This window comes from Flavobacterium anhuiense, from assembly GCF_001705175.1.
Classification (GTDB): Bacteria; Bacteroidota; Bacteroidia; order Flavobacteriales; family Flavobacteriaceae; genus Flavobacterium; species Flavobacterium anhuiense.
The window spans coordinates 57672-173014 of sequence record NZ_CP016907.1; the positions used below are offsets into that span (position 1 = coordinate 57672).

The 115343-nt window shown below is 33.5% G+C and carries 89 protein-coding genes (1 of these 89 only partly in view); 49 read left to right on the top strand and 40 right to left on the bottom strand.

Annotated features, from left to right (window positions below):
* The 5 genes from BB050_RS00250 to BB050_RS00275 form a co-directional block, all read left to right on the top strand.
* On the top strand, positions 1 to 536 hold the 3' portion of the coding sequence (locus BB050_RS00250; RefSeq protein ID WP_035690620.1) for a tetratricopeptide repeat protein. 859 nt of this gene lie to the left of the window's left edge; only the last 536 of its 1395 coding nucleotides appear in the window; the start codon falls outside the window, past its left edge; the stop codon is at positions 534 to 536.
* Positions 537 to 538: 2 nt separating this feature from the next.
* The gene (locus tag BB050_RS00255) at positions 539 to 1291 is read left to right on the top strand and encodes a shikimate dehydrogenase family protein (protein WP_008462745.1); all 753 of its coding nucleotides are present in this window, start codon (positions 539 to 541) and stop codon (positions 1289 to 1291) included.
* Positions 1292 to 1345: 54 nt separating this feature from the next.
* On the top strand, positions 1346 to 2098 hold the full coding sequence (locus BB050_RS00260) for a lipid A phosphoethanolamine transferase (protein WP_066032163.1): 753 nt from the start codon (positions 1346 to 1348) through the stop codon (positions 2096 to 2098).
* 249 nt (positions 2099 to 2347) lie between these two features.
* Positions 2348 to 4327: a DUF349 domain-containing protein gene (locus BB050_RS00265; protein ID WP_066032164.1), complete on the top strand. Its 1980-nt coding sequence runs from the start codon at positions 2348 to 2350 to the stop codon at positions 4325 to 4327.
* Positions 4328 to 4734: 407 nt separating this feature from the next.
* Positions 4735 to 5154: an OsmC family protein gene (locus BB050_RS00275; RefSeq protein ID WP_008462742.1), complete on the top strand. Its 420-nt coding sequence runs from the start codon at positions 4735 to 4737 to the stop codon at positions 5152 to 5154.
* Between the two features lie 58 nt (positions 5155 to 5212).
* On the opposite strand, the gene BB050_RS00280 is transcribed toward BB050_RS00275, so the two are convergent.
* Both BB050_RS00280 and gyrA read right to left on the bottom strand, forming a co-directional pair.
* Entirely contained in the window at positions 5213 to 6481 is a 1269-nt protein-coding gene (locus tag BB050_RS00280) for a tetratricopeptide repeat protein (protein ID WP_066032166.1), read from the bottom strand.
* Positions 6482 to 6518: 37 nt separating this feature from the next.
* Positions 6519 to 9173: a DNA gyrase subunit A gene (gyrA, locus tag BB050_RS00285; RefSeq protein WP_066032167.1), complete on the bottom strand. Its 2655-nt coding sequence runs from the start codon at positions 9171 to 9173 to the stop codon at positions 6519 to 6521.
* A gap of 258 nt (positions 9174 to 9431) precedes the next feature.
* Here gyrA and BB050_RS00290 point away from each other — a divergent pair, with 258 nt between their 5' ends.
* The 4 genes from BB050_RS00290 to BB050_RS00305 all read left to right on the top strand — a co-directional run bounded on the left by BB050_RS00290 (position 9432) and on the right by BB050_RS00305 (position 14930).
* The gene (locus tag BB050_RS00290; RefSeq protein WP_066032168.1) at positions 9432 to 11978 is read left to right on the top strand and encodes an ATP-dependent Clp protease ATP-binding subunit; all 2547 of its coding nucleotides are present in this window, start codon (positions 9432 to 9434) and stop codon (positions 11976 to 11978) included.
* Between the two features lie 347 nt (positions 11979 to 12325).
* Complete coding sequence (gene rimK, locus BB050_RS00295) at positions 12326 to 13693, top strand: 30S ribosomal protein S6--L-glutamate ligase (protein ID WP_008462738.1); 1368 nt, start codon at positions 12326 to 12328, stop codon at positions 13691 to 13693.
* Positions 13694 to 13722: 29 nt separating this feature from the next.
* Positions 13723 to 14337, top strand: a complete 615-nt coding sequence (locus tag BB050_RS00300; RefSeq protein ID WP_066032169.1) for a hypothetical protein — start codon at positions 13723 to 13725, stop codon at positions 14335 to 14337.
* 74 nt (positions 14338 to 14411) lie between these two features.
* Complete coding sequence (locus BB050_RS00305; protein ID WP_066032170.1) at positions 14412 to 14930, top strand: DUF421 domain-containing protein; 519 nt, start codon at positions 14412 to 14414, stop codon at positions 14928 to 14930.
* Between the two features lie 40 nt (positions 14931 to 14970).
* On the opposite strand, the gene BB050_RS00310 is transcribed toward BB050_RS00305, so the two are convergent.
* The 4 genes from BB050_RS00310 to hutH form a co-directional block, all read right to left on the bottom strand.
* The gene (locus tag BB050_RS00310) at positions 14971 to 15966 is read right to left on the bottom strand and encodes a WG repeat-containing protein (RefSeq protein ID WP_066032171.1); all 996 of its coding nucleotides are present in this window, start codon (positions 15964 to 15966) and stop codon (positions 14971 to 14973) included.
* 187 nt (positions 15967 to 16153) lie between these two features.
* Positions 16154 to 17485, bottom strand: coding sequence for an inorganic phosphate transporter (locus tag BB050_RS00315; protein WP_008462732.1), 1332 nt, complete (start codon positions 17483 to 17485; stop codon positions 16154 to 16156).
* A gap of 30 nt (positions 17486 to 17515) precedes the next feature.
* Complete coding sequence (locus BB050_RS00320) at positions 17516 to 18160, bottom strand: DUF47 domain-containing protein (RefSeq protein ID WP_008462731.1); 645 nt, start codon at positions 18158 to 18160, stop codon at positions 17516 to 17518.
* Between the two features lie 49 nt (positions 18161 to 18209).
* Entirely contained in the window at positions 18210 to 19724 is a 1515-nt protein-coding gene (hutH, locus tag BB050_RS00325; protein WP_066032172.1) for a histidine ammonia-lyase, read from the bottom strand.
* 567 nt (positions 19725 to 20291) lie between these two features.
* Here hutH and thrA point away from each other — a divergent pair.
* From thrA to BB050_RS00350, 5 genes are all read left to right on the top strand, one after another.
* Positions 20292 to 22739, top strand: a complete 2448-nt coding sequence (gene thrA, locus BB050_RS00330) for a bifunctional aspartate kinase/homoserine dehydrogenase I (protein WP_066032173.1) — start codon at positions 20292 to 20294, stop codon at positions 22737 to 22739.
* A gap of 146 nt (positions 22740 to 22885) precedes the next feature.
* Complete coding sequence (locus BB050_RS00335; RefSeq protein ID WP_008462728.1) at positions 22886 to 23806, top strand: homoserine kinase; 921 nt, start codon at positions 22886 to 22888, stop codon at positions 23804 to 23806.
* 316 nt (positions 23807 to 24122) lie between these two features.
* A complete protein-coding gene (gene thrC / locus BB050_RS00340) occupies positions 24123 to 25412 on the top strand; it encodes a threonine synthase (RefSeq protein WP_066032174.1) in 1290 nt (429 codons plus the stop codon).
* A 231-nt stretch (positions 25413 to 25643) separates the two neighbouring features.
* On the top strand, positions 25644 to 26894 hold the full coding sequence (locus BB050_RS00345; RefSeq protein WP_123906977.1) for a phosphoribosyltransferase-like protein: 1251 nt from the start codon (positions 25644 to 25646) through the stop codon (positions 26892 to 26894).
* Between the two features lie 162 nt (positions 26895 to 27056).
* Complete coding sequence (locus tag BB050_RS00350; RefSeq protein WP_066032176.1) at positions 27057 to 28145, top strand: reverse transcriptase family protein; 1089 nt, start codon at positions 27057 to 27059, stop codon at positions 28143 to 28145.
* A gap of 168 nt (positions 28146 to 28313) precedes the next feature.
* Here BB050_RS00350 and BB050_RS00355 read toward each other — a convergent pair whose 3' ends face one another.
* Together BB050_RS00355 and BB050_RS00360 are read right to left on the bottom strand one after the other, a co-directional pair.
* Positions 28314 to 28712 carry a helix-turn-helix domain-containing protein gene (locus BB050_RS00355; RefSeq protein ID WP_066032177.1) on the bottom strand — a complete coding sequence of 133 codons (399 nt, stop codon included), beginning with the start codon at positions 28710 to 28712 and terminating at the stop codon, positions 28314 to 28316.
* 282 nt (positions 28713 to 28994) lie between these two features.
* Positions 28995 to 29765, bottom strand: a complete 771-nt coding sequence (locus tag BB050_RS00360; RefSeq protein ID WP_066032178.1) for a hypothetical protein — start codon at positions 29763 to 29765, stop codon at positions 28995 to 28997.
* A gap of 128 nt (positions 29766 to 29893) precedes the next feature.
* Between BB050_RS00360 and BB050_RS00365 the strand changes: the two genes are divergently transcribed.
* Positions 29894 to 30400 carry a GNAT family N-acetyltransferase gene (locus tag BB050_RS00365; protein WP_066032179.1) on the top strand — a complete coding sequence of 169 codons (507 nt, stop codon included), beginning with the start codon at positions 29894 to 29896 and terminating at the stop codon, positions 30398 to 30400.
* A 156-nt stretch (positions 30401 to 30556) separates the two neighbouring features.
* Here BB050_RS00365 and BB050_RS00370 read toward each other — a convergent pair whose 3' ends face one another.
* Positions 30557 to 31129, bottom strand: a complete 573-nt coding sequence (locus BB050_RS00370; protein WP_066032180.1) for a Crp/Fnr family transcriptional regulator — start codon at positions 31127 to 31129, stop codon at positions 30557 to 30559.
* Positions 31130 to 31374: 245 nt separating this feature from the next.
* Here BB050_RS00370 and BB050_RS00375 point away from each other — a divergent pair, with 245 nt between their 5' ends.
* The gene (locus tag BB050_RS00375; RefSeq protein WP_066032181.1) at positions 31375 to 32490 is read left to right on the top strand and encodes a pectate lyase family protein; all 1116 of its coding nucleotides are present in this window, start codon (positions 31375 to 31377) and stop codon (positions 32488 to 32490) included.
* A 239-nt stretch (positions 32491 to 32729) separates the two neighbouring features.
* On the opposite strand, the gene BB050_RS00380 is transcribed toward BB050_RS00375, so the two are convergent.
* From BB050_RS00380 to BB050_RS00390, 3 genes are all read right to left on the bottom strand, one after another.
* A complete protein-coding gene (locus BB050_RS00380; RefSeq protein ID WP_066032182.1) occupies positions 32730 to 33113 on the bottom strand; it encodes a DUF3037 domain-containing protein in 384 nt (127 codons plus the stop codon).
* Positions 33103 to 33882, bottom strand: coding sequence for a HipA family kinase (locus BB050_RS00385; RefSeq protein ID WP_066032183.1), 780 nt, complete (start codon positions 33880 to 33882; stop codon positions 33103 to 33105). Before BB050_RS00385 ends, BB050_RS00380 begins: the two co-directional genes overlap by 11 nt.
* A 376-nt stretch (positions 33883 to 34258) precedes the next feature.
* A complete protein-coding gene (locus tag BB050_RS00390; RefSeq protein ID WP_066032184.1) occupies positions 34259 to 35107 on the bottom strand; it encodes an NAD(P)H-hydrate dehydratase in 849 nt (282 codons plus the stop codon).
* Between the two features lie 256 nt (positions 35108 to 35363).
* Between BB050_RS00390 and gcvT the strand changes: the two genes are divergently transcribed.
* The 14 genes from gcvT (at position 35364) to BB050_RS00460 (ending at position 66058) form a co-directional block, all read left to right on the top strand.
* Positions 35364 to 36446, top strand: a complete 1083-nt coding sequence (gcvT, locus tag BB050_RS00395; RefSeq protein ID WP_066032185.1) for a glycine cleavage system aminomethyltransferase GcvT — start codon at positions 35364 to 35366, stop codon at positions 36444 to 36446.
* Between the two features lie 200 nt (positions 36447 to 36646).
* Positions 36647 to 38683 carry a S41 family peptidase gene (locus BB050_RS00400; RefSeq protein ID WP_066035069.1) on the top strand — a complete coding sequence of 679 codons (2037 nt, stop codon included), beginning with the start codon at positions 36647 to 36649 and terminating at the stop codon, positions 38681 to 38683.
* A gap of 272 nt (positions 38684 to 38955) precedes the next feature.
* On the top strand, positions 38956 to 39669 hold the full coding sequence (locus tag BB050_RS00405; protein WP_008462702.1) for a YebC/PmpR family DNA-binding transcriptional regulator: 714 nt from the start codon (positions 38956 to 38958) through the stop codon (positions 39667 to 39669).
* Positions 39670 to 39762: 93 nt separating this feature from the next.
* The gene (locus BB050_RS00410; protein ID WP_123906978.1) at positions 39763 to 40179 is read left to right on the top strand and encodes a hypothetical protein; all 417 of its coding nucleotides are present in this window, start codon (positions 39763 to 39765) and stop codon (positions 40177 to 40179) included.
* 238 nt (positions 40180 to 40417) lie between these two features.
* Positions 40418 to 40627, top strand: a complete 210-nt coding sequence (locus BB050_RS00415) for a hypothetical protein (RefSeq protein WP_008462700.1) — start codon at positions 40418 to 40420, stop codon at positions 40625 to 40627.
* A 264-nt stretch (positions 40628 to 40891) separates the two neighbouring features.
* Entirely contained in the window at positions 40892 to 45586 is a 4695-nt protein-coding gene (locus tag BB050_RS00420) for a hypothetical protein (RefSeq protein WP_066032187.1), read from the top strand.
* Positions 45587 to 45588: 2 nt separating this feature from the next.
* The gene (locus BB050_RS00425) at positions 45589 to 47664 is read left to right on the top strand and encodes a fibronectin type III domain-containing protein (protein ID WP_066032188.1); all 2076 of its coding nucleotides are present in this window, start codon (positions 45589 to 45591) and stop codon (positions 47662 to 47664) included.
* A gap of 38 nt (positions 47665 to 47702) precedes the next feature.
* The gene (locus tag BB050_RS00430) at positions 47703 to 49034 is read left to right on the top strand and encodes a hypothetical protein (RefSeq protein WP_066032189.1); all 1332 of its coding nucleotides are present in this window, start codon (positions 47703 to 47705) and stop codon (positions 49032 to 49034) included.
* Positions 49035 to 49118: 84 nt separating this feature from the next.
* The gene (locus tag BB050_RS00435; RefSeq protein ID WP_066032190.1) at positions 49119 to 50210 is read left to right on the top strand and encodes a hypothetical protein; all 1092 of its coding nucleotides are present in this window, start codon (positions 49119 to 49121) and stop codon (positions 50208 to 50210) included.
* Positions 50211 to 50284: 74 nt separating this feature from the next.
* Positions 50285 to 51463, top strand: coding sequence for a hypothetical protein (locus tag BB050_RS00440; RefSeq protein ID WP_066032191.1), 1179 nt, complete (start codon positions 50285 to 50287; stop codon positions 51461 to 51463).
* Complete coding sequence (locus BB050_RS00445; protein ID WP_066032192.1) at positions 51460 to 57816, top strand: T9SS type A sorting domain-containing protein; 6357 nt, start codon at positions 51460 to 51462, stop codon at positions 57814 to 57816. The genes BB050_RS00440 and BB050_RS00445 overlap by 4 nt, the downstream gene beginning before the upstream one ends.
* 93 nt (positions 57817 to 57909) lie before the next feature.
* Entirely contained in the window at positions 57910 to 60357 is a 2448-nt protein-coding gene (locus tag BB050_RS00450) for a TonB-dependent receptor (RefSeq protein ID WP_123906979.1), read from the top strand.
* Between the two features lie 42 nt (positions 60358 to 60399).
* Positions 60400 to 65646, top strand: coding sequence for a deaminase domain-containing protein (locus tag BB050_RS00455; protein WP_066032194.1), 5247 nt, complete (start codon positions 60400 to 60402; stop codon positions 65644 to 65646).
* A 1-nt stretch (position 65647) separates the two neighbouring features.
* Positions 65648 to 66058 carry a hypothetical protein gene (locus tag BB050_RS00460; RefSeq protein ID WP_066032195.1) on the top strand — a complete coding sequence of 137 codons (411 nt, stop codon included), beginning with the start codon at positions 65648 to 65650 and terminating at the stop codon, positions 66056 to 66058.
* Positions 66059 to 66158: 100 nt separating this feature from the next.
* Here the strand turns inward: BB050_RS00460 and BB050_RS00465 are convergent, their stop codons facing one another.
* From BB050_RS00465 to BB050_RS00480, 4 genes are all read right to left on the bottom strand, one after another.
* Complete coding sequence (locus BB050_RS00465; protein WP_066032196.1) at positions 66159 to 67070, bottom strand: LamG domain-containing protein; 912 nt, start codon at positions 67068 to 67070, stop codon at positions 66159 to 66161.
* A gap of 353 nt (positions 67071 to 67423) precedes the next feature.
* The gene (locus tag BB050_RS00470; protein WP_066032197.1) at positions 67424 to 68323 is read right to left on the bottom strand and encodes a LamG domain-containing protein; all 900 of its coding nucleotides are present in this window, start codon (positions 68321 to 68323) and stop codon (positions 67424 to 67426) included.
* Positions 68324 to 68669: 346 nt separating this feature from the next.
* A complete protein-coding gene (locus BB050_RS00475) occupies positions 68670 to 69710 on the bottom strand; it encodes a PLP-dependent cysteine synthase family protein (RefSeq protein WP_008462690.1) in 1041 nt (346 codons plus the stop codon).
* Between the two features lie 71 nt (positions 69711 to 69781).
* Entirely contained in the window at positions 69782 to 71917 is a 2136-nt protein-coding gene (locus tag BB050_RS00480; protein WP_066032198.1) for a S9 family peptidase, read from the bottom strand.
* 69 nt (positions 71918 to 71986) lie between these two features.
* On the opposite strand from BB050_RS00480, the gene BB050_RS00485 reads away from it, so the two are divergent.
* Positions 71987 to 72307, top strand: a complete 321-nt coding sequence (locus BB050_RS00485) for a YbaB/EbfC family nucleoid-associated protein (RefSeq protein WP_008462685.1) — start codon at positions 71987 to 71989, stop codon at positions 72305 to 72307.
* Between the two features lie 83 nt (positions 72308 to 72390).
* On the opposite strand, the gene BB050_RS00490 is transcribed toward BB050_RS00485, so the two are convergent.
* A complete protein-coding gene (locus BB050_RS00490; protein WP_066032199.1) occupies positions 72391 to 73410 on the bottom strand; it encodes a threonine aldolase family protein in 1020 nt (339 codons plus the stop codon).
* Between the two features lie 151 nt (positions 73411 to 73561).
* Here BB050_RS00490 and prfB point away from each other — a divergent pair.
* From prfB to hemN, 8 genes are all read left to right on the top strand, one after another.
* Positions 73562 to 74660 (top strand): peptide chain release factor 2 gene (prfB, locus tag BB050_RS00495; RefSeq protein ID WP_119789908.1). Its coding sequence is split into 2 segments (ribosomal slippage): positions 73562 to 73624 and positions 73626 to 74660, totalling 1098 coding nucleotides; the frame shifts between segments, so codons are not numbered across the junction.
* 65 nt (positions 74661 to 74725) lie between these two features.
* The gene (gene msrB, locus BB050_RS00500) at positions 74726 to 75172 is read left to right on the top strand and encodes a peptide-methionine (R)-S-oxide reductase MsrB (RefSeq protein WP_066032200.1); all 447 of its coding nucleotides are present in this window, start codon (positions 74726 to 74728) and stop codon (positions 75170 to 75172) included.
* A 334-nt stretch (positions 75173 to 75506) separates the two neighbouring features.
* The gene (gene lpxD, locus BB050_RS00505) at positions 75507 to 76505 is read left to right on the top strand and encodes a UDP-3-O-(3-hydroxymyristoyl)glucosamine N-acyltransferase (RefSeq protein WP_008462680.1); all 999 of its coding nucleotides are present in this window, start codon (positions 75507 to 75509) and stop codon (positions 76503 to 76505) included.
* A gap of 143 nt (positions 76506 to 76648) precedes the next feature.
* A complete protein-coding gene (locus BB050_RS00510) occupies positions 76649 to 78277 on the top strand; it encodes an acyl-CoA carboxylase subunit beta (protein WP_008462679.1) in 1629 nt (542 codons plus the stop codon).
* Between the two features lie 122 nt (positions 78278 to 78399).
* Entirely contained in the window at positions 78400 to 78822 is a 423-nt protein-coding gene (locus BB050_RS00515; RefSeq protein ID WP_008462678.1) for a DoxX family protein, read from the top strand.
* A 96-nt stretch (positions 78823 to 78918) separates the two neighbouring features.
* On the top strand, positions 78919 to 79266 hold the full coding sequence (locus BB050_RS00520; protein WP_008462677.1) for a hypothetical protein: 348 nt from the start codon (positions 78919 to 78921) through the stop codon (positions 79264 to 79266).
* 106 nt (positions 79267 to 79372) lie between these two features.
* Positions 79373 to 79849: a hypothetical protein gene (locus BB050_RS00525; protein WP_066032201.1), complete on the top strand. Its 477-nt coding sequence runs from the start codon at positions 79373 to 79375 to the stop codon at positions 79847 to 79849.
* Positions 79850 to 79969: 120 nt separating this feature from the next.
* Positions 79970 to 81334: an oxygen-independent coproporphyrinogen III oxidase gene (hemN, locus tag BB050_RS00530; protein WP_066032202.1), complete on the top strand. Its 1365-nt coding sequence runs from the start codon at positions 79970 to 79972 to the stop codon at positions 81332 to 81334.
* Between the two features lie 17 nt (positions 81335 to 81351).
* Here the strand turns inward: hemN and BB050_RS00535 are convergent, their stop codons facing one another.
* The 8 genes from BB050_RS00535 to BB050_RS00570 form a co-directional block, all read right to left on the bottom strand.
* Positions 81352 to 82053: a sulfite exporter TauE/SafE family protein gene (locus tag BB050_RS00535; RefSeq protein WP_066032203.1), complete on the bottom strand. Its 702-nt coding sequence runs from the start codon at positions 82051 to 82053 to the stop codon at positions 81352 to 81354.
* 7 nt (positions 82054 to 82060) lie between these two features.
* On the bottom strand, positions 82061 to 82510 hold the full coding sequence (locus BB050_RS00540; protein WP_066032204.1) for a FixH family protein: 450 nt from the start codon (positions 82508 to 82510) through the stop codon (positions 82061 to 82063).
* Between the two features lie 103 nt (positions 82511 to 82613).
* The gene (gene ccoG / locus BB050_RS00545; protein ID WP_066032205.1) at positions 82614 to 84032 is read right to left on the bottom strand and encodes a cytochrome c oxidase accessory protein CcoG; all 1419 of its coding nucleotides are present in this window, start codon (positions 84030 to 84032) and stop codon (positions 82614 to 82616) included.
* A gap of 10 nt (positions 84033 to 84042) precedes the next feature.
* Entirely contained in the window at positions 84043 to 84981 is a 939-nt protein-coding gene (locus BB050_RS00550; protein ID WP_066032206.1) for a cbb3-type cytochrome c oxidase N-terminal domain-containing protein, read from the bottom strand.
* A gap of 2 nt (positions 84982 to 84983) precedes the next feature.
* The gene (locus BB050_RS00555) at positions 84984 to 85178 is read right to left on the bottom strand and encodes a CcoQ/FixQ family Cbb3-type cytochrome c oxidase assembly chaperone (protein WP_008462663.1); all 195 of its coding nucleotides are present in this window, start codon (positions 85176 to 85178) and stop codon (positions 84984 to 84986) included.
* Positions 85179 to 85185: 7 nt separating this feature from the next.
* Positions 85186 to 87372 (bottom strand): cytochrome-c oxidase, cbb3-type subunit I, encoded by a 2187-nt coding sequence (gene ccoN, locus BB050_RS00560; protein ID WP_066032207.1) that lies wholly within the window; start codon positions 87370 to 87372, stop codon positions 85186 to 85188.
* 2 nt (positions 87373 to 87374) lie between these two features.
* Positions 87375 to 87566 carry a cbb3-type cytochrome oxidase assembly protein CcoS gene (gene ccoS, locus BB050_RS00565; protein WP_008462657.1) on the bottom strand — a complete coding sequence of 64 codons (192 nt, stop codon included), beginning with the start codon at positions 87564 to 87566 and terminating at the stop codon, positions 87375 to 87377.
* A gap of 115 nt (positions 87567 to 87681) precedes the next feature.
* Positions 87682 to 90069, bottom strand: a complete 2388-nt coding sequence (locus tag BB050_RS00570; protein ID WP_066032208.1) for a heavy metal translocating P-type ATPase — start codon at positions 90067 to 90069, stop codon at positions 87682 to 87684.
* A gap of 202 nt (positions 90070 to 90271) precedes the next feature.
* Between BB050_RS00570 and BB050_RS00575 the strand changes: the two genes are divergently transcribed.
* Positions 90272 to 90955, top strand: a complete 684-nt coding sequence (locus BB050_RS00575) for a Crp/Fnr family transcriptional regulator (RefSeq protein ID WP_066032209.1) — start codon at positions 90272 to 90274, stop codon at positions 90953 to 90955.
* Here the strand turns inward: BB050_RS00575 and mazG are convergent.
* The 3 genes from mazG to def all read right to left on the bottom strand — a co-directional run bounded on the left by mazG (position 90952) and on the right by def (position 92957).
* Positions 90952 to 91722, bottom strand: a complete 771-nt coding sequence (mazG, locus tag BB050_RS00580; RefSeq protein WP_066032210.1) for a nucleoside triphosphate pyrophosphohydrolase — start codon at positions 91720 to 91722, stop codon at positions 90952 to 90954. The genes BB050_RS00575 and mazG overlap by 4 nt on opposite strands.
* Before the next feature lie 98 nt (positions 91723 to 91820).
* Complete coding sequence (locus tag BB050_RS00585) at positions 91821 to 92306, bottom strand: DUF5606 family protein (RefSeq protein ID WP_066032211.1); 486 nt, start codon at positions 92304 to 92306, stop codon at positions 91821 to 91823.
* 60 nt (positions 92307 to 92366) lie between these two features.
* Entirely contained in the window at positions 92367 to 92957 is a 591-nt protein-coding gene (gene def / locus BB050_RS00590; RefSeq protein ID WP_066032212.1) for a peptide deformylase, read from the bottom strand.
* Between the two features lie 201 nt (positions 92958 to 93158).
* Here def and BB050_RS00595 point away from each other — a divergent pair, with 201 nt between their 5' ends.
* A complete protein-coding gene (locus BB050_RS00595) occupies positions 93159 to 95381 on the top strand; it encodes an FUSC family protein (protein WP_066032213.1) in 2223 nt (740 codons plus the stop codon).
* 38 nt (positions 95382 to 95419) lie between these two features.
* Here the strand turns inward: BB050_RS00595 and BB050_RS00600 are convergent, their stop codons facing one another.
* From BB050_RS00600 to BB050_RS00610, 3 genes are all read right to left on the bottom strand, one after another.
* On the bottom strand, positions 95420 to 96913 hold the full coding sequence (locus BB050_RS00600) for a malate:quinone oxidoreductase (protein ID WP_008462648.1): 1494 nt from the start codon (positions 96911 to 96913) through the stop codon (positions 95420 to 95422).
* Positions 96914 to 97039: 126 nt separating this feature from the next.
* Positions 97040 to 97453 carry a Holliday junction resolvase RuvX gene (gene ruvX / locus BB050_RS00605; protein ID WP_008462647.1) on the bottom strand — a complete coding sequence of 138 codons (414 nt, stop codon included), beginning with the start codon at positions 97451 to 97453 and terminating at the stop codon, positions 97040 to 97042.
* A 157-nt stretch (positions 97454 to 97610) separates the two neighbouring features.
* Positions 97611 to 98243 (bottom strand): PAS domain-containing protein, encoded by a 633-nt coding sequence (locus tag BB050_RS00610; protein WP_066032214.1) that lies wholly within the window; start codon positions 98241 to 98243, stop codon positions 97611 to 97613.
* A gap of 263 nt (positions 98244 to 98506) precedes the next feature.
* On the opposite strand from BB050_RS00610, the gene BB050_RS00615 reads away from it, so the two are divergent.
* From BB050_RS00615 to BB050_RS00625, 3 genes are all read left to right on the top strand, one after another.
* Positions 98507 to 99322, top strand: coding sequence for a 2,3,4,5-tetrahydropyridine-2,6-dicarboxylate N-succinyltransferase (locus BB050_RS00615; protein ID WP_008462641.1), 816 nt, complete (start codon positions 98507 to 98509; stop codon positions 99320 to 99322).
* A 537-nt stretch (positions 99323 to 99859) separates the two neighbouring features.
* Complete coding sequence (locus BB050_RS00620; RefSeq protein ID WP_236940397.1) at positions 99860 to 101365, top strand: LTA synthase family protein; 1506 nt, start codon at positions 99860 to 99862, stop codon at positions 101363 to 101365.
* Between the two features lie 172 nt (positions 101366 to 101537).
* The gene (locus BB050_RS00625; protein ID WP_066032216.1) at positions 101538 to 102497 is read left to right on the top strand and encodes a WaaS/CpsH family glycosyltransferase; all 960 of its coding nucleotides are present in this window, start codon (positions 101538 to 101540) and stop codon (positions 102495 to 102497) included.
* Between the two features lie 151 nt (positions 102498 to 102648).
* Here BB050_RS00625 and BB050_RS00630 read toward each other — a convergent pair whose 3' ends face one another.
* Positions 102649 to 103392, bottom strand: coding sequence for a glycosyltransferase family 2 protein (locus BB050_RS00630; RefSeq protein WP_066032217.1), 744 nt, complete (start codon positions 103390 to 103392; stop codon positions 102649 to 102651).
* Positions 103393 to 103502: 110 nt separating this feature from the next.
* On the opposite strand from BB050_RS00630, the gene BB050_RS00635 reads away from it, so the two are divergent.
* A complete protein-coding gene (locus BB050_RS00635) occupies positions 103503 to 104582 on the top strand; it encodes a glycosyltransferase family 9 protein (RefSeq protein ID WP_236940398.1) in 1080 nt (359 codons plus the stop codon).
* Between the two features lie 21 nt (positions 104583 to 104603).
* On the top strand, positions 104604 to 105374 hold the full coding sequence (locus tag BB050_RS00640; protein WP_066032218.1) for a glycosyltransferase family 2 protein: 771 nt from the start codon (positions 104604 to 104606) through the stop codon (positions 105372 to 105374).
* On the opposite strand, the gene BB050_RS00645 is transcribed toward BB050_RS00640, so the two are convergent.
* The gene (locus tag BB050_RS00645) at positions 105355 to 106122 is read right to left on the bottom strand and encodes a lipopolysaccharide kinase InaA family protein (RefSeq protein WP_066032219.1); all 768 of its coding nucleotides are present in this window, start codon (positions 106120 to 106122) and stop codon (positions 105355 to 105357) included. The two genes, BB050_RS00640 and BB050_RS00645, sit on opposite strands and share 20 nt — an antisense overlap.
* 84 nt (positions 106123 to 106206) lie before the next feature.
* Here BB050_RS00645 and BB050_RS00650 point away from each other — a divergent pair, with 84 nt between their 5' ends.
* Positions 106207 to 107277, top strand: a complete 1071-nt coding sequence (locus BB050_RS00650) for a glycosyltransferase family 4 protein (protein WP_066032220.1) — start codon at positions 106207 to 106209, stop codon at positions 107275 to 107277.
* Here the strand turns inward: BB050_RS00650 and BB050_RS00655 are convergent.
* From BB050_RS00655 to BB050_RS00670, 4 genes are read right to left on the bottom strand one after another with little or no spacing between them, the layout of a single operon-like run.
* On the bottom strand, positions 107274 to 108143 hold the full coding sequence (locus BB050_RS00655) for a hypothetical protein (protein ID WP_008462635.1): 870 nt from the start codon (positions 108141 to 108143) through the stop codon (positions 107274 to 107276). The two genes, BB050_RS00650 and BB050_RS00655, sit on opposite strands and share 4 nt — an antisense overlap.
* 35 nt (positions 108144 to 108178) lie before the next feature.
* Positions 108179 to 109000, bottom strand: a complete 822-nt coding sequence (locus BB050_RS00660) for a glycosyltransferase family 2 protein (protein ID WP_066032221.1) — start codon at positions 108998 to 109000, stop codon at positions 108179 to 108181.
* A gap of 10 nt (positions 109001 to 109010) precedes the next feature.
* On the bottom strand, positions 109011 to 109937 hold the full coding sequence (locus tag BB050_RS00665; protein ID WP_066032222.1) for a nucleotide-diphospho-sugar transferase: 927 nt from the start codon (positions 109935 to 109937) through the stop codon (positions 109011 to 109013).
* Positions 109938 to 109946: 9 nt separating this feature from the next.
* Positions 109947 to 111071 carry a glycosyltransferase family 4 protein gene (locus BB050_RS00670; protein WP_066032223.1) on the bottom strand — a complete coding sequence of 375 codons (1125 nt, stop codon included), beginning with the start codon at positions 111069 to 111071 and terminating at the stop codon, positions 109947 to 109949.
* 272 nt (positions 111072 to 111343) lie between these two features.
* On the opposite strand from BB050_RS00670, the gene BB050_RS00675 reads away from it, so the two are divergent.
* On the top strand, positions 111344 to 111913 hold the full coding sequence (locus BB050_RS00675) for an L-threonylcarbamoyladenylate synthase (RefSeq protein ID WP_008462627.1): 570 nt from the start codon (positions 111344 to 111346) through the stop codon (positions 111911 to 111913).
* Positions 111914 to 112131: 218 nt separating this feature from the next.
* On the opposite strand, the gene BB050_RS00680 is transcribed toward BB050_RS00675, so the two are convergent.
* The gene (locus BB050_RS00680; RefSeq protein ID WP_066032224.1) at positions 112132 to 113256 is read right to left on the bottom strand and encodes a cysteine desulfurase family protein; all 1125 of its coding nucleotides are present in this window, start codon (positions 113254 to 113256) and stop codon (positions 112132 to 112134) included.
* A gap of 87 nt (positions 113257 to 113343) precedes the next feature.
* Between BB050_RS00680 and BB050_RS00685 the strand changes: the two genes are divergently transcribed.
* Positions 113344 to 114339, top strand: a complete 996-nt coding sequence (locus BB050_RS00685) for a hypothetical protein (protein WP_066032225.1) — start codon at positions 113344 to 113346, stop codon at positions 114337 to 114339.
* Positions 114340 to 114486: 147 nt separating this feature from the next.
* Here BB050_RS00685 and BB050_RS00690 read toward each other — a convergent pair whose 3' ends face one another.
* A complete protein-coding gene (locus tag BB050_RS00690) occupies positions 114487 to 115038 on the bottom strand; it encodes a Smr/MutS family protein (protein ID WP_066032226.1) in 552 nt (183 codons plus the stop codon).
* Between the two features lies 1 nt (position 115039).
* Positions 115040 to 115213 carry a hypothetical protein gene (locus BB050_RS21800; protein WP_008462622.1) on the bottom strand — a complete coding sequence of 58 codons (174 nt, stop codon included), beginning with the start codon at positions 115211 to 115213 and terminating at the stop codon, positions 115040 to 115042.
* Between the last annotated feature and the right edge of the window lie 130 nt (positions 115214 to 115343).

A 115343-nucleotide genomic window follows, 5' to 3' on the forward strand; every position in this document is an offset into this window, starting at 1 on the left:
AAGCGATCCAATATTATAACCAAACTGTACACGAAGATCCGCTTTTAGACAAAGGTTGGATTGCCATAACAGATTTTCATCTTCGCCAGAAAAACTATCAAAAAGCACTATTTTTTGTGAATAAAGCTTTGGCAATCGACAATCAGAATCGTTTGTATTGGAAAAGATATGCTACGATAAACAAACAGATGAATTTCTTTGAAGAAGCCGAATTTGGTTTCAGAAAAGCAGTTGAATTTGGAGATTATGCATTAGACACTTGGTTATACTGGGTTGATATTCTTCAATTTTTAGGAGAATTTGAAACGGCTATTCAGACTTTATTGCAGGCGACAGAATATTTCCCTGAAGAGAACGAAATCGAATACCGTTTGGCTGGATTATATTTTATGATTCAAGACAACACAAAAGCCAAATTTCATTTAAGCAATGGTTTACGTCTAAACTTTGACAATTATATCTTAATAGAAGATTTGTTTCCAGTAGTTTGGACAAAAAAAACAGTAAAAAATTATATAGAAAAACATCGTAAATAAGAATGGTTGATATTTTATTAAGAAGACGTTTTGGATTATTAGGACGCAACATAAGCTACTCTTTTTCAAAAGGTTATTTTACAGAGAAATTTAATAATGAAGTTTTTGCTGGCAACAGCTATGAGAATTTTGACATTTCTGAGATTAATTACTTCACAGAATTAATTAAAAACAATCCTGATTTAAAGGGATTAAATGTTACTATTCCTTACAAAGAACAAGTTATTCCTTTCTTAGATAAACTATCAAAAAAAGCTGCTCTAATTGGCGCGGTGAATACTATTAAATTTACCAAAAGCGGTAAACTAAAAGGCTACAACACCGATTATTACGGATTCAAAAAGTCTTTAAAACCATTATTAGAGCCTCACCATAAAAAAGCTCTTATTCTAGGAACAGGTGGCGCTTCTAAAGGTGTTGCTTTTGCTTTGGACGAATTGGACATTCCGTACACTTTTGTTTCTAGAGAAGCAAAAGAAAACATTATTGATTATGATTTGATCAACGCTACTACTTTTGATAATTTTCAAATTATAATTAATTGTACCCCAGTTGGAACAAGTCCGAATGTCGAAGCTTGTCCGAATTTGCCATATGAGTTTTTTACAGAAAAACATATTGCTTACGATTTAATCTATAATCCTGCAGAAACCACTTTTCTGCGAAAAGCAAAAGAAAAAGGCGCTGTAATTAAAAATGGATACGATATGCTTATTTTTCAGGCTGAAAAAGCTTGGAAAATCTGGAACAAATAAAGGTAAAATGTTAAAGTAATTTTCGTAAATTAGTCTACTCATTTGCAGACAGTTATGAAGAAACAATTACTTTATTTTAGCATTTTTTTTCTTATTACAGTTCTTGCATCAGCCCAAGACGAAGATATAGACAGAAGCAATAGTCCGTTTGCTGAGCCTAGATATCATTACTTTCTGCAGACCATTCTATTATACAATGAATATTTAGACACTAAAAATGGTTCGTATAACACTACCAATCTGCGTGTGTTACAGCCAATTGGCAACAAAGCGTGGAATCTGAGGTTTGATTTGCCTTTAATATCGACTAACTCTAACTCTATTAATCAAACTGGGCTTGGTGACGTAAGCGCTGGGATTAGTTTTATCCCTTATTTTAAAAAGACCAGCGGAATTGGCCTTAGGACTCGTGTAATCTCAAATTCTGCTGCAGACCCAAGTTTTGGCACAGGAAAATGGGTAGTAATTCCAGCCGGTATTTTTGCAAAATACTTCAATCAAAAGAAATTCTTATGGCTTGCGACTGTTGAACATTCCCAAAGTTTTGCAGGATCAAGCAACAGAAGCGATGTCAGCGTAACCCTGTTAGAAAACAACTTATTATGGTTTTTTGGTAAAAATTGGATTGCTACAGATGTAGCTTTTAGATACAATTACGTTCTAGACGGCTTTCAAAATAATGCCTTTATGGAATTTGGCCGAAAAATCACCCCAACAAATTTAGTATATGTGCACCCTAGCGTAGCATTTGGAGGTGAAAAGTCATATAATTTTGGTATGGAAGTGGGACTGTTGGTTTTGTTTTAATGTAAAACAAACTATCGATTCAGATTCGCTTTTTACGATTAATCTATTTTTTAATTAAAAAAATCGCAAAAATATTATTTCTAACTTATCAATTAAAACAGTAAAAATTAATATATCATACTGCTAAATTGAATTAAATAATAAGAATTTCATCGCAAATTAGCGTATAAACAAAGGATTTATTTTGTATTTAGAAACACCTTTACTATCTTTCGCACTGTTTAAAATAAAAACCTTATACATTTTAAGATGTTAGAAGAAAAGAATGATAACCTGCATGAAGCAGACGGAAAAACTGGAATCGAAATAAATGATTCTGTAGCAAATGATGCAATTGAAATCTCAGATTCTGAAAGTCTGACCGAAGATTTGGTCACAGAAACTGAAAATGAATTAGCTAATCAAGGAGATGGTCATCAAGAAGCATTAGATGTCATTACCAATTCAAATGCTGCTGAAAGCGAAGACGAAACTTTGAAGGAACGTCATGACATTCCTATGCAAGATTATAACACGTTTTCGATGGATGCGCTCGTTGATGAACTTAAAAAACTGGTGAATATAGACAAAGTAATGTCTGTAAAAGATCATATAGAAGAAATCAAAAAGGCTTTCCTGTTACAATATCACCATCTTATAGAAGAGAAAAAAGAAGAATTTTTAGCTTCTAATCCAGATCCTAACGAAGAATTTGAATATCATCTTCCTTTAAAATCAAAATTTGACGAATATTATAATGTTTTTAGAGAGAAAAGAAATGCTCATTTTAAACATTTACAGACCAATTTAAAAACCAATTTAGATAATCGTCTGGCTATTGTTGAAGAATTAAAGGAATTAATTAATCCGCAGGAAAATATCAAAGACACTCTTAAACATTTTAATGAATTAAGAGAAAGATGGAAAAATGCAGGTCCTATTCCGAAAGACAAATACAACCACGTTTGGAACAATTACCATTTTCACGTTGAGAACTTCTACGATTATCTTCATTTAGACCGCGAGGCTAGAGATTTAGATTTTAAACACAACTTAGAATTAAAACAAAAAATTATAGCTCGCGTTGAAGAATTGGTAAACGATGCTGACGTTAATAAATCATTCCGCGAATTACAGGATTTACACCGAATCTGGAAAGAAGAAATCGGACCAGTTTCTAAAGAACACCGTGATGCGATTTGGAATCAGTTTAGCGAACTAACAAAAAAAATACACGATAAGAGAGAGCTTTTATTTGAAAGCCAAAGAGCAAATGAGCAAAAAAATCTTGAAGCTAAAAAAGAAATCATTGCTAAAATTGAAGCGCTCGGAAATGAAAAAGTAAATTCTCATTCGCAATGGCTTATTCAAATTCAAAAAGTAGAAGATCTGAGAAATGAGTTTTTTGCAGCTGGAAAAGTGCCTTCTGAAGTAAATGAAGAAACTTGGGCCGCTTTTAAAACTGCAGTTAGAAATTTCAACGCTTTCAAGAATTCGTTCTACAAGGACATTAAAAAAGACCAAAACGATAACTTAAATAAAAAACTGGCTCTAGTTGCAAAAGCAAAAGAATTACAGGAAAGCACCGATTTTCAAGCTACCACTCCCGTAATGAAACAAATCCAGGAAGAATGGAAACAAATTGGTCATGTCCCTAAAAAATATTCAGATAAAATCTGGAAAGAATTCAAGGACGCCTGCAACCATTATTTCGACAAGTTAAAAGAACACAAATCTGAGGAAAATAGTGAAGAAGTTGCAGCTTTTGACAATAAAAAAGCCTATTTGGATGTATTGAGAGCTTTCCAATTGACTGGAGAACACAAAACAGACTTAGATGCTATAAAAGCGCACATAGAAACTTGGAAGGGATTCGGAAAAGTTCCTTTTTCTAGAAGACACATCGAAGGAAAATTCAATAAAATCTTGGATGCTCTTTTTGAGAAACTGAGCTTAAGCAAAAAAGAATCTGAAATGATGCGTTTTGCAAACCGTCTTGATTCTCTAACTGACAGCAATGATACGCGCAAATTAGACAATGAAAAAATCTTTATCATGCGCAAAATTGAAGAAGTGCAAAATGAAATTTTTCAATTGGAAAATAACATTCAGTTCTTTACCAATACAAAAAATGCTAAAAAAGAGAATTCAATAGTTACAGAAGTACGTAAAAACATCGCTATTCACAAAGAAAGCCTTGAAGTATGGAAGGATAAATTGAAACAATTAAGAAACTTGGGACAAGAATAAACACTTGAAGTTCCAACTTTTATAAATTCCAAATTCCAATTAACAACGCTTAATTGGAATTTGGAATTTTATTTTTTTTATAATTTAAAAAGATGCAATGACAATCATTGTGTCTTTTTTTTTTACCCACAAAGTTCACATAGCGTTGTCTTACTATGATGATGCAAACTTTGACAAAGATTACAAATCCTAAGACAAACTTAAAAACTTTGCATCCTTTGCGTATCCCGATAGCTATCGGGATTGTGCACTTTGCGGTTAAAACTCACTCCAACCTAAACCTAAAACTTAACAATACAATTAAATTTCATAAAATTATTCTGCAAAATATTGATTATATTTGAGTTACCACTATTCATTAACTTCAAACGAACAACATTTAATACTAATTTTTAAATAATAAGAATATGAAATTTACAAGAAAAGCACACGCCAACTGGAAAGGAACTGGTATGGAAGGAAAAGGAACAATTAGTACGCAAAGTACAACTTTAGATAACGCACAACTGTCTTTTAAAACAAGATTTGCAGATGGTGTTGGAACAAATCCAGAAGAATTAGTTGCAGCAGCTCATTCTGGGTGTTTTACGATGCAATTAAGCTTTTTACTTAACGAAGCTGGCTTTACAGCTGATGATTTAACTACAGAAGCTACAGTAACTTTTGAAGACGGAACAATCACTTTAATTCATTTGGATTTAAAAGGCAAAGTTCCTTCCATTTCTGCTGAGCAGTTTGCTTCAACAGCAGCTAAAGCAAAAGAAATTTGTCCGATTTCAAAATTGCTAAATACAACTATCACTTTATCTGCTGAATTAATCAGCTAAAGGCATAAAAAAAACATCCGCCGAGGCGGATGTTTTTTTTATTTTCAAAAGCTAATAATTACATTTTTGCTTTTAAAGCTTTAGCTTCTGCAGTCATTTCAAGAGCATTGTAAACTCCTAATAATGTTTTAGAAACATCTTCGTTTTTAGGATCTAATTCGTTCGCTTTTTTAAGGTATGGAATAACTCCTTTGAAAACAGCTTCTCTTTGCGCTTTTAACACATCGTAACGTTTCATGTCTTTAGCAGAAGTTCCCAATTTGTTCATCTCGTCAATGATTGGTTTTTCAGCTTCTAATTTTAAAGCAGCAAGATTTAAATAAGCATTTGTGTAATCAGGATTGATTTCGATTGCTCTTAAATAATATTTCTCAGCATCTGCATTGTTCTTAGCTCCAGCACTAATTACTCCTAAATTAAATACTAAATCAGCATTGTTCGGATCTTTTTGCAAAGCCTCGCCAACTAATTTTTTGTACATATCGAAGTCCTTAGTCTCTAAGTATAAATTAGCTTCCGTTAAAATTAAAGAAGAATCCTCTGGGTTTGCTTTTCTAGCGTCAGCGATTGCTTTTTTAGCATCTTCTGTACGTCCTTTTTGAACTAAAATTAACGCCAAATTTTTGTAGATTTCACCTCTTTTAGAAGGAATAGCCTCAGTTTTAGGTTTTTCGTGAGTTCCTAATTTAATAGCTAAATCTCTATCTTTAGCGTTAGCAAAGTTATCTTCATTACCGTTAGCTTTGTTTACAGCCAAGTATAAAGTTCCTTTTCCAGAAAAGTTTAATTTTTTCAACTCTTCATACATTGGCAAAGCAAGATCAAAATCTTGTGAATTTACAGCCGTTGAAGCGGCATAATACAAGTTAATCGTATCTTTTTTGTCTAATTCATATGCCTGGTATAATTTCTTTGCACCGTCAACATGTTTGTTTGCTTGTGTATCGGCAATTGCAGAATTAATCAACAATCCTTTAATATTAGTGATTGATGCTGCTGCTTGAGTAGAATATTTCTGTTTTCCAGAAGCTTTTTCAACATCAATTAATTTTTTGTAGCTGTCTGCTGCTGCTAATAAGTTTTTACCTTCTTCAACTTTTTTGTTTGCAAGGTCAAGAAAAGCATTTCCTTGTACGAAATAATATTGTGCTTGTTCTGTATCTTTAGCGTTTGCAATTAAGCTTTCAGCATCTTTCAATTGTGCAAGAGCACCTTGTGCATCTCCGCCTTTTAAAGCTTTTTCAGCATTCTTAATTTGATCTTTTTGAGCAAACGTAGCTACAGAGATCAGTAATGCTGATGCAAGTATTACATATTTACTTTTCATAATGATATTTGTTTGTATTTAATTTTTTGTTTTTTACTTATTCTTCAGACTCTTCGTCTTCTGTTTCTGAATCGTCTTCATCTTCCACCTCTTCATCATCAGAGTCATCATCAGAGTCATCATCCTCTTCTGCAGTTCCGTCATCTTCAAGAACTTCCATATCTGGCTTCACTCTTTCGATTGCAGTGATTACATTTCCGTCTTCATCTACTTCAACTTCTTCAGCATCGTCTTTCATCACAGTAGTAACGGCAGCGATAGAGTCTTTGCCTTTAAGGTTAATTAATCTAACACCTTGAGTAGCACGTCCCATAACACGTAAATCCTCGATTGCCATTCTGATCGTTAACCCAGACTTATTGATAATCATTAAATCGTCTGCATCTGTAACCGCGTTGATAGAAATTAGTTTACCCGTTTTTTCCGTGATGTTAAGCGTTTTAACCCCTTTACCTCCACGGTTTGTAATTCTGTACACATCTTCTCCATCGTCGTCAACCAATTTAGTACGTTTTCCGTATCCATTTTCAGTTACGACTAAGATTTGAGATGTCGAAATATCATTTTTATCAACCGTTACCATTCCGATTACTTCATCAGTTTCGTCTTTTAAAGTAATTCCACGAACTCCAGAAGCTGTTCTTCCCATAGGACGCGTTTTAGTTTCTTCAAAACGAACTAATTTACCAGATTTAACTGCTAAGATAATTTGACTTTCTCCATTTGTCAGCTGAGCTCCAATTAGCTCATCGCCTTCTTTAATTGTAATTGCAGCAACTCCATTCGCTCTTGGTTTAGAATATTTCTCTAGAGAAGTTTTCTTCACCTGTCCTTGTTTTGTTACCATTACAAGATTATGCGTATTAATATAATCTTTATCTTTTAAGTCTTGCGTACAAATGAAAGCTTTTACTTTATCATCACTTTCAATATTTACCAGGTTCTGAATTGCTCTACCTTTTGCTGTTTTGCTTCCTTCTGGAATTTCATAAACACGCATCCAGAAACATTTTCCTTTTTGCGTAAAGAACATCATATACTGATGGTTTGTCGCCACAAACATGTGCTCTAAGAAATCTTGATCTCTTGTTCCAGCGCTCTTCTGCCCAACTCCACCTCTATTTTGTGTTTTGTACTCAGATAAGTTGGTACGCTTGATGTAACCTGCATGCGAAATAGTAATCACTACATTTTCGTCAGCAATTAAATCTTCAATACTTACATCACCTCCAGAATACTCGATTTGAGAACGACGATCATCACCGTATTTATCGCGAATTTCTGTAAGTTCTTCTTTAATCAAGTCAATTCTTAAATTAACATCTGCTAATAAAGCTTTTAAATGCTCGATTAACTTCATTAATTCGTCAAACTCAGCTCTTAACTTATCTTGTTCTAGACCTGTTAACTGACGCAAACGCATCTCAACAATTGCACGAGCCTGAATATCTGACAATTTAAATCTTTCGATTAATTTTTCTCTTGCTTCGTCTGTGTTTTTAGAACCTCTAATTAACGCAATTACTTCGTCGATATTGTCAGAAGCAATGATTAATCCTTCTAAAATATGCGCTCTTTCTTCTGCTTTGCGCAATTCGAACTGGGTTCTTCTCACTACTACATCATGACGGTGCTCAATAAAGTAGTGAATCATATCTTTCAGATTCAGCAATTGAGGGCGTCCTTTTACTAATGCAATATTATTTACACTAAAAGAAGACTGTAACTGAGTGTATTTGTATAAAGTATTTAAAACTACGTTTGGCGTAGCATCACGTTTTAAGATATAAACGATACGCATACCACTTCTATCCGACTCGTCACGGATATTGGCAATACCTTCGATTTTTTTCTCGTTAACTAAATCAGCCGTACGTTTGATCATTTCGGCTTTATTAACTTGGTATGGAATTTCAGTTACGATGATGCATTCTCTTCCATCAACCTCTTCAAAACCAACTTTAGCACGCATTACAATACGTCCTCTACCCGTTTTAAAAGCTTCACGAACACCTTCGTATCCGTAAATTATACCTCCAGTTGGGAAATCTGGAGCTTTAATATGAGTCATTAACTCATCAACTTCAATATCATTATTATCAAGATACGCCAAAGTACCATTGATAACTTCAGTTAAATTGTGTGGCGGCATATTAGTCGCCATACCAACTGCAATACCTGTTGCTCCGTTTACTAATAAAGTAGGAACCCTGGTTGGCATTACTTTTGGCTCATATATTGTATCGTCAAAGTTCAATTGAAAATCAACTGTTTCTTTTTCGATATCGGCCATAATCTCTTCAGAAATTTTACGCATTCTGGCCTCAGTATAACGCATTGCTGCAGGACTGTCTCCATCGACAGAACCAAAGTTACCCTGTCCGTCAACTAATAAATAACGCATACTCCATTCCTGCGCCATACGCACCATTGCATCGTAAACAGAGGTATCACCGTGTGGGTGATACTTACCCAGAACCTCCCCTACAATTCTCGCAGACTTTTTGTGGGCAGATCTTGATGTTACACCTAAATCATACATTCCGTAAAGAACTCTTCGATGCACTGGTTTCAAGCCATCTCTAACATCAGGAAGTGCTCTCGATACAATTACTGACATCGAATAATCAATGTAAGCTGACTTCATTTCATCCTCTATGTTAATAGGAATTAACTTTTCTCCTTCAGACATAAGTTGTTATATTAAATAATTATATTAGTTTTCAAAGCGTGCCAAGATACGTTTTTTTGAAATTTTTTCAGCTATTTCCTTACACTTATTTCAATGATTTATTAACAACTTTATTTTGGCTTTTAGTTAATAAATTAAACGTTTTTTAACGCTTTTATTGCCTTTTTTTTCGTCTATTAGCTGACAGGAGATGTCGATGGGTACGGTTTTTGTTTTTAAAACTGTAATTCACTAAATTTACAATACCAATTATATATTATGGATGATAATTTTTCACCAAGAGTAAAAGATGTAATTACGTACAGTAAGGAAGAGGCTCTACGTCTAGGGCACGACTTTATTGGTACAGAACATCTTATGCTAGGTATTTTGAGAGATGGTAACGGAAAAGCTATTCATATACTTAATAACCTAGCTGTCGATTTAGATCATTTACGCAGAAAAGTAGAGATACTGAGCCCTGCCAACCTGAGCGTTGAAGTAAATGCAGAAAAGAAAAACCTTCATCTTACCCGACAGGCCGAAAGAGCCCTGAAGACCACTTTTCTAGAAGCAAAAGTATTTCAAAGTTCATCAATTAGCACGGCACATTTGCTGTTATGTATCTTGAGAAACGAAAACGATCCAACAACCAAGCTGCTTAATAAACTAAAAATAGATTATGATGTGGCTAAAGAACAGTACTTAAATATGACTCCAAACGAAGAAGAATTCTTAGAAAACTTGCCAAGAAACGAATCGTACAATGACGATTCAGGACAAGATGACAGTCTAAAAGAAAGCAGCTTTAACAATCCCGCCAATAAGTCAAACAAAAAATCTAAAACTCCAGTTTTAGATAATTTTGGGAGAGATTTAACAGAAATGGCTGAAGAGGGAAAATTAGACCCTGTTGTAGGACGAGAAAAAGAAATTGAGCGTGTATCGCAAATTTTAAGCCGTAGAAAAAAGAACAATCCGCTTCTTATTGGAGAGCCGGGAGTTGGTAAATCTGCTATTGCAGAAGGACTTGCTTTGCGCATTATCCAAAAGAAAGTATCTCGTATTCTTTTCCACAAACGTGTTGTTACTTTAGATCTTGCAAGTTTAGTTGCCGGAACAAAATACAGAGGACAATTTGAAGAAAGAATGAAAGCCGTAATGAACGAGCTTGAGAAAAACGATGATATTATTCTTTTTATAGACGAGATCCATACTATTGTAGGTGCTGGCGGAGCAACAGGTTCACTTGACGCTTCAAACATGTTCAAACCTGCATTAGCTAGAGGTGAAATCCAATGTATTGGTGCTACCACTCTTGACGAGTACAGACAATACATTGAGAAAGATGGCGCTTTAGAAAGACGTTTCCAAAAAGTAATCGTTGAACCAACTTCTGTTGAAGAAACAATCGCTATTTTGAATAACGTAAAAGATAAATACGAAGATCACCACAATGTGACTTATACTCCAGAAGCTATTGAGGCTTGCGTTAAGTTAACAAACAGATATATGTCTGAGCGTTTCTTACCAGACAAAGCTATTGATGCGATGGACGAAGCTGGTTCACGCGTGCACATTACCAACATTGATGTTCCGAAACAAATTTTGGATCTAGAACGTCAATTGGAAGAAGTTCGCGAAATGAAAAATATGGTTGTTAAAAAACAAAAATATGAAGAAGCAGCCAAACTTCGTGATGATGAAAAACGTATCGAAAAAGATCTTGCGTTAGCACAAGAACAATGGGAAGAAGATTCTAAAAACAACAGAATCGAAGTTACAGAAGACAATGTAGCTGATGTTGTTTCTATGATGACTGGAATTCCCGTAAACAGAATTGCGCAAACAGAAAGCAACAAATTGGCTCAATTGCCAGAATTGATTCAGAATAAAGTAATTGGTCAAAACGAAGCCGTTCTTAAAATCGCTCGTTCTATCCAACGTAACAGAGCTGGACTTAAAGATCCTAATAAACCAATCGGTTCATTCATTTTCTTAGGTCAGACTGGTGTTGGTAAAACACAATTGGCCAAAGTATTAGCTAAAGAATTATTCGATTCAGAAGATGCTTTAGTTCGTATCGATATGAGTGAATACATGGAGAAATTTGCGATTTCTCGTTTAGTTGGAGCGCCTCCAGGATACGTCGGGTACGAAGAAGGTGGTCAATTGACTGAGAAAGTTCGTAGAAAGCCATACTGTGTCGTTCTTTTAGACGAGATCGAAAAAGCGCATCCAGATGTATTCAACATGATGCTTCAAGTTTTAGATGACGGATATTTGACAGATAGTTTAGGTCGTAAAATTGACTTCAAAAATACTATCATTATCATGACATCTAACGTTGGTGCACGCCAATTGAAAGATTTTGGACAAGGTGTTGGATTCGGAACTGCCGCAAGAACAGCTCAAGCCGATGAAAACTCAAAAAGCATTATCGAAAATGCATTGAAGAAAACTTTTGCTCCTGAGTTCTTAAACAGAATTGATGATGTAATTGTATTCAACGCATTGGAAAAAGCTGATATCGATTTGATTATCGAAATCGAATTGAAAAAACTATATTCTCGTATTGCAGAGTTAGGCTACAAATTAAGCTTAACAGACAAAGCAAAAGCGTTTATTGCCGAAAAAGGTTTTGACAAACAGTTTGGAGCTAGACCGTTGAAAAGAGCAATTCAGAAATATGTTGAAGATTTGTTAGCAGAAGAAATCATCACTTCAAAAATACATTCTGGTGATGAAATCTGGATGGATCTAAAAGATGATTCACAAGAATTATCAGTTGAAATCCATAAAGCTGAAGAGCCAACGAATCAATAAATTAGTCAAAATTTATAACAGAAATAACTTACCCGTTACGTTTTCATAACATAACGGGTATTTTTTTTATTAAAAATCACTATCTTTAGTAAAAGCAAATAGCTATTTTTGAATTTAAATTCTATAACAAAACCTGTTTGGGAGTCAAATCAAAAAAACATTTAAACACATAGAAACATAGATTTTTATTTTACTAAAGAAAGGAAAATCAAAAGAAACTAGTTTCTAACACATAGCAAACTATGTTAATTTATGCAAGTGAAACGCCTTTTATGCAGTTTCAAATACTATGTTTCTATGTGTTTGAAATAATTACAACCAACAGATCATAAAACTAAATAAAACTTATGCTTCAAAACAAAGTCATTTTAGGCAGCGAAGAATGGTGCTCATTTCCAGAACTTGGAATCCCGACAATTAAGGCTCGTGTTGATTCTGGTGCCAAAACTTCGGCAATGCACGCTTTAAACATAGCGCCTTTTATAAAAAATGATGCCAATTGGGTTAAATTCGACATTAATCCGATTCAGAATAATATCAAAACCATTATTCATTGTGAAGCACCTTTGGTCGACAAGCGAATTGTAAAAAGCTCGAGCGGTTTTAGAGAACATCGTTATGTGATCCAAACCAGCTTGAAAATTGGCGATGCCAAATGGCCAATCGAAATGACTCTGACTAATCGCGATTCTATGGGTTTCAGAATGCTTTTAGGACGCGAAGCTATGAGCGGAAGGGTTTTAGTAGATCCTGAACAAAAATACCTTTTAGGACAGCCTACAGCAGAATCTTTAAAAGAATTATATCAAAACTCAGAAAAAGCAAAAACTGGTTTGCGAATTGGTCTTTTGGCCAGCAATCCAGAATTGTATAGCAATAAAAGAATTATGGAAGCCGGCGAAATGCGCGGTCACGAAATGCATTTCTTAAATATCAAGGAATGCTATATGAAATTGGATGCCAAGAAACCTGAGATTCATTACAGAGGCGGAAAAATTCTAAACGAATTTGATGCTATTATTCCAAGAATTCGTCCGAGCATTACTTTTTACGGTTGTGCTTTAACACGCCAGTTTGAAGCTTTGAAGGTTTTTGTTTTGAATTCTGCTACAGCCATTACTCAATCTAGAGATAAATTATATTCTTTACAATTATTACTGAATAGCGGAATCGATATTCCAACTACTGGATTTGCCAATTCTCCGCTTGATACAGACAATTTAATTAAAATGGTTGGCGGTTCACCTTTAATTGTAAAATTATTAGAAGGAACACAGGGAAAAGGTGTCGTTTTGGCTGAAACAAAAAAAGCTGCAGAAAGTGTTATCAATGCTTTCAAAAGTTTAAATGCCAACATTTTAGTTCAAGAGTTTATTAAAGAAGCCAACGGAAAAGACATTCGCTGTTTTGTGATTGACGGAAAAGTGGTTGCTGCAATCCAACGTGAGGCTATGCCTGGCGAATTTAGAGCAAACATTCACCTTGGCGGAACGGCATCTGTTATTAAAATTACTCCTGAAGAGAAAAAGATTGCCATTAAAGCGGCAAAAGCAATGGATCTAAAAGTTGCGGGTGTTGATATTATTCGCTCTTCTAAAGGTCCGTTATTGCTTGAAGTAAACTCTTCCCCAGGTCTTGAAGGAATTGAAGGCGCAACCAACAAAGATGTGGCCGGAGAAATGATTAGAGCTATTGAAAAGAATTTTAAATTATAATTAATTTAGTCTTTTTCAACACTCCATTTATGAAAAAAATCACAATCTTTCTAATTTTAATCCTATTTGGATGCAGTAAAAATGATTGCACTAATAATGAAAAGATTAGAAAGATTGAAACTGATAAAATTATAGAAACCCTTTTCCAACAAAAATATATAGAGAATTATAAAAATTCATATACGTTTTGCATTAGTCTCAGAAAACTCAAAATCAACACAGAAAGTTTATATACTGATTCAACAAAAAAAATAAAAACTGTAAAGCTTCCCAGGATTGGCCCAAAAATTTTTGAAAATGCTGAAATCTATATTGAAAACCTTCTTGAGGTAAATTTAAATGGGAAAAAGTTTTTTAACCTCAATGATTCAATAAATTTTGTCAAACAAAATAATTGCTTTTTAGAATATACATTACCCAAAACAGTCAGCAGAAAGGTAAAAACAATTTCAGTTTTTCAAGCAGAAAAAGACGAAAACTTCATTATTTTATCAGTTCCTATTTTTTCTGAAGACAACAAAAAAGTCTATATCAAAGTTGATTATTATCCCAAAAGATATCAGTATGGAACATCTCTATATCTAGCAAAAATAGATAGTGTTTGGAAAGTCATATCAAGTAAAGACTATTACGGTACCTACTGATTTTTTTATTATTTTAAAAGCTTTGTCAAAATCCTAAACTTTGAAAGAGCTTTTTTATTTAACTTTAAAATAAAATGACTTTTCCTTATTTAGACATAATCATCCGAAGTGTTGCCGTTTATTTTTTCATGACAATTGCTTTACGAATATTTGGCAAAAAAGAACTTTCTCAATTAAACACAGCCGATGTAATTCTTATTTTATTAATCAGCAATTCTGTTCAGAACGCAATGGTTGGTCCTGATACAAGTTTAACGGGAGGATTAATTGCTGCTTTAGTTTTGTTTGTAATAAATTTTGTCATTAAAAAACTGACTCGCAAGTACAAAACTCTTAGCAAAATACTATTGGACAAACCCGAAGTATTAATTCACGACGGAAAATTAGATTTTAAAGCTTTAAGCAGATTAGATATTTCTGACGAAGAGCTTAAGGAAGCCATGAGAGAACACGGAATTGAATTTTTTAAAAATGTAAAACTGGCCATGTTAGAAATTGACGGAACGATCAGTATCATTTCTGAAGATCAAAACCAATTAAAACAGACGCATTACAAACGCAGACATAACCGTAAAAATCTTCAAAAGTTTTAATTTTTAACGAATCAAAATCAACTACTCGTTACGGATTCGTTTATTTCCCAACTTGAATTCTAACCGCTCCTAAACCATCTTTAAAATCATCTGCTTTTTCGTATTTCGGAGTAACGATTTCCTTTCCTTCTTTGTCAATAAAACCATATTGGCTGTTCAACTTTATTACAGCTATTCCATCTTTAAAAGATTCAATCAAATCATATTTTACAGAAGTGATTTCTTTTCCACTTTTATCAATCAATCCGTATTTATCGCCTAATTTCACTTGAATCAAATCCTCGTTCAAAACCATGAAATCGTATTGTATTGGCACAATTTCTTTTCCTTCATTATCTAAGATGCCATATTTATTCTCCTGTTTTACAATTGATACATTGTCTTTAAAATAAAAATTCATATCGTACTTCACAGGAATTACAATTTTTCCGTCTTCACTAATTACTCCATATTTAGAATTAGATTCTACTATTGCAAAACCATCTTTAAAATTCTGTACGCGATCATAAGTTGGCGGAACAACCTCTTTTCCAATCTGATCTACAATACCAAATTTGCCATTTAATTTCACAACTGCAAACCGATCTGTAAAATCAATTATTTCGTCATATTTTGGACTTATTTCTTCTCCAACCACATCGATAAAACCCCATTTATTATTCAGTTTGACAGCTGTTATTTCAGCTGATAAGGCTTTTACATCATCGTATTTTTTAGTTAGCAAAACATCAGAAGATTTAACTAAATATTGAGCTTTAGCATTTTTATTGCTCACTATTATCCAATTCGGTTTGTTAATTATTTCATCATAAATACAGCGAATAACTTCTTTTCCGGTTTTATCTACCACACCGCTTTTTCCTTTTAATTGTACAACGGCAAAACCATTTTCAAATGCGCTGATACCATCATACTTGCAAGGAACGATTTCTTTTCCTGTCTGATCGACAAAACCATATTTAAAAGTTTTTTCCTTTAATTGAGCAAAACTAGTTTTTACAATCAGCAATAAAACCAATACAATTATTCTCTTCATTATTTTAAATATTAAACTATTTCCAAAAGTCTATAAAATTAGCTATTCATATAGCCTCTAAAAGCTTTTATACTTTTACTTTAAAACAAATTAAAACAAAAAAAACCGATTTCAGATTTGAAATCGGTTTTCTATATTAACAAAAATGTGATTTAGTTTCACATTTTACAAAATTCATTTTATTAGATTAGATGAAGACGCTTAAAATGAAGTAAACCAAACCTGCTAGAATAGCTGAAATTGGAATAGTCAAGATCCAAGCCCAGATTAAACTTACTGTAACTCCCCATCTAACGGCAGATACACGTTTTGTTAATCCAACCCCGATAATAGAACCTGTAATAGTGTGCGTCGTACTTACTGGGATTTTTAAGTGTTCTGTAAAGTAAAGCGTTAAAGCTCCTGCAGTTTCAGCTGCTACACCTTCAAATGAACTTACTTTTGTGATTTTAGAACCCATTGTTTTCACAATTTTCCATCCACCGCTCAAAGTTCCTGCAGCAATGGCAGAATAACATGCCAACGGGATCCAGCTTGGCATTACGCCTTTAATTCCTAAATCATCGTTTGGAAGCACAACATCTAACCAAGCATCCATATGAACTCCTGGATTTGTATTGATATAAACTGCTACAGCCGCAGCTATAATTCCCATTACTTTTTGAGAATCATTTCCTCCGTGACCTAAACTAAATGCCGCAGAAGACAATAATTGCATTTTCTTTAAAGCAGCATCTGCTTGATGAAGATTTAAACTGCTGAATAGTAAACAAAAACCACTTACAGTTAAGATAATAAAAGCTACTAAGAACCATTTAATATTATGAGCTTCAAAAGCAACACTCCAGAAATGTGAATCAAATCTTGGTTTTTCAATTTTTTCGTAAGGCACCATTTGGTAGTATACAAAAACAATAGTAGCAATCATTAAAGCTGCAGTAAAGATTTTAGGACCGATAGTTTTACGAGAAGCATTTAAAAGCCAGATTGAAATTAAATAAGAAGCTAATGCTCCTAATAATGGCGCTAAGACGATAAATGCAATGATAATAAGAACTCCCGAAGGCATTGCTCCATCTTTTCCTGCTTTGTACCAGCTTACAATTTCATACCAATAGTGAGTTGCTCCGTCTTCTCCAACATAACCAGAGAAACCGTGAACCGCAATAGCATGCGCCACAGCAGCTCCAGCAAAACCGCCGATAAGAGTATGAGAAGAACTCGAAGGAATTCCCAACCACCAAGTCAATAAATTCCAGCAGATCGCAGCAATAACTCCAGCCAAAATTACAACTAGGTTAATCTCCATAGTGTGCGCCGTTTTAGCAACAGTATCTGCAACACCAAATCCGAAAACCCAATACGCCAGAAAGTTAAAAAATGCTGCCCAGACTACCGCCTGAAAAGGTGTCAAAACCTTTGTCGCAACAACAGTCGCAATAGCATTTGCCGCATCATGAAAACCATTGATGTAATCAAAAATTAAGGCAAGTACTATAATTAATATAAGTATAGTCATAAGATTATAACTTCAGATTGAAAAATTGAATTAAGAATGTTTTACAGAAATAGATTCTAGTATGTTCGCAACACTCTTACATTTATCTGTTGCTGATTCTAAAACAGATAACACTTCTTTATATTTAATAATATTTTTAGCATCTGTTTCGTTTTCAAAAATTTCAAAAACTGCTTTGTTATAAACGTTATCAGATTTGTTTTCTAGTTTGTTGATTCTAGCACAAGCATCTTTAATAACTTTAAAGTTTTGTAGGTTTCTCAACTCTTTCACTGCACTGTCAATGTTTTGACAAGCTTCAAGGTTGATTTCTGTCATCTTTCTGATAGATTTTGTAATCTTATCAACTTGATACAATCTCATACGGCTAGATGCACCGTGAAGGTAATCTGCAACGTTATCAATTGAAGTAATTAACGTATGAATATCTTCTCTGTCAAACGGAGTAATAAAGTTTCTGCTTAACTCTAAGTTAGTCTGACGAGTAATGTCTTCTCCTTTTTGTTCTAATTCGTCAATTTTTTGAAAAAGGATCTCTCTTTCTTTTAATGGTAAATTTACAGCTTCGTGTAAGTTAGAAGCTAATTCAATTAAATTGCTTGAAGCCTCTTCAAAAAGTGGAAAGAATTTTTTGTCTTTCGGCACTAAAAATTGGAAAATACTGTTTATTGACATTGTTTTATTTTTGATAGTGCAAAATTACCTTCAATAACACGTTCCAGTGTTAAGCCATTGTTAACAAATCGTTTTCAATTTGAAAACTCGAAAGGAATAAAACAGTGTTTTCTATGTCATTATGTAAAATTCTGTCTTCTTTTACCAAAGGCACCACTTCTCTATAGCTGTTTAAGAACATTTCGATAAAGTCGCTTGATTTTAGAGGCTCTCTGTACGCAATTGCCTGAGAAGCATTCAACAATTCGATTGCCAAAATACGCTCTAAATTATCTAAAATTCGTAAGGCTTTTGTCGCACCGTTTGCTCCCATGCTCACGTGATCTTCTTGTCCGTTGCTCGAAACAATGCTGTCGATACTCGCCGGAGTTGCCAATTGTTTGTTCTGACTTGCAATACTGGCTGCAGTATATTGCGGAATCATAAATCCTGAATTTAATCCCGGATTATCAACCAAAAATGCAGGAAGATTACGCAATCCAGAAATTAACTGATACGTTCTTCTTTCAGAAATGCTTCCTAATTCGGCCAAAGCAATTGCCAAAAAGTCTAAAGCTAATGCCAATGGCTGTCCGTGGAAATTTCCACCAGAAATAATCTGATCGGCTTCTATAAAAATATTTGGATTATCCGTTACCGAATTGATTTCTGTTTTGAATACTTTTCTAACATAATCAATTGCATCTTTTGAAGCTCCGTGAACCTGCGGCATGCAACGGAAAGAATACGGATCCTGAACATGTTTCTTTTCTTGAGCAATGATTTCACTTCCGTCCAAGAATTCAGTAATTCTCTGTGCAGTTACAATTTGTCCTTTATGCGGACGTATATAATGTATCAATTCATTAAATGGCTCAATTCTTCCATCAAAACCTTCCAGAGAAATAGTTCCGATTAAATCTGCCAAATACGAATATTTATACGCTTTAATTAAAATATGTGCTCCATAAGCACTCATAAACTGCGTTCCGTTCAATAAAGCCAAACCTTCTTTTGATTGTAAAACGATTGGTTCCCAGTTAAAATGTTTTAAAACTTCAGCAGAAGCAACCTTTTTTCCTTCAAATAATACAATTCCCTCTCCTATTAAAGGTAAAGATAAATGCGCCAAAGGAGCTAAATCCCCAGAAGCCCCAAGTGAACCTTGAGTATATATTATCGGAAGAATATCATTATTATAGAAATCAACCAAACGCTGCAATGTGATTAACTGAATTCCAGAATGCCCATAGCTTAAAGATTGGATTTTTAGCAGAAGCATCATCTTTACGATCTCAGCTGGAACTTCCTCACCTGTTCCGCAAGCGTGCGATTTTACTAAGTTTTCCTGAAGTTTAGATAAGTTTTCATTAGAGATTTTTACACTATATAAAGATCCGAAACCTGTATTGATTCCGTAAATCGGAGCCGTATGCGATGCCATTTTCTTGTCTAAATAATCACGGCATTTCTGAACATTTACTTTAGCTTCTTCAGACAATTCAAGTATTTTATTCTGACTTAAAACTTCTTGTAATGTTTCTAAAGTGATCGTTTCCGAACTTATATAATGAATCTCTCTCATGATGATTGTAAATTTTAAACGCCAAAATTCAACAAATCAATATTAAAAAGCAACATTTTATCACAATAATTAAAATTTCGATAAAAACTCTTAACATACATTCAATGTCTTTTTTAATCAAAATATATCGTTTTGGTCCATTATTAATGTCTTTTTGGGCTAAACATCAATCTCTTGCACGAACTAAATCTTCAAAAAACGCTGTTCAAAATATAGCAAAACATCAATTTAACATATCCAATTTTAACAAATACTCAATATTGATTTATAGAGATTTGAATTATTAAAATATTCGTAAAAAAGCTTTTTGAGTTTTTAACTCTTATAAAAAGCTGTACTTTTGAAAAATCAAAAATGAAAAGTAACAGCATAAAATATCATTCTACAATTATTACAACTCAAACAGGAGTTGCAATTGCTGCTACCATTATTTCTACTACAACAACTACTACCCCTTAGGGGTATACATTTTTACATATAATCCAGTTCGTATATACTTTTTTTCTAAAAAGAAGAAAGGTAATGAATACATAAAAAATAGTTGCAAAAGAAAAAATATCACACAAAATGAAAGTATTAAAATTTGGCGGAACTTCGGTAGCCAATGCTCAAAATATAAAACTCGTTCTCGACATTGTTAACCAAAAAGCAAAGCAAGATCAATTAGTTGTAGTAGTTTCTGCTTTAAGTAAAGTAACTGATTTACTGCAATTGGCAGCGGCAAAAGCGGCAGCAAACGACGAAAGCTTTAGAGAAGTTGTTGCTGAAATCGAGAAAAAACACCTTGACACTCTTAAAGAACTGATTCCTGTAAGCGAACAAAGCAGTCTTTTAAGCCATGTAAAAAGAATCATCAACCATTTAGAAACTTTATTAGACGGATGTTTCTTGCTTGGCGAATTGTCTCCAAGAACTGCCGATACTATTTTAAGTTTTGGTGAACTGCTTTCGTCTTTCATCATCGCTCAAGCGTATCAGCAAATCAGCAAAGATGCGGTTTACAAAGACAGCCGAGAATTAATTAAAACAGATAACAACTTCGGAAAAGCAGCTGTTAACTTCGAAGTTTCTAATAAATTAATTCAAGAATATTTTGCTGAAAACAAATCTAGAATCAACATTTTGCCTGGATTTATTGCACAAACTTTAGACGGAATCACTTCGACTTTAGGACGTGGCGGTTCTGATTACACTGCAGCCATTATCGCGGGAGCAATCGATGCGGAACAATTGGAAATCTGGACTGACGTAAACGGAATGTTTACTGCAAACCCAAAAATTGTAAAACAAGCGCAGCCAATTGCGAATATCTCTTATCAAGAAGCAATGGAATTGTCGCATTTTGGTGCAAAAGTGTTGTATCCGCCAACAATTCAGCCAGTTTTAAGAAAAAACATTCCGATTTTAATCAAAAATACTTTTGAACCAGAAGCTGAGGGAACTTTGATTTCGAATCAGATTTCATCAAAAGATACTGTTGTAAAAGGAATTAGCCATATTGATCATATTTCGCTTTTAACACTTGAAGGCCCAGGAATGATTGGAGTTGCGGGCTCATCAAGACGTTTGTTTGAAGTATTATCTCAGGAAAAAATCAACGTAATTTTTATTACTCAGGCTTCTTCTGAGCATTCAATTTGTATCGGAATCTTAAATTCGGATGCTGATAATGCCGAAGCCGCAATTAACAGAGCTTTTGAAATCGAAATTTCTCAGAACAAAATCGATCCTTGTTACGTAGAAAAAGATCTTTGCATTATTGCTTTGGTGGGTGAAAACATGAAAAATCACCAAGGTTTAAGCGGTAGAATGTTCAGTACTTTAGGAAAAAACAACGTAAACATTCGTGCGATTGCGCAAGGTGCTTCTGAAAGAAACATTTCAACTGTAATTAACGAAAGAGACGTTAAAAAAGCGTTGAATACACTTCACGAGAATTTCTTCGAAGAAAACACAAAACAGCTAAACCTATTTGTAATGGGAGTTGGAAATGTGGGCGAAAAATTCATTGAGCAGATTCATAATCAAAGAAAGTTTTTAAAAGATAATTTAAAAATCAACGTTCGTGTAATTGCTTTGTCTAACTCAAGAAAAATGATTTTTGATGAAGACGGAATTTCTTTAAAAAATTGGGATGCCGCTTTAAGCGAAGGCGAACCAGCAAGCATTGAAGAATTTATCAAAAAAGCAAAAGAACTGAATTTACGTAACAGCATTTTTGTGGATATTACTGCAAACGCAACAGTTTCTGAAGCATATGAGAAATTCTTAAAAGAAAGTATTGCGGTTGTAACTTGCAACAAAATTGCTTGTTCTTCTGCTTACGACAACTATAAAAAATTAAAAAGCTTATCTCGCCAATACAACGCTCCGTTTTTATTTGAAACGAATGTTGGTGCGGGATTGCCAATTATTGATACGGTAAAAAACCTTATTGCATCTGGTGATAAAGTGCATAAAATTCAAGCGGTTTTATCTGGAAGTTTGAACTTTATTTTCAACAATTTTGACGAAAACAATTCTTTCCACGATGTGGTAAAAGAAGCTGGAGTTCAAGGTTTCACAGAACCAGATCCAAAAATTGACTTAAGCGGAATCGACGTAGCTCGTAAAATCCTAATTCTTATTCGCGAAAGCGGTTACGAAATGGACATCGACGCCATTGCGAACGAATCGTTCCTGCCAGCAGAATGTTTAGCAACAACAAACAACGAAGATTTCTTTGCTTCACTAATCAAACATGCTGCTCATTTTGAAGGTATTTATAAAGAAGCTTTAGCCAAAGATTCAAGATTGAAATACGTAGCACAATTTGAAAACGGAAAAGCAAGCGTAGGTCTGCAATTCATTCCAAAAGATCATCCTTTCTATAATTTGGAAGGAAAAGACAATATCGTGTTGTTCTACACAGATCGTTACGTAGATCAGCCTTTATTGATCAAAGGAGCCGGAGCCGGAGCAGCGGTAACTGCCTCAGGAATTTTTGCGGATGTAATTAGAATTGGAAACGTTTAGTGAGTGACAAAGTAACAAAGAAACAAAGGTTCAAAGTTTTTTCCTTTCTTTCTTTGTCACTTAGCTCCTGTGAAACCTAAACAAAATAACTAACGTAGTAAAGCCTTTGTCACTTTGTCACTTTGTTACTTTGAATCTTAAAAAAAATGGAAATTAAACTTTTTTGTCCCGCTACAATCGCCAACCTCTCATGCGGATTTGACGTATTGGGACTTTGCTTAGACAATGCGGGCGATGAAATGATTGTTCGAAAAGTCGATCAAAAAGGAGTTCGAATCACTAAAATTGTCGGTGCCGATTTGCCTTTGGAAACCGAGAAAAACGTTTCTGGAGTTGCGGCTTTGGCAATGCTTGAAACTTTAGATGAATTAGACTTCGGATTCGAAATCGAAATTTATAAAAACATAAAAGCCGGAAGCGGAATCGGAAGCAGTGCGGCAAGTTCTGCCGGAGCGGTTTTCGGAATTAATGAATTATTAGGAAGACCGTATTCTCGTAAAGATTTAGTTCAGTTTGCGATGCAGGGCGAGAAATTAGCTAGCGGAAACGCACATGCCGACAACGTTGCTCCTGCCCTTTTAGGCGCCTTTACTTTGGTAAGAAGTTATTCGCCTTTGGATATTATCAGAATTGACAGTCCGGAAGAATTATACGCAACAGTGGTTCATCCTCAAATTGAATTAAAAACGTCTGATGCACGTTCGGTTTTAAAACAAAACGTTTCCCTAAAAAGCGCTATCACGCAATGGGGCAACGTAGGCGGATTGGTCGCAGGTCTTTACACTAAAGATTATGATTTAATTGGAAGATCTCTTCACGACGAAATCGTTGAACCAGTTCGTAGCGTTTTAATTCCAGGATTTGACCAAATCAAGCAAACGGCTTACGAAAACGGCGCTTTAGGTTCTGGAATTTCAGGTTCTGGTCCGTCGATTTTCGCTTTAAGCAGAGGAAAAGAAACCGCCGAAAAAATCGCAAAAGCCATGAGCGACGTTTACGAAAAAATGAATTTGCCATATGAAATTCACGTTTCGAAAATCAATCCTGATGGAGTTAGGATTCTTTGATTCAATTAAAAATTAAAAATTTAGAATTACAAATTATGCGAGGCGTTTGTCAGGCTGAGCGGAGTCGAAGCCCACACAAAGTATAGACACAAAACATAACCATACAGTTTGTCATTTCGACGTAAGGAGAAATCTTCGCGAGAAGCTCGACAAAGATTGGCTAAACATTGCGGAGTTACTTACGAAGATTTCTCCTTACGTCGAAATGACAAAAATGCGCTGAAAACATTACAACACAAACCATTGGAATTTGGAATTTTAGCACTGGAATTTACGTTCCAAAAAATCTAAAATCTAAAATCAAAAATTTAAAATAATGAAATACTACAGTTTAAACCATAATGCCCCAAAAGTTTCTTTTCAGGAAGCAGTTATACAAGGATTAGCAACTGACAAAGGATTATATTTCCCAGAAAGCATTACACCGCTTGATCCTTCATTTTTTGATAAAATCGAAAGTTTAAGCCACGAAGAAATTGCTTTTGAAGCGATTAAACAATTCGTTGGCGACGAAATCCCAGCAGAAAAACTAAAAGAAATAATTGCCGAAACTTTAATTTTTGATTTTCCTGTTGTTAAAGTCGAAGACGGGATCTATTCGTTAGAATTATTTCACGGGCCAACAATGGCGTTTAAAGACGTTGGAGCGCGTTTTATGTCGCGTTGTTTGGGTCATTTCAACAAAGACAAAAAAGATTCTAAAAACACGGTTTTAGTAGCGACTTCCGGAGATACGGGCGGAGCCGTTGCAAGCGGATTTCTTGGCGTTGACGGCGTTGATGTTGTCATTTTATATCCGTCAGGAAAAGTGAGCGATATTCAGGAAAAGCAATTGACTACTTTAGGGCAAAACATTAAAGCGCTTGAAGTGGACGGCGTTTTTGACGATTGTCAGGATATGGTGAAAAAAGCGTTTTTAGATGAAACTCTGGCGCACAAAAACCTGACTTCTGCCAACTCTATTAATATTGCACGCTGGTTGCCGCAAATGTTTTATTTCTTCTTTGCTTACAAAGCCTTGAAAAGCCAAAACAAACCTTTAGTTTTCTCTTGCCCAAGCGGAAACTTCGGGAATATCTGCGCGGGAATTATGGCAAAAAAATTAGGTTTGCCAATTGAACATTTCGTTGCTTCTACAAACGTAAACGACACGGTGCCAAGATTCTTAAAAAACGGAAAATACGACCCGAAACCTTCTAAAGCAACAATTTCTAACGCCATGGACGTTGGAAACCCAAGCAACTTTATTAGAATTCAGGAATTATACAATAATGATTTAAAAGCTTTCGAAAAAGACTTTTCTTCTTACAGTTATACTGACGAAGAAACACTTGAAGCACTAAAGAAAATTTACAATACAGACGGTTACATTGCAGAACCGCACGGCGCTGTTGGTTATTTAGGTTTGAAAAAAGAGCTTGAAAAACACTCAAATGCCATTGGTATTTTCTTAGAAACAGCGCATCCTATTAAATTCTTAGATGTGGTGGAGCCTGCTTTAGGAATTACACTTCCTATTCCTGCTCAAATTGAGAGTGTTATTAATGAGAAAAAAGTTAGTGTGAAGATTGGGACTTATGAGGAGTTGAAAAGTTTTTTGGGATAACCTATTTACATAAGAAAGTGGTTTAAAACTAGGTCCTTTTTTATATATAATAATCAACTCTAAAAAACATCTACATTTTTGAACATGAAAAAGTTCCATATTTTGTCATAAAACCTTTAAAATTAATAAGAAAAAAAGATATATTTGAAAGTAAGAAAGTTAAATTACATCTTCGTCTACATAGAAGTTAGAGGGCATTGTGAAAACATACTTAAATACAACTGAAAAAAAATGATTCGAGATTATCAAGAAATAATAAATGTAATTAGTGACAGGTTTAGTAACTCATTGTCGCAGCTGGATATTATTACTTGGCTAGAAAATTTCGATAAAACTGATTGGAAAAAAGCATTAACAGTTTTAAACAATTTTGAATACTATTCGACAAAAGACATTATCAAAGAATACGAAAACGGATTACAGAACATAATTAATAATTCTAGTGGAAAAATTTTCTTAATTCCTGTCGGAAATATTCGTAAAAAAGGAAATGAAAGGATTGTGTATTATTTTGGGAAAAGTGGCAGTGCAATGGTATATTATTTAAAAAAAACACCTTCTTTTACTAGAAATTCTAATAGACTTACACTTCTCGAAGAAAGTAAGTTTTCTGAATTACCAGAAAATGCTACTATTGTACTGGTTGATGACTTCTCAGGGACTGGTGGCACTATTTTAGAATATTATAATAAAATTAAAACAGAATTACCTGAAAAGCATACAATCATTGTTCTTACAGTTGCATTTATGGAAAAAGCTGAAGAAACGCTTAAAAAGTCCAATATTCACTTAATTGGAAATAAAAAGATTCCAGCATTTTCTGAAAGAGGTTCAGTTTTTGGATACTATCCAAAAATGAAAGCAATTAGAGATTTTTGTTTTAGGTATGGTAATGATCTCTACTCTTTAGAAGATTACAATAATAAAAATAAACAGCACCCTTTGGGCTATCAAAATACACAAGCTTTAATTGGTTTTGAACATTCAATCCCAAATAATACTTTATCTATAATATGGGCAGATTGTAAAAATAAAAATAATGACACATATTGGAGTCCACTATTTCCAAGAAGAGGTAATTTAATAATTGAGCGTTCTAAAGAATTTAAACAAAATCAAAGTTATTGGGTAAGCATTCTTTACAAGTTAGGATTAAATAATAATTTATTTAATGATGAAGAAAAATATCAAACCCAAACAATTCAATTAGTATCAATTCTTTATTTAAAAAGAAAGCAGAAATCTGACTTATCAATAAGTTTAATGCTGGGAATAAATATCAATGAATACGATTCTATTATTAATATTGGTAAGGAAAAAAATCTATTTGACAATAATGGGAAATTAACTACAAATGCAATTAATATAATTGAACTAATAAGAAAAAAGATTAAATTCCAAAACAATAGTCAAATCATCAATCAATTAAAAATAGAAGAAGATATCGTTTACGTGCCAAAAGTATTTCAGGGGAGTTCATGAGTAAATTCAATTAGCTTTGTCAATAAAAATTGACTTCTTTGTCCCGTTTGGATTAAGGACTATTAAAGCTACATTATACTGATTTGTGCATAACACCTCGTTCCTCGGGCCACGCACAATTCACTTCGTGAATTGATTTCAAAATAGAGTAATTGAATTAAAATGGACTTTCCTCGAAATATATACATTGAAGCAGCCAAAAATGAAGGACATACTTCCACATTTTTAGAAAATACTTTAAGTTATATAGACAACTTAAGAAGTAAAAATTTACCAGTCATTTTTTCTCTAAAGCACTTTTCTATTCTAATTGGGATGGAATTAAGTGATGTAATAAAAATCATTCAAAATAGAAATAATTATTATTCATACTATTTAATTAAAAAGAAAAAGGGAGGATTACGAAGAATTGTAGCGCCATACAAAGATTTGAAATTTATGCAAAGTTGGATAAAGGAAAACATACTTGACAATTTAGAAGTCCACCAACTAGCAACAGGTTTTATAAAAAAAAAGTCTATTCTAAATAATGCAAAAAATCACGAAAATAGCGATGTTATTTTAAATCTTGATTTGAGAAATTTCTTTGAAACAATAAATGAAAAAAGAGTATATGGTATTTTTAGTTCATTAGGATATTCCGCAAATTTATGCGTAGAATTTGCTAAAATCTGCACGGCTCAAATTCCAGAGGATAAGTATGAAATTATGTCATCTGAGGAACAAGAATATTTTGAAGAGCTATATAATTTAAAAGAATCTGTTTTAGTGCAGGGTGCACCAACAAGCCCAATTTTATCAAACTTAGTCTGTAGAAGATTGGATTTGAGGCTTTCAAAACTTGCAAATAAATTAGTGGTAAATTATTCGAGATATGCTGACGATATTACATTTTCGGGGGATAGAAATAACTTACCTAACATTGGAATTTTAAAAAAAATAATTGAAGATGAAAATCTAAAAATAAATTGGGATAAGGTAGGAAAGTACAAAAGAGGGCAACGACAAATTGTTACAGGATTATTAATCGACGGTAAAGTAAGAGTTCCTAAAAAGTTCAAGAAGGAAATATACAGACACTTACATTTTTGTTCGAAATATGGTGCATATTCGCATTTTAAAAGAATTTGTCCTGAAAAAAGTTATGGAAAAGAGTGGTTACTTGGTAAAATCTATTTTGTTTATTCAATAGAACCTGAAGAAGCAAAAAAAATGCTTAAAATAGCTAATTCTATTAATTGGGAGATATAATATAAGAACTTAAAAAAACAAACTAATCTTTTACTTATAAAATAAATTAGCTTTTTTCAAGAATAATAATCTACAATCAGCAATAACACTCGTTAGTAAAATAATTAACGAATAAAAAAAGACCTCATCAAAGGTCTCTTTTCAATTTAATATATCTCCAAAAAACGGTTATTTCCCATTCAATAATTTCTCTAAATACTCAACTTTATCTTTTTCAGCTTGCACCAAACGTTCGTAAAGTTCTACAACTTTATCTAAAGGATTAAAAGTACAATTGTAATCACCTGTTGTAATAATAGGAATAGTACCGTGATCTTGAAAAGTATTTCCAATAATATTAAAAACCGCTTCTTCCGAAAAGTTTTTAATTGCTTCAACAGAAACTCCAAGGGCTTTTGCAATCTCAATTAATCTTTGCTCGTCAACCGTTTCGCTGTTTTCAATATTCGAAACCATCTGCTGGCTTATGCCTAAAGCCAATGCCAGTGCATCCTGCTTCATATCTTTAAGCTCTCTGATACGGCTTATATTTCTGCCGATATGTCTTGGTTTAGTTGCTGTACTCATAATTCAAAGATATTTAAAATTCTTAAACAAAACTCAATTTTCAGTAAAAAACAAAATTGTTTTTGTAAGATACGTATTTCATATTTCACGTAAATTATTGTTTATCAAGTTTACAAATAGACAAATCAATATTTATTTACAATATTAAAAATGAGTTGCCTCCAACTTTAGTTGGAGGTTTTATATTTCATGCCAAACTCGGCTTTAGCCAAAAAACAAGATGTTAGGCTAAAGCCATTTTTCATATTTAATTTTGTTCCCCCAGCTAAAGCTGGAGTCAATTCATTTTTTAGTTCCCAACAAATACAAAATCTTCGCAGGTCCAGATTTCACTTTTCCAACTTCCCAATTAAAATTATCTTTATTATTTAATTTAGAAATCAATTCGTTCATTTCGTCAACAGAATAGGTTCTTAAAGATGAAACCACGCCATCCCACAAAACTAAAATCGGCACAATTGGAATGAGATACGTAAAAATGATTCTGCCAATTTTAAACGGACGGATAAATGGCGTTGTCAGTAAAACAGAAATCGGCGAAAGTAGCATCGCTATAATACTCGGAACACTTCTCTCCTGCCCTTCAAAAATAGCAATCGAACTATCGGTATCAATCGCATTTTGCAGAATTTGTTGCGCATCTTTCGGTTTAAAATGATGAAAGGATAAAAATTGTGTTCGAAGTCCTTTTAAGTTTTCGGGAACATTTCTGGCATCAACGGAAGTTTTTACAAAATCGAAATTATCGGCTTGTTTTTGAGTATGTTCAAACGCAGGAATATTGGGATAATAATCCGTCAGCAGAATTTTTAAATCGGGATTGTTTTTTCGTAATTCGGCGTTGAGCCAAATCAGTCCGCCGCCTCCACCCGAAGCGAGATCTATAATTTGGTTGGTTTGGGTTTCTTTTATAACTTTTTCAATAACCGGAACAATTCCTCTATACATCGCAGTTTTATTAGAAAGAAACTGCAGAAAATCGGTCATGTAATTTCTAATAAATTCGGGAAGCCATTGTTGATCTTCAAATTCAAATAAGTGTATTCTGCTCATACTTTATTGATTTTGTGTTCCATACAAATTTCTAGAATTTTATTTAAATATTTACTTACATAAATTTAAAATCTTGTTTTTCATTACGCCCCAAATTGTAATTTTACATTTCACATTTTACAAAATATATGATTACAAAAGCAACAATCGAAGATATTCCAGCATTAACGATTTTAATCAACTCCGCTTACAGAGGTGAAACTTCTAAAAAAGGCTGGACAACCGAAGCGCATTTACTAGAAGGAAAAAGAACCGACGAACAGGAAATGACCGAAATCTTTCTTGATCCAAAAAATACGATTCTGAAATTTACAGCGAATGACAAAATCATTGGTTCGGTTTTATTGGTAGAAAAAGAACATCAATTGTACTTAGGAATGCTAACGGTTTCGCCAGAACTTCAAAACAGCGGAATCGGGAAAAAGCTTTTAGCCGAGGCCGAAAATCATGCAAAATCTCTTGGTTTATCAAGTATTATTATGACGGTTATTTCGGTTCGCGAAGAGCTTGTGGCTTGGTACAAACGTCATGGTTATGTAGATACTGGTAAACGTGAGGCTTTCCCTGAGAGTGAAATTCATACTACAGTTTCTGCTGAACCTTTGGAGTTTATTTATTTGGAGAAAAGTATTTAAGTTTTTTTTTTGCCACGAAGGCTCGAAGGCGCGAAGTTTTTTTTAATCTCGCAATCCCGGGATTGCGAGATTTTTTACGCAACGTTAGACGCACTGCAGTGCGTCTCTACAGAAGACCTTTGTCACTTTGTTACTCTGTACCTTTGATCTTTCAAATCAAGATACCGTTCTCTTAATCTTCGAAAGAAACTCGTGCGAAACACCTAAATACGAAGACAAATTCTTATTATTTATCGAACGTATCTTTTGCGGGTAACGCTCCTTAAAATCGAGATAACGCTGTTTTGAGGTTTTATGCAGCACATCCAAAAGCCGTTGCTGAATAGCTACATTGGCTCGTTCTATCATTAAAACATGAAACTTAATAAGTTTTGGAATTACGGCAAACAAATACGCTTTTTGCATTTTATTGATAACTACTATTTCGCTGTCTTCAATAGCTTTAATGTTGTATGTGGTTGGTTTTTGGTGGTAAAAACTTTCCAGATCGCAAATCCATTCGTTTTCGAAAGAGAAGAAAATGACGGTTTCTGTTCCGTTTTCGTTTAAAATGTAGGTTTTGAATGAACCTTTCATAATAAATCCTTCGTAACTGCTATTCGAATTCTGAACTTGTAGGAATTGATTCTTTTTCAATTTAATGAGTTCTGCTTTTGAGACAATAATATCCCATTCTTCATCTGTGAGCGGAATCTTTCGCTCAATGTTTGCTCGTAGTAGGTTGTACATCTTGTGGTTTTTGTGGTTTTTTGTGAGGATTAAGTTTGCTTTTTCAACTCATTATTAATTAGGGAATTATAACAATGTAATCGATTACGTAAAAATAGACATAAAATACATTTTTGTAAATTTAGAACTGTTAAAAAAACATATTTCATAGATTTTTTTACGAAAGTTTGAACTTGTTCAACTTTTTTCCTACAAATAATATTGAGTTTTGCGTTGTTAAACTTTTTAAATAACCAAACTTAATTATGAACTTAAAATCAAAACTTTCAATGTTCGCTACAGCATTGATTTTCGGATTTACGGCATGTAACTCCGAAGAAATCGCTTCAAACACAGAAGCAAGTATTCAACCAACAAATGAAACGATTGATGCATCTGCAGCCAATCCGACAGCTAAAATCGGAAATTGTGCTGAGGTTCCTGGATGGGCTTCGCTAAACGGTGGTACGACTGGCGGAGGTTCTTCTGCCGAAACCACAGTTACGACTTATGCTCAGTTGAAATCGGCTATTGAAAACACTGCTGTAAAAGTGATTAAAGTTTCTGGAACTATCACAGTTACAACAAGATTGTCATTTCAGGATCAGACCGGAAAAACGATTTATGGCGCAAGCGGAGCAAAATTGGTTTCGACAAACCAGACCAAAGATGCTTCTGGAATTATTAACATCAAAAGATGCAAAAACATCATCATCAGAAACCTGATTTTTGAAGGTCCTGGCGCTTATGACACTGATGGTTGGGATAATGCCATTTTGGATGAATGTACAAACGTATGGGTGGATCACTGCGAATTTAGAGATGGTGTTGATGGAAACTTCGACATTAAAAATAAATCAGATTATATTTCGGTTACATATTCTAAATTCCATTACTTAAAACCACCAAAAGCAGGAGGTTCTGGCGGAACTGACGATCATAGATTTTCTAATTTAATTGGTTCTAGCGATGGTGCAACTGGTGACCGCGGAAAACTAAGAATCACATTTGCAAGATGTTGGTGGGCTCCAGGCTGTAAAGAAAGAATGCCTAGAGTTCGTTTTGGACAAGTGCATATTGTAAACAGCTTCTTTAACAGCACTGTAAGCAACAAATGTATTGCAGCAGGATTTGAAGCAAATATTCGCGTAGAAAGCAATGTTTTTGAAGGCGTGAAAAATCCAATCGATTTAATGAGCGGTTATACGGCGGTTACGGCTACAGATAATGTATTTACAAATGTAACGGGAACTCAAGCAGGAAGCGGAACTGCTTTTACTCCGCCATATTCTATTGTAAAATTGGCTAAAACGGCTGTTAAAGCTGATATTTCTGCAAATGCGGGACCTACTTTGGGCGGTAATGTTTGTGGTTCTTTTTAATTGAACCACGACACAAGAATAAGTTATTTTTAGTTTTTAAACCACGGATTGCATTTCGATGTAGGCCGTGGTTTTTTCTTTAACCGCAAAGAACACAAAGAATTACGCAAAGTTCGCAAAGCATTTACATAAAGCTTTGCGAACTTTGCGATTTTATAAAATCTTCAATAAATAAATCTTTGCGCCCTTTGCGGTTAAAAAACCTTTGTCGCTTTGTTCCTATGTCTCTTTGTCCCTTTTTAAAGAACCAACTCCTCAAACAAACGCTGAACGGTTTTCTCCAAATCCTGAGTTAATCCCGGATGAGGTCTTGAGGTTTGAATTGCAGAACTTCTAATGGCCGTTAACCAACGAAAACGCTCTGGAATCTCAAATTCAGCAATTGGACCGCCATCTTTGGCTCCGTTGGCGATTTTTACCAATGAAGTCAGATTGCATTCTAATTGTTCGATGTCGAAATCATTAGAAAGAGCCTGTATTTTTTCTTTATTTAAATGAAAAAGAACCTTTATAAATTTGGCTTTTTTGCAAAACAAAATGATTCCGATATTCAGGAATTCTTCGCGTTCTACCCTTGGCACAACACGAATCACAGCATATTCGTATAAGTGGTTATCTTGCATTTTGCGCCTGATTTACAAATATTTCTGAATTCTCCAATCTTGTCTTTAAAAACTGCAAATAAACATTTCGCAATCCTTCAGGAGTTTCATCCGCATCTTCCCATTGCAACCAGTCTAGCGGAATCGTATTTACAATTTCTTCCAAAATTTCTGACGTTAGGATCGCTTTAAACTCAGCATCAACTTCTTTTAACATTGAAGCTTGCGGCAGTAAAACGTGATCTTTTATCAACGCAAACGGACTTTTAGCGTGTTGTTCCCAGTTGTTCCAAGAATGGTGGAAATACAAACATGCTCCATGATCAATCAGCCATAATTCTTTATGCCAAATCAGCATATTGGTATTTTTGAAAGTTCTATCTACGTTTGTGATATATGCGTCTAGCCAAACAATTTGCGAAGCCAATTTAGCATCGACAGTTGTTACTGCAGGATCAAAAGTAATGGCTCCTGATAAAAAGTGAAGCGCCAAGTTTAATCCTTGACTTCCTTGCAGTAAATCTTGGATTTCTTCATCGGCTTCGGTTCTTCCGAAAGCTTCGTCTAGGTTTGCGAAAACTAATTCTGGCAATTGCAGTTTTAAAGCTTTGGCGATTTGTCCGCCCACTAATTCGGCGATTAAGGCTTTTACGCCGTGTCCGGCACCTCTAAATTTTAATACGTATTTAAAGTCGTCATCGGCTTCTGCTAAAGCGGGTAAAGAACCGCCTTCGCGCAGTGGCGTTATATAACGCATGACATTTACTGTTCTTAAGTCGAAATTTTTCATATTACAAACTTACAATTTTTGATTTTAGATTGTAGAATGTAGATTTTAGATTTTTTCTTCTTGTGAAGTTTTTTGTAACGCAAAGTTCGCGGAGGTTTACGCAAAGAGCACTAAGTTTTTTTTGAGTTTGCTTTGCTTTTTAAGTTCACAGAGATTTAATTATATAGTAACGCATCGGGTTGTCACCCTGAGCGAAGTCGAGGGGACACACGTAGCTTGATAAGGAAACTAAACTTTGAAGAATATCTTTGCGTTCCTTCGATTTCGCTCAGGATGACAAAAATGAGAATATTTTTTTGTGATCTTAAAAAGCAAAGCAAACTCAAAAAACTTTGCGAAAAACCTTTGCGCTCTTTGCGTTACAATAACTTTTGCATTAAACTTCTAAACTCAAAAAAGCTTTTCCTAAATACTTAATAATTGTCGAAGCCGTAAAAGATTCATAACCCGTTTTGGGTAAAGCTAAATCGGCTGTTAATCCGTGTAGGTAGACGCCCATTTTGGAAGCGTATTTGGGTTCGTATCCTTGCGCTAAAAGACTTGTGAGGATTCCAGTTAAAACGTCACCGCTTCCTGCTGTGGCAAGGGCGGCGTTTCCGCTTGTGTTTTCGTAGACTGAAGTTCTGTTTATGATGTAAGTTGGAGCACCTTTCATGACCAAAATCACTTTATATTTTTCTGAAAAAGCAATTGTTTTTTGAAATTTCTCGGCTTCTGAATTCCATTTTCCAATTAAACGTTCTAATTCTTTTGGATGAGGTGTTAGGATGGTATCTTCTGGAACTAATTCCAACCAAGACAAATTTTCGGAAATAATATTTAATGCATCTGCATCCAGAACCAAAGGCGCTTTGTTAACTCTCAAAAATTCAAATAAAGCTTTTTGTGTCCCAAGCTCCTTTCCTATTCCTGGGCCGATTCCGATTGCTTGCGGAATTAGCGGTAAATGAATATTGGTAATGAAATTGGTGTTTTCATCGGTTACGGTCATTACTTCGGGAATAGAAATTTGAAGTATTTGATAACCGCATTTGGGTATAAAAGTTGTTACGAGTCCGCAACCTGTTTTGAGGCAGGATTTTGAAGCCAAAACCGCCGCTCCTATTTTTCCGTAGCTTCCAGCAATAATCACCGCATGACCTTGTGTTCCTTTATGAGTTTGAGGATTTATAGGTTTATATAATTTCTGAAATTCTTCTTTATTAATTAAATACGGTGATTTCATCTAGACTATTTTATACAATAAAATTACATAAAAAATTGAAATCATGATTCTTCTAATGAAACTGTTACCCCTAGCCCTGATAGAAGCGGCATCTCCCGATTTAGAAAAACAAGGCTTTTTAGCCGTAGTTTTTGTTAATCGGGAATATAGCGGATAGCAGGAAATAGCTCCAAATTATTGCGAAATTTATAATTTAAGGTCTTTTAATTTGATATTTTTTGAATAGATTTGCAAAACAATTTTATAAAACAACACAATGAAAAATACTGCGCTTACGCACATACATGAAGGTTTAGGAGCGAAAATGCTTCCTTTTGCTGGTTATAATATGCCTATTACTTATGAAGGGGTTAATGCTGAACACGAAACGGTTCGTAATGGTGTCGGCGTTTTTGACGTTTCGCACATGGGTGAATTTTTGTTATCGGGTCCAAATGCATTGGCTTTGATTCAGAAAGTGACTTCAAACGATGCATCGACTTTAACAATTGGAAGAGCGCAATATTCTTGTCTTCCAAATAATGAAGGCGGAATTGTTGACGATTTGATTATTTATAAAATGAAAGGTGAAGAGTATTTACTGGTTGTAAATGCTTCTAATATTGAAAAAGACTGGAACTGGATTACTTCTCATAATGATTTGGGAGTTGAAATGAAGAATCTTTCTGACGAATATTCTTTATTGGCAATTCAAGGTCCAAAAGCGGTTGAAGCTATGCAGTCTTTGACTTCTGTTGATTTGTCTGCGATTACATATTACCATTTTGAGGTTGGCGATTTTGCTGGTTTTAGCGATGTTATTATTTCTGCTACTGGTTATACTGGTTCTGGCGGATTTGAGATTTACTGCAAAAATGCAGATGCTGAGGCTATCTGGAATAAAGTTTTTGAAGCTGGAGCTCCTTTTGGCATTAAACCGATTGGTCTTGCTGCTCGTGATACTTTACGTTTGGAAATGGGATTCTGCCTATACGGAAATGATATTAACGATACTACTTCTCCGCTTGAAGCTGGTTTAGGATGGATTACAAAATTCACTAAAGATTTTACTAATTCTGAGGCGCTTAAAAAACAAAAAGAAGCAGGTGTTACCAGAAAATTAATTGCTTTTGAAATGCAAGAGCGTGCCGTGCCAAGACACGATTACGAAATTGTTGATGGTTCTGGAGCGGTAATCGGAATTGTAACTTCTGGAACTATGTCTCCTTCTATGAACAAAGGAATTGGTTTAGGATATGTTACAACTGCTAACAGTGCAGTTGACAGCGATATTTTTATTAGAATCAGAAAAAATGATGTTCCTGCTAAAGTGGTGAAATTACCGTTTTACAAGAAATAATTTTTTGCTTTATACTACTAAAGGATGCGTTACGGTTGTAACGCATTTTTTTTTGCTATAAATAAGCAGATTCAGGTTAATTTATTTGATGCGTATTCGTTTAACGGTTAAATGCTTTTCGTTGTCGATATTTTGCTAAAAATACTACAATTTGTAAAAAAATTAGTGTAACTTTAATCATGAACCTTGAATTTCCATTTATGAAAAAGATTTCACTACTCCTTTTTTTGCTGACATCAACTATATCCTTTGGTCAAAACAGCGCAGAAACTTGTGAAATATTAAACAAAATAAATGCGCTTATTCAAGCTGAACATTTGAGACCCAAACCAGTTGATGACAGCTTATCTGTGTTCGTTTTTGACAATCTCATTAACGAACTTGACCCTTCTCGCAATATCTTTTTTAAAAGCGAATATGACGAATTGGCTCAGAAATACCGCTACAACTTAGACGATTTGATTCTAAAGAACGATTGCAGTTTTCTTACTGATATAAAAGCAAAATACGTAAATGGCCTCATACGCACTAAAAAGGTTTTAGAAAAAATTCAGACCATACCGATAGACTATGTTAAAAAAGATACGATTCGATTTTATAAAAAATCTTTTGCCTTTTATTTAAAAAAAGAAGACTTGGAAAAAGTTTGGATGAAAAAACTGCGTTATCAAATCTTAGATGATATTGCTGAAATGAGCGAAAATCTAGACTCTGTAAAAACAAATTTCAAATCGATTGAACAAACAGCTAAAAATCAAATCGTTTCGAATGAAATATGCCGTTTTAATTCATTAATTGAAACTAATACAAAACAGGAAGAAAAACTATATAATTTCTTTTGCACGTATTTTGATCCACATACGGCATACTTTAGTGATGATTCTAAATCTAGTTTTGTTGCTTCTCTATCAAAAGAGCATTTGTCGCTAGGAATGACGGTAAACCTCAACGAGAAAAACGAAATTATTATTGATGAAATAGATCCAAATGGTCCAGCATATCAAACAGGCCAGATAAAAAAAGGCGATCAGATTATTTCGATTTCCAATCAGAAAGAAACGCTTCAAGTTTCGTGTGCTTCTCTAGAATCTATATCGTCTATGATTTTGTCTGAAAATAATAAACACATCACGCTTACTCTAAAACGCAACTCAGGCAAAAGTTTTGATGTCTATATTGAAAAACAGATGATGAAGGATGAAGAAAATTCGGTTTTCAGTTTTATCATTGGCAAAGACAGCAAAATTGGCTACGTAAAAATTCCGAGTTTTTATGCTGATCTTGACGGCAATAGCAGAAAAGGCTGTGCAGATGATGTGGCGCGCGAAGTGATAAAACTGCAAAGAGACAGCATAAAAGGCCTTGTAATTGATCTTATTGACAATGGCGGCGGTTCTATGGAAGAAGCCATAAAATTGGCAGGAATGTTTGTAGATTACGGTCCGCTTTCGATTGTAATTGACAGTAAAAAAGAGAAATCTGTAATTAATGATCCTTTTAAGGGCGTTATTTACAGAGGTCCGATTGTGGTTTTGGTAAACAGCAATACGGCTTCGGCAAGTGAATTTTTCTCTTCTATCATGCAAGACTACAATCGCGCCCTTTTGTTAGGAAGCACGACGCTTGGAAAAGCTACCATGCAAACTATTCTTCCGCTTGATGAAGAAAAAAATACCGATTTCTTAAAAATTACAATCAATAAATTCTATAGAATTACGGGTAAAAGCCACCAATATATTGGAGTAAAACCAGATGTTGTGCTTCCCGAATTTTATGAAGATGTTTACCAAAAAGAAAGCGATTTCCCGACGGCTATAAAAAATGACAGTATCGAACCTTTTTTGAAATACAAAACGTATGTCAAGAGAAATTTAATTGATAAAATTGCCAAAAACAGTTCGGAAAGATTGTCAGACAATTATTTTTTCAACAACATTAAAAAGATCAATCTCAAGATAGATCAGCTTGTAAATACTCCAAAAGCAGAGATTCCGTTGACATTAGATGCAGTTTTCAATCAGAAAAAAACATTAAATGCGCTTTGGACAGAAATCAATACTTTTAATGATGAAAATAATCCGCTTGATGTTTACAATTCTAGCGTCAATCAGTTTCTTTTGGGAGCTTATCCTAATGATAAAACGATTAACCAATACCAAATGGATAATCTTAAAACTAACCCTTACCTGAATGAGGCTGTAAATATTATTAATGAATTTAATGGTAATAGTAAGTAATGTTTTTTGTTTCTGGTTTCAGGTTTAACCGCAAAGTTAGCAAGGGGTTACGCAAAGTTCGCAAAGTTTTTTACACAAAGCTTTGCGAACTTTGAGTTTTTTAAACTCATTTATAAAATATCTTTGCGCGCTTTGCGGTTAAATTGTGCATCAGCCATTCAACTTGAAACCTGAAACAAAAAAACTAAAAACGACCATACAAAAAAGAATTATTTTGTTTTTGTAAAAATTAGGAAAACCTTATTTTTGCATCACAAAACTAAAAATTAGAAATGGGAAGAGCATTCGAATTTAGAAAAGGAAGAAAAATGAAACGTTGGTCAGCAATGGCCAAAACATTTACCAGAATTGGTAAAGATATCGTAATGGCTGTTAAAGAAGGCGGACCAAACCCCGACTCTAATTCTAGATTAAGAGCTGTTATTCAAAATGCAAAAGCCGCAAACATGCCTAAGGACAATGTGGAGCGCGCAATTAAAAATGCAAGTAATAAAGATACTGCCAACTATAAAGAAATTTTGTTTGAAGGATACGCTCCTCACGGAATTGCAATCTTAATTGAAACTGCTTCTGACAACAATAACAGAACGGTAGCAAACATTCGCAGTTATTTCAACAAATGCAACGGAACAATGGGAACTCAAGGTTCTGTTGAATTTATGTTTGACCATACTTGCAACTTTAGAATTGCAAAAGATGGTATCGATGCAGAAGAATTAGAATTAGAATTAATTGATTTTGGTGCTGAGGAAGTTTTTGAAGACGAAGACGGAATCTTAATTTATGCTCCTTTTGGAAGTTTTGGTGCTTTACAAAAAGAATTAGAAAACAGAGGTCTTGAAATCCTTTCTTCTGGTTTTGAGCGTATTCCGCAAATCACTAAAGAATTAACAGAAGCTCAAATCGCTGACGTTGAGAAACTAATCGAAAAAATCGAGGAAGATGATGACGTGATGAACGTGTATCATACCATGAAAGAAGATTAATCTTTCTATAAAATATATTTTAAAAAAAGCTCTGGATTTTCTGGGGCTTTTTGTTTTTCGGAATTTTCCCTTAATTCAAATAAAAAATTATATTTGTTTGTATTGCAAACAGGAAGAACATTGAGCATGTCCAAAATTTCAATTATAAAAAAAATACAATTAGGCGATGAAAGATCGTTTCCTACTGAAACACCTGATTTTGAATTCCCTTTTAGTTTTTATTGTGGAAATGGAGGAATAAAACATGAAGCAGTAATTTCATTTAAAAACTCTAATTTTTTAAATTCATTAATCCAAGCGGAACAAATAACAAATAAGGATTTGGCTCAATTTCATATTACTAAACTAGAAAATTTAGAAGATCCAAATAGAACATTTTTGTACCGATATCAAATTTGCAATTTTAAAGATTGCCAGAACACTTATCTTTTAATTTTTGATATTGATGAATATAGAGGTTATTATGGTTGCTTTATATATGGAGTTTTAGAGATAGAAAATATCACTTAAAATTAAATAAAAGATTTTTAATTTTCTTCTTTTCGTCTCCTTTTTTTCTTATCTAAGCGCATAAAACCAGTAAATCTAATTATTAGAAATTTTCTTTTATTGTCATACTTTTTTTTTAAAATATTAAAGCAAAAAAATGCTCAGATGATTATTTGAATTCATTTTAAACTAAGATTAAATACTTATAAAGCTAAGATTTCGATTATATTTGCAACACCTCAAATAAAATTAAAACTAAATGCAAACATCAAAAATCACACGAATTGCTGTAGTAGTACTGGTTCTTTTGTTCTTAGTGCTAAGTGTAATTAGCTGCAGTACGCATGTACACACTCACGGCCATCATCACCATGCCCCAGGTAAAAAAATTCCACCAGGACAAGCTAAAAAAATGAATGGAGATCAAAGCGCCAAAGCATATGCTCCAGGTCAACAGAAAAAGAGATAATAGCACAGGCCTTCCAAAATTGGAAGGCCTTTTTTATTTTTCTTTACAAAATGTGGAAACCCGTAATGTTTTGTCTAATTAAAAGTTTATTTTTGGCGAAATTTTAACAATCTATTACGTTTTAAAACCCAAACAGATTTATGAAAATAACTTTACTTTCTTAAATATTGCTTTCAAGATTAGAATTTCCCAAAGTTTATTCTGAAAGCATTCTTTTCTTCCTTATAGCCTTATCTCAAAACACATAACCAAACCTACTATAAATTGAAAAAAATTACTTCAAAGTTTCCTTCTTTTGTATTTAGTATAGTTTTATTTTTATCAAGTATAAACTGTTTTTCAAACTCGAACATTGACACTATTTCAAATGTTAAAAAGAGCAATTCAAAACAGTCAATACTTGATCAGTCAGTTGTAAAAAGCACATTCAACGGAGTTGCCGAAAGCGAATTTACGAGCTCATTTATAGCGAAAAATTACCCTGTAAGTGATCCAACCAATCAATTTCTTGAAAAAGCAAAAGAGGTTTTCAATGAAATCGAGAAAAACGATAATCTTACCGATTATTTAGAACCTAAAAATCTAACAATGCTACCAATAGGAATTAAAAAAACTATTGGCGGCATTCAATATTCTTTAGGGATTAGCAATGCCAAATTTACTCCTCAATATACTGAATTAACGGCTTTTGTAAAAATTGTACTTCCGCAAACAGATTCACAAGGAAATAGAAAAGAATTATTTTTTGGAGCCAATAATATCAAACTTTCTCATAAAGGGGGCCTAGTTGGTGACACTAATCTAGTTTTACTGGGTGATGTACCAATTCAGATGTTTGGCGATAAAACGCTTTTGGTTTTAAAAGGCGGTATGGAAATGGCCACCGGTGCTGTTACAAACAAGACCTATGTCACTATTGATTGTAACGGTTTTAAGGAACTTGGTGTAGATGCAGAGGTTCTATTTTCAAGAACTATGCTTGAGCCTGTTGATTCAGCTTATAATCCTATTGCTGGTGATAGTCGTGTAACGGCAAAATTTAAGGCTGTTGTAGGCAACTGGAATGATATTTTGATTGATATCAGCCTACCTACTTTTCAATTGACTAAACATCCTGGGTATTGTTTTGAACTGAACAAAGCGGTCATTGATATGAGCGATTTGAGAAATTCAAGTAATATTGTTTGGCCAAAAGATTATGAAAAGGATTATCTGGTGCCTGGAAATGAAAAACTATGGCGTGGATTTTATGTTCAGTCTTTAAAATTAGTTTTACCATCTCAATTTAAAAAGAAAGGCACAAACGAACGAATTACATTCCAAGCTACCAATCTGTTAATTGACAGAATGGGAGTTTCTGGTGTTTTTTCTGGAGACAATATCTTAAATATTAATGAAGGAAATGCTTCTGGATGGCAGTTTTCTGTAAATCATATTGAATTAGGCTTTAGAGCTAACTCTCTTGTTTCTGCAGGATTTAATGGCGGAATTGTTTTACCAGTTTCCTCGGGACAATGCACATCAGACGCGAGAGGAGAACTTGGATATACAGCTCTTTTTAATACCATTGACAATGAATATCTTTTAAAAGCTGAGGTTACTAACGATATTTGCTTTCAGGTTTTTAAAGGTAAAGCTAACTTAGAAAAGAACTCTTACGTAGAACTAAAAGTAAAAGAAGGCAAATTTTTACCAAAAGCCGTCCTATACGGAACTCTTTCGCTTAAAGCAAGTAACAAACCTGTAACCGCTGCCGAAGCTGTTGCTGGAGTAAAAGAGAAAACAGAAGGCGAAAATGCCTCTGATGAAAAAGAAACCGCTGTTTTTAAAGGAATTATATTTCAAAATTTAACTCTTCAAACTGTTAACCCAATTATTACTGCAGATTATTTTGGGTATAAAAACATAAAGGAAGATGATGCAAAAGTTAGTAACTTTCCCGTTACCATAAATGAGATTGCTTTAATAGCTAACACAGAATCGGCAAGTTTAAAAGTCGATTTAGCTATCAACTTAATGAAGGATCAATTTAATGGCCAGACAAAATTCTATGTTATTGGAAAATTTGCTTCTGAGGAAGGAATTCAGAAATGGAAATTCGACCGTCTTAAATTTGAAGAAATTAAAGTTGCTGCCGATCTTGGAGGAGTTAAATTTAAAGGAAGCATTACCATATTAGACAATGATCCTATTTACGGAAATGGATTCAAAGGAATGCTGGGTGCCGACTTTACAGGTGGAATTTCTGTTGAGGCCAATGCTATCTTTGGTTCAAAAAGCTTTAGATATTGGTATGTTGATGCAATGGTCGACAACCTGAATATTCCGGCAGGCGCTATTACCTTTAAAGGATTTGGCGGTGGCGCTTACTACAAAATGAAAAAAGACGGATTTAGCAACAGTTTTGTCGCTTCTGGTTCTAACTATGTTCCAGATGTCGATTCCGGACTTGGAGTTAAAGCCATGATTAAATTTGCAGGTACTGCTACTGCAGATGCTTTTTGGGGTGGTGCTGGATTCGAAATTGCATTTAATACACATGGAGGTATAAACCGAATCAGTATTTATGGTGAAGGACACGTAATGCAAACTTTCGAAATACCTGGAGCATCAGAATTAACAGAAGCTTTAAAAACTGTAACTGAAAATGAATCTTTAATGTCATCAGTTGCATTAGAGGCACTAAAAACTTCAAATCTTTCTAAAGCGGCCGAGCAATTGTACCCTACAGATGTTAAAGCGCGTATGGGAATCAATGCATTTGCAGCAATCGAATATGATTTTAGATCTAAAACTCTTCACGGAACTTTTGACTTGTATATAGATACTCCTGGAGGTTTTATTAAAGGTCGAGCATCTGGCAACAGAGCTGGGTGGGCAGTACTACATTTTGCACCAGACAAATGGTATATCAGAATGGGAACTCCAACAGATCGTCTAGGAATAAAACTGGCTATTGGATCTTTTGAAGTTGAGGCTGGAGGTTATTTTATGATTGGGGATGATATTCCTGCAAGCCCCCCTCCACCATCGATTGTTGCGCAAATTCTAGGAGTTAGTGCAGAGTCTCTCGATTATATGAGAGATGAAAATAGCGTCGCTTCTGGTAAAGGTTTTGCTTTTGGATCTGACTTTAGTTTAAAAACAGGAGATTTAACTTTCCTTGTGTTTTATGCCAACTTCCAATGTGGATTTGGATTTGACATTATGGTGAAAGATTATGGCGAAGCACAATGTAAAGGTTCGGGACAAATTGGTTTAAATGGGTGGTATGCAAACGGACAATCTTATGCATATCTGCAGGGAGAACTCGGAATCAAAATCAAATTATTTATGATCAAAAAGAAAATATCCATCATAAAAGGTGGTGGTGCAGTTCTTTTACAAGCAAAACTACCAAACCCCGTCTGGATTCGAGGTTATCTTGGAGGTTATTTCAACTTACTAGGAGGTGCGATTAAAGGCAGTTTCAGGTTTAAATTAGAATTTGGTAAGCAGTGCGAATTTCTTAATGATGCTCCCTTAGGTGGCTTAAAAACAATTGCTGACATTACTCCAGCGGAAGGTACGAAAGATGTTAGTGTTTTTGCAGTCCCTCAAGTTGGATTTAATTTTCCAGTAGAAAAAAGCTTTACATTAGAAGAAGATTCAGGCGTCAAAACATATAAGCTTAAACTAGAAGAATACACTGTTAAAAAAGATGGTGCCATTATTCCAGGAGAAATCACATGGAATCAAACTAAGGATTTATTAAGCTTCACTCCTTTTGATGTATTTCCGCCGAATTCAAATCTAGTGAGTACGATAAAAGTAAGTTTTCAGGAGTTTACTAATGGAGCGTGGAAAACAGTTTATGATGATGGACAGATTGCCACTGAAACTGAGGTTCGAAATTTCACTACAGGACTTGCACCAAACAATATTCCTGTAACTAATATCGCATATTGCTATCCTGTAATAGATCAGAAATATGTATATCAAAACGAATCCAAACAAGCATATGTAGTGCTAAAACAAGGCCAGCCTTACTTGTTTGAATTAAAGCAAGGACAATCTCAAAAAGCATTCTATAAAACTGGAACATCTTCAAGTACAGGAACAATAACTTATAATAGCACTCTAAGAAAAGTAAGCATAGATTTACCAGTGTTACAAACGTCTAAGACTTATAATATTTCCTTAATGACGCTTGAAACAAAAAGTGATGCCAATAGCAATTTAAAAGAAAGCTATACTAAGCAAGATTTGGGTGAAAATGCAAATGTTGAGATAAAGGACAGTAAACTGGCAGAAGTTGTAACTGGAGGCGATGGGGTTGAATTATTGCAATATAACTTCAATACAAGCCAATACAATAGTTTCGCTGAAAAAATGGCTGCTAAAAAGCCAAAACAAACCCTAGTAGAAATTATCTACTCTGATGTTCATGCTCTACAGTCGTTAAACAGCTCAACCGAACCTTTTGATGAAATTGAGATTATAGGAAATGCCAAAACATTGTACGTGCCTTTGATCAATACTGAAGCCATATTGGATGACAGTTACTATAAGAATGAGATTTTTCCTTTAGTTTATCAAGGATACCCTTTAGAAGTCGATCTACAATTTGACAGAAGTACAACCATTCTTGGTGTTCCTCCAACAAAAGGAGTAGAAACTTTGGCATGGTACCAAGATTACATCATCAATAATCCCACAAGTTATATGCTAAAGGAGTATCTTCCTTTCCGTTATAATCTGCCATATTATTATAAAACAGATTTTGTTAATTTGAGATATAAAGTGGTTAACAAATACTTAAACACTTTGAATCAACAAATGATTACGAAGTATGACTACATCATTAACGGAAAATTCCCTTATATCAAACAAGGAACCTATAACATAAAACTGAATTACACTCTTCCAGGAGGACAATTGGGAAGCAGTTCAGTATTCACATTCAATAAATCAATTTAATAATGAAGTTCAAATTTTTCTTTATCCTTTCTTTAATTTTCAATTTTTCTGGAATTGCCCAAAACAATTCTAAGGAAAATAATGACATAGAAAAAAAGAACGAAATCCAAGTAATTGCTAGAGTTCAAAAAGACCGCATTTTATTACGTTGGGCGGTAAATACTCCTATTGCTTGGAAAAAATTAAACACTTACGGTTACTTAATTGAGCGGTTCACCGTTACAAGAGACAATAAAACACTGGCAAAACCAGAACGTGTTGTTTTAGCTGAAACTTTTAAACCAGAGCCTGTAGAAACTTGGGAAAAACTTATTGATGAAAATGATAATGCAGCTATTATTGCTCAAGCAATTTTTGGAGAAAGCTTTAATGTAACCGGAGCAGATAATTTAGAATCTATTGTTAATCTTTCCGAAGAAGCAGAGCAACGTTTCACATTTGCATTATATACAGCTGATAAAGATTTTGAAATCGCTAAAAAAGCAGGTTTAGGTTTTGAAGACAAAAACGTCAAACAAAACGAAAAATATGCCTATCGCATTTCTTCAAATGTTCCTGAAAAAGAATTGAGTATTGTTTATGGAGGAGTATTTGTAAGCCTAAAAGAATATGAGCCTTTACCAAAACCAATGGACCTTACGGCTCATTTCACAGATAACAGTACCATGTTAAGTTGGAATTTTAAAATTCTTGCTCATGTTTATGGAAGTTATTACGTAGAACGTTCTACTGATAAAATTAACTACAAAAGAATTACAGAAAAACCATATACCAGTTTAAGTCAGGAAAATGCCAACAATAACCGAATTTTTTACGTCGATTCTATTGCTAACAATACTTCTTATAATTACCGCATCCAAGGTATTTCTCCTTTTGGGGAGTTAGGCCCTTATTCTGATGTTGTTTCAGGAAAAGGAAAGGCTTTATTGAAATATGTTCCGCACTTAACGGTAAAAGATTTCAAAGATGATTCTACTGCTACATTAACTTGGGAATTCCCGGAAGAAGGGAATAATGAAATTTCTGGGTTCGAGCTTAACCGTTCTGATTACGATGATGATAAATATGTCAAAGTAATCAAAAATATTCCAGCAAAAGATCGTTCTGTTACCTATAATAAATTGCTTGCTACGAATTACTTTACCATTACGGCCGTTGGAAAAAATGGAAACAGCAGAACTTCTTTTCCTATGCTAGTTCAGCCTGTAGATTCTATTCCGCCTTCAAAGCCTATTGGGCTAAAAGCTACTATTGATAGTTTGGGTGTTGTAAAATTATCGTGGACTCCAAATAAAGAAAAAGACCTATTAGGTTATCGAATTTATAAAGGAAATACAGCAGAAGAAGAATTTAGCCAATTGACAGTTAGCCCTCATGAAAAGAGCACTTTTGAAGACAAAGTGATTCTTAAAAGTTTGAACAGTAAGGTTTACTATCGTATTATAGCTGTAGATTACCGATATAACATGTCTCCTTTTTCAGAAACTTTAATTGTAAAAAAACCCGATGTTATTCCACCTGCTTCTCCTGTTTTTACAAAATATGAGATAAAAGATGGAGCAGTATTTTTAGAATGGGCAAACAGCCAGAGTGAAGATGTAAAATCTCATCAACTGTATAGAAAAGAAAATGACCAAGAAAAATGGGAATTAATATGGAATGGTATAGATAAATCTGAAGTCTATCAAGATAAAAAAGCAAAAGAAGGTTCTACTTATCGATATGCTATTTATGCAAAAGATGAAAGCGGATTAGTTTCTAAACCTTCACCAGAAATTGCTTTGTTTGTTCCAAATTATACTGTAAAACCAGCTGTAAAAGGATTTTTTGCACAAGCAAATGTTGCTACAAAAAGTATTGACCTATCTTGGAGTTATGATGAAACTGGAGTAGAAAGTTTTGAAATTTACAAAGCTACTAATGAAGAACCACTTCAGTTAATTCAAATGGTAAAACCAGAAACCAAAAAATTATCAGATCCAACATTAACAATTAATACGACTTATAAATATGGAATACGAGCATTATTCAAAGATGGGAGAATGTCTAAAATGGATTTTTATACAGTGAAATTTTAATTTATAGATCTTGTTTAAATTCCAAGTTTAATAAATATATGAGGATCCTCTACATACTATTTTTTCTATTTACTAATGCATTTTGCTATTGTCAAACTTATGATTTTGATGTAATTGATGGTGTACTATGCAATACTTGCTGGGAAGGTCCACAAGGACCAACTTACAATACTTTTGAAGCTACTAAGTTTACGTGGTCTGTAAAACAAAATAGTACAATTACAATAGCTTCAGGTAATAAAAATGGTTATGTTCCTAATGGTAAAAATACAACAAACTATACAAACAAAGTCTTTTCAACAACAAGTACATTTTTAATTACAATTACCTCTACAGGAAGTGTGCATTATGAAAATGGCAGCAGTGGTTCTTGCAATACAAATACTTCTGTAACTGCCACACTTGATAATTTAATAATAAATGGCTTTGCCGGATTTAGTGATTCTCCTTGTGGAATTACAGCCCGTATTACGAACTTCAAGCCAAGTAATTTAGTTATCACTAATTTAAATGTCGGAAATCCAAATAATGTATGCGCAGGCGAAATGCTAAATCTATCTGTAAATGGCGCCGGATCGTACCCAAACGTGGCATTTCATTGGCAGTATTCGGTAGACAACTCAACTTGGATTGATTTTCCAACTGCTAAAAATAATAGAACAATTACAGAATTTTCTATACAAGAACTTTTAGGCAATTCGCATATTAATTATTTTAATAAGCCACTTTATTTTAGATTAGGTTATATAGGAAGACCCTTTACTAACACATTTACCATTAATTATTCTCCTTGTGCTCCTGTTGCTGAAAGAATATTTTATCAAGGTCCAAAATGCAATGGAGATAATATTCAAGCAATTGATGTTTTTTTTGATCGCAACCTTACACAAAATGAAGATATCAATATTATGTATGTATTAAATAGTGTTACATCAGCTATATCTTTTCAAAATACAGCAATAATAAAATCTCTTGTTTTTGATTCGGCAGTTCAAAAATATAAATACTCATTTACAAATCTTGGAAAATTAGAAAATGGCCAAACTTACAATATTAAGTACCAAACAAGATTAAATGAACAAAATACAGGAGCTTTAGAAAGTACGAATACTCCGTTCAAATATGTAGATCCTGAAAAATTAAGTTTTAACACTAAAAGTGAGATTCCTTCTTGTCTAGGAGGAGATGATGGTCTTATTGAAATCACAATTACTAACGGCACTCCTCCTTTTCATTTTTATAAAAATCACGAGGAAGTCACACCAGAATATAACAATGGGAAATATTACATTAGAAATTTAAGCCAAGGCAATTATAATATTGTAGTTACTGACGCAAGTGGATGTATAGATAAAACCGCAAATGACTAAAAAAATGAAAACAAAATTATTGATTGTATTTTTTCTTTTTTTGGACTAATACAATTTTCAAACGCACAAGCTACCAAATATGGAATGCTTGTAAGAACAACATTAGACCCTTTTCAGGGCTGGAATGGAAGTCATGCAGGAAATTTAAGTATAACAGTAGGCTCTAATTCCGTGACAGAAGGCAGTAATACAACAGATAATGTTGTTACTGCATACACATTCTTTTATGTAACCGATAATCCGACAAAAATTGTTTGCAGCAGTCGTACAGCAGGAAACAAAGATGGAAGTGATTGTACTTTAAGCAAAACTATTGCTTACAACAAAGAAACATTTGATAGTGATTTTTTTGGAGGCTGCATTGGAGATGCCGACATGATGGGAATATATCTACCACAGCCATCTAATTCTAATGTTTGCAAAAATGATGTAATCACTTTAACAAGAGGCTGGAACTGGCAATATAGTTATGATGGAGTTAACTGGTCAAACTTTCCAAGTAATTATCAAGCAAAACGGGCTATTTCTTTTACAATGGCAACATTAGGCGGTTATGAAGGAAAGACTCATTTATATATAAAAACTGGATATAATACAACTTTCACAGACTTCATTATCTATGACATTATTCCATGTCCACCTGGTTTAATTGAAACTCCAGTTGTCACAAGCACTACCTGTGTCAACAATAATGACGGTAAAGTTGTTTTTACTTATGATAGAGATTTAGACTTAGCAAAAAATGAACGTTTTGTTTTTACTTTCTTTAAGCAACCAGGTGATATTGTAGTGGCTACACCTGATTTGTCTATTGATAACGTAAACAGAAAGTTAAATTTCTCGGGCTTGGCACCAGGTAACTATTCTATAAAATATCAAACTTTTATAAGCAATCAACCAACAAGCACAAATCCCGCTCCAGACCCAAGTTTTACTATTCCTTCTGCTACAGCTGTAACTTTCCAGGTTACTGAAATTCAACCCGCTTGCTTTAATGAGAAAGGGAAAATAAAATTGACTGCATCGGGCGGAACAGGAATTTATTTTTACAAAATAGATTCAGATCCTGAAGTACAATTTACTTCGCCAACAGGCGAAATTAATGTTTCATATGGTCAACATTCTATTAAAGTACGAGATACTAATTCATGTATCGATTTATCAGCTAACGAATAAGTATGAAGAAATTTTACTTTACATTTTTTATTATTTTCTTTATAAACTGCAAAGTTTGTTCGCAAACGTATATTATGTATACAAATGCTGGAGATGCTGGCGGTTATACCCTCAATTATTATACAAAAGATCAATACTATTATAGATACTGGATAAAAAAAACTGATGGAAATTTGCTATATCCTATAAAAGAAGTCAATAATTATTTAATATTTGATCAAAAACCCACTCAATTCTATTTTGATGCTTACAGACCTGAATCTTACAGCTGTAGTGGTCCATGCGGTGAAGACTGGACTTCTGGATTAGAAGCCACCAATTTTAATGTCAATTGTTATAAAGTGTCAGGCATTTCAGGTGGTAGGTCAGGTGCAGAAATAATCCCTGAATTCAGCATAATAAGTAATCAAGTATTAATACAGCCGAGTCCTGATAACTCTTTCTGTGATAAAGTAAACTTGCAAGCTACAGGTTGTACAGGCACGCAGCGTTTTGTATGGGAATATCGAATTGAAGGCGGCAATTTTCAATCAACAAATGTCAGTACAGCCTTTAATCAAACATTTCAATTTAATAGATCAACTTATGTTTCTTCAACTTATGTTGGAAATATAGATTTTCGTGTTCTTATTGATTCTGATACTAGTGTAACTGGAGAAGAAGTTTACTCAAATATTGTATCATATTATGTTAACCCATGCCCCCCTGTTTTAAACTCAGTTTCTTCCAATAATCTCACATCTTGTGTATATAAATCTGATGCCGAAGTAACATTAAACTTTGACAGGGGACTTCAAGATAACGAACAATATGAAATGGCTCTAAAACATGCTGATGGTTCTGGTTTAACTAATAAAATTATAACAAAATCTATGATGGCATCCAGTCCAAAAAGCTACACATGGACAGGACTCGGAATACAATCCTATATTTTAACTTATCAAACAAGATTAACTACTGCAAATGGCACAAGTTTAAGTCAGGCTTTAAATAAAACTTTTACAGTAGGCCCACCAAGCCAATTTAGTTATCAAATAATTACAACTCAACCGGCATGTCACAATCAATCTGGAATAATAAAAATAAGTGCTTCTAACGGAACTAGTCCTTATTTCTATTCCATTGACTCAGCAACCGAAGTTGAATTTTTATCTATTACAGACGAAATTACTTTGCCAGCAGGTGATCATTATATAACAGTTAGAGATTCTAAAAATTGCATAGATATAAACGCAAACGATCAAAAAATATGAAAAAAATTATACTCTTTTCTTTATTATTAACATCTTTTCTACTTTATTCCCAAACAGGAATTAAGAAAGTTGTTATTAATAATCCTGCCGCTATTGTTATTGACGGTACAGAAAAACCAGCTTCAGGTTTTGGAGAGAATAACGGACGAATTGAAGGTTTTGCTATAAGTGGCGGAACTTTATTAAATAATGCCAGCTACACACAAGTATGGACAAAGGATGGAGCTCCATTTACTCCTACTGACTATAATAAACTTTATGCAGGTACTTATATTGTAACAGTTGCCGATTCTAAAAATTGCTCCCTTTCAAGAACTTTTAATATAGGTCAGCCTCAAAAATTGGAAGTTCTAATTTCTGGAAATAAAATTGCCTGCTTTGGTGGCACTGGAAGTCTAGTTGCATCAGTTTCAGGAGGTACTGTTAATTTAGGTTATTCTTATGTCTGGCAAAAAAAAGAAGGAGCCATTTACAATACTGTATTTGGAAAATCAGATAGCAATCCTAATGGTTTAGATACAGGCATTTATAGAGTTGTAGTTACAGACAATGCTAGTCCTGCCAATACAACTATTTCTGAAGATTTCTTCTTAGACCAAAATACACAATTAACTGCTATACCAAATTTAACAAATGTTAACTGTAGAGGAGGAAATAACGGCATGGTAAGTTTAACACTTGGAGGAGGAACAGGTGCTTATAATGTACAATGGACAAATGGTCCAGTAGGAGCAACTAGAACAAATTTGGTCGCAGGAATTTATCAGTATACTGTTACTGATGCAAATGTTGCAGGCTGTTCTATAGTTGGTTCTGTCCAAGTTACGGAACCCTCAACATCATTAACTGTCAATCCTTCAATAACTCAAACCCAGCCTTCTACACCAACGACCTTTGATGGAAAAATAAAAGTGTCCGGAACAGGCGGTACTCCGGGATATACTTATGCATGGTACAAAGGAAACACACTAATTAATCCCGATCCTGATCAAGACGGTGAAGCTGTTGGTCTTGATAATGGTACATATCATGTTATCATAACAGATGCCAATAATTGCTCTGTTACGAGTGCAGATATGGTACTAAATGCTTTAGCAATAGCAATTGATGCTCATACAGATATTAAATGTTTTGGCGAATCGACAGGTAATATAACAGCAAGAGCTTTTGGAGGTTTAGGATCTGGATATACTTATAAATGGTACAAAATTAATGGGGGTAGTGAAACTGCTCTAGGAATAACAGCTGCAACAATAAGTAATATCCCATACGGAACTTACAGAGTAAGAGTTAACGAAGGACAAACTCCTTCGGCTTATATCGATTATACTCTTACACAGCCGACTTTGCCGCTAGATGTAACTTATGCTAAAGCTGATCCAAGTTGTTTTGGAGGAAATAATGGTAATATTATATTGGACGTTTCTGGGGGAACAATAGGAAGCGGTTACACTTATTTATGGAGTAATGGAAGTATAGCGAAAGATCAAACTACTTTAACTGCTGGAACTTATTCAGTAACTGTAAAAGATGCTAACGATTGTCCCTTTACGATAAATGGAATTATTATTGGCCAGCCTACCGCTATTAATGTTCCAACACCCTCAATAACAAATGTTTCCATTTACGGGCAAAGTAGTGGTGCTATTACTCTAAATCCTATAACTGGAGGAACTCCAAATAATGGAAACTATACTTATAATTGGACATACGATAAAGACAATACCTTTTCAAGAACTACAAAAGATATAGCTGGTCTTAAGGCTGGAAAATATACTCTGGTGGTTACTGATAATAATTTATGTACTGCAACACAAACATATACGATTGCTGAAAATCCAGAATTAATTGTTTCTATAAATGAAACTAAACCTATTTTATGTAATGGAGATACTAACGGAGAAATAACAGCTAATGTTAACGGAGGTGTTGCCAATTACATTTACAAATGGTATAAAAACGGATCTTTAGTTGCGGGAAACACTAATGTTCTTTCGAATTTAGGCTTTGGAAAATATAAAGTAATTATAACTGACAATGTTGGCGCAACAAAAGAAACTGCTGAATTAGATCTTAAACAGCCTAATGTACTTACAGTAGTAAAAACTTCAAGTACTAATGTTTTCTGTTACGGAAATGCTACAGGAGCAATAAACATTACTACTGCAGGTGGAACTACACCGTATACTTTTGCCTGGAAAAAAAACAATGCTGATTATGCTAACACAGAAGATTTAACAGGGCTTACTGCAGCGATTTATAGTTTGGTGGTTACAGATAACAACGGATGTACAGCAGCATTAAACAATATTGCAATAACACAGCCTATAGCACCTCTGGCTATAACTGATGTACAAGTGAAAGACTTAACCGGTTTTGAAACCAAAAATGGTATTATTGAAGTTAATATTACTGGAGGAACAACAAATTACACGTATGCTTGGAGAGTAAAAGGAACAACTCCAATTATTGGAACTTCAAAATTATTAGATCAACTGGCAACTGGAACTTATGTACTTACTGTAACAGATCAAAACAATTGTACTATTACTAAAGAATATACATTAATTCAACCGCCTAGATTAGATATAACGGCTATCACAATGACTCCAAATACACAGGTAAAATGTTTTGGAGACACAACTGCAGAATTAACTGCAACAGTTACTGGTGGTGTGCCTGCTTATATTTATAAATGGTATAACGCTTTGACCCCAACTGTAGTATTATCAACAACAAACAAAATTTCGAATTTAGGAGCTGGAAAATATATCGTTTCAGTAACAGACCAAAACAATAATGTATTTTACGGAACAAACGAGTATACAGTTACACAACCAAATCCATTAGCAATTGCCAATACAAAAACAGAGGTTTCTTGTAAAAATGGAAACGATGGTACAATCAATTTAACTATAACGGGAGGTTCTTCTGACTATAATATCGTATGGAATTATAATTCTACAGTTAATAACGGGAAAACTAATATTAGTAATCTTCCCGCAGGAACTTATACTGTGACAGTATCAGACAGAAATGCCGTAAACTGCTCTATCAGTCAAACAATTACCATTTCTGAACCTGCTAATGAACTAGCAATTGCAAGCGATGAAGTTAAAAATGCAACTGGTTTTGGGCTAAGCAACGGAAAAATTTCTGTTCAAATCTCTGGCGGAACTTCAAATTATTCTTATAAATGGTTTAAAAATAATGTAGAAATTAATGGTCAAACTACAGCTGTTCTGAACAACCAACCAGCTGGATCGTACAAATTAGTCGTAACGGACAGTAAAAATTGTACTTTAGAAAAAACATTTACAATAACAGAACCATTAGAACTTAAAGTTACTGTTTCTGTAGCTAAAACTATTGATTGTTTCGGTTCAACTGGTATCTTAAGAGCAAAAGCTGTTACTGGAACTGGAGTTCCAGATGCGCAGGGATTCTACACTTACAAATGGTTCAGAGAAAATGGTACTTTAATTAATACAACTTTAAATGCTGAAGCAACAACAGGAAATATTCCTGCTGGTAAATATTATGTAACTGTTGTCGATTCAAATAACAATCAAACTACTTCTAGCCTATTTGAAATCACACAGCCAACTCAAATCATTGTATCTACAGCAAACAAACAAGATGTTACTTGTTACGACGGATTTGATGGAATTGTCGAAATTAATGTTGTTGGAGGAACTCCAGACATAATTGCTGGAAATCCTGTTTATACGTATTTATGGAGTAACGGAAGTACTGATAAAAACCAATACAGCCTAAGAAAAGGAACTTATTCTGTTTCGGTTTACGACGGAAACTTATGTCTTGGAACATTAAACAATATTGTCATTAATCAGCCTCAAGATTTCGGATTTGATTTGGATAAAATTGTCCCAACAATTCCAACAGCTGGAAATAGTGACGGCGCACTTCATATCGAGATTGTCGGCGGAGTTGCTCCTTACAGATATGTATGTAGAGACAGTAACGGAACAATTATAAAAGACGTTCCGAATTCGAATTTAAAACAAATTGATTTTACAAATCTAGCTTCAAGTATTTTTACGGTATCGGCAACCGATGCAACTGGATGTACAAAATCAACAGAATTTGATTTTAACAACAATGTATTAGAAATCAGCATTAGCCAGTCTGCAGAAATTACTTGCAATAATGGTAAAAATGGAACTATAACAGCGGCTGTAAAAGGAGGTTTTGGAATTAGAACAATTTCTTGGTATAAGAATGGTGTTAAAATTCCGAACGAATCAAATGCATTGCTAAGCAATCTTGAAATCGGAACTTATTATGCTGTTGTAAAAGACTTCAATAAAGTAGAAGTTACAAGTCAATCAATTGTCATTACACAGCCAGATCCGATTGCGGTTACTTATACGCAAAAAAATGTAAACTGTTTAGGGTTTAGTGACGGTACTATAACATTAACAGCTTCTGGTGGAAGCAATCTTTTCCAATACCGCTATAAATCGCAAGATTCAAATTATGGCAATTGGATAGCTTTTAATAATCTTACAGCCGTAATTCCAAATTTAAAAGCTAATACTTACGACATTCAAGTGCAAGACAGTAAAGGCTGTAATTACACTTCAATCGTAAATGTTGAAATTACGGAACCAAAGCAGCTTGTAATAACTCAAAATACAATAACTCCAGCAACAGGTTTTGGACTTTCTAATGGAAGTGTCAATATTGTGGTTCAAGGCGGAACCCAGGCTTATAACTATAAATGGTTTACAAGTTCAAATATTCAGGTTAAAGGAACCACTGCAACTGTAGCAAATCTTTCTGCTGGTAAATATTATGCTATTGTAACTGATGCCCAAGGATGTACAATTACTTCTGAATTATACGAAATTACACAACCTGATTTATTAATCGCTAATATTGCTTCTGTTAATCAAGTTTTATGCAATGGAGATAAAAATGCTAGTATTAAAGCAAATGTAACTGGAGGTATTGCCGGATATACATACAAATGGCATTCTCTTCCAGATACAGGCGTTCTTGGAACAAATGTTTCCCTAGGAAATCTTGGAATTGGAACTTACTATGTTGAGGTTACCGATACAAAAAACAACATTTCAAAAAGTGAATTGTTTGTGATTAACGAACCTCAAAAATTGAACAATACACTTTCTGCAGATTACACACTTTGCGGAGATGGAAATGATTGGACTATTACTCCTTCTGCTATTGGAGGAACAAAACCTTATACCTATTTATGGAATACTGGCGCAACTACTGAAGTTCTAAAAAATGCTGTACCAGGAACATATTCTCTAACAGTTACAGACTTTAATGGATGTACTATTAATAAATCTATTTCGTTTATTGCTCCACCTCATCTTGATGCTTCAGAAACAATTAAAATGCCAACATGTTATCTAGGCTCTGATGCAAAAATTATTGTAACGCCAATTGCAGGTACAGCTCCATATACTTATTTATGGAACACTGGCGAGAAAACGAATACATTAAGCAATGCTCCGGCAGGTGCCTATTCAATTGAGATAACAGATTCTAGAGGCTGTAAAATTTTAAGAAGTTATGCTGTGGTAGATCCTCCAAAAGATGTTATTTATTTGGGCGAAGATGTTACACTTTGCTACAAACAAAGCCTAACTATTAATGGTACTGTCGATGATGATAAGGCTACTTATGCATGGACTTCTGACAAAGGATTCAAAAGTACCAATCCAATCATTACAGTTTCAGAACCAGCAAACTACACTCTTACGGTAACCAATAAATTAGGCTGCCAGGCAACAGATACAATTAATATTTCGAGCCAAGAATCTGATATCAGCGCAGAGTTTATAATGTCATCTCAAGTATTCGTAAATGAGAAATTCATTATTGTAGATATCAGCAACCCAAAAGCAGATAAAATTGAATGGAAATTGCCTTCGGAAGCAATTGTTACAAACAATAATGGAGATTATGCTGAAATGAGTTTCCCTAAAGCTGGCGAATATGATATTACAATCAATACAGAAAAAGGCCGATGCACAGCTTCTCAGACCAAAACGATCATCGTAACTGAAGGTGAATATGTAGATCCAGACAATACTGATTTACAGAAAAAATTTGATATAAAACTTTATCCAAATCCATCAAACGGAATTTTTACTGTTGATGCAACATTAGATAAAGTGATGTCAGCCAGCGTTAAGGTTTACAATCTAAATAATAATGTAGTAATCGATTCAAAAAGTGGCACTGGAAAAGATACATATTCATTCAATTTTAGCTTAAATGGACTTTCAGCGGGAATTTATTTTGTATTGTTTGAATCACAGCAGGGAACAAAACTGAGAAAACTAATTATACAATAAGTTAAAAACGTAAAATCAAAAGCCAATTTTTAAATAAAACAGTTCGAAATAAAGGCTAGTCCTTCCCTATTTCGTTGCCCTGAATTTATCATAATGAGTTTAAAAAGAATATTATTTTTCAGCATACTATTGTGTAATACGATCACATTTGCACAGAATTTCAATGTTGAAGAATTAGGAAAAGCCAAATTAATAAATGTTTCTGGAGGAGCTTCAGCCAATGGAGTTTTCTATTCTGGAAACGCTGCCAGAGAACCTTTTACCTATTTCTTAAACGGAAATATCAATGTGAATGTCGCAGGTTTATACAATATTCCATTTTCATTTTCATACACCAATCAGAAGTTTGGATACAATAAACCAACTCTTATGAACCGCCTTAGCATACATCCCTCTTATAAATGGATAACTGGCCATATTGGAGACGTAAGCATGACTTTTTCGCCATACACTTTAGCAGGGCACCAATTTACAGGTTTGGGTGTTGATTTAACTCCGCAAGGAAAATTCAAAATCAGCGCCATGTATGGACGTTTGGTTAGAAGCAGCGAATATGATGCTATAAACACTGAACTTGTCCCAACATACAAAAGAATGGGATACGGTTTTAAAACACAGTATGCGCTTGAAAAAGTAAATCTAGGCCTTACCTTTTTTAAGGCAAGAGACGAGATAAATTCATTAGATATTCCTATTCCATTTGAATTGGGAGTTTCACCAAAAGAAAACGCTGCAATCAGCTTTGAAACTTCTTTTAAACTATTCAAAAAATTACAAGTTTTAACAGAATTTGCAAACAGCAGCATTACAGAAGATACTAGAGTCACTGGAAACACAAAAGCTCAAAATATTTCTTCTTTGTTTTTAAGCTCAAATCCAACAACAACGAGCTACAAAGCGATGAAAGGACAATTGGTTTATCCTGCGGGAAAAGGAACCTTAGGTTTGGGTTACGAACGCATAGATCCAAATTATAGAACATTGGGCGGTTATTATTTCAATAATGATTTAGAGAACGTTACAGTAAATGCTTCTCAAACTTTATACAATGATAAATTGAGCTTAAATCTGAATTTAGGTTTACAGAAAGACAATTTAGACAAACAGAAACAAAGCCAGATGAAGAGATTGGTTTCTTCAATAAGTGCAGATTTCAGAGCTAATCAAAAATTAAATTTCAACGTTAATTATTCTAATTTTCAATCGTATACCAATAGTCGAAATCAATTTGATTATATCAATCAAACCAATCAATATGAATATTTAGATACATTAAACTTCAGACAAGTCAATCAGAATGCGGCACTTACTGTCAATTATCTTTTGAAAAATGATAAAAAGCAAAAACAAGCTTTTAATGCTACATTCAGTATGCAGGATGCTGTAAATCAACAGGAAGGAAAAACAATTGCAGGCGGCTCAAGCACTTATTACAACACAGGACTTTCATACATTATTGGCTACCCGCAAAGAGATTTGAACCTAACAGCTTCTTTCAACAGCACCATTGGAAAACTGGACACTAGTGATAATCTAATTTTAGGACCTACAATTGGAGCTACAAAATTGTTTTATGAAAAAAAATTAAACGCCTCTTTTTCTACAAGTTACAACACAAGCTTTAATAATGGTGATAAAGTAAATGACATTTTTAATATCCATTTGAATGGTTCTTACATCTACATGCAGAAACATAATTTCGGTTTAAACTGTATTACACTTTTTAGCAGCTCGCAAACCGTTCGCAATAATGATTTAACGGCTACTTTGTCTTACACCTACTCTTTTGATAAAATAAAACTTCGTCCTAAACGAGTGGAAGAAAAGCCTGCAGTTACAGCCAATGAAACTCGAGATAATATTTTGAAAATTTCTTCTCAAAATGTTGTTTTAGAAGGAACGAAAAGTGAAATTATCACCAAACTGGAACAGCTTCAAAACGATTTAAAACCACTACCTGATGAGCAATCAGAAAAGCTGAATAAGGAATTGAATACAGTAAGAATGGCTTTAGAAGATAAGGAATTCAAAGAAAAAGTATTGGATTATCTGGATGTTTACAATTCAAATAAAGAAACTATCGCACAATACAATTCTGTTCTTTCGGACATTATTCAGAAGTTAAATCGTGAAATAACTGCAAAAGATCAAAATATAGAACAAGTTTACACCACAGCAATTGGACGTGTTAATACGGACAAAATGCATGGCACAAACAGTGAAGATGCAAAAGATAAAGCAGCTTACAACAAATATTTAAAATTGGTAGAAAGAAGTAAAACAGCAGAAAAGCAATTAGTTAATCACAGATGGATGATGAGAGAATTTGCGATGCTTTCAAAACTGCCTCAAAGCGAATTACAAAATAACGAATCAATTGCAGCTTTCAGTAAAATGGAAATCAATACGTTTTTTGATTTAAAAAATGATAAAAAACCAACAGAAGAAATCAGCAAGCAATTAGAAGAAAAAATGATTCCGTTTTACCATCAGCATGCCGTAGAAAGAGCTGTAAATGATTCGATCGAATTAAAACATTAAGAGAAAAGATTTTTAAAGTATAATAGTTATAAAAACACCCAAATGCTAAAAAAACTACAATTTCAACTATTCTTAACCCTTGGGTTTTGGCTTTCGGCAATAGTTTCTGGTATAGCACAGACTTATCCAGTAACAATTAGCACTCAAATAACACAGCCATCGCCAATCTATTTAAGCAATTATGCCGATGCGACTACTATAAACAGTCCCATTAAAGTACAGATTGCTTTAAACGATTTAACAATTTCCAATCGTCAGATACGACTGAAATGTTATTTCCAAGGACAGTCTATTTCGTTAATGACCAACGATTTTGTTGTCGGAGCACGTAATCTTTTCTTAGAAGGCGGAGTACCGCTCCAGTTGACCAATGTAGATTTAGCACCATACTTTGAATATCAGAATCTTGTCGGAATCAATCCGAATCAATATGCACAAGCACTTCCAGAAGGTATTTATAATTTTTCTGTTGAGGTATATGATTTTGCAACCAACAAAAAGCTTTCGAAGAAAACGAGTGTAACCACCATTATTTTCCAAAACGATCCACCGTTTCTAAATCTTCCGCTGAATAATGCTTCTATTATGCAGCAGAACATTCAGAACATTATTTTCAGCTGGACGCCACGTCAGATCAATGTTAGCAATGTTGAATACGAATTTTCTTTAGTAGAAATCTGGGATAAATATACTCCAGTACAAAATGCATTTTTATACTCTCCTCCTCTTTATACAACAACCACACGTTCTACAACATTACAATATGGAATTTCAGAACCACAGTTGCTTCCTGGAAAAAAATACGCTTGGAGAGTAAAAGCAAAAGCACTTTTAGGCGCAGAAGAAATTGGTGTTTTTAAAAATAATGGATACAGCGAAATTTTCGCTTTTGATTACGAAACCTATTGTACCGCACCGCTGGCAATTACTACAACCGATATCAGCCAAGACCAGGCAAAAATAACATGGAGCGGAGATATTGATAATTTTGATTATCAGGTAAATTACCGTGAGAAAAACGCCAATTCAGATTGGTATAAAATAGTTACACCAAGGGAATTTGCAACCATCAGTAATTTAAAGCCAAATGCTACTTACGAATATACTGTTGGTGCATCTTGTGAAGTTGGTAAATATACTCATAGTACAGTTCATGAATTTACCACTATCGCGAAGGATGAAATTGCTTTTGTTGGTTGCGGTATCAAACCAGACCCTGCAGATTTAGCCAATAAAAATCCGCTTCCTGAACTTTTTGCAAATGACGTTGTAAAAGCTGGAGATTTCCCAATAGTCGTTTTACATTCAACTGGAAGCAATGGTAAATTCAGCGGAGATGGTTATGTAACTTTACCTTTCTTAGAAAAATTCCGTACACTTATCGACGCAGCAAATGCAGCAGGCGGGCCAGATATTGGCAAATATTCTCGTATTAGAATCACTTTCGATAACATCGGAATCAATACAGACTTTAAATTAATCTCTGGAGAGATTATCGCTAGTTATGATCCGACTTGGAAAGGAATGGCTGACGGAGATCAAATCCTGACAGATATCCTCGGAAGCGATGGTAAACCTATTGAAGGGAAACTAGATTATATTGTAAAATCTGCAACTTTAAATCCTGATGGAAGTACAACTATTACGGGTGAAAATGGAGCTGTTACAACGCTTCCTAAATCTCCGTATGATCAGGTTTATACGGATAAAAATGGAACTACAGTTACAATTCCTGCCAACGGAAGTGCCGCACCAACTATTGGCGCTCCTGCTCCTGGTGGAAAAGCAACAGCTTCAAATACAAATGGAATGTCATCAAGCGGAGAAGTGGCACAAATTTCATCTCCCGATGTTAGAATAACTTTTGAAGACAGTAAAGACAGTAAATACGCCTTTGATCCACAGCCAGAAAACGGATCAGCAAAACTTAAAAGCAGTTATGAGGTAATCCCGACTGGAGACGGAAAGGTTTACAAAGTAAATTACAAAGCCGTTTCAGACTTAAATGGAGATGATTATGTTATAGCTAAAGCCGAATTTTCGAAAGGCAAAAAGAGCTCTGATGTTGTATTCAAAACCATTGCTGGAGCAAAAGTTGATGCAGAATGGACTTCTGATAATACTGCTAAAATTGCTCTTAAGAAGACTTTGAATTTTGGAAAAGACGGTATTATTGCCACAGTAAAAGGAACTCCAGTTAAATCTGCTCAAGATACTACCAAAACGGTTGAAGGCAAATATGATATTGCTGGAAAACTAAACGTTTGGCATTTGACTAAAAAATCTCCAATAAGCGTTACGCTTTTAAGTGTTAATGGAGCAACGACTCCAAGTGTTGGCGATGCTGAAAAATTCCTTAATGAAGTTTACAATAAGGCTGGTATAAGCTTCACGGTAACAACTCAAAATGTAAAAATTAATACTTTGCCATCTGAAATTGAATGTGGCAACAGCGATCTATTAAATGTTTACACCGATGGACAAATAGATATCATAAGCCAGATTGAATCTAATGCAGATTTTAAATACAACGAAAAGACCTATTATGTTTTATACACTGGAAAATCTGGCCAAGATGGTTATGATGGTTTCATGCCACTTGGAGGACAATATGCCTTCGTATTTAATAGTGGGAACTTACAAACTGCCGCACACGAATTAGGACACGGTATTTTCGGTCTAAAACATCCATTCTCAAGTAAAGAAGAATCTGGTAAAACTAATCTATTAATGGATTATGGAAATGGTACTGTATTATCTCATAACGACTGGGATATTATCCATAGTGGCGGATGGAAATTCTATGGTTTCCAGAAGAGTTCTACTGGGGCTTTGGCTGGTGGATATGGACTTACACCAGATTGGAAATTTGTAAGAACAAATGAAAGTACAATAATTTCCGGAAGTCCGGTTCCAGTAGTTGGAGAGGGGATGCTAGGAGGTTTTGAAAGTACTGAAAATGGAAAGACTGTAAATTATATCTGGAATGTAGACACTAAAACATATAAAATTGATGGTACAGGCGCAGATTATGCTGCAGTAAATTATAAAGATGCTATTGGAGACAAAGCAGTTGTTTGGTTAATCTATAAAAATAGTGAAGAATGTAGTAAAAGAAAGTATATTAGAACTTATTACTCTCAAATAAAAACAGATCTTACTAAAAAAGACCTATCAACATACATAGCTAAAATTGATAAGATTGCAAAAGCTGAAAAATTAGAAATTTACTCGGGTATTTTAGGGTGCGTTGGTAGTAACACTTCAGGTAACGGAAATGGAGATTATGCTAATTATGTAGTAAACTTAGGTAAAAATGCAAATAAAAAATATACTGAAGATAAAACTGAAGTTAGTACAACAGAAGCACATCTTTTCGACTTAGCGACGGTAATTTCAGAAACAGAAAAACAAAAAATATTAAATCAATTAGTTGGAATTAATAAAAATACAAAAACTCTATGTAAAATATATTTAGTTGACTCTAAGACTCCTGAAGCCAAGAAAACTGAAATAAACAATTACTTATCTTCTCTAAAAGGAAAAGAAATTGGCTTATTAATTGATTTTACAAAAGCTGAAGATCCTTCGATAAAAACGTTCTTAGGTGATGGCATAGAAGGAAAAGGCACACCTGAAATGAATAAATATCTTCAGGCCTTAATTGATGTATTACCGAAATTTGATGGTACTTATACTCCATTTAATCCATTAACTGCAATGTTGGATGGATTAGCAGGCGTTATTGGAGAAGCGAAAATTCCTATTCGTTTTTATAATCCTGATGAAAAAGATTACAACCCTATTCCTGCTCAGGTCTATTCATACATAACATTTAGCGTTGTTAAGGATAAAATGAATGATTTTATTACAAACAACAACAAGGATTTAGCTAAGTACTCAGAAAGCCGTTGTGGTTTTGCCTTTACATGTGGTATTTGGAATGGTTTAGTTGGTGCTGTTGGAGGAATTCCCGAAGGAGCCTCAATGGTAATTAAATTAATTACAAACGAAAACGATCAAGCCGTCAAATTATGGGATGGACTAACAAAACTTAGCTGGTCAACAATTGGAGATCTAGCTGGAGAACAATGGGATAAATATTCTGCAAATCCTTGTATGGCATCTTATGCAACGGGAGAAGTTGGTTTTGTTGTAATTTCTTGTTTCTATGGTGCAGGTGAAGCTAAGGGATTGGCAACATTTTTCCAAACCTTAGATCGATTAGATGCTGTTGGAGCGGTAATGGGCAAATTTGCAAAAATTAGTAGCCCATTTATAAAGGCAGGGGTTGATAAATTTGGTAAATTTGTTATTACTCCTTTAGCCAAGTTAGAACCGGCTCTTAGCAAAAAATTACGAAAAACTTTAGCCGACAATTTTAAAAAGATTCTTAAAAAATCTGAAAATCAAATATCAATAAGTTTACACGCTACGGACGAAGGTAAATTCTTAGTTGATGGAGCAGAATTAACTCCCGAAGAGTTTGGTGAACTATTAAGTAAAAAACTAAGCAAAGAGCAAAAAGAGATTGTATTATTATCCTGTAATGACTTGGCAAGTGCCAAAGCTCTTTCTGAGGCTACAGGTAAAATTGTTTACACTACCGAAGGAGCTATTACTATTTTTGAAAATGGAGTACAACGAGCAGAGGGTACAAAATGGTATAAAGTTGAACCAAATGGAACGACTACTGAAATTAGTCCTCCTATAAATGAGTGTGGGAACAAATGTATTGGTGATGGAACTGAAATGGGCAAACCATCTAAATTAATGGAAGATAGAAATGTTTTTAGAGGTTTTGCCGCCGATTATTCTAAAGCTAAGAAAAGTTTTAAAGAATTTAGGGAAGGCCAAATTTATGAATTAAAGAAAAAATATTCTGGTGAAGAACTTTTAGAAAAAATACAACAATTTGATAAAAGAAATTTAGCTTACTTTGACGGTAAAATTGATAACGTTACATTAGATTCTAATAATATAAAAATAAGTGGCGACAAATACAAAAATGAACAGATTTTTGATAGTTATAAAGTAGATAAAGAAGGTAATATTGATACAGATGGAGCTTGGAGCAGAGAGTTTGATACAGAGTACGTAGGATTAAGCGAAATTGCTCATAAATTAGGTGCGAAAAAAGGAAAGGTTTATCCTCATATCGAAGGTAATATAACAATTGCTTCTGAACTTCCTTATTGTCTTTCTTGTCAAGGAGTAATACAAGATTTCGCTACTATGTTCCCTAATGTGAAAGTTTATTTAGTAGATGGGATTAAAAATATGAAATAATATGTCTTATATAGATACAAGCACAATACCAAATTGTAAAATTGAAGAAAAGAGATTTGAATGGGGGGAGCCTTACAAAATATATTCACCAATTTTTTACTTAACAAGCCAATCAACTTCAAAGCTAAAAAATTCAATTATTTTGTTTGGAGAAAATAATTTTAAGAAGCAACTATTAATGATTTATAATGTTCTAAATAATTATGATGAGTTTGATAAAATTGAAAGTTATGAAGAAGAAGAAGATTTTAATAGAGAAGAAATCCTAGCATTAATCAATTTTTATATTAACAAGAATGAAAATTTAATGGCTCCATGGGAAAAATATGAAATTGGACTTAATGAGGATGATTATTTTACTTATTTTAAAGAAAAAATAACTGACAATTTATATTCAGTAAAGAATGTGTAATTTTTATTGAACAAAATGCCCCAAAATAATATCTAACTTTTTGGGGCATGTTCAAAATTCCAAAAGGCTTTTTTACGATATAAAAGACAAATAAGAAACTTTACTTCTTCCCATTCGTATTAATAACCTTAATCAAATAAGTACCTTCTGGCAAATCTGTAATATTAGAAGCATTGGCACTCATTATTTGTCTTCCTTGAGAGAAAACCTCAATAATTTTACCGCTTTTATTTGTTTCAACAGAAGCTGCGGGTGCCGGTACAGATGCTTTTGCAGGTGTTGTAACAGTCTTTTTAGATGCACTTGATGTTGCAAGACTTGAAACAGGCGCGCCTTCGGTTACTGGCGAACCACTTGGCTTAGAACTATTATATGCTTCTTTAACTTGTTCGTCTGTCATGGCGACACTATACAATCTTAAATCGTCAATATCTGCGTTGATACTCGTTGAGGTATTTAATTTCCCTAGATTTAAAATATACCCTTTTGCCGAACGCTGAATTCCTTCTGCAGACTTTAACAATTCGCCGTTACGATAGATTTTTGAAACATTTCCGTCATAAGTTATACTATAAAAATACCAGACTTCTTTTACTAATGGCACTGAAACGATCACATTATTTGTATCTCCCCAGCCTACCAGACTCAAATCTGAATTGCTTCCAGACACGGGCTGTTGTACTAATCCAAAATATTGTCCGTTTACTGCTGCACCGTATCCTAAAATGTAATTTGGAATATTCACCGCATTAAATTTTACCCAAACCGATATAGTTTTTGGTTTATTATCCTGCGGAAGCTCTCCTACTACAGCCTGATAAGCTTTATTTGTAAGTCGCAAAGCGCTTTTGGGACTTCCCATTCTATCGTTAACAAAAAGTGGCGTTCCTAAAAAAGAAATGGAATTATCAGCACTGTTAAGATTACCGTTAAAATTAAATTCCTGTACCGGATTTTGCGCATTGGCAGTTAAAAAATTTACAAACATTAACGTGAGTAATATTTTTTTCATAGTTATAGGTTTTTATCAGAATAGTGGTAAATGGGCAAATAGTGTAAAATAGCAATTTGAATCATTTTCTCGACTTCAAACTTTCGTTTATTATTTTCATAAATTTTGTTAAAACTATAATTTTAATTCAGCATCACCAAACGATTCCTACACACAAATGCATAATTCTCACAAAATTATAATTAACACGTAAAACAATAATGCTTTCATGCATTTTAGACAACTTTAGAAGGGAAATTAAAACTAAAAAAAGCTTCCTGATCCCAGAAAGCTTCCCTTACTATTCCAAAAACTCAATTGCTTACGCAATAAAAAAATACTAACTAACATTTAAAAACAAACTAAAAAACCATTTATTTTGAAGTAATTTTCTTTGATGCAGTGCTGGTAATTTTTAATAAATAAGTCCCTTCAGGGAGATCTGCTATGTTCGCTGCATTACTTCCCAATATTTTTTGTCCTTGCGAATAAACTTCTACACTTTTAGTTGTATCGTTAACTTCATTTGAAGTAATAATAGCTTCACTTGCAGTTTTTGCTTTTACAAATGTTTTTCCCGTTTTAGCTTCTACAGATCCCACAGGAGACAAATTAGAAACCTTTTCGCTATCATACAATTCTTTTACCTGAACTGGAGTCAAAGCCATATTATAAATCTTTAAATCATCTATATCAGCATTTATTCCAACCATTGTATTGATTTCTCCCAATCTAAAAATATTGCCATTTGTAGATCTAGTCATACCTTCCAGATACTTCAGTAATTTACCGTCACGGTATATCTTAGAAGTAGTACCTTCATAGGTAATAGTATAATGGTACCAAATATTTTTTTCTAGCGGTGTAGATACGATAACATCATTAGAAGCTCCCCAAGCCGCTAAACTTAGGTCAGAGTTAGAAGAAGTTGTTCCTTGCTGCAATAAACCGCAATATTGAGCATTTAAAGGATTTCCGTAACCCCAAATATAATTTGCATTTGAAATATCGTTGAATTTAACCCAAATACTGATTGTTCTTGAGCTTTTTCCTTGTGGCAGATTATCAATTACTGCTTCTAAAGCTTTATTATTTAACCGCTGAGCGCCTTTCAGAACACCCGCTCTATCAGCTACATAATTGTCGGTTCCAATGAATGAAATTGTATTTGCCGTATTGTTTAAAGTACCATTAAAGTTAAATTCCTGAATCGGTGTTTGTGCATTCACATTCAAAAAACTTACAAACAATATTGTAAGTAGTAATTTTTTCATAATAGTAGATTTTAGGGATTAAACAACTTTCGTTATCTTAACACCTCAAAACTAGACTATTATAATTTTCACAAGAAAAATTTCCGATAAAATGCCTAAAAATTCGTTAAAATAACGTTTTTCATTCATTTTGACGGTAAAAACATTTTTAAAAAATCATAAATAATATTAAAATATTAAACTTAACTCAAATAAAATCACAATTTCTTACGTATAAATACGGTATATTCAACAAAATAATTATTTTAACTTTTTACAAAAAAAAACTTATCACAGAGAAAAGTTTATCACAAAAAAAAACTCCATTCAAGAACGAATGGAGTTTTATATTTTGAAAGTACTTTTATTACTTTACGAATTCAATTTTTTGAGCTTCTTCTTCATTAACGCTATCAAAGAAACCTTGCTCGTTCATCCAGTCATCGCTAAATACTTTACTCATGTAGCGAGAACCATGATCTGGGAATATGGCAATAATATTGCTGTCTTTTGTAAATTCTCCTTCTTCAGCATATTGCTTAATAGCTTGCATTACTGCTCCTGAAGTATATCCAACAAATAAACCTTCTTTTCTAGTGATTTCTCTAGCAGAGTGAGCACTTTCTTCGTCGGTTACTTTCATGAATTTATCAATGATATCAAAATCTGTAGCAGATGGGATTAAGTTTTTACCAAGACCTTCTATACGATATGGGTAAATTTCTTTGCTGTCAAACTCTTTTGTCTCGTGGTATTTTTTCAATACAGATCCAAAAGCATCAACTCCTAAGATTCTAATATTCGGATTTTTTTCTTTTAAGAATTTTGCAGTTCCAGAGATAGTTCCTCCTGTTCCGCTGCAAGCAACTAAGTGCGTAATTTGTCCTTTTGTTTGTTCCCAAATCTCTGGACCTGTAGTGTTGTAGTGGGCATCAATATTTAACTGGTTGAAATATTGATTAATGTAGACTGACCCTTTTGTCTCTTCGTGCAAACGTTTGGCTACATTATAATAAGATCTTTCATCATCTGCAGAAACATGAGCCGGACAGACATACACTTTGGCGCCTAAACTTCTCAACATGTCAATTTTGTCTTTAGATGATTTTGAGCTTACTGCCAAAATACAATTGTAACCTTTAATAATGCTTACCATTGCTAAACTAAATCCTGTATTACCAGAGGTAGTTTCGATAATGGTATCTCCCGGAGATAGAATTCCTTTTCTCTCGGCTTCTTCAATAATATATAACGCTATTCTATCTTTTGAGGAATGACCTGGGTTGAAAGCTTCTACCTTTGCGTAGAAATTTCCTTCTAACTCTTCGGTAATTTTATTTAGCTTAATAAGGGGGGTGTTTCCTATTAACTCTAAAACATTATTATAAGCAGTTATTTCTTCTTTCATAAAAAAATAGTTAATCAAAGGCCTTTTTAAATTAACCTTGATAGGTTGCAAATTTAACAAAAAATTTCTAATTAGCTTTTAATTTTTTCTAAATCTAATAAAAAACTAAATTCCTTTGCTAAGTCTTTTAAAGCCTCAAAACGTCCCGAAGCCCCGCCATGACCTGCATCCATGTTGGTATCTAAAAACAAAAGTTTGTTATTTATTTTTAAATCTCTCAGTTTTGCAACCCATTTAGCTGGCTCCCAATATTGTACCTGCGAATCATGTAATCCAGTAGAAACATACATATTAGGATATTCCTGCGCTTTTACATTATCGTAAGGTGAATACGATAACATATAGTCGTAATATTTTTTATTGTTTGGGTTACCCCATTCGTCATACTCTCCAGTTGTAAGCGGAATACTGTCGTCTAACATCGTAGTAATTACGTCTACAAAAGGCACCTGAGCGATAACGCCATTATACAATTCAGGAGCTTCATTTACGATTACTCCCATTAAAAGTCCGCCAGCAGATCCTCCTTCTGCATAGAGATGTTCGGGAGAAGTGTACTTTTGGTCTATTACAAATTTAGAGCAATCGATGAAATCTGTAAAGGTATTTTTCTTTTTTAACAGTTTTCCGTCCTCATACCATTGTCTTCCTAAGTCCTCACCTCCTCTAATATGCGCAATAGCGTAAACAAATCCGCGGTCTAAGAGCGATAACCTTGTGGAAGAAAAATACGTATCCATTGTAATTCCGTAAGAACCATACGCATAAAGCAGTAACGGATTTTTACCGTTTTTCTCCAATCCCTTTCGGTAAACCATAGAAATTGGCACTTTTACACCATCTCTGGCAGTTGCCCAGACTCTCTCTTCTATGTAATTTTCTTTATCAAACTTTCCTCCTAAAACCTGTTGCTCTTTCAAGATTTCCTTGGTTTTGGTCTTCATATTAAAATCAATTACCGAAGACGGAGTTGCCAATGACTGATAGCTGTAACGCAAAATATCGGTATCAAAATCAACATTGGTTGTAGTGTAAGCATTATAGGTTTCACTGCCAAAAGGAAGATAATAATCTGGCTCGCCATTCCAAGGCATGATTCGAATATGATTTAATCCGTTAGAGCGCTCTTCAACAACCAAATAGTTTTTAAAGATCTCAATATCTTCCAATAAAACATCTTCTCTATGCGGAATAAGATCGACCCAGTTTTTCTTTCCTGTTTTGCTTTCAGGCGTTTTCATCAATTTAAAATTGGTCGCCTTATCTTTATTAGTCAAAACATAAAATGAATCCTCGTAATGAGAAATGCTATATTCTAATCCGCGCACACGGGGCTGGAAAACCGTAAATTCCTCATCAGGATTATCTGAATTCAAAATTCTATATTCAGTTGTCAAAGTGCTTCCAGAGCCAATAACAATGTATTTTTTTGATTTTTCTTTGCTGATAGAAACATTAAAAGTATCGTCAACTTCATCATAAACCAAAACATCATTTTCTGAACTAGTGTTTAATTTATGTCTAAAAACTTTATCAGCCCTTAATGTCACCTGATCTTGTCTCACATAAAAAATAGTATTGTTATCGTTTGCCCAAACAGAAGCTCCGGTAACATTTTCTATTTTATCTGCTAATATTTCGCCTGTTTCTAAGTTTTTTATTTGAATGGTATAAATTCTTCTCCCTACGATATCTACTCCAAAACTGGCAAATTTGTTATCTGGGCTAATACTCAAACCTCCTAATTTGAAATAAGCATGTCCTTTTGCCATTTCGTTACAGTCAAAAAGAATTTCTTCATCTGCAGAAAGTCTTCCCTTTTTTCGAGCGAAAATTGGATAATCTTGACCTGTTTCAAAACGCGTAATGTAAAAATACCCATTGTAGAAATAAGGAACCGAAGAGTCATCTTCTTTAATTCTACTTTTCATTTCCTCAAAGAGACTTTCTTTCAAATTTTGAGTGTGGGCAGTCATGCTTTCGTAATAAGCATTCTCCTGATTCAGATAATCTATTACCTCTGGGTTTTCTCTGTCATTAAGCCAGAAATAGTTGTCAATTCTAGTTTCTTTATGTTTTTTTAATGTCTTTGGAATTATTTTAGCCTTTGGGGCCGATATATCATTTTGCATTGATTGAGCATTAATTTTTAAATATGAAGACGCAAAAATAGCACAAACCCAACAGAACAAAATTAATTTTTTCATAAAATATTCTATTGAATTAACACAGCAATATACTAATTTTGTCTGAAATAATTTAAAAAATCAACAAAAATGGATTTAATGGGAATGATGGGTAAACTTAAAGAAACCCAACAAAAAATTGAAGATACAAAAAAGCGTTTAGATACTGTTTTGATTGATGAACAAAGCGCTGACGGATTATTGAAAGTTACTATTACAGCAAGCAGAAAAATAAAATCTCTTTCTATTGACGATTCTCTTTTAGAAGATAAAGAGCAACTAGAAGATTACTTAATTGTAACGCTAAATAAAGCTATAGAAAAAGCAACAAGTGTAAACGAAAGAGAATTAGATGCTGTTGCAAGAATGGACATGCCTTCTATTCCTGGAATGGATAATCTTTTTAAATAAGATTCTAAGAAACTAAGATTCTAAGTTTCTGAGCTTTTCTTTTATTGTGAAGACTTAGAATCTTAGAGCCTTAGCAACTTTCTCTAAAACTTCGAAAGCGTTTCCAACACATATGTATGCATTACTTCTTTGTAATCTAAATGTGTTACGATTCTAAGTTTGTTGTGTCCAAGCGAACTTATTAATATATTTTTCTGTTTTAATTTCTCAATTAATAATTGATCGCTGTAGCCTTCTGCAAGCGAAAAAATCAAAATATTAGTTTCTACAGGTTCAATTGACGCAATCCAAGGTTTTGTGCTTAAGATTTTTGCTATTTCTTTTGCTCTGCGGTGATCTTCTGCCAATCTTTCGATATTATGAGCTAAAGCATACAATCCTGCCGCAGCTAAATAACCAACTTGACGCATTCCCCCACCCAATATCTTTCTGATTCTCAACGCTCTGTGAATATCAGCTTTACTTCCAAGCAATACAGAACCAATTGGAGCGCCTAAACCTTTAGACAAACAAACCGAAATAGTATCAAAAATAGCTCCGAATTCTCTAGGATTCTGTCTTTTAGCTACCAATGCATTCCAAATTCTTGCTCCATCTAAGTGAAACTTCAAATTATGAGCGTCGCAAACCTTTTTTATTTCTCTTAAATCTTCCAATTCGTAACACGCGCCTCCGCCTTTATTGGTTGTATTTTCAACACAAACCAAACTGGTTAATGGACTATGATAAAATTCTGGATCGTTTATTGCCGCTTTTACTTGCGCCGCCGTAATCATACCACGATTTCCATCTAGGAGGCAGCAAGAAACGCCACTGTTGAAAGAAACACCTCCTCCTTCATAATGATAAACGTGAGCATATTTATCAGCTATTAGCTGTTCGCCAGGCTGCGTATGCAGTTTTATTGCAGTCTGGTTTGCCATAGTTCCAGACGGAAAGAAAAGTCCAGCTTCCATACCAAAAAACTCTGCTGTTCTATTTTCCAATTCAATCACCGTTGGGTCCTGTTTGTACACGTCATCGCCAACGTGGGCGTTAAACATATACTGCAGCATTTCATAAGTAGGCTTTGTTATGGTATCGCTGATTAAATTTATTTCCATATTCTAAAAACTATATCTTATTTTTGTATGCAAAATTACGTATTACTTATAGTTATTCTCAGCAAGTTTTGGTAAAATTTAACTCGCTAGTTTCTCTAGACCAAATTAACGTAATAATTCTAAAAAACATATAAAACCTAGTAATTAATTTATGACAACAGCCGAACAAGTAAAAGGTATTGTGGAGCGCCTTGGTGCGTTGAGGAGGTATCTTTGACGTTGATGCCAAGCTAATCGAAATTGCAAACGAAGAAGAAAAAACGTTTGCACCTGATTTTTGGAACAATCCAAAAGAAGCAGAAAACATTGTAAAAAATCTTCGAAACAAGAAAAAATGGATTGAAGATTATGATAAAGCAGTCTCTCTTACAGAAGAATTACAGCTTGCTTATGATTTCTACAAAGAAGGAGAACTTTCTGTAGATGAATTGGATGAACAATATAATGTTGCTCAAGCACACATTGAAAACATCGAATTCAAAAACATGCTTTCTGACGAAGGAGACAGTTTAAGCGCTGTGGTTCAGATTACTGCGGGAGCAGGCGGAACTGAAAGCTGTGACTGGGCAGGAATGCTGATGCGTATGTACATGATGTGGGGAGAAAGTTATGGCTATAAAATAAAAGAACTTAACTTTCAGGAAGGTGACGTAGCCGGAATTAAAACCGTAACTTTAGAATTCGAAGGAGATTATTCTTTTGGATATCTTAAAGGTGAAAATGGTGTTCACCGTTTGGTTCGAATTTCGCCTTTTGACAGTAATGCAAAACGTCATACTTCATTTGTTTCTGTGTATGTTTATCCGCTTGTAGATGATAGTATCGAGATTGACATTAACCCTGCCGATATCGAAATTACAACTTCTCGTTCGAGTGGTGCTGGAGGACAAAACGTAAACAAAGTTGAAACGAAAGTACAGCTTGTTCACAAACCAACCGGAATCCAGATTCAGTGTTCTGAAACAAGATCACAGCAGGATAACAGACAGCGCGCTATGCAAATGCTTCGTTCTCAATTGTATGAAATCGAATTAAAAAAACAGCAAGCACAGCGTGCTGACATTGAAGCAAGCAAAATGAAAATCGAATGGGGTTCGCAGATTCGTAACTACGTAATGCAACCTTATAAATTGGTAAAAGATGTTCGCACTGGTTACGAAACTAGCGATGTTGACGGCGTTATGAACGGAAATATCGATCCTTTCTTGAAAGCCTATCTGATGATGATGGGACAAAAAGAGGAAGAGTAAACAGTCACAGTTTACGGTCACAGTAAACTTGAAACCTGAAACTTGAAACTTTAAAACAAAAAGTTATGATAAAATGGGCAGATGTAATTCATTTTACAAATAAAGGAAATCCAACTCCAGACAAAAAAGTGGAGAAAACGGAGGAAGAATGGAAACAGATTCTAACGCCAGAAGAATTTCAGGTAACTCGTTTAAAAGGAACTGAAAGATCTTTTAGTTCCGAATTATGCAGCTTGTTTGATCCTGGAATTTATGAATGTAAATGTTGCGGAACAGTTCTTTTTGATGCAAGCGAAAAGTTTGAATCTGGCACAGGATGGCCCTCATTTACCCAACCTGTAAAAGAAAATGTTATTGCTTATCATGCTGACAAGTCATATGGAATGATCCGTGTTGAGGTAGTCTGCAATGTATGCGACTCTCATTTAGGGCATGTTTTCCCTGACGGACCTCCTCCGAGTGGTCTGCGTTATTGCATCAATGCAGTTTCATTATCAAAAATCAAAGAATAATTTATAAAAAGCGATTCACTAAAAAAGTGAATCGCTTTTTTTATTAATCATCACTTATAAAAATGATTTAACAAAACAAATGTAAGCCATCACTTAACAATTATTTTTTTTAGCTTTTAGTCCTCAATTTTAGCTTTTAAAATTAGAAATCTAAACAATCGCCCCATTAGCACATTGAAAAACTTTTATTTAATTAATATTTTAAATGTTAATTTTATAAAAAACAGATCTATATTTTAAACAATTATTAAGAAACAAGAATAATTAATTAGGTAATTAAAATGTATTTCATTTTATTTGGCAAAAAATAACCTAAGTCGATTAAAATTTGTCAATGAGATCCTATTCAATTCAAGAAATTAATGAAGTTATAAATGGCGTAATTTACGGCAGCACTTCGCAAGGCATTACTGCCACAGAACAACTAGAAAAAGCAACAACTTCAGAAATTTCATTTATTGGAAACAAGAAATACGAAAAATACTGGTCGACTTCTAATGCTTCAATCGCGATTGTGAACGAAGACATTTCGATTGAGCCGGGAGAAAATCGAGCTTTTATAAAAGTCAAAAATGCCGATTTGGCAATGTCACAAATCCTTGCTCTTTTTGCTCCCCCTGCCCCAATCTTTCATTACAATATTCATAAAACCGCAACTGTAGACGAAACAGCCATAATTGGCGAAGGTGCTAAAATTGGCGCTGGCTGTTACATTGGCCCAAAAGTTGAAATTGGAGCTAATGCTATAATTTATCCAAATGTTACCATTTTAGACGAATGCACAATCGGAAGAAACACAACCATCTGGTCTGGAAGCGTTGTTCGTGAGCGCTGTCATATTGGCAACGAATGCATTATTCATCCAAACGCAACAATTGGTGCAGACGGTTTCGGTTTTCGTCCTTGCGAAGAAAATGGACTTGTAAAAATTCCGCAAATTGGTAATGTAATAATTGGAAACAGGGTTGAAATCGGAGCTAATACTTGCGTAGATCGCGGAAAATTTAGTTCAACTATTGTTGGAGACGGATGCAAAATTGACAATTTGGTGCAGATTGGACATAATAGCAAACTCGGAAAGTTCTGTATCATGGCTGGAAACAGCGGTTTAGCAGGTTCTGTAACTTTAGGAAACGGAGTTATTATTGGCGGAAGCGCTTCAATAAAAGATCACACCACTATTGGAGATGGCGCGGTAATTGGTGCTGGATCTGGTGTTACTGGAGATGTTCCTGCTGGAAAAACTATGTTAGGATATCCTGCTGTTGAAGCTCGTGATGCTTTAAAACAATGGGCTTTGCTGAAACAAATGGTTTGTGGCCTTAAAAAATAATATCACTTAAAATCGAAAAAAGAACATCCGCTAAAACGGGTGTTTTTTTTATTAATGCTATTTCTTAATTCATAAAGCAACTCGTTTATTTCAATTGATTTTGTAAATTAGCCAACACTATTTTATCAAATCAATACTATATCATGGATTTAAACTTCAATAAAAACGAAGATCACAATAAATTACTTCTTTCTGAATTAAAACAAAAATTTGCCAAAGTTAAATTGGGTGGTGGCGAAAAAAGAATCGAAAAACTGCATGCCGAAGGTAAAATGACCGCTCGCGAAAGAATTGCTTATTTATTGGACGAAAATTCTAAAAGTATTGAAATTGGAGGTTTTGCTGGTGAAGGAATGTATCCAGAACACGGCGGTTGTCCATCTGGAGGTGTTGTGGTGAAAATTGGCTACATCAGAGGAAAACAATGTATTGTCGTTGCCAATGATGCTACTGTAAAAGCTGGAGCTTGGTTTCCGATAACAGGAAAGAAAAACCTTCGCGCACAAGAAATAGCAATGGAAAACCGACTCCCAATTATTTATCTTGTAGATAGCGCAGGAGTTTATTTGCCAATGCAGGATGAAATTTTCCCTGATAAAGAACATTTCGGACGCATCTTTAGAAACAACGCCCAAATGAGCAGTATGGGAATCACGCAAATAGCTGCCGTTATGGGAAGCTGTGTTGCTGGTGGCGCCTATCTCCCAATCATGAGCGATGAAGCTTTAATCGTTGACAAAACCGGAAGTATTTTCCTTGCGGGAAGTTATTTAGTAAAAGCTGCAATTGGCGAAACTATCGACAATGAAACTCTTGGCGGAGCAACAACTCATTGCGAAATTTCGGGTGTTACCGATTATAAAGCCAAAGACGATAAAGATGCTTTAGACAAAATCAAAAACATTGTAGATAAAATTGGTGATTTTGACAAAGCTGGCTACAGCAGAATCAAAGCCGAAAAACCTGCTTTAGATCCAAATGAAATTTACGGAATTCTTCCAAAAGCAAGAACCGAGCAATATGATATGATGGAAATCATCAAACGTTTGGTCGATAATTCTGAATTTGAAGCGTATAAAGATGGTTACGGACAATCTCTAATAACAGGATATGCCAGAATTGATGGTTGGGCTGTCGGAATTGTTGCCAATCAAAGGAAAGTCGTAAAAACCAAAAAAGGTGAAATGCAGTTTGGTGGTGTAATTTATTCTGACAGTGCTGACAAGGCTACTCGTTTTATTGCCAACTGCAACCAGAAAAAGATTCCGCTAGTGTTTTTACAAGACGTTACTGGTTTTATGGTGGGTTCAAAATCAGAACACGGCGGTATTATTAAAGACGGTGCCAAAATGGTAAATGCTGTTAGTAATTCGGTTGTTCCTAAATTTACAGTTATTGTTGGAAACTCCTACGGAGCAGGAAATTACGCAATGTGCGGAAAAGCTTATGATCCTAGATTGATATTTGCATGGCCAAGTGCAGAACTTGCTGTTATGGGCGGAACTCAAGCGGCGAAAGTTTTGGCGCAAATAGAGGCTTCTTCGCTTAAAGCAAAAGGAGAAACTGTCGACGAAGCAAAAGAAGCTGAATTATTCGATAAAATAAAAGCCCGTTACGACGAGCAGACTTCGCCTTACTATGCTGCTTCAAGACTTTGGACAGATGCCATTATTGATCCATTAGAAACCCGCAATTGGATTTCGATAGGAATTGAAGCTGCAAACCATGCTCCGATTCAAAAACCATTTAATTTAGGAGTCATTCAGGTATAATGATTTAAGAATTCTCAACAAGACGTTAAATAAAAAGTAAAAAACTTATTTTCAAGGTGTTAAAAATAAATATCTGATTAAAAATTAGTAACTTAGTACATAATTTTTAATCACACAACATCATGGAAAATGTAAAAAGTTTGAATAAATGGGCGAACTCGCACACTTATTTACCAGTTGATTTAGTACGTATTGTTTTGGGTGGATTTTTATTTATGAAAGGTGTCTCTTTCGTCACCAATGTTCAATACCTGCATGATTTGATTTCCCCGATTGATAAGTTTGGAGGAGGTATGTTTATGCTGCATTACATTGCTCCAGCCCACATGATTGGTGGTATAATGATTATTTTTGGGCTTTTGACCAGATGGGCAATCGCTGCTCAATTACCCATTTTATTTGGTGCTGTTCTTGTCAACTCTATGGGAAGAATGCATTCTGAAAGTTTAATTTTAGCTATAGTCGTTTTATTAGTCTGCATATTCTTCCTGTTTTATGGAAGCGGCAAACATTCAGCAGATTATTATTTTAAAATGCAACAATAACCTCATCAGTCCTCAGTTCCGCTGAGGACTTTTTTTGAATGTTAATTAATTCTATAAAATTTCTTTAATTGCGTTTTATGACTTAAATTCGCCGACATGAATTGGATTCGTAAAACCGTTATTCTTATTACACTTATACTTGCAGGACTGTTTGCTTATCAGGCAAACCAATCTGCTGTACACGTAATTGAAACGGAAAAATCCGATACCAACTTCTGCAAAGACATTCCTGATTCGTCTGCATTTATACAGCCTCAGGGAAGTTATCAGCTTGCGGCAAACGTCAAAACAAATCCTACTGGAATAATTAAATGTTTTGAGAACCTTTTACCGCTTATCCCGCAGCATCAAACCGTTACACACACTACAGCATATACTAAACTCTTTACAACACAAAGTAAAAAGGTTTTAGTCATACTCTATGCTTTCCATTTTTTCTGGTAAATAAATACTTGATTTTTCATTAGAAGATCTATTCTTCACCACGTACTTAACCGTTTTCAAATCGAGAACTGTTTTGCATATCATTTATTTATTACATTAAAACATTATGGAAACTACTACCACAATAATGGGAATTGTGATTTTAATCATTGTTGCTATCCCAATATATTTCTCTGCACGTTCATCTGCAGCAAGTAAATCGAGAATTTTAAACATCAAAAAAAGATTCAATCCCAATCATCCAGAAGATTTTGATTTGACAGAATCAATCAACAATAAGACTTTAACAATTGATCAAAAAAACAATAAGTTTATTTTGATGAATTTCAATCCAAATCAGCAAGAGTCAATTTATGTCGATTTGAATACAATTTCTTCATGCAAATTAGTTCCAACAACAGATGCTGGTTCTGATACTATTGTTAAAATTGATTTTGATTTTCAAGAAAAAGAAACTGGTAAAAAAATAATAATTCCATTCTATGATTTTGACGATGACCGCATCAAACAGATTAGCGTCTATCAAGATCATCAGTTTGCGAAAAAATGGCTTAAAATCATCCAAGATTCTATATCACGTTAGTTATTTAATTCAGAAAAGAGGCTCCAATTTGGCCTCTTTTTTTTTTGCGTTTTACATGATATTTGTCATTTTATGTCTTAGTTTGAAGTTTTAATTTTGAGGTAAACTAAATCCGTCATTATGAAAATTTCTTTGACTCAAAAGTACAATGTCCCAGGTCCAAGATATACTAGTTATCCGACTGTTCCTTATTGGAATGAAGCAGACTTTACGTCCGAAAAATGGATTACTACTTTAAGGCAATCATTTTCTGAAAGCAATTCAAGAAACGGAATAAGTTTATACATTCACCTGCCTTTCTGCGAAAGCATGTGCACTTTCTGTGGATGCAATAAACGCATTACAAAAAATCACTCAGTAGAAGAAAAATACATTCATGCAGTTCTAAAAGAATGGAAAATGTATTGTGATTTACTTCCTGAAAAGCCTGTAATCAAAGAAATTCATTTGGGTGGAGGAACACCAACCTTCTTTTCAAAAGAAAATTTAGAATGTCTTATTAACGGAATTTTTGATTATGCTGTAAAAGCAGAAAATCACGAATTTAGTTTTGAAGGGCATCCAAACAATACTACTCACGAACAACTCAAAAAACTATATGATTTAGGCTTTCGCCGAGTGAGTTTTGGCGTTCAAGATTATTCTCCTACAGTTCAAAAAGCAATTAATAGAATTCAGCCTTTTCATAATGTTGCCAAAGTAACTTTTTGGGCAAAAGAAATTGGCTATACTTCAATTGGGCACGATATTATTTTTGGGCTTCCATTTCAAACTATCGAAGATGTCGTAGATACAGTCGAGAAAACCAATTCTTTAAAACCAGATCGATTGGCATTTTATAGCTATGCGCATGTGCCGTGGATAAAAGGAAACGGACAGAGAGGCTTTAATGACGAAAACCTGCCAAAGGATGCCGAAAAAAGAAAACTATATGAAATTGGTAAAAAGCTTCTGATTCAAAACGGATATCACGAAATTGGCATGGATCATTTTGCTTTAAAAGGCGATAGTTTATACAAGGCAGCTCACAACGGAAATCTGCATAGAAATTTCATGGGATACAGCGCTTCCAAAACTCAAGTTATGATTGGTTTAGGCGTTTCTTCAATAAGTGATAGCTGGTACAGTTTTGCTCAAAACACCAAAAGTCTAGAAGAATATTATGAAATTTTAGAATCGGATAAACTTCCTGTTGTAAAGGGTCATATTTTAAACGATGAAGATCTTATCATTAGAAAACACATTCTGAATCTAACCTGCGAATTGGAAACTTCCTGGACTGCAGAATCTTTAAATTTTGCTGAACTTCCTGAAGTTTTAATTGCTTTAAAAGAAATAGAAAACGATAATTTGATTATTATTGAAAACAATAAAATCACAATTACCGAAGAAGGGAGACCTTTTGTCCGTAATATCTGTATGGCATTTGACTTACATCTAAAAAGAAAGTCACCGGAAACAAACCTGTTTTCGATGACTGTATAATAACTTAAATATATCTTCTAGTGGCAGTTTGGAGTCTGCTGTACAAACAAACTCATGTTTGAGGGAGAGATATATGGAATTCCTAATCCCAATCCACGAAGGATGAATAAAACACCAATTATAACAGCTACATACGGAATTGCCTTTTGGATTTTATTTCTGAAAGGCAATTTTAATAATGAGTTGACATAAACCACAACCGTCATTAGCGGTATAGTCCCAATCCCGAATAAAAGCATGTAGAGAACACCAAGACTTGCACTCTGCATGGCAATTGCTCCAAATAAAGCAACATAAACCATTCCGCATGGCAGAAATCCGTTTAGAAGGCCAATAGTAAAAAGAGATTTGTAACTCTTGTTTTTAAACTGGCTACCTAAATTCGATTTAATTTTAGAAATGATTTTATAAATAGGTTTAGAAAAATTGTATTGAGCAAATTTTTTCTCTGGAATCAAAACCACAACAATCATAATTACACCAATAATTATTGACATTTTCTGCTGCAAGCCAGCTAGAAAAAAACCTCTTCCCAATAATCCAAAAATCAATCCAATTGTTGAATAAGCAGTTAATCGTCCAAAGTGATACGTCATAATCTGCATTGCCTTTTTAGCTTCATTTTGCCTATCTACAGGAAGCATCATAGCAATTGGTCCACACATTCCAACACAGTGCAGACTGCTGATTAAACCTAAAAAGAAAGCAGAGAATAACATTTTATTTTTAGTTTACGTAAATAACCTCTTTAGTGAGATATTTTTTGCCTTCGTACTGCCACTCCATATTAACATCCCAGCGTCCTTTTATTAATTTTTTCTGCGGAATAATGATTTCTGAATTGGTTAAAGCAATTTGAGTATTAAAGTCAAATTTTTTGTTTGAAGGTCTGTATAATTGAATATTTCCTTTTACTTTATCACTTTCAAATCCTGCAGGAAAAATTATCGCAACACCTTCTCCAGTATATTTGATTGATGGTTTGTGCTGCAAATCATGTGCATTCTGAATTCTTGCCATTTCTTCTTGAAAGTGCGTATCGTGTTTATAATATTCTTCTACAACCAAATCATTATCGTATTTAGAGTTTGACTGTACTTCAAAAACAAAATATAAAATAAAGGTCATAAACAATCCGAATGCAATGACGATACCTGTGCCCCAATTAAATTTCATATTTGTAGATTTTATTTGTTATTTGTCAAATATGTTATCGCCTTTATTCTTTTGTTTTGATTTTACAAAGTTTATTTTGTGGCGATTTCATAATAATATATTTTTAATTAAAACTGCGCGGTCCTAAGAAATTTGTAGTAGTTGTTTGCAAAAGTTCAGAACCATTATAAACTCCAATTTTTACTTTTGTTTTATCGCTTTCAAGCAGAACTTCATCAATTTCTATAAACAATGTTCCTTGAGAAATTCCTTCTTTAGCAATTTTAAAGTGTTTTTTACCAACATTTTTAATTTCTCCTTTCTGATCAATTAATTCGAAATGTATATCATTGTAATCTTTCATTGTCTTGTTTACAATTTTATAAGTGTAAACATTGCTGATTTTTTCTCCATTATGCTGGAACAGCTGGCCAGGCAATCTTAAAATTACTGCCTGTACATCTGTTCTTAAAAACAGCATTCCAACAAAAATACTCAATAAAATGAAGAGAACGGCTGTATATCCTTTCATTCTCGTGGTAAACTTGAAAGGTTCTTTTTTGGCAATTTCATCTTCAGATGCATAACGAATAAGTCCTTTTGGCAATCCAACAGATTCCATAATATGATCACATTCGTCGATACAAGCTGTACAGTTTGTACATTCCAGCTGCGTTCCGTTTCTGATATCAATTCCCATTGGACAGACGTGAACACATTGAAGACAATCAATACAATCTCCTTTTCCTGTTAATGCTCTATCTTCATTTTTTTTGAATTTTGCACGTCCTTCTTCTTTTTCACCTCGAACAAAATCGTAAGCAACATTTATAGATTTATTATCTAAAAGTACGCCTTGCAATCTTCCGTATGGACAGGCGATAATACAAACCTGTTCACGAAACCATACAAAAACAAAATAGAAAATACTTGTAAATATTAATAGAGCAATAAAATTGCTTGCTTGTTTAACTGGACCTTGCTCAATCATTAAGAATAAAGCATCACTTCCTACCAAATAGGCCAAAAAAACATTAGCTATAAGGAAAGAGATTAAGAAGAATATAGTCCATTTCAAAACTCGTTTTCTAATTTTTTCAGCATTCCATTCCTGTCTTGCCAAACGAGTTTGAGAACCTCTGTCTCCATCGATCCAATATTCGATACGACGGAAAACCATTTCAAGGAAAATAGTCTGCGGACAAATCCAACCGCAAAATATTCTTCCGAAAACAACAGTAAATAAAATTATAAATACAACGCCGACAAGCATTGAAATTACGAAGAGATAAAAATCCTGAGGCCAAAAAGGGAATCCAAAAATATTAAAACGACGTTCCAAGATATTGAACATCATAAACTGATTTCCATTAATCTTGATAAAAGGATTTATGAATAAAATTGCTAGCAAAACATAGCTGACAATTTTCCTATAATCATAAAATTTACCAGACGGTTTTTTAGGAAATATAAATTTTCGTTTACCACCTTCATCTATTGTTCCAATGGTATTTCTAAAAGCTTCGTCTGGTAAATTTGACATGATATTCTAATTATTTTTTAACTTCTGTGGTATCTTTTGTAGTTGCTGCAGCGGCATCGGTTTTAGGAGCGCTATCGTCTACCCAAACTTCTCCTTCTGCTTCTTTTGGATCCTTTGGATTACTTCCTTGTAAAGACAGAATATAACTAGCCACTTTTTGTATTTCTTTTGGTTTAAGAGTTCCTTTCCAGGCAATCATCCCTTTACCGTCTCTTCCTCCATTTGTAATAGTGTGGAATAGATTTTTGATTCCTCCTCCTAAAATCCATCTATCATCTGTAAGGTTTGGTCCAATCTGTCCTCCCGCATCGGCACGGTGGCACGCAGCACAATTCGTAGTAAAGATTGTTTTCCCTTCAGCTAGACTTGGTGCATCAGTTAACAAAACAACCGTTTTTTCATCCATTAAATCTGGTGCTGTTTTCATGTATTCCGCAACATCAATCTTGGCTTGAGCCAATTCTTTTTTCAATTCCATTTCCTGATCATCAGCCCCTAAAACATCGAAACGAACTACATAAATTACTCCGAAAATGATACAGATGTAGAATAAATATACCCACCATGGCGGTAAATTATTATCTAGCTCTTTGATTCCGTCATAATCATGATCCATCAATAATTCACCTTCTTTTTCAATTGGCTCTGTTTTAGTCAATTTATGCATTAGGTTTTTAAACCAAGTGCTTTCTTTAAAGCTTAAACTTTCTTCAAGTTCTTTTTGTGCTTTTTCTTCAGGCGATAATAATTGGTACATTACTCGATTGACAGCACTAAGCGTAATCTCGATGGCAATTAGAATAAACAAAAAGACAAATAAAAAGAGTGATACCATTGGATATTTTACAAAAGCCGGCTTATCACCTGAATCTATAAAATATTCCATCAAAGCAAATACGATGAAGAAAATCAACGGTACTCTAACATATACTGGGAAAAACTTTTTCATTTTTATCTATCTTTTGTAGTTACACTAAGTCCTTCATCTAAAGGTATATTACTCATTTCTTCAATTTTTTCTTTTCTATAAGAGAACACCCAAATGCCTAATCCTACAAAGAAGAAGAAAAAAATTAAGAGGGAAATAATCGGGTAAATTTCTATACCCGATATTGTTTCCATATTGTGTTTTATCTGTTCAAACATAATGCTGTTATTTTGAAGTTTCTTTTACTTTAATATCAGTACCAAGTCTTTGAATATAAGCGATTAAAGCGACTATTTCTCTTTCGTTCATTGGAGTGAATTTCTCGCCTTTTGCTTCAGCTTTTTTGCGGCTGTCTTCATAACTCTTAACGAAATCAGGATCGCTTTCTAAGCTTTTTTCTATCTTAACAGCCTGCTCTCTTAAAGTTTTTTGCGCATTTGCAACATCTTCTGGAGAATATGGCACACCTAATGAAATCATTGCCTGCATTTTCTTTTGTGTCAATGAAATGTCCATTGGTTTGTTATCGAACAACCATTTGTAACCTGGCATAATTGAGCCTGCTGATGTGCTTTGCGGATTCCACATGTGGTTAAAGTGCCAGTTGTCATTGTACTTACCACCTACTCTTAACAAGTCTGGCCCTGTACGTTTTGACCCCCATAAGAATGGATGATCGTAAACAAATTCTCCCGCTTTTGACTGAACTCCATAACGCTCTACTTCACTTCTAAAGGGACGAACTGATTGCGAGTGACATCCAACACAACCTTCTCTAATGTATAGGTCACGCCCTTCAAGTTCTAACGGTGTATATGGTTTTACACTTGAAATTGTTGGAATATTTGATTTTACCATAATTGTTGGCACAATCTGAATAATACCTCCAATTAAAATTGCGATTGTAGCTAGAATAGTTAATTGAATTGGTTTTCTTTCTAACCAAGAGTGGAATTTCTCTCCGCTTAATCTACCACTTTTTATTGTTTGTAATGCAGGAGCTTGAGCCAATTCATCTTCTACTGGATTTCCAGCTTTAATTGTCATCACAATGTTATAAACCAATGTAAGCATACCTACTAGGTACAAAGTACCACCAATAGCTCTCATCCAATACATTGGCATAATAGCCGTTACGGTTTCAAGGAAATTCCCATAAGTTAAAGTGCCATCTGGATTAAACTGTTTCCACATTGATGCTTGCTGGAAACCAGCGACATATAATGGAATCGTATAAGCTATTATCCCCAAAGTACCAATCCAAAAATGGAAGTTGGCTAATTTCTTAGAGAATAACTCTGATTTTGTCATTCTTGGAATCAGCCAGTAGATAATACCAAATGACATGAAACCATTCCAAGCTAAAGCTCCTACGTGTACGTGTGCTACGATCCAATCAGTATAGTGCGCAATAGCATTTACATTTTTTAAAGACAGCATAGGACCTTCGAAAGTTGCCATACCATAACCAGTAATGGCTACGACGAAGAATTTCAAAACCGGTTCTTCACGAACTTTATCCCAAGCTCCTCTTAATGTTAAAAGACCATTGATCATACCTCCCCAAGATGGAGCAATTAACATTACTGAGAATGCAACTCCTAAATTCTGAGCCCAGTTTGGCAGTGCAGAATATAATAAGTGGTGTGGTCCTGCCCATATATAGATAAAGATTAAAGACCAAAAGTGAATAATTGATAACCTATAGGAGTAAACAGGTCTGTTTGCAATTTTTGGAACGAAGTAATACATTAATCCCAAGAACGGAGTTGTAAGGAAGAATGCCACCGCATTATGTCCGTACCACCATTGCACCAATGCATCTTGAACACCGGCATATACAGAGTAACTTTTTAAACCCGAAACTGGAATTTCAATGTTATTAAAGATATGCAGTACAGCTACCGTTACAAATGTTGCGATATAAAACCAAATCGCTACATATAAGTGACGCTCCCTGCGTTTTATCATTGTACCAATCATATTGATTCCCATTACAACCCAAATCAAAGCGATTGCAATATCAATTGGCCACTCTAACTCTGCATATTCCTTTGAAGAAGTATAACCTAGAGGAAGCGTAATTGCCGCAGCCACGATAATCAGCTGCCATCCCCAGAAGTGAAGATTACTAAGAAAATCACTAAACATTCTGGCTTTTAGTAATCTTTGCAGCGAGTAATACATACCGGAAAAAAAAGCATTACCCACAAAGGCAAAAATAACTGCATTAGTGTGTAACGGTCTTAATCGGCCGTAACTCAACCACGAAATCCCATCTGTCATGTTGGGAAAAAGGTACATTACCGCTAAGGTAAGTCCCACTAACATACCTACAACTCCAAAAAGAATTGTGGCATAAATGAATTTTTTTACAATTTTGTTGTCGTAATAAAACTGTTCCATTTCCATAATTATACTTGTTTTTCTTCGATTGGTGAATTATTATTTTGGGAATTAATTTTTGTTTCGTCATCAAAAAGGATTCTGACTGAAGGAGTATAATCATCATCATACTGTCCAGATTTGACAGCAACGATAAAGGCAATAAAGAAACAGATTGCCACAAAAATACTTACTGAAATTAAAAGATAAATAACACTCATACCTTAGATTTATATTAACAAAATTACTTCGTTAAAGGCGCATAAAATATGATAATTATCATGATCAAAAAGATATGTTAAATTTATAAAAAATATCTTTCAAAACAATTTAAATTTACTCTAAATTTTTGTTACTGAAATAGTTAGACATAAAAGTTACAAAACTGACAATCGTAATTGTACTCAGTGGCATAATGATCGCCGCAACCAGCGGAAGCAGATTTCCTGTAACCGCAAATGCAAGACCGACAACATTGTACAGCAATGACAACCCAAAACTCATTTTTATAATTAAAATAGCTTTATGAGAAAGCTTTAAAAAGTAGTTGAGACGAGAAAATTCTGTTGCATCCAAAATGGCATCACAGGCAGGTGAAAAGACATTCACGTTTTCAGATATAGAAATCCCGACATTACTTTGAGCCAAAGCACCAGCATCATTCAATCCATCGCCCACCATCATAACGTTTTGTCCTTTCTCCTGAAGTTGCTTTATGTATTCTAATTTCTGTTCAGGTTTTTGATTAAATATCAACTCAGTACCTTTTGGAAGAATAGCTTCCAGATTTGACCTTTCGCCATCATTGTCACCAGAAAGCACTTTTATTTGATAATCTTTGCTCAGGTTTGCAAAAAGCTTTTCTAAACCTTCACGATATTTATTTTGGAAAGTATATTTTCCGAAATAAATCTCACCTATTTTAATGTGTAATGCTGTTTTTTCTATTTCTGAACCATCTGCAACTATATCATTTACAAATTGCCCTGAGCCAATTTTCATTTCCTTTCCGTCAATTATTGCTAGAATTCCTTTTCCTGTAATTTCTTGAAACTCTTCTACAGCAATGCGTTTACTTTCTGGCAGAAAATCATAAAGCATTCGGCTTAATGGATGATTTGAACCTCGCAACACATTTTTAATCAATGTAATATCTGAATTTGAAATAGGATTTCCTTCATATAATATATTCGACTTCTTGTTGGTTGTAATGGTTCCTGTTTTATCAAAAACTATTGTATCAACTTTGGCAAGCTGTTCGATTACAACAGCATTTTTCAAATAAAATTTCTTTTTACCTAAAATTCGCAATATGTTTCCAAAAGTAAACGGGGCAGTAAGAGCCAATGCACATGGGCAGGCTACGATCAATACCGCGGTAAAAACATTAAAAGCAGTATTTGCATCTTTAAAAATCCAATAACCAAAACCAGCAAATGCAATGAGCAATAATATGGGGGTAAAATATCGACTGATTGCATCTGTTATGGTTTTGTGTTTCTGATCTACTTTTTTCTGAAAAATTTCGTTGCTCCATAATTGGGTTAAATAACTTTGAGAAACAGAGTGCAAAACTTCCATTTCGATTACTTTACCAATCTGTTTTCCTCCTGCAAAGACTTTATCTCCAGATTTTTTAGTAATTGGAACTGCTTCTCCTGTAACAAAGCTATAGTCAATTTCGGCGCTATCGCTGATTAAAATTCCGTCAACAGGAATAAGCTCTTGATTTCTTATTAATAAACGGTCTCCTTTTAGAACATCATAAATAGCAACATTTTCTTCAGAAGTATCTTTATTGATTTTAGTAACCGCAATTGGAAAATATGATTTAAAATCCCTTTCGAAACTTAAAAAACTATACGTTTTAATTTGAAACATTTTGCCAAGAAGCATAAAAAATATCAAACTGGCCAAACTGTCAAAAAAACCTGGACCGTGGTCCATTAGCATATCGTAAGTACTTCGAATAAACATCACGATAATTCCTAAAGCAATCGGGATATCAATATTGAGCATTCTCGTTCTAATGCTATGATAAGCAGAAACATAATATCCGCTCGCTGAGTAAAAAAAAGTGGGTAATGCTAGAAGAAAAATAAGTAATCTGAAAAACGGCTTGTAACTATCGAGCCAGAATTCTTTCATTTCGAAATATTCTGGAAATGAAAGCAGCATAATATTTCCGAAACAGAAAAATGCAACACCTAATTTATAGGTTAAACTTCTGTCGACTTTTGCTTTTGCAGATCCATAATTTTCCAAACTAATATAAGGTTCATAACCTATCGAACTTAAGAGATAAGTAATATCTTTTAAAGAAACTACATCAGAATTAAAGGTAATTCTAACTTTCTTTTCGTGAAAATTAACTTGAGAAGTGCTAATTCCTAGCTGAAGACGATTAAGATTTTCTAGAATCCAGATGCAAGAACTGCAATGGATATGAGGAATATTAAGCGAAACGATTGAAGTGTTTCCTTCTTGAAACTCTAAAACTTTTGCAAGTATGGTTTCATTCTCTAAAAAATCATATTTTCCTTTGATGTCTTGCGGAGTGGCACCTGGAGACTTTTCAAAATCATAATATGATGTCAGGTCATTAATGCTAAAAATTTCGTAAACTGTTTTACAGCCAGTGCAACAAAATTTTTTATCATCAAAATCAATTTCTTCATTTTGTTCAATAGTTAAACCACAATGAAAACAACTTTGCTCCCTCATAAACTTGTTTTTATTTGCCACAAATTTCCAACTAAAGCACAATTATTAAGATGATAATTGTCATGTTATTTTGAAATTGGATTCCTAAATTTATAAAATAAAAAGTTCAAAAAAGAGCTAACCCTAATTTATAATAAATTTACCTTTTAAAGGTGGCTAAAACCCTCAAATATCCTTATTTTTGCAGCAAACAAATATTGTCATGAACAAATGTGATCAATGCATTGTACGCCAGTTAAGCTCATTAAAAGCCCTTAATAAAGAAGAAGTTATTAAGTTAGCCAATAGCAAAACGACTTACAAAATTAAAAAAGGCGAGGCTCTTTTTGAAGAAGGCGAAGTAACCAATGGTGTTTTTTGTGTAAAAGACGGAGTTGGGAAACTTTCAAAACTGAGTGCAAACGGAAAAGACCAAATTGTAAAATTGGTAAAATCTGGTGAACTTCTTGGACAGCGCTCTATGATTAGCAATGAACCCGCAAACTTGACTGCAAAAGCGATTGCCGATATGGAAGTCTGCTTTATTCCTAAAGCTGAAATCATCAATTTCTTTAATAATAACAATCAGTTTTCTTTAAATATGATGCAATCTGTTTGCGAAGATTTAAAGGAATCTGAGAACGAAAAAATTGCCTTAGTTCAAAAAACTGTTAAGCAGAGACTTGCCGAAACTTTACTACATCTACATGATGAATTTGGCGAAGACACCGACAAAACACTAAAAGTTCAACTAACAAGAGAGGAGCTCGCAGGGATTATTGGAACTGCTACAGAAAGCTGTATTCGTTTATTATCTGATTTTAACAAACTAGGATTGATTGAATTGGTTGGTAAAAAAATCCTGCTTAAAGATGTTCGCGCTTTAAAAAAATTGGCCGACAATTAAAGTTTTTTAGCTTCATTCCAGAAAACATCCATTTCTGTAAGTGTCATATCCATCAAAGGCTTTCCTAATTCGTTTGCTTTACTTTCTAGGTATTGAAAACGCTTAATAAACTTTTTATTGGTTCTTTCTAAAGCATCTTCAGGGTTTACATTTAAAAATCTTGCATAATTAATCATAGAAAACAAGACATCTCCAAACTCGTCTTCAATTTTATCTTGATTTCCAGTTTTCACTTCATCTTGCAATTCCTGTAATTCTTCTTGCACTTTATCCCAAACCTGATGAGGTTCTTCCCAGTCAAACCCCACTCCTTTCACTTTGTCTTGAATTCGACTTGCTTTGACCATTGCCGGAAGACTTCTTGGAACGCCTTCTAAAACAGATTTCTTACCTTCTTTAAGCTTTAGCTTTTCCCAATTTTGTTTTACTTCTTCCTCATTTTCTACTTTTACATTTCCATAAATATGCGGATGACGATGAATCAATTTATCGCAGATTTCATTACAGACATCAGCAATATCAAAATCATTAGTTTCACTGCCTATTTTGGCATAGAAAACAATATGAAGTAGTAAATCACCCAATTCTTTTTTAACTTCATTTAAATCATTGTCCAGAATAGCATCTCCTAGCTCATAGGTTTCTTCGATTGTCAAATGTCTTAAAGTCTGAAGAGTTTGTTTTTTATCCCAAGGACATTGCTCACGAAGTTCATCCATGATATTCAGTAATCTCTCAAATGCTTTTAACTGGTTTTCTTTGCTCATTTTGAAGTTTCTTTTGATTTAAACTCGATTCTGTAAAATTAAAAAATCCTGTTAAGAAAACCTCTCAACAGGATTATATTATGTTTAAAGAAGAGCGATTATTCTTCTTTTTTAGCTTTTGCTTTTTTAGCTGCTGGAGCTTTTTTTGGTTTTTCAGCCGCAACTGAAGCTTCTTCTTTTGGCTCTTCAGCTGCAGGAGCTAAATCTGTAACCAATCCTTTTGCTTGAAGTGTGTTGTACCAGCTTAATACTTTTTTAATGTCTGATGGGTAAACTCTTTCTTCGTCGTAATCAGGAAGAATTTGTTTAAAATAAGCAGACAAAGTAGCGTTATCTTCTTTATGAGAGATAGCTTGTCCTTTGTTTTCTTTAACGGCAATCTGCTGCATTACTTCAGTTAACGGTTTTTCGCCTTCGTAAGTATAAATCGAAATTTCAGACAATAAACTTACATTGCTTTTTAGATTTACAGTAATCTTCTTCCCATCAATTAATGATTCCGCCACAAAACCTGTACGAGTTTGTACTTTTAATTCGTATAAACCTGGTTTTCCTGAAATGGCTAAAATTTTCGTTAAATTCATTTTTATTAAAATTAGTATTAAGAATTTTATTTATTTTTTGTTTCTAAATATATAGAAAACTTATCTTGCTTTTTTAGCTGCGTAAAATTTCATTCTATATTCCTGAGACGTTTTTCCCTCAGTAATATTTTTTAATTTCTTTTGGATTAAACGTTTTTTTAGAGATGAGATTTTATCTGTAAACAAGATTCCTTCAATATGGTCGTATTCATGCTGGATAACTCTTGCAATTAACCCGTCAAATACTTCCGTTTTCATTACAAAATCTTCTTCACAATATTCGATTGTAACAGTTGGTTTTCTGTAAACGTCTTCACGTACATCAGGAATACTCAAACAGCCTTCATTAAATCCCCACTCTTCTCCTTCTTCTTTAACGATTTTAGCATTGATAAAAGTCTTCTTAAAGCCTTTCAAATCTTTTTGTTCCTCTGAAGGAAGATCCTCATCATCACTAAAAGGCGTTGTATCTATCACAAACAAACGAATTGGCAGTCCAACCTGCGGTGCTGCAAGTCCAACTCCATACGCATTGTACATCGTCTCGTACATATTTGCGATCGTTTCTTTTAGGTTTGGATATTCTGGTGTAATATCCTGCCCTACTTTTCTTAAAACAGGATCACCGTATCCTACAATTGGTAAAATCATTTGTTTTTATTTATGTTTTAATGTGCTGCAAAAACAGAATTAAAGTTCTGATATTTCAGCTGGCAAAAATAGTAAAAAATAGTCAATGAATAATTCTTATAAGGCATTATATCATATTTTTTACTTGCTAATAAAAATCTCAGCTATAATTATGCCAAAATCACTCCTACAATTCTTACCTTTGTTAGTAAACCTCTTTTTATGATTGATAGAATTTCGAAATTTACTAACAGCACTTCCTTTCTAAATGCCTCTAAAGTAACTATTGCTTCTGTTGTTCCTGTTTTAGTTTTAAATTTTCTAGGTCATTTTGAAATCGGTTTTACCATTGCGCTTGGTGCATTTTATACTTATCCCAGTGATATTCCAAGTTCTCTCAGCCATAAAATAAAAGGATTAATTGCTGCTTCTTTTATTGTTTCTGGAGTTAATCTTTTGGTAAATCTTGTTTATCCTTTTCCTTTCCTTTTTTATATCTTTTTAGGATTTCTGCTGTTTTTATGTTCTATGATTTCGGTTTACGGACAGCGAGCTACTTTGATTTCTTTCTCTGCCTTATTATCGATTTCCCTGTCCTTTGGCCATTTGCATGAAGGTTGGGAAGCTTTTGAATACTCTGGTTTTATTTTTATCGGAGGAATTCTATATTTAATAGTATCTCTTGTTTTTCATTTTGTACAGCCTTATAAATATGTAGAATTACAAATTGCCGAAGGAATAAAACTTACTGCTAAATATCTAAAATTAAGAGGCGATCTATGGAGTCCTGAAGCCAACAGAAAAGCAATTATTGAAAAACAGTTAGCTGTTCAGGTAGAATTGAATCTTATTCACGAAGATTTAAGGAAAATGCTCATTGGAAACCAGAATGCATCTGGAACTACAAGCCAGAACCGAAAAATGCTTTTGGTTTTTATTACTTTGGTCGAAATTCAAGAATTGGCTTTATACACTTCATTTGACCACAGCAAACTTCATGAAAAATTTGCCAAACATCCTGATGTTTTAAGAACCTATCAAAACGTAGCATATAAATTAGCTTCTACCTTAAAAAAGCTTTCAAAAAATGTGAACCATATTAGTACTTATGTTGACAAACATGACCTAAAAAATGAATTGGATGCTCTTGAATTTGCCATTTTTGATTATGAAAAAACATTAGGAAAAGAAGAAGCCGCAGAAGGTGTATTAATGCTGACCAATATGCTAAAATATGCTAAGAATCAGGTTGGGAAAATAAAAACCATTCAGCGTGCGCTTTCTTTAGCAATGCAATCTTATAAATTGAAAGATCAAGACAAAGAGCTTGAAAAATTCTTAACACCGCAATATTATCCGCTTCGAACTTTAATTGAAAACTTAAGTTATTCTTCTTCCATTTTCAGACATTCGATACGATTAACCATAACTATTTTGATTGGCTTTTTTCTCGGCCAAATGCTACCGTTTCAAAACGTATATTGGATTCTGCTGACCATTGTAGTAATCATGCGTCCTGGGTATGGTTTGACCAAAGAGCGATCGTACAACAGAATGTTCGGAACTATTCTAGGTGGAATTATAGCTTTCGGAATAGTATCTGTTATTCAGAACCATGTGGCATTGAGCATTTTCTCTATTGTATGCATGCTGCTCGGAATTTCATTTACCCAGATCAATTACAAGATTAGTGCGACATTTGTTACGATGTACGTGGTTTTCATCTACGGAATTCTAACTCCAGACATTAATGAAGTAATTCAATACAGAATATTAGATACACTTGCAGGAGCAACCTTAGCTTTTATTGCCAATCAGTTTTTATGGCCAGCTTGGGAATTCATCAATACACCGATCCACATTGAAAACACCATTCGAGCCAATAGAAATTATTTAAAAGAGATTGCAGATTTTTATAATAAAAAAGGAGAAGTTCCTACTTCGTACCGCTTAGCGCGAAAGAATGCCTTTGTTGAAATAGGAAATTTAATGACTTCTTTCCAGCGTATGATGCAAGAACCTAAGTCGAAACAAAAAACAATGCCTTTGGTAAATAAGTTAGTGGTTTTAAACCACTCTTTATTATCTGCTTTGGCATCACTTTCTACCTATATTCAGTCTCACCAAACCACTTCTGCATCTGATTCTTTTAATTATATTATCAAAACAATTTTAGCCAATCTGGATCATTCCATTTCGGTCTTAAGAAACGAAGTTGTAGTACAAGATACTTTTTTTGAAAAAGAAGATGTGACTTTGCAATTTGAAGAATTAAAGCGTAGGCATTTTACCCGTTTAGCGGAAGATGACGATTTGGACAAAGAAACGCGCCAGGCTAAAATGCAGGAAGCACAGATGGTAATTGAGCAATTAATCTGGATGAGCAATCTGGCAGAAAAAATTCTAAAAAATACAACCGACTTAAAAGCAACAAATCCAGATTAATTCATCTGGATTTGTTTTTTTATATTAATATGAGAAGCTTAATTTAGTTTTAGAACTTCTGCTGTTTGTTTTCTAAGCTGTTCTAAAAGTTCTGGCTTATCGTTTAAAGTCTGTCCGTAAGACGGAATCATTGTCTTTAATTTCGCTTGCCATTCTGGTGTTTTAATCTGGTGTGTAAAACATCTGCTGATCAAATCAATCATAATTGCTACAGCTGTAGAAGCACCCGGAGAAGCACCCAATAAAACCGCTAAAGTTCCGTCATGTGTATTGATAACTTCTGTACCAAACTCTAAAACTCCACCTTCTTTTTCATCTTTTTTGATTACCTGAACACGCTGGCCTGCTTTTTCTAATTTCCAGTCTTTTGAGCGTGCTGTTGGAAGATATTCGCGTAAAGCTTTCATTCTGTCTTTTGGAGACTGACGCACTTGCTCAATCAAATATTTGGTTAATGGAATATTGTGATATCCAGCAGCCAACATCGGAATTAAGTTGTTACGCTTAATAGATAGTGGCAAATCTAAATATGAACCATTTTTAAGGAAACGAGTTGAGAATCCTGCGAATGGCCCAAAAAGAAGCGCTTTTTCACCATCAATTACACGAGTATCGATGTGAGGAACAGACATTGGAGGAGCTCCAACACTTGCTTTTCCGTAAACTTTTGCTTGATGTTTTGCAATTACTTCTGGATTTGTACATTTTAGCCATTGTCCGCTCACGGGAAAACCTCCATATCCATTGCCTTCTGGCACATTTGCTTTTTCTAGTAAAGGAAGAGAGCCTCCTCCTGCACCAATAAATACAAATTTTGTATAAGCTTTACGAGTTTTTCCAGTTGACAAATCCTTAATTTTAATTCTCCAAGATTTATCTTCACGCTGTCTTAGTTTTTTAACTTCGTGATTGAAGAACAAAGAGACGCCATCTAGTTTTTCTAAGTAATTGAACATACTTCTTGTTAAAGCACCAAAATTAACATCAGTACCAATTTCCATATGTGTTGCTGCTAATTTTTCGTCAGCACTTCTGCCTTCCATTACCAATGGCATCCATTTTTGAAGCTGTTCAAAATCGGTACTGAAAGTCATATCTGAGAAAATCGGGTTACTCTGAAGCACCTCGAATCTCTTTTTTAAATAATTTACATTTTTATCTCCCCACACAAAACTCATATGAGGCACGCTTTTAATAAAATTATCCGGAGACGGCACTTTGTTTTGCTGTACTAAGTAAGACCAAAACTGGCGAGAAATCTCGAATGATTCTGCAATGCTTATAGCTTTTTTAGGATCTATGCTTCCGTCTGCCTTTTCTGGAGTATAATTTAGTTCACAAAAAGCAGAGTGTCCAGTTCCTGCATTATTCCAAGCATCAGAGCTTTCTGCTGCAGCAACATCTAATCTTTCGTAAATTTCAATTTTTATATCTGGTTGTAATTCTTTCAAAATTACTCCAAGAGTGGCACTCATTATTCCAGCGCCAATGAGTACTACATCACTATTTGAACGTATGGTTTCGTCAGGCATAACAGTATTTTTATTTAAAGTGCAAAGGTACTTTTTTAATTGCAAAAAAAAACTAATTTTTGGATGATAAAAGTTAGGATTTTCTAAAAACCATTAAATTATAAATAAAAAATACGACGAACAGCGCTATTTTTTTGCGGAAAGATAATCTTGAAGCAGAATTGTGGCAGAAATTTCGTCTATTAAACCTTTGTTCTGACGCTGCTTTTTACTTAAACCACTGTCGATCATGGTTTGAAATGCCATTTTTGAAGTAAAACGCTCATCAACGCGAATCACTTTCATGTCTGGAAAGATATTCGAAAAATGCTTTGCAAAACCATTAATCACTGAAGCGCTTTCTGATGGCTGTCCGTTCATCTGTTTTGGCTCGCCAATCAAAACCGCTTCGACTTTTTCTTTAGCAAAATAATCTTTTAAAAAGTCAATCAAAGTATGAGTCGGAATCGTTGTTAAGCCCGAAGCAATAATCTGCATTTCGTCTGTAACAGCAATTCCTGTGCGTTTTTGTCCGTAATCTATTGAAAGGATTCTTGGCATGTTGTACAATTTTAAGCAAATTTAATCTAAAATATTTTTCTAATTTTCCATTTCACTCAAAATAAACTTCTTCAAGATTATTTTCAATAAAAAAATCCGCCCTGAAAACTCAAGACGGATCTTTATCCAAATATTCAAACCTAAAAAATAACTCAATTTATCTTCCGAACAAACGACTGAAAAAACCTTTATGTTCTTCTTCCTCTCCTGCATCCTCTTCTTCAGAATAATTAGCAAACTTAGATTGTGACTTTTCATGTTCGTAAATCAGCTCCTTAATATATTCAACGTAAGTTCTCTTTTTCTCTTCTAAGAACCCAATCAAGTACTTCTCGCTAAATTCTACTCCGCTTGCTGCTTCGATCTGCAATAACTTTTTATACAAAGGTTCAATATGCATCGCAATTACTTCTTGCGGTACGGCTTGCCTTCTTCCGAAATAATTTACAATAACGTCGTTTTCGTCGCGGGCAATTTCAAAATCTGTAATTACCCAATAGTATCTTCCAGACTTTGCAAGGTTTTTTACAATAGCATGAAAGTTTTTCCCGTTTTTAAGATTTTCCCAAAGTACTTTAAAAATTACTTTTGGCATATCAGGGTGACGTATGATATTATGAGGCTGTCCCATTAATTCATAGTCTTCGTAACCACAAACATCTACAAATACTTCGTTGGCATATTCAATAATACCGTATGCATTTGTTTTACTCATGATAACCTGAGTCTTATCCCAGCTTACTTCTTTGTCAATGATTACTCTGTTTTGAAGGTGATTTTCTTGATTCATATTTTACTGCTTATATGATTATTTATGGAATGGAATGTTGATCAACACTGCGAAATTAAAGTGAAGAAAAAAGAGAAATCCTGACTTTTGTCATATTTTGATATAAAAAAAACTTCTAGTGGTAATAGTATTAATCAAAAACTCATATATCCTTCGACAACCTTACAAATAAGAAACAAAAAGTTAAATTTGTAACATTTTCAAGTGGTTTTGCTTTTTTTGCATTTCTACAAATACGTTATCTTTGCCAAAAAATTAAACGTATGAATTCTTTACAGACTATAATTGAACAAGCTTGGGAAAATAGAGCTTTATTGCAAGAAACTACAACTACAGATGCCATTAGAGAAGTTATCGAATTGGTAGACGCAGGAAAATTACGTGTTGCTGAACCAGTTGGTGACAAATGGCAAGTAAACGAATGGGTTAAGAAAGCAGTTGTAATGTATTTCCCGATTCAGAAAATGGAAACATGGGAATCTGGTATTTTCGAGTACCACGATAAAATGTTGCTGAAAAGAAATTATGCTGAAAAAGGAATTCGTGTAGTGCCAAATGCTGTTGCTCGTTATGGTGCTTACATCTCTAGCGGTGTAATCTTAATGCCAAGTTATGTAAACATTGGTGCTTATGTAGACGAAGGAACAATGGTTGATACTTGGGCAACTGTAGGAAGCTGTGCTCAAATTGGTAAAAATGTTCACTTAAGCGGTGGTGTTGGTATTGGTGGTGTTCTTGAGCCATTGCAAGCAGCTCCAGTAATTATTGAAGACGGTGCTTTTATCGGATCCCGTTGTATTGTTGTTGAAGGTGTTCACGTTGGTAAAGAAGCTGTTCTTGGAGCTAACGTATGTTTGACAGCATCTACTAAAATTATCGATGTTACAGGTGATGAACCAGTTGAAATGAAAGGTTATGTGCCAGCTCGTTCTGTAGTTATCCCAGGAAGCTATACTAAGAAATTTGCTGCTGGAGAATACCAAGTTCCTTGTGCCTTAATCATTGGAACTCGTAAACCATCTACAGATTTAAAAACTTCTTTAAACAATGCACTTCGTGAGTACGATGTTGCTGTGTAATTGGTATAAAAATCTTGAATATATTAGGGCGGTCTTTACCGTCCTTTTCTATGCGTTTAAATAAAAAAACAAATAAAAATCTTACAAATATTAAAAAGTAAGAAAATTATATTAGTTTTGCGTTTTGAAAAATGTCTTCTAAAATAAGATGACACTTTATTTAAACGCCTTTTAATGAAAAATTATACGTCTAGTTTAAAATTATTTCTATACCGATATTCTCTAATTTTTTTTATCTATCAGATTTGTAACATCTTCTTTTACATAATAAATTTTAAATACTTTGATCATATAACAGTTCAAAATATTTTAGGAAGCCTATTGTTTGACCTTTCAGCAATTTCATATGTAACTTTTATTTTCTTAATAGCGCATGCAATTCCTGGTAATTTCAAGTTTAGCAAAACCTATCAGACTGTATTAAAAATTTCTTTTTTTTTAATTAACCTTTTGTTCATTGCTGCAAATCTCATTGATATTATATATTTCCGCTTCACAGGAAGAAGAAGCACTTTTAGCATGATTACCGCAAAAGGAATGGAAAAAGAAGCCTTGGGTTTATTTTTCTCTTTTGCCAAGGAATTTTGGTATATCCTTTTGCTGTTCATTATTTTAAGTGTCTTTTTTTGGAAATCCATACCTAATTTTAAAAACAAAAACGAAATAAAAAGTTTTACAAAAGAAAAATTCTTAAAGCAATCTTTTTACTTTCTTACGTCAATCTTTTTATTATTAATAGTTGGTCGTGGAGGATTTCAGAAAAAGCCCCTTAGAATTGTAGACGCTGCCAAATACAGCTCCCTCAATAACGCTCCACTCATTTTAAATACTCCTTTTTGCATTTTAAAAACCATATCTCAAAAAGAAGATATAGAGAAAGTCAATTATTTTAACAAAAAAGATCTTGATTCTATCTACAAACCAATCTTATCTTTTAAAACAGCAGAAACAGCAAACAAAAAAAATGTTGTAATAATCATTCTGGAAAGTTTTGGACATGAAAATATTGGCAAAAAACAAACTCCCTTTCTAGATTCTTTAATTACAAAATCGTATTATTTTAAAAACGGATTTGCAAACGGAAAAGTATCCATTGATGCTGTTCCATCTATTATTTCCAGCATACCTAGCTTGATGAATAATTCATTTATCATTTCTAGCTATTCTTTGGATAAAACAAATAGCTTACCAAAAATTCTTAAAAAAGAAGGATATACAACTTCATTTTTTCATGGTGCTTTTAACGGAAGCCAGAATTTTGATCAATATGCAAAAGCAGCAGGATTTGAAAAGTATTATGGAAAAGATGAATATATTGGCCCTGAAGCCTTTGACGGAAAATGGGGAATTTTTGATGAAGAATTTTTACAGTTTTTTGCGGGGAAATTATCGAGTTTTAAAGAGCCTTTCTTTAGCACTATTTTCACCATTTCTTCTCATAATCCATATAAAATACCAGAACGATACAAAAATAAATTCCCGAAAGGAACAACAGTTATACAAGAAAGTATTGCCTACACCGATTACTCTCTGAAACTTTTTTTTGAAAATGCTAAGAAGCAAAAATGGTACAGTAATACATTGTTTGTAATTTCTGCCGATCATACTTCTTCTAGCGGAGAATCAGAAATAGACAAAACCATAATTGGTAAATTTCATATTCCAATTTTATTCTTTGATGCAAGCAATCCAAACTTTTCTGGAGTAAACGAAAAAAATTTCCAACAGATTGATATCATGCCAAGTATCATAGACTATCTAGGTATAAACACAGATTTGATTTGTTTTGGAAAAAGTTTTAAAAGCAATCAAAATTTTGCTGTATTCTATTTGCAGGGAATTTACCATTGCGTACAAGATGATTATTATCTAGCCTTTGCAAACAATCAAGTTGTTGGATTATATAATTGGAAGAAAGATCCTCTATTAAAAAACAACTTACAGTCTCAAAATACATTTAAAACACTTGAAATTTCAAATTTTTTGAAAGCCTACATTCAAAACTTTAACGGACGAGTAATTGATAATAAACTTAGTATTTAAAAACTCTTTATCTAAACTAACGTATTATCACCTTCCCCCAGAATGTTTTCAACTCAAAATCTTTTCAAATCTGTTTTTTCTGTAATTATAAAAATGATACCACATTTTTAAAGTAAACATTAGGCTAATTATAATTTTAATTGGCCCTACAATCAAAAAAATATTCTTACAAATGAAAATTACTATAATTAGTCATGACAATTGGGGCTACAATCAAAATATTGTTAAAGCACTACAAAAAAGAGGACATATCGTAAATCATATTGATTTTAATACATTTAAATATAAGTATCCCAATTTTTCATATCGCATTTATAATTTTTTTCTAAAGGTATTTTTTAAAAAGAACATAAAGCACATTCATTTCGGCACTGAAATAAATAATCGTTTAGAAGCATTCGGACAAATTCAAGATATAATTTTAACTATAAAAGGAGATTTTATTGATTCTAAAAAAATTTTAGATTTTAAAAAATATACTAAAAAATCAATTGCTTTTTTTAATGATAACATTAAACGTTGTCCAAAAATAGTGTCGACAATTTCAAATTTTGATGAAGTTTACACATTTGAAAAAGAAGATGCCCTAAAATACAATCTAAAATTCATAACAAACTTTATTTACAACGAATCAAAATTAAATACAGAGGGAGTTTTTAAATACGATGTTTTTAATATTAGTTCGAGAGATAATAGATTTAGGACTATATGCAAAATTGCTAAAGAACTGAAAGCAAAAGAAATATCTTTTAAGTTCATCATTCATGATAAGAAAAATAAGCTCAAAGATCCTAATATAGAATTCATTCCAGAATCTATTCAAGTTGATCTAGTAAATAAATTAGTAAATGATTCGAAATTATTATTAGACATCCATCGCAAAGAGCAAAACGGATTATCCTTTAGAGTATTTGAAAGTTTAGGCCTGCAAAAAAAGTTAATTACGACAAATCATAACATTGTCCAATATGATTTTTATAATCCCAAAAATATTTTAATCATAGATGAAAAGAACATAAATTTTGACATCGATTTCTTTAGATCTTCTTATGAGCCAATTCCTGATGACATTTATAAAAAATATACTATCGAAAATTGGGTTGAAACGGTTTTTAATTTAGACAAGCAATAGTCAAATATCATAGAAACCTATTGGTTGAATAATTTTACTTTATTTGAGAAAGTCTCTTTTTTATCTTCACTAAAATTTTAAAATGTCAATCAAGATGTTTCCAATATAGAAATAACAGAAAAAAAGAGATGATTTGAAATCACCTCTTTTTTTACTTTTTCTGAAGCTTTATAAGCTTGGCATATTTCATATACGAGAAAAAAGCCTGAATCATTGCTATTGAGAGTCCGTCAAGACCATTGAAGATTCCTTTTTTAAAGAAATAGCAGCGAACAAAAGCTACTGTTCCGTTAAGAACAGGTTTGAAAGCATTAATTCTTTTCCCTTGATCAAATAACTGCTGTGCATGCCATCCAGAATACTGGTTCTTTTTTGCAATAATTTGATCAAAAGAATCCCATCCATAATGCAGAATATGTACAGCAACTTTTTTCTCGTTTTGAGTTACAATTTTCTGGTGTACTTTAGATTCTGAAGGATGAGCTGTTAGTTTATTAAAAAAACGAACTTTATGATCTGGATACCATCCTGAAAAATCAATTAACTTATCTGCTAAAAAGTTCTTTACCCTGAAACTGAAAGCGTCGTAATTTCCTTCCAAATACTTTTTGTTCAGAATAAATTCCTCAGCATCTTTATCCAAGAATTCATCCGCATCAAGATTTAAGATCCAATCATTTTTGCAAAAAGGCAATCCATGTGTACGTTGGGGACCATCTCCTAAAAATGCCTGTTGAATAACTTGCGCTCCTTTTTCTTTAGCTATTTCTACTGTTCGATCTTTACTGAAAGAATCCACAATAATAACTTCGTCACAAACTTTAAATAAGGCATCTATACATTTTCCAATGTTTTTTTCCTCATTGAAAGTAATAACCAAACCGCTAATTCCCATTGTTCATTTTAATTTGTTGAGCACAAAAATATAACTTTTTAATTTAGTTTAATCTTATTCATATCATCTCTTGTACACTTCGTAAAATAGTTTGTATTTTAGCCTTTTAATTGAACAAAAACCCAAATGAGAATATTAGTCATTCAGCAAAAAGAATTGGAGATGTTTTAACAAGCACGATTATTTGCAACAATCTTAAAGCCAAGTTTCCAGACTCTACAATTGACTATATGTGTTACCCTAATTCGATAGATGTTCTTAAAGAAAATCCGAATATTGATAACATAATACCGGTGACTAATAAAATCAGAAAATCGACTTTTGAGTTCATTAAATTTATTTTTGAGATTCGAAGAAAAAAATACGATGCTGTAATAGATGTATACAGTAAATTGGGAACTAGTCTAATTACTTTTTTCTCTGGTGCAAAATATAAAGTTTCTTACCATAAGTGGTATTCCAACATATTTTATAATTACAGTTACGAGCGTTTTGATGCCATAAAATCTGAATTTGGTTTGGCAATTGAAAACAGATTACTGCTTCTTAAACCTTTTTTCTCAGAAAAGATTACAAACGTAAAACCAAAGATCTTTTTAAAAGAATCTGAAATTGCTGAAGCAAAAAACATTTTAAAAAGTTATAATGTAGATCCTGAAAAACCATTGATTATGTTTGGAATTTTAGGTAGCGAGCATTACAAAACATATCCGCTTGACGGAATGGCAAAAATTATTGATTTTACAGTAACGAAAACAAATGCCACTATCCTATTTAATTATATTCCAAACCAAAAAGAACAAGCTTTAGAGGTCTATAATTATTGTTCGGAAGAAACCAAAAAGCATATTATTTTTGATTTATATGCTACAGATTTACGCCAGTTTTTAGCCATACTTTCTCAATGTGAAATGCTAATTGGAAACGAAGGCGGCGCGGTAAATATGGCTAAAGCTCTTGAGATTCCAACTTTCTCAATCTTCACTCCTTCTGTTAGAAAAGAAACATGGCAATTATTTGAAAATGAAGCAAAAAATGTTTCAGTTCATTTAAAAGATTTAAAACCTGAAATCTACGAGAAGCATACAGAGCAATATATAAAAGAACATACTTTTGAATATTACGCTGAATATCCATTGGAATTGATGCTCCAAAAGCTCGAAACTTATTTTCAAGAATATAAAAATTGAAAAAAGTAAAAGGAATTTATAATGAATAGTGAAAAGCAAAAATTATCAGTCCTGATTATTACGCTTAACGAAGAACAGCATATAAAATCACTTCTGGATGATATTGATTTTGCTGACGAAATAATTGTTGTTGATTCCTACAGTACCGATAAAACAGTAAGCATAGTTGAGTCTTTCAAAAATGTAAAATTGATTCAGCACCGTTTTGTCGATTATACATCTCAACGGAATTTTGCATTGAGTCAGGCAAAAAATTCATGGATTTTATTTATTGATGCCGACGAAAGATTAACACCAGAATTAAAATCTGAAATTGTTACAGCAATTAATTCTGAAAATGTCGCAAGCGCTTATTTTATCTACCGTATTTTTATGTTTAAAAACAGTCGATTGAAATTCAGCGGCTGGCAAACCGATAAGATTTTTAGGCTTTTTAATAAATCGAAGTGCCGATACAACGAAGAAAGAACCGTTCACGAGAAATTAATTGTAAACGGACCAATTTCCTCCCTAAAAAATAAAATCATACATTTTTCGTATTCGTCCTATGAAGACTATAAATCAAAAATGTATCATTACGGAATTTTTAAGGCTAATGAAAAATTAGCAAAAGGAATAAAACCTAGCTTCTTACTGCAGCTCCTCCATCCTCTATATACATTCTTGTATCAGTTTATAATACGTTTTGGTTTTTTGGACGGCAGAAAAGGCGTTATTATTTGTTATCTGAATGCTTACAGCATTTATATTCGCTATAAAGAATTAAGAAGAATTACTTCTTCCAAAATTTAAGTTTCTTTTTCAAGCGTTTTTTTCTATAAAACTTCTCTTGAAAATCTGAAGTATATTTCCATAAAGTTTCAAAAATCTTCTCTTCAGATTCTGCTTTATAATATTTAGCATATTCATTACTCATTGTCGCAACCATCTCTTCTAAAGGCGTCAAACGACAAAGGTTTTTCATGCGCATTTCAAAAGACATAGAATTATGAAACTCCATTCTGTTTAAATCTACCAGAAAGAAATCGTAATTTCCGCTGGCATTCTTTTTTATCAAAGTATTACCTGGGGAATGGTCTAAAAATTCGATGCCTTTTTCGTGAAGATCAAAACTAAATTTAGTAAACTGTCTTAAAATGTTCTCACGATCTGGAAAATCAGGAATTTCGACTAGTTCTCTATAAGTAAGATCTGCATTTAGATGCTCGCTTACATAAAAACTTTTTTCCAAACCCAGTACCGACGAAAACTCAGCAAATGCGATAGGTTCAGGAGTTCCAACGCCTAATTCTAACAATTTGTTTGCAAACTCAAATGATCGTTTTGCTTTTGATTTTCTAAAATATTTATAAGCGATTTTATTGATAAAGTGCGGAACTTTAAACGATTTTATATTAATTGTCTTGCCATTAAAATCAAACAATTTTATTTTGTTGCGATCTCCATTTCCAAAAAGCTCGCCTGTGGAACTAAACATTTTGATGGTATTCAGTATCGAATCAGTATTGTTCTCGAAAATTGGATTTACTTTAAAATTCATCAGCTTTTTTTTATAAACAACAAAAATACATATACGATTTAACACTTCAAATTATTATTGTATTTTCGTAAAAAAAAGAAAAAAATGTCATTTAAGATTTTTCTGGAAACACATAACATAATTAACAGAGCTGCTGGCTTAGGAACTTTCAATTATGAACTAGTAAAGGGTTTATCTACTTTAGATTTTAAAAATTTTGAATTAACACTAAACACTCCTAATCCTGATGTATTGAAAGAAGAATTTAAAGACAAATTTGAATATCACAAATATAATAGTCTATCCAGGCATCCGCTATTTAGAGTTCGAAAGAAATACGATTTATGGCACTCCGTAAATCAGAATACTAAAGTCGAGCCTTATCATTGTAACAAATACCTATTAACGATTCACGATGTTCATTTTATCGATGAAGTTTCTCCAGATCCTAATCATAGATTAAATAGGTTATTTAGAGCTAAACTCGAAAAATCAACTGCCATAACATATATCTCAGAGTTTGCAAAGTCTGAGACACATAAAAATTTTGATGTCCCAGATGTTCCAGAATATGTAATTTATAATGGAAACCCGATTTCTACAATATTAGACACATCTAAATATATTACAAACATTCCTGTTGACAAGCCTTTTTTTTATGCTATTGGAGATTTTCTTGAAAGAAAAAATTATCAGTCGATTGTTAATATGATGAAACATATAAAAGACTTCAACTTAATTATTTCTGGGAACAATGATAAAAAATACGGCGATAAAATAAAGCGGTTAATTGCTGATAACGGATTAACCAATCAGGTTTTTTTGACTGGAAAAGTAAGTGAAGAAGGCAAACAGTTTTTTATGAAAAATTGCACTGCATTTCTTTTCCCTTCAATTAGGGAAGGTTTTGGACTTCCACCAATTGAAGCAATGAGTTTTGGGAAACCTACTTTTTTATCGAATAAAACATCTCTTCCAGAAATTGGTGGGGAAGCATCAATCTATTGGGATAATTTTGATCCTGAATATATGAAAAACGTTTTAATCGAAGGTCTACATGATTATGAAACCAATAAAACTGAAAGAGAAGCAATCATAAAAAAACGAGCAGCTGACTTTGATTGGAAAAGAACAGCTGCTGATTATTTTGATGTATATACTAAAGTTTTATATTAATTCCATTTAAATAAAAATTTAAACCATTGTCCAAAGTTTTTCATAAAAAGATAGGTCTTGGAAAGTTTTAAAACTTTAGATTCTATTACAAATTTTTTAATATCTTTTAAGTTTTTACTAGGAAAATAGTTTAATCGTTTCCATCTTTCTGGTTCTATATAGTAAAAATTTTCAAACTGAAAGTAATTGTTTTCATTTACCTTAATCCATTTGTTCAAAAACTCAGGATTTACTTCACGTTTATGTCCCCAATTTTCTAATTTAAAACGTAATTCTTCTTCTGTTCTGGATAAAGATTCATGCAACACAATATTATCAGTGTAAATTACCTGTGCTTTAGTTCGTCGTGCGCAAGTATAATTAGGATAATTGGTAGCAAACACTGCTTTCATCGGCAGATCGACATATAATATCCCATTATCAGTATATTTATAAAGTATTATCCAAAAAGCGGCAATCTGGATTTTCTTCTTTTCAGGATTATCGAGATAATGGTCAAATTTTCTCAAGTCCATAACAAACTTTTCGAAATTTAAAAAGTACTCATCACTATCAATCTGAATGAGCCAATTTCCAATTCCCATCTTTAGAGACAGCAAGTGACGCTCTCTTGTATCCATATCAATTTCCGTGAGAGATGGGATATAGAAATTATCTTTATAAATCTCGATTTTATTATCTACATCAATTTCTTTTAGCCATTCAAAAAAAGCAGGATCTACCGCAAATTTATTTCCTGACCATGTGACGAAATTTTCATCCATAGCGATAAAAATTCTATCAGAAGCTCCATAAACAGGAGGGATAGACAACTTTAATTTTTCATAATCATGAGAAAATAAAAAACCAACATGGATTTTCTTCATATACATTTTTCAATCAAGGAGGAGTTAAGGAAAAATTATCTCTTTTCAATTTTAGGCAAAAATAGTAATAATACATTAATAAAACCTTTTAATAATTTCCAACTAATGTTATATTTTTTTATATGTTGAAATTGCAAAAACCTTTTCGAATTCAAAACTTCAACTTCTTTATAATCATCTTCAAATGCAGGAAAATATTTTTGAAAAGTTTCTTTTTTTTCTTCATTATATAATTCTCTGAATTTTGGATCTGAAGAGATTCCTGTAAAATCATAAACGGCAATAGTCTTTTTTAAATACTTATAGGATACATTTTGATGACATATAGTGTAAACAAAAAATTCCCAATCTGAAGCAATCTTATAATCTTCATTATAATAAAAGTATTTATCAAAAAGACTTTTTCTTATAAATGTAGATTGATGATTAATAGAACTTGTATAAAAAAAAGAAAAATGAAGTTTTTCACTATATGTTTTTAGCCTTTTTGATCCATTACTTTGTTTGTAATTGTCACCATAATAAATGTCATATTCAGACGTCAAACTTGAAACATTATCTTGCAGTACAAAATCATCATTAAAGCAGTCTCCACCATTCATAAATATTACAAATTCTCCTGTAGCAGCCTTAATTCCTTTATTCATTGCATGAAAAACCCCATTATCCTTCTCACTAATCCAATATGAAATTTTATTTTGATATTTTTCTATCAATTCTTTACTTCCATCTGTACTTCCGCCATCAATTACAATAAATTCGAAATCTTTGTATGTCTGATTAGTAACACTTTTAAGTGTTTTCTGCAGTCCATTTTTATCATTAAAATTTACAGTTATTACAGATATCACACTCATGGTCATTTAATTATTTCTTTTTCTTCCAAAATTTCAGTCTTCTCCATTTATTTTTTCTTCTTTTCCTTTCTACATTGAACTCTCTCGCCATAGTAAAAAAATCGGCTGTTTTACTAGGAAGAACTATAATAGGATGTGTGATATCGTCAAGTTTTTCAGTCTTTAAATTTGAGAAGCAATCATCAGCATTTATAGTATGCGTTGCATTTACTCCAAAACCTATGTTACTAATTAAATTTACATTGGGAATAATTGATAAACTATTATTAAAAAAATTGGTTATTGTCCATTGATAATCCCAAGTATCTATTTCGCTTCTAAGCATTTTATCAAAAATAGACTTCCAGCTATCTACAACAATTGGATCGCTGAAAATTAATTTAAAACTATTTTCAGCATCAATGTCTTTATACCTAGAAAGTTCAACATCATAATCATTCCAAGCTCTTCTCCACGAAGCCCATCCCCATACGTGAGTCAAATTCGAAAAATAATAGCTATCCTTTCCATGTTTTTGACCCATTTGTAAATTGCTGCCTCCAATGTGCCGTATTCTGGTATCAAATCGATATTTTTCAAGCATTGTGTCACAAAAAACAAAAAAATCATCAGATGGAAGACAATCATCTTCTAATATAATTCCTTCCTCTTCATTATCAAAAAACCAATTTATTGCAGAAGAAACAGCATACTTACATCCTAAATTTTCATCACGGAATAAAGTTTTTACTTCACAATCCCAATCAATTTTATTTATAATACTTCTAGTTTCATTACAAAGTTCTTTTTCATTGAATCTATCATTTCTAGGACCATCAGCCGCTATATACAACTTTTGAGGTTGTTGTTTTTTAATCTGTTCAAAAACCAGCTCCGTTACATCCGGACGATTAAAAATTAAAAATAATACTGGGGATTTTGTTTTATAATTATTCATTTTTATTAATTAATTTGAACACGCTTTCCTATAAAGATCTAAACATTGCTGAGCAGCATTTTCCCATGTAAACTTTTTTATTTGTTCAATTCCTTTTACCGAAAATTCTTTTCTTAATTCTTCACTTTGTATCAATTTCAGAATCTTTTCTTTTAAATCATCTTTACTATTCACATCAAAATATACTCCTGCATTTGCTGCTACTTCAGGAAATGAGCTATGATTTCCTAAAACAACCGGACATTCACAAGCCATAGATTCTAAAACTGGAATTCCAAATCCCTCATATAGCGAAGGAAACACAAAACATATGGCCTTTTTATAAAAAAGTCCTAATTCATTTTCTCTAAAATCAAATTGTAATATTTGCTTCTCTAAATCTAACCTTTTTATAAATTCTTTCTCTTCTTTATCTAATTTTCCACCTCCGGCGCAAACTAGGAATAAATTTGAATCATTTTTTAAAAGTTCTTTAATAGCTTCAGCTAAAAACTTAAAATTTTTATAATCTGCCCTAGATCCAACATATAAGATATAATTTTCTGGCAAATTCACATTAACATTTTCATTCACATTAATTGATGTTCCATGATAAATAACCTCTATTTTTGACTCATCAATATGTGGGTATAATGTTAAAATATCCTTCTTAGTATTTTGAGAAACGGCAATAATTTTCGCTGACTTTTCAATTAATAATAATTTACTTTCTCTTAATTCAGCAGCGTCAGAAAAATACTGCGGAAAAAGCTCATGAATCATATCATAAACTGTTAGGATAAACGGTTTTTCATTTATAAAATTTAAAAAGTAAGGATCATAGTATGTGGGAATAAAAACATCAAAAGAATCTTCTAATAATGTATTAATTGTTCTAGAGTAATTATTTTTTTTACTTTTTTTTCTAATACTTATTCCTAGTTTAGATAAAAGCCCTAAAAAATAGCTATTTCGTTTTTGGCTTTTATTAAAAAGTTTACTATCTCGATAATATAAATTTCTAGTATATAACCAAGGAGTGATAATCTCTAGACCAGCTTCATTGGAAAGAATAGAAAAAATCTCTGTATAATATCTTGAAACGCCTCCATATTTTTGATAATTAAACGCTTGGGAATCGAGGATTATTTTCATTGTTTGAGATTAATTTTCAAGTTTAAAATTAAAAAAAATAAGTAGCCAAATTACATTTTACAGACAACATTTCAGATTTTCCTTAATGAGAACAATTGGTTAAATTTTGCTGCAAAATAAATGCTTAAAAAACTTATATACTATTTTTTATTCATTTTAAAATAACAATCTTGTCATAATTTCTAAATACGTTTGATTACTTTCAAACAACTTTTTTTAAAGTTTATTATTTACCTTTACATTTCTTTCTGAAAGAATAAATTAATTAGTTTATGGATATTATAAACCAAGAAATCATCAACGCATACGAAGTAATAAAAAACGGAGGTATAATCCTTTACCCAACAGATACAGTTTGGGGAATTGGCTGTGATGCCACAAACGCGGAGGCTGTTGCTAAAATCTATAAATTAAAACAACGAGCAGAAACTCAAAGTATGATTGTTTTAATGAACAGCGAAAAAATGATGTACAACGTTTTTAAGGATATTCCTGAAGTTGCATGGCAGATTATGGATTTATCTGAAAAACCAACAACTCTAATTCTTGACGACGCTAGAAACGTTGCTCCAAACATCATTGCCGCCGACAAATCTCTTGGAGTGAGATTGGTAAAAGAACCTTTCTGCTATAAATTGATGGAAAGAATGAAAAAGCCGTTGGTTTCTACTTCAGCTAATATTTCTGGACAGCCAACACCACAAAGTTTCAAAGACATAAGCCCTGAAATTATCAATGGTGTAGATTATGTTGTAAAATTAAACCAAGACAAAGTCAACGGAAAATCTTCGACCATTATCAAATTAACTAAAGATTCTCAGGTAAAAGTTATTCGTAAATAGCTTTTTTGTTTCAAGTATACAGGTCTCAAGTTTTTGAAAAATTTTGAGTATAGTTTTTACCGCAAAGTACACAAAGAAGTTTTACTAGAATCTAAAGAGAGCTTAAAAAAAGTTCGCAAAGTTTTATCAAAACAAACTTTGCGAACTTTTTAGTTTTATTCTTATTGCACTCCTAATTAAAAAAACTTAAAATCTCAGAGCCCTAGCATCTCAGCATCTTAGACCGTTTTCAAACTCTCAATAAGCCAGTCGATATCTTCTTTGGTATTATAATGACTAAATGAAATTCGGAGATTTGGCAATTTTAAATCCGTCTCAGAAAGCATTTCGTTTAAAACATGCGAAGGTTTTATACTTCCAGACTGGCAAGCGCTTCCTCTTGAAACAGCAATTCCTTTCATATCCAAACTAAAGAGCAACATCGAGGTTTTATCTGATGAAAAAGGCAGAATAATATTGATGATGTTATAGAAATCATCTTTTTTCCCGTTGATTCTAAAATCTGGAAAATGAATTTCTAACTGCTCAATCAGGTAATTTTTTATACTTGAAATATAAGCTCTTTCTTCGTCTAATTTTTCATAAGAAATAGACAAAGCTTTTGCCATTCCGGCAATCTGATGTACAGCCTCAGTTCCTGCACGAAGTCCTTTTTCTTGTTCTCCTCCAAAAAGCAACGGTTGTAAACCAGAATTTTTTCGAATAAAAGCAAAACCAATTCCTTTTGGTCCGTGAAACTTATGCGCACTAGCCAAAATAAAATCAACAGGAGTCTTTTGCAGGTCGATTTCTGTCTTCCCAACAGACTGCACTGTATCTGAATGAAACAAAGCATTATATTGCTTACAAATCAAACTAACGCGATCTAAATCTAAAACAGTTCCCGTTTCGTTGTTTACATGCATTAAACTGACTAAAGTCTTTTTTTCGTCAGCCAATAAATTAGATAAATGTGTTAAGTCAAGACTTCCGTCTGTATTTACATTAACGTAGTCGACCTGAATTTTGTATTCATCTTGAAGCGCCCAAACGGTATGCAAAACGGCATGATGTTCAATCTTTGAAGTAATGATTCTTTCTACTTTTAAATCCTCGACAGAAGAGCGCAGAATCCAGTTGTCGGCTTCAGTTCCGCCAGAAGTAAAAATGATTTCTTGAGCAGTGCAATTAAGATATTTCGCAATACTCTTTCTTGAAAGTTCTAATATTGTTTTACCGTTTCGTCCAAAACTATGTGTAGAAGACGGATTTCCGTAATCCTCAAGCATTATTTTTGTCATTTCCTGAATTACTTCGGGACGCATGGCGGTTGTTGAGGCATTATCTAGATATACTTTTTTCATTGCTGCAAAGTTAAGAAATATCAATTGTCAAATCTTAAATATCATTTGGCATTTTTTTCACTATTTTTGACCCAAATAAATTTTACAATGAAAAAATATGCTGCCCTCTTATTATTTGCTCTTTTCTTAAACGGATGCGATGATGGAGATTTGACTGTAGATAAAATAGATTTTGAAGATATTGCAGAGTCTCAAGCTTGTGATCCTACAACAAATACTTTAATTTATAAATTAAAGCCACAAGAAGCGCTTTTACTTCAAATGCCAGAAGGAGCAATTATCAATGACAATGGCACCAAAACATACACAATAGATGCAAAAGGTAATGGTTCATACAGAGTAGTTTATAGAGCTTATGACGGAACTGTTGCGAAAGAAAATATTTGCGGTACGATTCCGCCAAGCACTCCAAAAGTAACCGAAGAATGGCTTGGAATTGATGGTCTAATCGAAATTGCAACCACTCAACTGGTAGATTCAAGCGCAACTGATGGAAGCACTAGAATTAAAGGTTATGAGCACAGTATCATTTTTAGAAATATCACATTTGCCAAACCAGCAGGAAACCAAACACAAGCAGAATTTGTATTTGGAACATACAATACTACTATAACACCAGCCAATCTGACTTTCAAAACTAACCCGAATGGATCTGCTTATGAATGTGACGAAGTGGCTAGAGTTTATAATTACAACAACACATTCTATTTATCGATTGATGATATAGATCCTGCTTTACTTGTCAATGTTGTTACTCCAAGCAACCAGCCTCGTACAAGTTTAATAACTGCTACACAAAATAAAGTGTTTTATAAAACAGCTAAAGAAGGAACTGGATCTATAACTCCAGCCTTTGTGTGTGCCAAAATACAGCCATCTGCTCCAGCAATCGAAGAAACCTGGACAGGGCAGCTTGGAGTTGCTAATGTAAGCGGAATTATCGAAGTCACTACTACTTTGACTGGACAAGTTTATGAGCACACAATCGTCCTTAAAAACGTAGTTTTACAAAAAGGAAATAGCAACTTTAAACTGGGAAGCAATTTCGTTCTTGGAAAAATTAATAGAACGGCGACGAACTAAATAAATAAATTTCTAAAAAGAAATCAGCAAAAATAATTCTTACAAAAAAACGTCTGTTTTTTGAGATGATTTTACAACTAAATCGAATCAAAAAAATAGACGTTTTTTTATGCTTTAAGGCAGCCCTTTTTACTGCATAAAATTGTTTTACTTATTGCTTTGTCTAATATAAACTTCTGTAGCTCCAAGACCATATTTTTGATAATTGGCATCTTGAAAATCAATTCCGTCATAACGGCCTAATAAAAAATCGAGTTCCGCTTTCAAAATTCCTTCACCAACACCATGAATAAAAACGATTTTTGGAATGCGGTTTCTTATCGCAAATTCGATATGTCTTTTTGCCGTTTCAGTCTGCAATGTCAAAATATCATAGTTTGACATTCCGCGTTTATTCGGAACCAATTTTTCGATGTGCAAATCAAATTCTGGAACACCAACATCACGTTTATCTTTCTTTTCTTTTACAAAACTTCTTGGTTTTGGCTCTGTTTTCTCTTTTGAAACTTCATCTAAATTAATTCTTTTAATAGAATTCATTAAATCACTGGTTTCTTGAATTTTAATTAGTTCATTGACTAAAAATGTCATCATAAAACCATCTTCTGTTTCAATCAAAACTTCATTATTTTTAACCGAAACTACCGTTCCGTTTATGGCTTCATCGAGTACTGAAACCTTATCTCCTTTTACCAGCATCCTACTCCTCTTTATCGTTATTTTTACTTGGCGTTTTTGCACTCAATTGCATCATTCCGAACATGAAAACTACAATTGCAGCAATCATGATATAGATGTTTTTTTCTTCCGAAACCTGTTCGTATAACGCAACCGAAATCGCAAGAATCATTATTATAATTTTAAAAGTTTTCATCCTTTCTTTATTTTAAGATTTCAAAAATATAAAACTTTCAAATAGTACTTCTATACTCCTTCAAACGTTTGTCATATTTTTTTAGTAAAATTGCAAAAAAGATCTGCCATGAGTTTAGAGAAATATATGA

Coding starts and splice junctions, on each gene's coding strand:
- BB050_RS00610 (WP_066032214.1), bottom strand. CDS start 98,243: ATGAATCAAGAAAATCACCTTCAAAACAGAGTAATCATTGACAAAGAA.
- BB050_RS00380 (WP_066032182.1), bottom strand. CDS start 33,113: ATGCAAGATAACCACTTATACGAATATGCTGTGATTCGTGTTGTGCCA.
- BB050_RS00265 (WP_066032164.1), top strand. CDS start 2,348: ATGTTAGAAGAAAAGAATGATAACCTGCATGAAGCAGACGGAAAAACT.
- thrC (WP_066032174.1), top strand. CDS start 24,123: ATGAAATACTACAGTTTAAACCATAATGCCCCAAAAGTTTCTTTTCAG.
- BB050_RS00315 (WP_008462732.1), bottom strand. CDS start 17,485: ATGACTATACTTATATTAATTATAGTACTTGCCTTAATTTTTGATTAC.
- hutH (WP_066032172.1), bottom strand. CDS start 19,724: ATGAGAGAGATTCATTATATAAGTTCGGAAACGATCACTTTAGAAACA.
- BB050_RS00650 (WP_066032220.1), top strand. CDS start 106,207: ATGTCATTTAAGATTTTTCTGGAAACACATAACATAATTAACAGAGCT.
- BB050_RS00450 (WP_123906979.1), top strand. CDS start 57,910: ATGAGTTTAAAAAGAATATTATTTTTCAGCATACTATTGTGTAATACG.
- ccoS (WP_008462657.1), bottom strand. CDS start 87,566: ATGAGTGTTATTTATCTTTTAATTTCAGTAAGTATTTTTGTGGCAATC.
- BB050_RS00255 (WP_008462745.1), top strand. CDS start 539: ATGGTTGATATTTTATTAAGAAGACGTTTTGGATTATTAGGACGCAAC.
- BB050_RS00665 (WP_066032222.1), bottom strand. CDS start 109,937: ATGAATAATTATAAAACAAAATCCCCAGTATTATTTTTAATTTTTAAT.
- rimK (WP_008462738.1), top strand. CDS start 12,326: ATGCTTCAAAACAAAGTCATTTTAGGCAGCGAAGAATGGTGCTCATTT.
- BB050_RS00485 (WP_008462685.1), top strand. CDS start 71,987: ATGGATTTAATGGGAATGATGGGTAAACTTAAAGAAACCCAACAAAAA.
- BB050_RS00690 (WP_066032226.1), bottom strand. CDS start 115,038: ATGCTGGTAAAAGGAGATAAGGTTTCAGTACTCGATGAAGCCATAAAC.
- BB050_RS00335 (WP_008462728.1), top strand. CDS start 22,886: ATGGAAATTAAACTTTTTTGTCCCGCTACAATCGCCAACCTCTCATGC.
- BB050_RS00655 (WP_008462635.1), bottom strand. CDS start 108,143: ATGAAGAAAATCCATGTTGGTTTTTTATTTTCTCATGATTATGAAAAA.
- mazG (WP_066032210.1), bottom strand. CDS start 91,722: ATGAGCAAAGAAAACCAGTTAAAAGCATTTGAGAGATTACTGAATATC.
- BB050_RS00535 (WP_066032203.1), bottom strand. CDS start 82,053: ATGTTATTCTCTGCTTTCTTTTTAGGTTTAATCAGCAGTCTGCACTGT.
- BB050_RS00430 (WP_066032189.1), top strand. CDS start 47,703: ATGAGGATCCTCTACATACTATTTTTTCTATTTACTAATGCATTTTGC.
- BB050_RS00350 (WP_066032176.1), top strand. CDS start 27,057: ATGGACTTTCCTCGAAATATATACATTGAAGCAGCCAAAAATGAAGGA.
- BB050_RS00425 (WP_066032188.1), top strand. CDS start 45,589: ATGAAGTTCAAATTTTTCTTTATCCTTTCTTTAATTTTCAATTTTTCT.
- BB050_RS00435 (WP_066032190.1), top strand. CDS start 49,119: ATGCTTGTAAGAACAACATTAGACCCTTTTCAGGGCTGGAATGGAAGT.
- lpxD (WP_008462680.1), top strand. CDS start 75,507: ATGAGATCCTATTCAATTCAAGAAATTAATGAAGTTATAAATGGCGTA.
- BB050_RS00460 (WP_066032195.1), top strand. CDS start 65,648: ATGTCTTATATAGATACAAGCACAATACCAAATTGTAAAATTGAAGAA.
- BB050_RS00375 (WP_066032181.1), top strand. CDS start 31,375: ATGAACTTAAAATCAAAACTTTCAATGTTCGCTACAGCATTGATTTTC.
- BB050_RS00660 (WP_066032221.1), bottom strand. CDS start 109,000: ATGAGTGTGATATCTGTAATAACTGTAAATTTTAATGATAAAAATGGA.
- BB050_RS00525 (WP_066032201.1), top strand. CDS start 79,373: ATGGAAACTACTACCACAATAATGGGAATTGTGATTTTAATCATTGTT.
- BB050_RS00415 (WP_008462700.1), top strand. CDS start 40,418: ATGCAAACATCAAAAATCACACGAATTGCTGTAGTAGTACTGGTTCTT.
- BB050_RS00260 (WP_066032163.1), top strand. CDS start 1,346: ATGAAGAAACAATTACTTTATTTTAGCATTTTTTTTCTTATTACAGTT.
- BB050_RS00310 (WP_066032171.1), bottom strand. CDS start 15,966: ATGAAGAGAATAATTGTATTGGTTTTATTGCTGATTGTAAAAACTAGT.
- BB050_RS00280 (WP_066032166.1), bottom strand. CDS start 6,481: ATGAAAAGTAAATATGTAATACTTGCATCAGCATTACTGATCTCTGTA.
- BB050_RS00585 (WP_066032211.1), bottom strand. CDS start 92,306: ATGAATTTAACGAAAATTTTAGCCATTTCAGGAAAACCAGGTTTATAC.
- BB050_RS00405 (WP_008462702.1), top strand. CDS start 38,956: ATGGGAAGAGCATTCGAATTTAGAAAAGGAAGAAAAATGAAACGTTGG.
- BB050_RS00540 (WP_066032204.1), bottom strand. CDS start 82,510: ATGAAATTTAATTGGGGCACAGGTATCGTCATTGCATTCGGATTGTTT.
- BB050_RS00400 (WP_066035069.1), top strand. CDS start 36,647: ATGAAAAAGATTTCACTACTCCTTTTTTTGCTGACATCAACTATATCC.
- BB050_RS00440 (WP_066032191.1), top strand. CDS start 50,285: ATGTATACAAATGCTGGAGATGCTGGCGGTTATACCCTCAATTATTAT.
- BB050_RS00275 (WP_008462742.1), top strand. CDS start 4,735: ATGAAATTTACAAGAAAAGCACACGCCAACTGGAAAGGAACTGGTATG.
- BB050_RS00290 (WP_066032168.1), top strand. CDS start 9,432: ATGGATGATAATTTTTCACCAAGAGTAAAAGATGTAATTACGTACAGT.
- BB050_RS00385 (WP_066032183.1), bottom strand. CDS start 33,882: ATGAAAAATTTCGACTTAAGAACAGTAAATGTCATGCGTTATATAACG.
- BB050_RS00620 (WP_236940397.1), top strand. CDS start 99,860: ATGGAAAAAGAAGCCTTGGGTTTATTTTTCTCTTTTGCCAAGGAATTT.
- gyrA (WP_066032167.1), bottom strand. CDS start 9,173: ATGTCTGAAGGAGAAAAGTTAATTCCTATTAACATAGAGGATGAAATG.
- BB050_RS00365 (WP_066032179.1), top strand. CDS start 29,894: ATGATTACAAAAGCAACAATCGAAGATATTCCAGCATTAACGATTTTA.
- BB050_RS00455 (WP_066032194.1), top strand. CDS start 60,400: ATGCTAAAAAAACTACAATTTCAACTATTCTTAACCCTTGGGTTTTGG.
- BB050_RS00595 (WP_066032213.1), top strand. CDS start 93,159: ATGATTGATAGAATTTCGAAATTTACTAACAGCACTTCCTTTCTAAAT.
- BB050_RS00670 (WP_066032223.1), bottom strand. CDS start 111,071: ATGAAAATAATCCTCGATTCCCAAGCGTTTAATTATCAAAAATATGGA.
- BB050_RS00445 (WP_066032192.1), top strand. CDS start 51,460: ATGAAAAAAATTATACTCTTTTCTTTATTATTAACATCTTTTCTACTT.
- BB050_RS00625 (WP_066032216.1), top strand. CDS start 101,538: ATGAAAATTACTATAATTAGTCATGACAATTGGGGCTACAATCAAAAT.
- BB050_RS00490 (WP_066032199.1), bottom strand. CDS start 73,410: ATGGAAATAAATTTAATCAGCGATACCATAACAAAGCCTACTTATGAA.
- BB050_RS00685 (WP_066032225.1), top strand. CDS start 113,344: ATGAAAAAATATGCTGCCCTCTTATTATTTGCTCTTTTCTTAAACGGA.
- ccoG (WP_066032205.1), bottom strand. CDS start 84,032: ATGTCAAATTTACCAGACGAAGCTTTTAGAAATACCATTGGAACAATA.
- BB050_RS00345 (WP_123906977.1), top strand. CDS start 25,644: ATGATTCGAGATTATCAAGAAATAATAAATGTAATTAGTGACAGGTTT.
- BB050_RS00320 (WP_008462731.1), bottom strand. CDS start 18,160: ATGTCAATAAACAGTATTTTCCAATTTTTAGTGCCGAAAGACAAAAAA.
- BB050_RS00480 (WP_066032198.1), bottom strand. CDS start 71,917: ATGAAAAAATTAATTTTGTTCTGTTGGGTTTGTGCTATTTTTGCGTCT.
- BB050_RS00575 (WP_066032209.1), top strand. CDS start 90,272: ATGAACAAATGTGATCAATGCATTGTACGCCAGTTAAGCTCATTAAAA.
- BB050_RS00640 (WP_066032218.1), top strand. CDS start 104,604: ATGAATAGTGAAAAGCAAAAATTATCAGTCCTGATTATTACGCTTAAC.
- BB050_RS00470 (WP_066032197.1), bottom strand. CDS start 68,323: ATGAAAAAATTACTACTTACAATATTGTTTGTAAGTTTTTTGAATGTG.
- BB050_RS00550 (WP_066032206.1), bottom strand. CDS start 84,981: ATGAAAAAGTTTTTCCCAGTATATGTTAGAGTACCGTTGATTTTCTTC.
- BB050_RS21800 (WP_008462622.1), bottom strand. CDS start 115,213: ATGAAAACTTTTAAAATTATAATAATGATTCTTGCGATTTCGGTTGCG.
- BB050_RS00570 (WP_066032208.1), bottom strand. CDS start 90,069: ATGAGGGAGCAAAGTTGTTTTCATTGTGGTTTAACTATTGAACAAAAT.
- ccoN (WP_066032207.1), bottom strand. CDS start 87,372: ATGGAAATGGAACAGTTTTATTACGACAACAAAATTGTAAAAAAATTC.
- BB050_RS00370 (WP_066032180.1), bottom strand. CDS start 31,129: ATGTACAACCTACTACGAGCAAACATTGAGCGAAAGATTCCGCTCACA.
- BB050_RS00355 (WP_066032177.1), bottom strand. CDS start 28,712: ATGAGTACAGCAACTAAACCAAGACATATCGGCAGAAATATAAGCCGT.
- BB050_RS00615 (WP_008462641.1), top strand. CDS start 98,507: ATGAATTCTTTACAGACTATAATTGAACAAGCTTGGGAAAATAGAGCT.
- BB050_RS00520 (WP_008462677.1), top strand. CDS start 78,919: ATGAATTGGATTCGTAAAACCGTTATTCTTATTACACTTATACTTGCA.
- BB050_RS00360 (WP_066032178.1), bottom strand. CDS start 29,765: ATGAGCAGAATACACTTATTTGAATTTGAAGATCAACAATGGCTTCCC.
- BB050_RS00515 (WP_008462678.1), top strand. CDS start 78,400: ATGGAAAATGTAAAAAGTTTGAATAAATGGGCGAACTCGCACACTTAT.
- BB050_RS00645 (WP_066032219.1), bottom strand. CDS start 106,122: ATGAATTTTAAAGTAAATCCAATTTTCGAGAACAATACTGATTCGATA.
- BB050_RS00600 (WP_008462648.1), bottom strand. CDS start 96,913: ATGCCTGACGAAACCATACGTTCAAATAGTGATGTAGTACTCATTGGC.
- BB050_RS00305 (WP_066032170.1), top strand. CDS start 14,412: ATGACTTTTCCTTATTTAGACATAATCATCCGAAGTGTTGCCGTTTAT.
- BB050_RS00465 (WP_066032196.1), bottom strand. CDS start 67,070: ATGAAAAAAATATTACTCACGTTAATGTTTGTAAATTTTTTAACTGCC.
- def (WP_066032212.1), bottom strand. CDS start 92,957: ATGATTTTACCAATTGTAGGATACGGTGATCCTGTTTTAAGAAAAGTA.
- hemN (WP_066032202.1), top strand. CDS start 79,970: ATGAAAATTTCTTTGACTCAAAAGTACAATGTCCCAGGTCCAAGATAT.
- msrB (WP_066032200.1), top strand. CDS start 74,726: ATGATAAAATGGGCAGATGTAATTCATTTTACAAATAAAGGAAATCCA.
- ruvX (WP_008462647.1), bottom strand. CDS start 97,453: ATGCCAAGAATCCTTTCAATAGATTACGGACAAAAACGCACAGGAATT.
- gcvT (WP_066032185.1), top strand. CDS start 35,364: ATGAAAAATACTGCGCTTACGCACATACATGAAGGTTTAGGAGCGAAA.
- BB050_RS00390 (WP_066032184.1), bottom strand. CDS start 35,107: ATGAAATCACCGTATTTAATTAATAAAGAAGAATTTCAGAAATTATAT.
- BB050_RS00675 (WP_008462627.1), top strand. CDS start 111,344: ATGGATATTATAAACCAAGAAATCATCAACGCATACGAAGTAATAAAA.
- BB050_RS00555 (WP_008462663.1), bottom strand. CDS start 85,178: ATGTTTGAACAGATAAAACACAATATGGAAACAATATCGGGTATAGAA.
- BB050_RS00510 (WP_008462679.1), top strand. CDS start 76,649: ATGGATTTAAACTTCAATAAAAACGAAGATCACAATAAATTACTTCTT.
- BB050_RS00300 (WP_066032169.1), top strand. CDS start 13,723: ATGAAAAAAATCACAATCTTTCTAATTTTAATCCTATTTGGATGCAGT.
- BB050_RS00475 (WP_008462690.1), bottom strand. CDS start 69,710: ATGAAAGAAGAAATAACTGCTTATAATAATGTTTTAGAGTTAATAGGA.
- thrA (WP_066032173.1), top strand. CDS start 20,292: ATGAAAGTATTAAAATTTGGCGGAACTTCGGTAGCCAATGCTCAAAAT.
- BB050_RS00680 (WP_066032224.1), bottom strand. CDS start 113,256: ATGAAAAAAGTATATCTAGATAATGCCTCAACAACCGCCATGCGTCCC.
- BB050_RS00630 (WP_066032217.1), bottom strand. CDS start 103,392: ATGGGAATTAGCGGTTTGGTTATTACTTTCAATGAGGAAAAAAACATT.